The organism is bacterium, from assembly GCA_041649255.1.
Taxonomy (GTDB): Bacteria; Hydrothermota; UBA3073; order JACQXS01; family JAQTXJ01; genus JAQTXJ01.
Genome location: JBAZNK010000005.1, coordinates 57,672 through 159,883, shown reverse-complemented (window position 1 = coordinate 159,883; position 102,212 = coordinate 57,672). Strand labels below are relative to the sequence as shown.

Genomic DNA, 102,212 nt, shown 5'->3' with positions numbered 1-102,212 from the left:
ATACCCGAGTGAAATTCACCCTGCCCTCCCATTCTACGCCATCCAAAGTTTGAAGTAATTTCTCCTTGCGCGGGCCAGACAGAGGGAGTGGCATTAAGTATTTTCTCCGTTCTGTTAATTGAATGAGCAAGCTCATCAAAACTCTGGGCCACAAAATTAGTCCTGTTTTTTAATATTTGTAAAGATTCCGTCAGCTTATCTACTATTCCAATAGAAGACCATTGAATTCTCGCACCACCAACTCCTAATTTTTCCAGGTCTTCACCTATGGTGTCTAATCCCCACACTAATCTATTCTTATTATCTATATTAACCAGCGAATCCAATTTTACATTCAAAACACTTATGTTGTTCAACATTTTTTGTATCGAAGTCGTAAGTTGTTCATTTTTCTTCTTCTGTTTAAAAAAGTTAGCCTTATGAATACTGGAATTAACGAACTGGAATACGGTAAAAGTGGAACTAAAAAACGTGCAAACAACAATACTCATTGCAACAACTATGTGAACAAGATTAATCCTTATAATCTTCTCCCCTATACAGATAGTCCAATATTTCATATATTAACACTAAAAATACCCAATTTCTATGTGCTTGTCAAGAAAAGTTTTTAAAATAACCCCAATTAATACTCTATTATTTTACAAAATGTTTTTAATTTCAAATCCTTATTCAAATTAGACATAGTTTCTTTATGTTCTAAAGCCGTCAACCAGACTTTATTTTTAAAATATTTTCTTAATATCGTGTCTATTGAACCTAATTCTTCGTATGTAATATTGAACTGTATATTTACAACCATATTCCTACGATAAGTTCTGTATTCTCCAATCTTAAATGGAGACACTGCCAAAGGCCAGGGGACATCTTTTGTAAGTAAAAATAATTGTATTTCTGATTCTCCTTTGGTAAGACTGGAAATAATTAAAGGGAAAAATAAATATGGGGACTTGAATTCATATATAATTGGGTTTATGCTTGAGATTTCTTTGTTTAATTCTATTACGTCAAATACAAAATATACGATACTGTCTTCCATATAATGAGAAATAATGCTACCCAATCCTGCGGGCGTAGATATGCTGTCCATATTTTCCGACTTAATGAATTCCTGTGCCCATTTTTGAAATTCTTTTATGTTCAATGCTTTTACACAGGTTATGTTGTGCGCACCAACTTGTTTATGAAATAATATTTCCACCCCTTCTTGTCTCGGGACAGAAAGAGAACTTTCCGATTTCATTCCCTTTGTTTTAGGGGCAGGTCTATGTTTCATTATTAGTCTCTGAACTTCCTTAAAGGACTCTATTTTTCCTTCTTTGACTTTGGGTTTTGAGGGTAACGGCAATATTTCTATAACCTTTGTATTTGTATCTGCATAAGCATCTACAGCCAATATCAAACACTCTTTTGTGCCATTCCATGCAATAATTGCTTTTTGCCCGGGTTCGTATATGGAAATATTTGGCATAACGGAAAACATACCCTTATCCGCAAAAACCAAATTACCAAATAATATAAAACATAAAATAATCTTTTTCATTGTTTAATCCTCTAAAAGTTTCTTTTTTTGTCAATAAAAATTAGAAATGAAAAACAATTTTAATCTTTAATTTTCATCAAGCAAGTTTCATTTTTTGTAAAATCTTAAAATTGCTTTATTTATAAGCATTTTATGTATAATTCAATTTTTTATCCAAAATAAGACTATCCTAAAAATAATTGTCTTGCTTTGTTTTTATCAATAATAAAAGGAAAATTAAGATATACCAAACTTTGAAATAAAAAACTTTTTTCTAATTGAAATTTTTTCTTGACAATAATAATTCATTCAGTATTCTGCGATTAATTATTTTTATGCTGGAGGTTAAGGAGCTTCTGGCCAAAGAGAATTTATTTTATGAGAAATGGGGGAAGAAAAAAGTTGTGCTGCTTTAGGCAGTCATATTTTGCTGGAGTTCCATAGTTGTTCGGCAAACTTAAAAGACTCGGCGAAGGTAAGAGAAATTTTACTTGGCGCTGCGAAGGTCGCCCACGCTCACATTGTAGATTCATTTTTCCACCAGTTTAATCCCCACGGCGTTTCCGGAGTTATTGTTATTTCCGAATCTCATTTTGCCATTCACACTTGGCCCGAGCATAACTACGCAGCTATCGATTTGTTCTCTTGCAGCGATGACTTATTGGCAGAAGATGCCGTTAAGTTCCTGAAAGAGGCATTCGGACCAAAATCTGTGAGCGTATTAAAACTTGACCGAGGCAATTTATCTGCTTGAGTCAAACCGATAACTTAAAAGGTAATTCCATTTTTATTTATGAATAAGAATGTTTGGTATAAAGGGTCTGATTATTTTTCTCAGGATTTCTGCATAAGCTTTAAAGTTAATTCCATCATACATAAAGAAAAAAGCAAATATCAAACAATTGAAATAGTCGATACTCCCGCGTTTGGAAAAATGTTATTACTGGACGGATTTATTATGACAACTGATAAGGATGAAAAAGCTTATCATGAAATGCTGGTTCATCCTGCAATGACAGTTCATCCCGACCCTAAAAAAGTTCTGGTTATAGGCGGGGGAGATGGGGGGACAGTAAGAGAAATTCTGAAATATCCTGTAAATAAAATTACTCTTGTAGAAATAGATAAAAAAGTAATTGAGACATCAAAAAAGTTTCTCCCGGAATTAAGCAAGGGCCTCAATGACCCAAGAGTAGAAGTTGTTATTATGGATGCGGCCGTATATGTAAAAAAAGCAAAAGAAAAATATGACATAATATTGGTAGATTCTGCAGGTACAAGAGGTCCCGGCGTTGTGCTTTGCGAAAAAGAATTTTTAAACAATACGATAAAAAATATTTCTCCCGATATATGGGTAGCACAATCAGAATCCATTTTCTGGGGAAATGATTTTAGAAAAACATACTCCGCCACTTTAAAAAAATTATTTAATATTGTAAGAACATATCTTACCTATATATCAAGCTATGGTGGAGCATGGACATTCACCTTTGCTTCGGATACGCTTGACCCACTTATCCCAAGGCGGGAAGCAAAAGGAAAACTATGGTACTATAATACTGTTGTTCATCATGCAGCTTTTCAATTACCGGAACATCTATCAAAAACAAAACCTGAAAATTTTAGTTACTTTAAATAACCTATGAATTATTGCATTTCTGAGAGAGAAGAGCATGTAAAAGCTACTGCTCAAAAAATTGCGAAAGAGAAGATAATTCCTCAACGAGAACTTCTCGATGAAAAAAAAGAGTTTCCCCATGAAATCGTGAAAGAACTAACTGATACGGGAATGTTTAGATTGTTTATTCCAAAAGCCTATGGCGGGGATGGTGGAGGAGACACAGAACTGTGCATTATAGTTGAGGAAATTGGGAAAGCTTGCGCGGCAGTGGCAACAACTTATGCGGCAAGCGCACTTGCAGCTACTCCTATAATACTTTTTGGGAGTGAAAATCAAAAAATGAAATACCTGTCAAAAATAGCACAGGGAAACTTGGCTAGTTTTTGTCTTACGGAACCTTCTGCCGGTTCAGATGCGGGAGGCATACAAACAAGAGCAATAAAAGAAAACGACTTTTATATTATAAATGGAGCAAAACAATGGATAACTAATGGCGGAGAAGCTGAAGTTTACGTTGTGTTTGCGGCTACTAATCCTTCAAGAGGAGCAAGAGGATTATCTGCTTTTATTGTGGAAAAAGAAACCCCCGGAATAAGTTTCGGTAAAATAGAAGATAAGCTTGGCATTAGAGCAAGTTGCACAAGAGAAGTAATATTTGAAAATTGTAAAGTCCCGGCGGAAAATCTCATAGGAAAAGAAGGTGTCGGATTTATAGTTGCTATGAGGACTTTTGATCATACAAGGCCCGGGGTAGGCGCATTAGCCGTTGGAATAGCGCAAGGGGCATTAGATGAGTTAATCGCTTATGCAAAACAAATTAAAGCCCCATTGTCTTTGTTTGAACAAATAGCAGAGTTATATACAAAAGTAGAAGCGGCGAGAGCGCTTGTATATTCAACTGCAAGATATTTAGATTCAGGAGCAAAAGATGTTTCGATGTATTCCTCTATGTCAAAGTTATTTCCTTCGGAAGTGGCAATGGAAGTAACTTCAAAAGTAATAGAATTGTTTGGCGTTTTCGGATGCAGAAAAAAATATGCAGTAGAAAAAATAATGAGAGATGCAAAAATTACACAGATTTATGAAGGAACTAACGAAATCCAAAAATTAATTATAGCAAATGCAATTGCAAAATGATTAGTTAGGCTTTGCGATCCGCCTAAGGCGGACGCAGTAGTCTAACTTATCCAGTTTTTATGATAATAACCTTTTTATTGTTTGCTTCCCTTGAAGCAAATAACATCGTAGATTCTGTTTTGTATCAAATAAAAGCAAAACAGCCAGAGAGTTGTTCTATGAGAGCGTCCTGTTCTCTTGACCCGGAAGCTAAAATAGAAGTAAAGTTTTCAAAAAGTAATGGGGTGGATGTTAAAAGTGAAAGCTTTGTCGGAGAAATAGCAAAAGGGGCATTAATGCTAACGGGATTCGGAGTATATAATTTCTGGAAGACCATTGAAATAAATAATATCTCATTAGAAGAAGGAAAGCAATCCGGGTATTGCTATTTGACCGTTATATCAAAGGATAGCAGTTTATTTACAAACGCAACATTAAAGATAAAAAAATCTACGTGGAAAATAGAAGAGGCGAAAATAAGTACTTTGGCAGATAAAATAACGGCTAAATTTATTTACAATGACAGGGGAATGCCTGTAACTATAGATACAGATGCGCAAGCATCAAAAATATTAATCAAAAATTCTTATAAACAAATATCTCCTAAAATATTCATACCCTTGAAAACAACTTTTATATCAACAACTTCTGACACTCCTGAAATACTTATAGAATATTCGCAACTTTAAGATATGAGGACAACTGTGTAAGAAGCAACTCCCTCGCCTTTTCCAATCAAACCAACACCTTCATTAGTTTTTGCTTTTACAGAAACACAGTTCACAGAAATATTTAGTAATTCGGCAATTTTATTTTGTATGTCGGGGATATATTGAGAAAGTTTCGGGGACTCGCAGATTACTACCGAATCAATGTTTGTAATTTTCGCACCCGTAATTTTCATTATCTCTTTCAGTAAAATACAACTGGATATATCTTTATATTTCGGGTCAGTATCAGGGAAATGGAAACCAATATCTCTTTTCCCAGATGCACCAAGTATTGCATCCCCAATAGAATGAAGTAATACGTCAGCATCGGAGTGCCCCAACAATCCTTTATTGTATGGGATTGTTATTCCTCCAAGAATAAATTTTCTACCTTCTATGAGTCTATGAAAATCGTATCCTATGCCTATTCTCATAATTTATTATTTCTCATTTCTTTCTTTTCTGTTTTAATCTCGTGTACATCGCGTGGAATCTTGTGGTTCCAATTCTGTTTTTTTCTTTTTCTTTTTCTGTATTTTATTACTATGAGTTACTCCTTTCCATCCTTCTTTTATCCGTGAAAATCCCTGCCTACCGGCAGGCAGGCGTGTTTGTTATCCGTGGCAAAAGCTCTTTCTGTTGTCTGCAATTCCGCATTCAGTATCGCTCCTGCGTACAAAAGGTCTTGCGGGTTAGTAATTTTTATATTGTTTTTTATTCCTTTGATAGTTTTAACTTTAACGCCAAGCCTTTCTACAAGGGCAGAATCATCCGTAGCATAAAATTTATCAAGGTAAGCCTTTTTGTAGGCAGATTTTAAAATACCTGTTCTGAACAATTGAGGTGTCTGAACCTCATAAACCTTATCTCTTGATAAATGTTTGCAAACAAAACCGGATTTTATTTCTTTTAATGTGTTGATCGAAGGAACCACAGGAATTACTGCATCGTATTTTTTGCTTGATTTAATTAAGTTTAATATAAGGGACGAGTCAATAAATGGTCTTACTGCATCGTGAACAAAGACAAACTCTGTGTTTACAAGTTTTAGTCCTTCGTTCACAGAGTCCTGTCGCTCTTTTCCACCCTTAATAACATAATATTTTTTATCGCCAGTCTTGTTTTCGGGTAGATATTTTTTCAGAAGGTTAATACAATAATTTACCCAATTTTTATGAGTAACAATGATTATTCTTTCTATTTCTTTTGTTCTATCAAAATGTTTTAATGTCCGTATAATTATTGGATATTTCTTTATTAGGATATATGGTTTGGGGATAGGAGAATTAATTCGTTTCCCTTCACCTGCTGCCGCGATTATCACGCTATAGTTTTTTGCCATTTAGAATCTATTTAGGGTTTAGTATTAATAATAATCTAAGTTTTAATACAATCCAGAATGCTTCCCATACAATCTTTTTAGACATTTTTGATGTACCTTGCGCACGGTCCATAAATATAATCGGCAGTTCGTATAATCGAAATTTTTTGCGATACGCCCAAAATACTGTCTCGATTTGAAAGCCATAACCATCCGACTTTATCCTGTTAAGGGGAAGATTCTCCAACACTTTACGAGAATAACACTTAAATCCGGCGGTTAAATCTTTAATAGGAACTCCTGTCATTTTCCTTGCATAAATATTAGCAAAGCTCGAAAGTATAAGGCGTGAAAGTGGCCAGTTTATGACGGAAATACCCGTTGCATATCTTGACCCTATAACTAAATCATATTCTTTCATTTTTTCGATAAATTTTGGAAGTTCTGCAGGGCTATGTGAAAAATCTGCATCCATTTCAAAAATATAGTCATATCCTTTGTCGATAGCGTATCTAAATCCTTCTTTATACGCACTTCCTAATCCCATTTTACCACTACGCTGGATAATATGAACTCTTGAATCTTTGTTAGAAAGCTGTTTTATGTATTCGCCTGTTCCGTCCGGAGAATTATCATCTACTATAAGCAAATTGATATCCGGAACAAATGACCATATAGTAGCAAGCAACTTTTCTATATTCTCTATTTCATTATAGGTAGGTATAATAATAAGATTTTTCATTTTAATCGTATGCTTCTAATTTTAATAATGATTATAACAACAAAAAGTAAGGATGCAAGCAAAGAAATAAGCGCGCCTAACTTAAAATAGAAAGAATCGTATACGAACTCAATTTTGTGCGCTCCCTTATCCAACTGAACTCCTCGTAAAATATAATCTGCAACATATAGTTTGTCTTTTTTGCCATCTACATAAACTTTCCAGTCCGGATGCCAGTTTTCCGACAAAACAAGAAATCCTGGAATGGCAAGATTTGCAGTACATATAATTTTATTTGGAGTATATTCATCTATTTTTACTGTTTCTAAATTCTGAATATTTGAGTCTGATAATTGGGGGGGTGAAACTTGTTTTACAAGTTGTTCTTCTAAAACAACGGTAGTTCTGGGATTAAAGTCAGGTTGTTTTAGTCTTTCAAGGGCAGAAGTTTTCGAAAGAATCTCAAAGTTGTGAACAAGTAATGCACGAGGAAGCGCAGATTCATTTCTGTAAACTGCTTTACCATCAGGAGTTTTATAGTCAATGATAAAACTGTTATGAAAATCTCTGAAGTCAATTCCCCATTGCCCTAAAAAACCCAGTTTAAAGTTTTCTATCATTTGTCGGGTGTTTTCAGGATATGGAGTCAAATCCTCCGGCAACCAGGCAGAGAAAACATATTTTACATTTAAGATATCCAGTAAGTTTTTATATCTCACCAAATTGGGTGGAGTAAACATTACGCTATTATCCGCTCCGATAAATTTTTGATACCGCTCACCCGGATTGGAGACATACCCGCCTACGCTTTGAATACCGTGAATACATAAATAACCGTCTGTCGTATGATCATACAAAAGAGGGAATACGCGATAAGAATAATCAGGAATATTTTCAGAGATAAGCGTTCCTACCATATCATCTGCCGCATAATATTCCGAAGGATGGGGGACTATTTTTAAAAACTGTTTTTCTATGCTCCACTGGTCAAAAATAAGAAGTCCTCCAACTAAAGCTATTCCTATCGGCAATTTTAATTTTTTTGCATAAAGAAGGAAAATGAGTACGCAATTCAATGCCGCAAGAAAAACAGCTTTTCCCAACCCTTCAAGAAAAACAGGATAATTTTTATAAAGGTTCTGGAGTTTGTATTGAGACATTTGGGCGCCATATTCACCCGTAAAAATAGGCCCAAAATGAGATTTAAAATATTCTAAGATAGATTCTTTTCCGGCAGAAAAAATTATTGCTAATACAGCAATTATCCCGAACATTATTCCTAAATAAAGAGGAACTCGTTTCTGTATTTTAGCTTTTGTATTTTGTTCTTCTATTAAATTTTGTATCCCGATACTTGCAAGGACAGAAATGCTAAAAGCCACTAAATAAAAACTCATAGCAGGGCCACGGAATTTTTTTATCCCGGGCAATATCGCATATGGGATATGATAAAAAGGAGTATGCCCACCAAGAGCAAATATTATGGCAACAACAGCTAAACCTGTAAAAAACCTCACATAAGAATTTTTAATCATAAAAATTATAGTGAACAACGCAAGTATTAGAGGTAATATGCCTAAGTACTGAGTATCCAGTTTGAAGTAATTTTCTCCCCAATAATTGTCTAACAAACCTGAAAAATGAGGAGTTATTAAATCCCACAACTCGGAAATTGGCAGTGCCCAGGAAGTAGCGAATTTGTAGCCTCTTTCCCCCCCTCTTGCGCCCCATTCTATGCCTGCAAATGTTGGCAGGTATTGTATTGCCAATAATCCCGCTGCAAGTAATAATGCACAAAACGCATAAGATATAAGTTTAAAAGTCCCTTTAGCTTTATTCTCTTTCCTTTGCCAGATAAGATGAAAAACAAAGTAAAATGCAAGCGCTATGACTGAATAATAAACAAGTTGAAAATGGGCATTAACAGCGGCAATGCCTCCAATTGCACCAGCAAGAAGAAAGTCTAAAAATTTATGTTTCGTAAGTCCTTTGTGTAAAAATAGAAAAACAAATGGGACAAGCGCGGTAGCAAGAAGTTTCCCATCGTGCCCGGGAGAAGTTGTAGATAAAACGGACCCCGACCCCATATAAATAAGCGCCCCGAGGAAAGCAGAATAAAGAGATAATTTAATCTCTTTTAAGTATAAATATACGCCCAAACCTGCAAGAAACATCCCTAAAACAAATATGTATGTCCATGCAATGTGGGTCGGAAAAATATTAAACCATAAGTTATATAAAGTATACGAATTTCCCGTAGGTAGTCCTCCAAAAGCCAGAGGGTCCCATAAGGGAGGGCGATGATAAAGTCGAATGCAATCGGCAAGCCAATGACGGGAAGAATATCCTGCAAGCAGCCAGTCCGAACCACCCATCATTTTTTGCCCGGAAAGTAAGGGCGCAAAAAATATTAGCGGCAATAAAAGAAGAATCCCTATTAGTATTTTATTAAGCATACTTAAAGGTATGCTTTTCCATGACATATTTATAGTCTCACGCTCTTTATCTTTTTTCTTTTTCATAATTTATCTCCCTGGATCATAAAAATTAATTCAATTAAGTATCTATATGAACAAGATTATATAAAAAGATTCAAATGTAAAGCAATTTTTTATATACGTAAAAAATATTTAGAAGGTAACGAAAATTCGAATTTATAATTAATTATCTCCTATCTAGAGTAGAAACAACTATTAGATTCCTCTCCAGTAAAGACAAAAGAGAATTATTTTTTAACTACTTTTTTCCGTTTCCCGGCAAACTCCTTATGTTAAATCGTTTATTGAATCGAGTATAATTTTTCTAAGATACGAGTTTTATTTCAAAACTATTATTTTATTAGTTTCCCTACCCACAAGTTTATTTACTGTTTTTAATTCTAAAACATAAATATATATACCTTGAGTTATCTTTGTCTTGGGCTTGATTTCTAGATTCCACAAATACTTATGGGTTCCAACAGAATAAGGTATATTTTCAATCAGTGTCCGTATCTTTTCTCCAACAAGATTATATACAACAAGAGAGACATTGCCATTGACATTTAACTTAAAAGTAAAAGTAACATATCTTCCATATACATTATTAAAAGTAGACACATCGCATAAACTTGGAGTTCTATAGTCAAAAGAAGGCAATTCTATTTTCATTTCCTCAGAATCCGGAGATATAGATGGTTCAAGATAAGTAGATTTCCGGATTATAACATTATCAATGATATGATTATTATTTCCTGCATATCCACAGGAAGAACTGAATCCTATGCCGCTGTAGGTATAATCAGGGCTTACAATATTATAATTTATAATGGTATCCTTATCCACTTTCAATAATACTTTGCCATTCTGAAAATTCAGAAAAGTGCTATGCCATAAGTTATCTTCTGTCCGCATATCGTCAATAGAAGTAAGATGATTACTGTAAGTATCTTTCATTAAAGCAATATGATTATTTGAATTGTCCCAAACATTATACCAGTGGTCAAATTCAATTCCATAACCAACAACGGGAGTTAAATTTGATAACGTAAAGCCAAGGTAACCTCCATAAGCCGGAGTGCCATAAACACTTTTATTTTTATAAAACATTGCTACAATGCCGTCTGCGCCTCCAGAGTTTTCGCCTATTAAATAATCAAATTCCATTGTCCACGATTTTACATTTAATGTGTAATTACAAAAAGCAGCCACTCCTATGCTATAAGCTGCTCTTGTAAGATAAAATTTTCCGCTTATGGAATCCCAGCAGCATTCATTATAAAGATCGTTTGCATATCTATGTATTCCCCATTTTCCGTTATTATTTGGATTCGAAGAAAAGTCATCAAAAAAGTCAAATAAGGAATCCGGGGTTCCTGCATAAGTTGCGGTAGAATTTCCATAATACATATAAATTTTTGTAGTATCAAGGGCAGGGATTAAGGGAACTTTTGCCCACACTACAGCAGAATCACTAATTGCATATCTTTGAATCCAGTAGGGGAGCAAAATTGATGAATCATAACTTACAAATCTGATATCTGAAAAATCAGACTTCATAGTTGTTTCGTAAGTCACATTAAATTTTATGGAATAATTCCATAGAGTATCCGAGTTCAAGGAATTATCTATTGTTATTGCTCTCCTATATGGCCAGTTTGCATCCCACCAATCAGCATGAATAGAAATTGCCATTGTAAAAAGAAGAATTATAACTTTAAGCGATCGTATACCTTTATTCATTTTTGTTTTTTAACTGGAGGGCAATTACCTTTAATACATCTTTTACCGTAATCGATGTCATGCAGACGTTTTCTTTACGTCTACAAGGTCCTTCGCAGAGAATATTACACTTGTTTTTCCAGACAATAATAGACGTTCTACTATAAGATGGCCACCATTCTTTAAGAGTAGGCCCCATTAAAACTACAGATGGAACTTCAAGTGTTGCGGCTATATGCATAGGTCCAGAATTTGTACATACTACTAAATTACTTATTTTTATTAATTTTGCTGTTTCGCATAAACTTAATTCTCCGGCAAGATTAAAAGTTTTTTGTTTCATTAGATTTTGTATTTTTTGTACTTCCATCGATTCAAGCTTATTACCTATAAATGAAATAGAAACTTTGTATTTGTCAATTAAAATATCGCCTAATTCAGCCCATTTGTCATTTGCCCAACGGCGATTATAATATCCCTTTCCACTACCTATATGAAATACAATCAATTTCTTTGTGGTTAAATCATATTGCTTAATCCATGAATTCATTTTTTTATCGGCTTCTACGAAATTAAAAAATAATTCCGGTTTTGCATCTTCTTTATTTAAAGTAAATCCCAGTTGTTCCAATATTGAAAGATTTAATTCCACTATATTTCGTCCCTTTGGGATAATTCTTATATTGTAAAACAAAAAAGATAAGGGTGCTCTCTTGTCGCCAATTATGTATTTTGCCCCTGAGAAAACGGCAAATAACGATGACTTTATAATAGATTGATATGCGCGACGATGACGGAAAGGATAAGAAGGGAGAATCATTAAATCAAACTTCTCTTTTCTTATATCGTTTAAAATATTCAGAATTCCATAAAAAGACATTTTAGGAGATAACTCTATCTTTTTTATATCGCAAGGATACGTCTCTAAAATTTCTGTTGCTACTTTTATATTATTGCCCAATATTGTAATTTGAGTCTGAGGCAACTCTTTATTTAGTTTCTTAAGAACAGGCGTAAAAGTTATTATATTCCCTATCCCGCCCCCAATTATAAAACACACCTTTTTAATATTTTTCTTTTTGGCTTTATTCATTAAATCTTAATCTAATTGGTATTAAAGAAGTTCAATTGATACGTTTTTTCCTTTTCTCTAAGTTTTCATAATATTCTCGTATTTAATTTGTATGAAATTATTTAGCTTTAATCTTTTCTGCAAAATGCAAAAAACCCCAGTCCTTTATCTTGCGCTCCTTTTACAATTTCATAGTCATCCAACTTTACTTCGTCTTCTTCTAACTTTGAATCTATGCCTTTTCTTACTCCCTGTCTAATAAATTCAGGAGTGTATCGCCATAGCGCCTTAAGTTTAGGAGAGATATTTCCCCCTCTAAGCTTTTTTTCAAGTTCATAAACTTTCTCTGAGCCGAGTAAACTGTAAAATTCTATATTCTTGAAATAGCTACCTAAAAATTTCTCAAGGGAAGATGGGTCATATTCCCTAATATGGTCTGCGTTCCATGGCTTCTGCCCTTCAATCATACGGACAAGTTTATTTGGGGTAGTAACAATCAGAAGCCCATTCTTCTTCAAAACTTTTTTAGCTGATTCAATAAATTTCTCCGGCAGCTCAAGATGTTCTATTAACTGCATACCTATTACTACATCAAAGCTTTCCGGGGGGAAATTTTTTTCTAATTGAGTAGCGTCTAAAACCAAAAAATCAAGATTGTTTTTTTTATAGGTTTTCTTTGCCTGTTCTATTTGAAGTTCAGCAAGGTCTGCGCCCAAAATTTTTTTTGCCTTTAAACTCAACAGAAAACTCCCATAACCATAACCACACCCTACGTCCAAAACTTCCAAATTGTTAACATATTCAGAAATAAATTTATAATCTGCAAGGTGCCTTAGAAATAAAATTATTCTCTTTTGCGTTGTTGCAGGCGGTATCTCATACTTAACGCCATCAAATTCTATAAATTTTTCCATATTTACTCCTTTAACAAAGTTATTTTACCTGTAATATGATTATATCTACAAAAATAAATTCCACTTTTTAGTTTGTGCCCATAATTATCAGTACCATCCCATATTACTCTGGTCATTTGGTTATTCGCTAATTGGTTCATTGGAAAGTATTTAACCAGTTTGCCACTTATATCGTAAATCGTTATTTCTGCCGCACTTGATCTGCCTGAAGTAGGATAGGAATAACTAATAAAAGTTTTTCCGGCAAATGGATTGGGATATATCGTTAATTTTGGATTACGGATTGCGGATTGCAGACTCTCTTCAATACCTGCACCATCATTGTCTATATTTACTAACTCCGGATAAAGAAACGAAATTTTAGCATCCGGCGTAAGCCAATTTACTCTTTCTGTCCATACAGGACTATTTATTGTTCCGGTATTTTCATAAGCCGTTACCCAAGTATGCCCTCCCCCGCCAAGTATGTCAATATCTTTATCTCCATCCAAATCACCAAAAGACGGCAAATCAGTATCTTTAGGCGGCACCCACACTGGTTTTTCCTGCCAAACAGGACTAGTATCTGAACCTATATTTTCAAAAACTTTAATTTGGCAGGCAGTCCAGAGGCGTACTATAATATCGTAATCCCCATCATTATCTAAATCGCCATATGAGTGTCCTAAATTATTTTCTCCGACATATATATCCCATGCTGATCGTCTTGCCCAAACAGGCGGGGTAGTACTCGTATTTTTATAAAACTTAATAGTATCGTGCTTCGCCACACTTAATTCACATTTTCCATCACCATCTATATCCACAAAATCAGCCCAAAAAACTTTACTGAATTCGGAGGGGTTAAAACTCCATTGTGTTTTCTTTTGCCATACAGGACTAGTGTCAAACCCTGTATTTTCAAAAGCCCTTATAGAATCAGAGTCACTGGTTAGATACGCATCTAAATCCCCATCTCCATCTAAATCACAAAAGCTTGAATGGATGTAAACGGTATCTGAAAAAGGGATATCCCACAATACTTTTCTTTCCCACGTTCCCGGTGTTCCGGTGTTTCTCCAACATCTAAATCCCATAAATACATCTACATTGGCAGACAAAGATGTATAAATCCATATCGCTATAACAAGTATTGCGCTCTTTATTTTCCAACTTGATTTTTTATCGTATCTTTTTTTCATTTTTACCTCAAAAGGGTTATCTTATCTATAATATAATGATTCCCCACCCGCAACTTACAGAAATAAATACCACTTTTTACCTTGCCACCAAAATTATCCGTTCCATCCCATATTACTCTAGTCCTTTGGTTATTCGATAATTGGGTCATTGGAAAGTACTTAACCAGTTTGCCACTTATATCGTAAATCGCTATTTCCACAGTACTTGATCCGCCTAAGACGGAGTAGGAATAACTAATAATGGTATTTTCAACAAACGGATTAGGATATATCGTTAATTTTGGATTATGGATTGCGGATTGTGGATTTTCTTCAATACCTGCTCCATCGTTATCTATATCTATCAGTTCAGGATAAACGCAAGAAGTTCTGGCATCAGGCGTAAGCCAATTCGATCTTTCCGTCCATACGGGACTATTTATTGTTCCGGTATTTTCATATGCAGTAACCCACGAAGCCCCGCCTCCACCAAGAATATCTAAATCGTTGTCGCCATCCAAATCACCTAAAGCAGGAGGGTCAGTATCCTTAGACGGTTTCCATGCAGATTTTTCCTGCCAAACAGGAACAGTATCAGAACCTATATTTTCAAAAACTTTTAATATACAAATATTCCATAACCTCACGACAACATCCTTTAGTCCATCATTATTTAAATCTCCAAAACTATATGCTAAGTTACCGTCACTTATAGTTATGTCCCATCCCGGGGCAATTGTCCAGACCGGAGTAGTTGTCCCCGTGTTTACATAAAATTTGATTACCGTGCCTTTACTTACGGCTAATTCACATTTTCCATCTCCATTTATTTCAACAAAATCGGCATAATACACCTGACTAAATTGCGAAGGGGAAAAATCCCATATAGATTTTCGCTGCCATACAGGCGCAGTTGTTGAACCTATATTTTCGAAAGCCATTATACTAGATCCATCGTCAGTAACATATGCGTCCATATCCCCATCATTATCTAAATCACAGAAACTCGAATGAACATAACCGGAAGCTGAAAACGGAATATCCCATATTGTTTTTCTCTGCCAGTTCCCCGGCGTTCCGTTACTCTCCCAACAATTACATCCCATATATACATCCAGATCGGCAATTGAAATATCAGGAGTAAAAATTATTATGGCAAAAATAAACAAGTTAAAACATACTAATAATTTATTTTTCGTTTTTCCCCCTAAGTTATAAAAAGCACTTCTTTCCCCTTCCTAGTAAAAATTAATTTATACAACTATAGATATATGAGTATATAATCATTTTAAAGCATTCTGTCAAGAGTTTATATGTCTTATTTGTTCTGTAAATTTTAACAATTATCTACCACTTGTCAAACCAAAATTCCTACCCCTGGCTAACATTATGTTAGAAACTAATTTTTCAATATCCCCCCCCTGAGGAGCGGGGAAATTCCACAAATTGGTATACCCGAAAACGGATTTCGTAACTTCTAAAAAAAGAGGGACAGAATGAATTCCTACCACCACCCACCTGAATCGGACGGGATCTTCGACCACCATAATGGCAAGACTTTGCTCATTATAAGACGGACCAACCCCGGCAATAAAAAAAGACTTTCCCGCAGGGCGGGAAAGTCTTTTCGTTGTTTGGTTGAGCAAACTAATAACTTGTCTTATCAGGCGTTCCGGTGACCGGAGTGTTATTGTTATCTTTAGCATTTACAGTTATGGTAAAGGTAACAGAGTCTCCCGAGAAAGAGAACGTTGATGCGTCAAAGTTTAGAGTGTCCGGTAATGACATATAAGCATTACCATTCTTATCTATGATTGCCGCCTTGAAAGCCTCGTAATCCGTAGAAGTGCCTCCTAAAACTGCATAGGTAGCATAATCTATTTCATATAACCCGAGAGCTTCTCTCATCTTCGTAACTTCAGCTGCGGCAGCTCCGATTCTTGCTCTATTCTGAGCACCCATAAACCTTGGTATTGCTATAGCAGCGAGAATCCCTATGATTACAATCACTACTATAAGCTCAATCAAAGTAAATCCTTTTTTGTTTTTCATGTTTTCCTCCTTTGCCTTATTAATAAAGCAAGTTGCGTGACAATCTATCAGTTTATAACAAAATATCTACAAAGCATCATCAAACAATCGATTCCACACACCCAGAATTAAACACTATTTAACAAAATTGACAAAATTATTGAGATTGCAGGAAACTTAACGGAAACCATTTCCGTTAAGTTTCCGTTATTGCGGTTGTGGGTTGGGGTGATATTGGTTAGTGGGTTTGGGTTACGTATTTCTTTATGTTTTTGGCAAAAATGGCAAATAAAATGATTTCTCCTATTGTTCCCAATAGTCGCATTACAATTGACGCAACTATACCAATACTCGTTGGCATAAAAAAACTGAATAAATAAGATAAAACGCCTTCTCTTACTCCCAATCCACCGGGGGTGAAAAAACTGAGCAATGCAATTACGCTTGCGCCCGGAAATATGCCACACAAAGGGACGAGAAATGACAAACCAATAGGGTAAAAACTACGAATCAAGAAAAATATTGCTATAGTTTGAAAGATCCAGAAAGAGATATTTAAAAATAACAGTTTCAAAATTTGGCCGTAATGCGGAATAAAAGTTATTATATCCCGCTTTAATATCTTTAAAAACCAGTTAGACGCTCTTATAAATATAGGAGGATATAATATAATAAAAAGTACCGGGATAAAACCTAATAAAAAATAAATATTTATTGGAAGTTTATTTTTCAAAACAAAAGGGAGTATACTACAGCCTAGAAGGGCTCCACCCAAAATGCTAACTCCCATATTCAATATTGCGCCTATACTGCCCTTAGTGCCTGAAATGCTCCCTTCTTCTTTTGTAAGCCATACCTGACTTGCGATTCCAAAAACTTTTCCGGGAATATATTTAGGCAAGTAAGAAAGAGATATTACACGCAAAGATTGAATATAGCTTATCTTTTCCCCAATATAAATTAAATTTATTTGCCAAAGCCACCCATTTATTAATCCTCCCAATAGTATACAGGCTAAAGAAAGAAACAAAAATATCCAATCGAATTTTAATTTATGAAAATCTACATCATGTAAATTTACGAAAAAACTTTTCCCGATAAAAAAAAAGCAAATTAATAATACAATAACGCTTATAGAAATCTTTAACCTCTTTTCAGGGTGTTTTTTCATTTGTTTTTTGTATAAATAACTATCTCCATTGGTTTTAAATCCCATTTTTTTAACATAAAGAATTCTAAAAGTCTAACATCTATAAAAGAATATTTTGCTTTTGCGATAAATATTTCTTTTCCTTTTTTAAGTTTTAGTATTTTTAGCCATTCTTTTCTTTTTAATAACATTTCATTACCAAAATCTTTTATTCCATAATATAGTGAAGGTATGCTAAAGATTATTGAAACAGCTACATTTAGTTGTTCTTTTGCCAATTTATTTATTTCCTTTTCATTAAAATGTTCCATAAATCCCTGAGAAAAGAACAAATCAAAAGAATTGTTTTTAAATGGTAAATTAAACGCATCCGCTACCACAAATTTTACGGGTTTGCCGAAATATTTATTACTTGTTTTGGCAAATTTTATTATACTTAAATCATTATCTACAGCAACAACGAGTGATACAAAATGGCTTACGAAGAAAGAGTGTGCGGCTGTTCCTATCCCTATTTCTACAGCTTTTTTAGGTTTGCATTGAATTATGTTGTATAAAAATTCTAAATGATTTACTATGCGCCATAAGTAGCGTTTAAGGGTAAGCGGCCTACCGTAAAATTCGGCCCACTCTCTATTTTCTTTTATTTCAATAGGTGTCATTTTATTCCTTTCTTATCAAAATAACTTTTTCTATTCTCTTTAGCGCCTGCTCTTCCGTCTTCAATATGCAAAGACAGAAAAACACTCCTGTTTTAATATTGTTATTAAAATTGTTTTTAGCATCCCATGATTCTTTATAAATTCCAGAGTTATAGTATTTATTTTCGATCAAGCTTTTTATTTTTTCTCCAGCTACATTATACATAGATATGCTTAATATTCCAGAGGTAGGTATTTCAAAAGTTATTTCTATTTTGTTTTTTATAGGGTTCCCGGATGGATATATCCTGAAAGGTAGTGTTTTTTTATCTCTTTCTAACACACCCGCAGAACTTGTATCATAATAAAATTTTATACTATCAAATGAGAACAATGAAGTATTCTTATAATCCGTAGAAATCTCACATTTATATTGTAAGTATTTGGATAGAAACAGTGAAGAATCCGTTTCACCGTTTGGAAGCTCGACCCATTGTCTCCATATGCTCGTATCAAGAGCAGCTCTTGCGCTTACTTTTATATCCATACCGGAAGGGATATTTGCCCACCATCTGACTGAATCTACTTTAAAAATGGTATCCGGAGCATCAAAAATATTTGACAGGTATCGTTGTTTTTTCCCTCTGTCCCATACATTGCCTAAATCTTCAAACAAAGCATCATTACAAGAGGCTGGGAAACTAAACTTGTTGCTATTTGAGAATCCTCCATTGTTCCAATATAAATAACTTTGTCCGCTTAAACCTCCAAATAACACATCAACTTCTCCATTGTTATCAAAATCTGCCACTTCTGTGCCACAACCAGAACTAATCGGCAAATTTACATAACTACTATAATTTGGTCCCCACATTATGTAACTGTTACCATTTATGCTATTTGCAATTATATCTAATGTATCATCATCATTTATATCGCATATAGAACAATCGCCTGTCCCATTTCCGGGAGTGGAAACATTAGTTACAAATCCAGATGCGGAACCATAAAATATAATACCATTAGAAGTATGGTGGTTTACAAAAACGTCTAAATAGCCATCTTTATTTAAATCGGCAATGGAATGGTCCCAGTTGTATGTACAACTTAAAACAGTTTGTGTTTTCCATCCCGTTAAGCTGCCCCAAAAAACAAAAATCTCACTTCCCTGGCAGGACATTATAATGTCTAAATAGCCATCATAATTCAAGTCGGCTACGGTTGTCCCAACGGCACCATCCGGCGCTGCATTTGATATGAATAAAGAATCTGCCGGTTTTTTTGAATAGAAAGATCCGGGACCATAGTAAATATATGACCAATAACGAGCAGATGTTATTAAGTCTATCTCGCCATCATTATTTAAATCTGCAGGGGTTAAAATTTGAGCGCCTTCTCTTATTTTAACAGAATCATATTTTACAAAGGATGCCCCATTATATATATACCCTATTGTTGCGGAATTATCACAAACCAATATTTCTAATTTTCCATCTCTATTTAAGTCACACAAAGAGACGCCCTGGGCATCATATCCTTTTACGTTTAATTGTAACTTGTTGTTTGTATTAAATCCCGAAGAACTATTCCAGTAAACAAACACATTCCCTAAAGTCAATATTGCATCTAACCAACCATTATCATCCAAATCCCAATCCTGTCCTATTATTCGTAGTCCGCCTTCTAAAGGGGAATAAACACGTGAGCCAAGATTCCATTTTCTTAAATTGGTGGCATTCCAATAACTTGCCGTATCTCCACTTATATAATAATAGTCTTTCCCATCGGCAAAATCACTATGTGTTTTCTCTGTCCATATTGCCCCATACAAATTTATCCCCTTTCCTATTAAAACTATTATTATAAGTTCAATCAAAGTAAAACCTTTATTGTTTTTCATATTCTTCGATAGTATTATAACAACTTTTTCCGCAAACTATAATTCATTTTACTATAATAAATTTAATTATTCTTTTTATCGTGTAAGTTTCTGTTTCAAATTTACATAAACAAAAATATACTCCCGTTCTAATATTATTATCTATACTTAAAGTTTTTTTATACGTTCCTACGGGGAATTTTTTATTGACTATTAAATCTCCTATTTTTTCTCCAACCAAATTATATATTTCTGAATTTAAGTTCCCTGAAACAGGTATTTCAAAAGTAACTTCTGCCTTATCCCTTATTGGATTTTGTAATGTATAAATATTAAATTTTTTCTGCTTCTTGTCCTTCGTTTCAATCCCAGCAACATCTTTCCACAAATTGATTGTTATCTCTTCTAGCCATGGCAAATTACAAGGATTTTCATATAAAAATCTTGCTCTATACTGAAAATATCTTCCTAACCCCACAGTATCCTGTAAAGTATCTCCCTGGTTTTTGCTTAACTCTTTCCATATACTCCAAGTAGAATCCGGAGTTATCGTGTTCCCCCCCCTCAAATCTACTTTTACTTCTGCCCCGGTAGGTTCATATGCTATCCAGTCCGCAGAAGCATTACAAAAAATAGAACAAGCATCGAAAATGGAAGATACGTAAGAAGAGTTGTACTCACGGGTATAAGTATTGCCCGGGTCCATAAAACTGCTATGATGCCCCTTATTATTAGGAAGAGAATCGCAAGAGGTATAGGAAGGGCCATAAAGAATATACGAAAAAAGAGGGGTTGTAAAATTATTGATAAAGATATCTAAATTTCCATCAAAATTAAAATCCGCAACAAATCCGCTTGTAGCTGTGAATTTTCTTGTACCTACTGTCAACGTATCTGAATTCAAAAAATAGGGAGAGCCTTTTTGATTCATATAAATTATAGGTAAAAAAGTTGTATTTGGATATATTCCTCTCAAGTATAGAATATCCAACCAACCATCGTTATTAACATCCACTACATTAACTCCCCCGAAACACTGTCCCGGATAAAGTACTAGCTTATTGGGAGCCGTAAATCCCGAATCACTTCCCCAATATATATAAGATTCTGTAATGCTGCCACATCCTGTAAATATAATGTCCAACCAGCCATCATTGTTTAAATCTGCAATATCTGAACCATGAGGGCCGCTTTTCCCATTCACAAATTCTAAATCTACTCTTGTTGGTACATTGCCGGGAGAGTAAATAATAGAATTGGGACCATGGGTTACGCTGACAACAACTATATCAAGCCACCCGTCCTTATCTAAGTCTCCTACTTCAAGATTGTGCCCTCCTCCGCCTGATGTAGAATAAGAAGTATAATTAGATAAATTATAACCAGATAAAGTTCCCCAGTATATATAAAGAGAATCACCAAACCCTGAAGAAGCATAAGAACAAATTGCGATGTCCAAAAATCCATCTTTATTGAAATCAGCAGTATAAACTGTTTCTCCATATTTACTTGGGAGGGTATCAACATTGGTTATTGATGGTCCCGTGGAGGTACCCCAGTATATAGCAAGTGGCATTTGCCATCCGGAATTAATAAATTCTGAGTTCCCATCACAATTTAAGTCAGAGAAACAGGTTCCTCCACCAGCTTTATTCACAGGGTAAAGCCTTACGCTGTCTTTATTAAAACCTAATGCATTTCCAAAATATAGTCTGATATAATCGTTGCCTATTCCAAAATATGTAACTGGCAAATCAAAATACCCATTATTATTTACATCAAACCTAACGGAAAACTCTGCGCATCCTGAATCAGGTTCAAGCATTGTCCGATGGGAAACATACAAGCCATGGCCAATTTCTCCATCTATAAAATCTTGAAAACTCGTTTCGGTCCATACTATCCCGTATAGGTTTGAAAAGAAAAAGAGCGATATTAAAGAAAATAAAAAATTCTTAATGCATCCCCCTTTGCTCGATATGTTATACTGCTAAAAAAACCCTTGCTTATCTATTCTCTAATTCTAACTTACTTAAAGTAATAATATTCTCTGCTCTTCATTCTGTCAACCGATTTGTATAAACACGATATCCAGCATCTCTCCAAAGACTACCGTTTGACAACAATTATGTTAGGCATTAGATATGTTTCAAGTGTTTTTTCGGCAATCTTGTCCAGCGTAAAATTCTGTTTTACAAAATTATAACCATTTTCTGCAAGTTTTGTGGATAGGCTATCATTTTTTAGTACCTTTTCTATAGCTTCGGCCAATGCTTTTGAATCTTTTTCCGGAACTAATAATCCCGTTTCCATATCTTTTACAATATCCGGTATGCCGCCGGAATTTGTTCCTATAACAGGTTTTTTGCAACTCATTGCTTCCAGTAAAACCAGCCCCAATCCTTCCTGTTTGCCTTTAGAATCCGTTATGGAAGGCAGAACAAAAATGTTACATAAATTGTAAAAACGATTTAATTCTGTTTTAGCCATAGAAGGCAAAATCTCAATATTTTCATTCAACTCAAGTTCTTTTATTTCTTGTTTAAGCGCTTTTTCTCCCGGCCCCCCACCTATGATAATAAGTTTAATTTTTATATCTTTGCTCTTCAAAATCTTTATTGCAGAAATTAAATACGAAAATCCTTTCAATTCAATAAAATTGCCAACGCTTAATATAATTTTTTCATCTCCTCGTTTTATCACCATTGGGTAAAACATATAAGGATTTACAGGCATTGGGAATACGCTTACTTTGCTTTCATTTATCCCGAGTTTATTTACCATAAAAGATTTCATATTACTTGAAACGGCCGTTATTGCTTTAGAATTATTAAAAACCAGTTTTGCCAATGGTCTGGCAAGTTTAATTTTCGCCAATAAAGAAATATCCGTCCCATGTGAAGTAACAACATAGGGTTTACCTGAAAGTTTTCCTACAACTAAACCAATTACCCCAGCAGGTACCCACCAGTGAGAATGAATAATTTTTATGTTATGCTTTTTTGTAATATCAATTGCATTCTTAAAAAAATAAAACGCGAAAGAGAAAAAAATAAGTTTGCTAAAAAAACCCTTGGCTACGATTTCATGCATATTGCTTTTATATGCCAGATATTCATATTTTTCAGGAGCATACTGAAAACGGTAAATTTTTATGTTCTCAATTTCTTCGTATTTTGGCAATCCTTTTGAATGAGGCGCAAGAACCGTTATGCCTATTCCCTTATCTTTAAGCCCTTTTGCAAGGTCAAACAGAAATGCGCCGGCAAAATCATCTTTGTTACGAATAAAACAATGGGTGAGAAAAAGAACCTTAGATGGGAATTTTAGATTGGGGATTGGGGATTGCGAATTTTGGAATTTGGATTGGAGACTTTGGATTGAAGAATGCGGATTGGGAATTGGGGATTGCATATTCACCTTTGGTTACCTCGAGCTGTTTTTATAGATGTAACTACGATGGCAATAATTTCGTTAGCTTCCTTTGTCAAGCGTTGGAATATGTTTTGCTCTATCAATTTTATAGCGATTAGTAATTCTAACCAATAAAGAGTTTCATCCGATTCTTCTTCAACAATGCCTAACTTAGAGATGAAATCTGCTCTTGAACGTGCTCTACGGGCAGCACGATAGTTAGCTCCGATAGATGTCCCGGATTTTAAGATTTGTCTTCCCAGTATATCAGCGACATAATTCTTGGGAAGTTTTTCTACTAATCTAATTACCTCTAAAGCAAAATCTTTTGTCCGTTTTTTTAATTCTTCTTCTTTCATTTTTTTATTCCAAATTCCACAATCTACACTCTAAAATCTAAATTATTTTTTTATCTTTTTTATTTCATCCTGAATTCCGGCGATTGCTTCTGCAAGAAAACCTAATACAAAAAATATCAATCCGCTTAAACCGAGGAACATAATTAAATAAAGCATAGGTCTAAACCCTTTAAGAAGAACAAATCTAAAATAAAGTTCTATCGCCCCTATAATAAACGTAAGTACTAATAAAATTCCCCCTGTAGTCCCAAAAAATAACATAGGTTTTCGCATAAAAGAAATCTGAAATTTCACCGCAAGAAGGTCGAGGACTCCTATAAAAACCCGCCCTATTCCTCCGAATTTTGATTTGCCATATTTTCTTGGATATAGAGTTACCTTTACCTCCGCAACATTAAATCCCTGTTCCCATGCCAATACTACCATATACCGATGCCAATCTTTTCTCAATGGAATTTTATAAAAGACTTCTTTTGTAAACGCCTTAATGGAATTTAAATCGTGCACAGGAATATTAAATAATTTCCGGGAAAGGGTATTGTAAATTCCGGACACAAACCATTTTTCATATTTACCCGTTTTCCAACCTGTAACAATATCGTAGCCTTCATTAATCTTATCCGTTAATTTTGATATTTCTTCGGGTAAATATTGCAAATCAGCAGGGAAAAATACAATAATGTCTCCAGCTGCTGCATCAACTCCCGATATAAGCGCATCCGTAATTCCTCTTTTCCTCTTGTGACGAATAACTTTCAAAAACTTGTTTTTTGAGACAAGTTTATTTGCTTCTAAATAAGTATCGTCCGTAGAGCCATCATCTATAATTATAACTTCATAATCTTTCAACTTTATTTTATGAAACTCATTTATAAGCAGGGGAATATTTTCTACTTCGTTATGCGCAGGAACAATTATAGAAATTTTTGTATTCATTTTTTATCTCCTTTTTTAATCCCTAATTTTATACTCCACAATCCACATTTTTTAATGCTTCTTTTGCCATATAAGAACTTCTAACATACGGGCTTGACACAACATATTTAAATCCCATTTTATATCCAACGTCTTCATATTTTTTAAATTGGGAAGGCGAGATGTATTCAACCACCGGAAGCTGACTCCCGGAAGGTCGTAAATATTGTCCGATTGTTATGATATCAACTTTTTGTTTTCTTAAGTCTTTCATAAGTTCAATAATTTCTGTTTCCGTTTCGCCTAGGCCTACCATAAAACCGGATTTAGTTGTAATTGAAGGATTTTGAGATTTCACCTCTGCCAATAAATTAAGCGAATCATTGTATTGATATATTGGTCTAACTTCAGGATAAAGCCTTTTTATTGTTTCCATATTATGATTTATTACTTCAGGAGTAACAGCTATAATTTTTTTAAGATTCTTACTATTCATTATCGGGATAAGAACTTCTATAGTGATTTCTATTCCGCCTAAGCGGGATACTTTTTTTATCTCTTTTATTGTGGCTACGAATTGATCCGCTCCGCTGTCTTCAAGGTCATCTCTTGTAACCGATGTTATTACCGTATGGGACAAATTAAGTTTGGCGACTGCCTTTGCGATATGCTGTGGTTCGTCGCAATCAACCGGCAAAGGGATTCCTTTTTTAATGCCACAAAACTTACATTTTCGAGTACATATATCCCCAAGTATTAAAAAAGTAGCTGTTTGTTTATTGAAACATTCGCCTATATTGGGACATTTTGCTTCTTCACAAACGGTATGAATATTTAAACTATGAAGCAAGGATATCATTTCCCGCAGTGCTTCCGGTTTCGGGTAATGATGTTTAATCCATTCGGGAACAGCCATAGTTTTATGTTATATCTTTTTAATCTTGAGTTGTCGCAAGTTATGGGCTAAAGCCCATTGTTTTCTTTGTTTCGCCCCCCCCGTGCTAAAGCACAGGGTAATTTAAATTAAAAAACAAACCACAAACCTGCTGCAAGTAAATCAATTTTTGATATTTCCAGTCCGCCTTAGGCGGAGATAAGTTGGTCTAATCCCACCAAAGTGGGAAAGTCCAACTAATGATATTTAATGTATATTATTACCATCCACTCCCGCCGCCGCCACCGCCACAGGAGCCGCCACCAAATCCACCAAAACCGCCTCCAAAACCACCCCCACCAAAATTTCCTCCCGTCCAGTAACCATTACGACGCCCGTTTTGTCGAGTTCCTCCCGGCAAAAATAGCAGCCCCCACAATCCTAACCTTCTAAAAATTACGATAAACAATATGATTAGAAAAATTACAGTCCCCAAAGGAAGATTTTCGGAAAATTTAGTATTTGTTACTCCTTCAAGTTTTACATTATATTCTTTTTCAATCCTGTTTGCAATTTCATTACTTGCCAAAAACAATCCTTCGCCAAACTCACCCTTCTTAAATTCAGGAGCTATAATCTGGCGGGAAATTTCCCCACATATTCCGTCCGTTAGAAACCCTTCGGCCCCATATCCCGGTTTTATAAATACTTTGTGGTCGCCCAGCGCTGCAACGATCAGGACACCATTATCTTTACCTTTTTTGCCTATTCCCCAACGAGAAAATAGTTCTACGGCATACATATCAATTGTTTGAGGAAGAGCCGTTTTTACGGTAGCAATAACCAATTCTACTCCTGTTTTTTGTTCTATTTCCGTGCACAACCCGGTAATTTTATCCCTGTATTCCTGGGATATGACGTTTGCAAAATCATTTACAAAACCCACAGGTTTAGGATATTCCTGACAAAACAATACATTGCTAAAAAACAGTAAACTTAGTATACTAAGGGATACATTTTTTGAATTTATGTTTTTTTTCATTTCTTTATTTTCTTTGTTTTGCTTTTAAAACTATCCGTATAAATACATAGCTTTTCTATCTCTTTAATGTATTTTTCAAAGAATATTTCCAAAGCTTTCCTTTTTAATTTACATTTTCCTTTTTTGATATCCAGAGCAGTAAAAAACACCTGACTCTCTATTTTGAGTTTAGCAAGTTCTTCTATTGCTTTTTCTTTTTCTACTTTAACAGCCCTTGTTTTTAATCTTACCAGAGAACGAAATACAGAGATAAAAGAAGTAATCGAGTCTGCAATTATTTTTGCATTTACGCCATGCTCCAAATAGCTCTGTCTTAACCTAACTAATTTTCCTTTTAACTGTTCTTCGCATTCAAGGCGTAGATTTTCCGTATTTATCGCCATATTATCAAAAACATCTTTACCGTGTAATAATATGTGCGAATCTTTCATTTCAAGAAACTCTATCGGGAAAACATCCATAGAACTTTTTATATGTCGTTCCGTAAGAAACAAAGGCGCCACTATACCCCTTTTTCTTCCCCGCCTAACCAGTTTATGATATTTTTTAAGGTCGGGTAAATCTATTTTGTGACATACTACAAGTAAATTAATATTAGATTTCCGTGGAATAAAATCTTTTGTAGCCGCACTTCCAAATAATATTATGGAACAAATATTATCTCCCGACAAACGAATTAATTCTTTTATATACGGTTCAACTAATTTACCTACAAACCTGTCTAAGTTAAGCATTTTCGCCATATATCCTCCGGTTTCTTTTTAGTTGAAGTTTTGTTCCATATGTTCATGAGCACTACTCCAACTTATATATTCTCTTTTCATTCCTGCTTCAGCAGGATTAATTTTAAAAGAATATAAATAAATACTATTACACCTTTCCAAGCCAGTCCGTTTATTTAAGGTAAAACAATTTCAGGACAACAATGATTTTGCAAGTTTAATTTTCTGGGTCAGGGGCGTTTCTCCGAACACCTGCGTTACTTTTGCATCCCTAAAATATCGTTCTATAGGATATTCCTTTGTATACCCATATCCCGCATGAACCTGTACTGTTTTAATGCTTGACCATACTGCCGATTCCGTAGAGACCAATTTTGTAATGGAAGCCGTTGTGGAAAAAGATTGCCCCTCATCATACATACGAGCCGTTTCAAATACCAATATCCGTGACGAATCCAATCTTATTTTAATTTCTGCAATTGCATCCTGGATTAATTGAAAGTCGGATATCGGATGCCCGAATTGTTTTCTCTCTTTTGAGTATTTTATGGAGTCTTCCAATGATGCATTCATTATGCCAACTGCCTGCGCAGATATTGCGATGTTTGCAGATTCAATAATCCGTTCGAAAATTTCTAACCCTTTGCCGGGTTCTCCAAGTATATTTTCTTCGGAGACTTCGACATTATTTAACTTGATACTTCCTATTCCTGCAGAACGCATTCCCATCATTACTTCTTTTTCAAAGGATACGTTCTCTTCATTTCCCTCTTTAGGTAAAATGAAAGCCGTTAACTTATTGTCTATACAAGCAAATACAATAAAAACACCTGCGGTTTCGCCATTTACTACAAAAACTTTTTCCCCTGAAATCAAGTACTTTCCGTTTCCCGTTGATTTAGCAATAGTAGTTATTTTTTCTGATATATCGGTATTTTCTTTATATATATTTGAATATGTTTCCTCATAAAGCGCAAAAGAGCCTATGCATTCTCCACTTGCAATTTTCGGCAGCCACTTATTTTTTTGTGCTTCCGTCCCATATTTTATTATAGGGAAAGCAACAAAGGAATTGTTTACGATAAGACTAAAACCTAAAGAAGCACATACTTTAGACAACTCTTCAATGATTATACAATAGCTAACCATATCCAACGCGGAGCCGTTATATTTATCCGGGATAATAATTCCCGCTAATCCAAGTTCAGTTAGTTTTTGTATTGTTTTACCGGGAAATTCCGCTTTTTTATCTAAATCTAATGCTATGGGGGCAAGTTCATTTATTGCAAATTTTCTTACCATATCCTGAACGAGTTTTTGTTCTGAATTAAAAATCATGACTCCTCCATAATAAAAACTTAATCCGCCTCAGGCGGAAGAACACAGAGATTTTTATTAATCTTTCCTCTGTAACCTCTTCTATAAAACCAATCTCTTTATTCCATCTTTTAAACGCTCTACATTGAAATTTATCAATAATCCTACTTCTTGCCAATAGTCCCGGTCCCAAAGCCGAATGGACTTCAATAGCACAGGCAATTATTTTTTCTATTATATCTTTTAGAGGAAATTCTTTTGGAGAACACAGATGCCTGATTTTTTCTCTGTGAACTCTGTGGTTTATTTCTCTCATTTCATGTCTTTAAAATATTTACTCATTTTACAGATATTTATTCTTTTCTTTATACTTTTAACCCGTACAATTTATTTTATTTATAGACTTTGTCAATCATTATTTCCAAACAATTCAACGGCTTTTTTTGTTTGAATTTTCAAGTTTTACAAGTGTTTTACCTACAGAAATACCGATTACTGCTCCCATAAAAACATCGGATGTCCAGTGTTGGTTATTATTTATTCTTGCCCATCCACCCAACACAGCAGTCCCGTAAGCAATAAAATCAATCCATTTGTTATCATATAGGTCACTGACAACAGACGCAAGAGCAAAAGCAGTACTTGTATGTCCGGATGGGAAAGACAATTCTCCTCCGCTTAAAGTAGGTCCCATCCAATTATTGGAAGAAACGGAATTATATGGTCTGATGCGTCCTGCAACTCTTTTTGCGCAATTTACAATTAGACCTGATATCAATATGCTTTTCAATCCCAAATCCCCTATTTTCTGTAATTTATAGTTATGGGTTAATTCCCCTGCAATCCAGGAACTTCCAACTATAGCAGATGCTATTGCGCCATCCCCCACATATTCAAATATATCTGCAGCTTTATCATTACGATGGGTCTGAACAAAATCATTTATGGTTTCGTCTTCTAACATAATCTCGTAAGTAGTAATTCCAACTCCAGTAACCGTGCTCCACGATTCAATATCCCATCGCAAAGGGGAAGTAATAACACACTTCGTATCGTATAATGTTTCTTTTGTAAAATTCAATGCAGGGGTTAAGCAATTTATCAATATCAGCAAAATCATAGTTTATAAATACCCGATTATTATATTTTAGTCAACAAAAACACTGAAATTATATCCATTTTCTTAAAACCAGACAACATATAAAAATCAATAATTCACCCATAACATAAACCCAAACAGGAATTTTTGTAAGCTTCATTGGGTATAAAATAAAAGTGATTCCGGTGCTCGCGTCTCTTAATACGTGTGACATAATACCACCGCATACTGCTACTCCAATCCGTGGACTTTTAGTTATCCCAAAAGTAATTCCACCCACTATTACGGCAAAAGTTATTGAATGTGTATATGGTCTATATCTTAAAGTAACCGCATCTTTTAGGTAAATGGATTTTGCAGCAATAAAATGGTCTATATCGATTAAGGAACTCGCAATAAACACGGCTAGCAAAACCTTTCTTAGAAATGGTTTAACCCATAAAGGGATTATAACGATTATACCAATCGCGGTATGAATTATAACGTCTATTATGTAACTCATTTCTTTTAGTTAGTTGAATAATTCACTTTACAAAACTTGTAATATCTTAATTGGCATTAATTTATGAGATTCTTCACTTCGTTCAGAATGACAAAGTCAAAATCGTATAACCTCCGGTTTCAAATTAAAAGACAGATAGTGTCAAAATATTTATTCAACAAATTCCATTTCTTTTCGTCAAATTCAAGACGCATTACTTTTTGTTCAAGTAGGTAATAACATCTTCCGGCGTTTCTATTGGAATCGCTCCAAGTTCAAGAAATTCTTTTTTTCTTATAGAGAATAGTTTTTCGTATATAAATATTGGTTTATTAAGTTTCTTTGCCCATTTTGTAGTTGCTATTGTGCCACCTTTTACTCCGGGTTCTATAACGATTACTGCTTTTGAAAGCTCGCTAATTCTGCGATTTCGCAACATTGCCTGTCCTGTTAACCATCCTGCCGACGGGTAAAATTCAGAAAATATTACTGATTGGGCAAATAGTTTGTCGCGCATATATTCAAGTTCTTTGTGAACAACAAAGTTAAGAACTCCGACAGGCAAAACCATTATTGTTTTTCCACCTCCAATTATTGCACCTAAATGCGCATAAGTATCAATACCTTTTGCATATCCGGAAACTATAGAAAATCCTTTATGCGCAAAATATTTTCCAAACTCCAATGCTTTGTTTAAGCCAACCCGTGATGCGTTTCTTGCACCAATTATAGCAATCAAACCTTGTCTGCCGGTACGAGGGTTGCTGTGTTCCATTTCCCCATAAACATAAATTATTGGCGGAGGGACAGTAGATTTTTTAAGCAATTCGGGATATCTTTTATCATATTTAGTAATTAGTTCAAACTGACGGTTTTTAAGTTCTGATATTATTTTATTATCCTTGTAAGAGCCCGTTGTCCGATAACACGGAGGCTTCGCACAAAGTATTAAATTTATTATAGATTCGGATAATCGTGGGATTTGCATTAATTCCTCCCGGGAGGCAGAAAACACTTTTTCCGGGGTGCCAAATTTATCCAATAGTTTATTGAAAGTAACAGGACCTATATCGCGGATAGAATGAAGAGTAAGCCAATAATTCATAACTATAGTCCCGAGTCTTTTACGGGATATCAATTATAGTTTACAATAAGGCTTAATTATATGCAAGTTATTTTGTTATTTTCGTTTATTACTCCTAACTTAATTCTTAACTTCAAAAACACTTGACAATATACAAGCATTAAAATAATATAACATTGATAGTTGGAAAGTTTATTTTTTTGAATAAGAATAAAATTAAGAGGGGGGGATATGAGTAAAAAACTTATTAGTTTAGGTGTTTTGTTGGGCATTATATCAATCTGTTTTTCGTCGGAAGCAACAAGATGGCATAGAACAGGCGATAAGGTTAAATGGAGCATGGGATACAGCAATAGCATCCTGACCGATGGAAAAGTTATTTTAATAGGAGGGCAGGGGGATTCTGCCGCGTGTCAGACTTTTGACCCGGCAACCGGAACATGGTCAAGAGATACAATGCCCATAATGGATCACCATACCGGAGCGCTATTGCTTCCAAACGGAAAAGTCTTATATGCAACAACAGCAGGTTCCGGGTCCGGAGGCAGGTTTTATCTTTATGATCCGGTTGGCAAAAGTTGGACATTATCAACAGGCACCTCAATTGCCTGCCAGAGGAAATATGCATATCTTACCCTGTTAAAAGATGGAAGGGTTCTTGTAATGAACAATGGTAGAAATTGTTATTTTTATGATTGCGCGGGGGATGCTTTCACTGCCACCGGTAGCACTAACCGTGCTTCTACTTATGGGGCAGGGTTAGAAATGCTTTTGCCAAATGGAGACGTGTTATTAATGCTTTCAAATATGATAGCGAACACTGCCGAAATTTTCAATCCAACTGCAGGGACATGGTCATATACGGATACTTGTGTAACAAGAGGCAGGTCGGGTTTTGTGGGAGTTTTGCTGCCGCCGCCATGGAGTAAAGTATTAATTGCAGGAGGAGGACGTATCGATAGTATGGGATATGGAGTAACAACTCAATGCGAATTGTTTGACCCGGTAATGCACACATGGGCAAACACGGGAAGTATGAGTTATGGACCAAGGTATGTACCGGCAATGGCACTTCTCCCATCAGGAAAAGTTTTGATAGCAGGTTCTGACCCGGACCCATACAGCTACGGGTCTTATACTGCCTCCAGAAAGTGTGAACTTTATAACCCGGCAAGTGGAACATGGGCGCTTACAGACAGCACTATAGACCCTATAGACTCCGTAAGTCATGCGGCGATGTTTATTTTGCCTACCGGAAAAATACTATTCCCTGGTTGGGGAACTGCAACAACAATTAGCATTAATCACCCAAAAGCAGCTATAATTTATGACCCAACGGATGGAATATGGACATCAAAACCATCTCTGAATACAGACAGAGCATATCATACCGTAACGCCTCTTCCTATAATACATACTGCTATCTGCAGCACAAATGTCCTTATAGTAGGCGGAGAAAATAGCAGTGGCGCACTAAAATCGTGCGAATTGTATAATTATGTTTTGCAAACAATCATACCAACAGGAGATCTTATTAATGCAAGGACTCATCACACGGCACAACTTATGTCCTCCGGAAAAGTACTGGTTACTGGAGGAAAAAACACATCTGCGATAAAATCCTGTGAATTATTTGATGTCGCAACAACAAGTTGGACAGCTACAGGAGACTTAAATACGGAAAGATTTGACCATACCGCTACATTATTAACAGATGGGAGAATTCTTGTAACCGGTGGAGAAAATACGGGTTTTTTAAATTCTTGTGAAATATATAATGGAAGCGCATGGACAAACGCTAATTCAATGTCCACGCAAAGAACAAATCATAGCGCCATTTTATTAAAAAATGGAAACGTGCTCATTATCGGTGGACGGAATGGTTCGGGAGCTCTTACTTCTTGCGAATTATGGAACGGAACAAACTGGTCTAATACCGGAAACTTAAACAACGGAAGATACTCGCATACTTCCGTTTTATTGCAATCAGGGAAGATTCTTGTAATTGGTGGAACGAGCGATGGAACAACAGGTCTTGCAAGCTGCGAAACTTATGATCCAAGTACAGGCACATGGACACAGGAAGGGAACTTAAATCAGGCTCGTTACCTGCACAATTCCACATTGCTCTATTCCGGTATTGTTCTTACGAGTGGAGGGAAAGATGGAGCGAATTATTTATCATCGTGTGAAGTATGGGACCCTGCAGATTATGTAGATACGCTTACAAGTACGCATAGCTGGAAAACAGATACAAGCGCATCAATTACTCCGGCAAGAGCGTGCCATTCATCAGTCCTTATCCCATCCTCACATCCTTATGTTCTTGCAATAGGCGGGACAAACGGAAGTTTCTTGAATTCAATGGTACAATATGATGTAGGTCTTGGATATGCAAGTGACTGGCAATCTACAATAACAAATTATCCTTCCGTTACACGTATAAGTAGTCCAATGAGCATAACGGGAACTTTATTCAGGGGCGTTTCGGAAGCTGATGGCGGGAACTATTGTCATATAACTTCAAGCGACCATCCGATTATGGCATTTGTTAGAATTGGCGGGGGGAATTTTCAGGGAAACGGCGGCGGAGACGTACTGCAAATGCCATTAAGTTCTTCCTGGAGTGAAACAAATACAACAGTCCAACCGACTGCAGATTCGGCATATTATAGGTTATGGGCAATTGTAAATGGAATTCCGAGCAAATGGTACGTAAATTGCGCAGGAGCCGAAGAAGTTAACAAAAATTACAAATCCATAGGCATTAAGATTTTCCCAAATCCCGTATTATCAAAAGCCGTATTCTTGCTCCCGGGAACACAATCTTACAAGTCTATCCGTATCTACGACCTGAGCGGAAGCCTTGTTAAGAATATTCGGATTTCAGACTTGCAATCATCATCGCATAAAGTAATGTGGGATGGAAGAAACGATAACGGAGAAAAAGTAAAACCGGGTGTATACTTCTATAAAACCGGATACGGAAACCAGATTGGAAAATTTGTAATGTTGAAGTAAAATAATTAAGAACCCCGCCCTAAAGGGCGAGGCATTGAAAAACAAAAAGAATCCCTGCCTGCGGTAGGCAGGGATTCATGCTTTCGCAGGAATGACGGACGCGAAAAGAGAAGACAAAGGCTGGATAACCAGTTCTAAGGAAGTTAAGGGCCGGGAAACGAACTGGGGCAAAAAGAGTACTTTAGTTATTACTCCCGATTATTTTTTATGTATTTTAACTTGCTTTTTTTAATTCTTTTGCCAAGAGTGCAAGCCACATCACCAGAATTATTTCCATATAGAGGCATTTACTTATATCCATACGCAGCAGTAAAATTAGAAAAATATTTAGCTTATATAAAAGAGAGCGAGATAAATGCGGTAGTGATTGATTTCAAAGATGCTTCAGGGTATGTTACCTATAACACCAATCTTCCCTCAGTAAAAGAGGCCGGAGCAGAACATTCGCTTTTAAATGTCGAAAACATAGTTACACAATGTAAATCTGCCGGGCTAAGACTTATTGCAAGAGTCGTTTTGTTTGAAGATTCGGTATTTGCGTGGTATAAAGGCGGGAAATATTCTCTCAAGGGGGAGGATGGCAGAATATGGAGCGACGGGCAAGGAATGTATTGGACAAATCCCTGCAACAGGGAAGTCTGGAAATACAACATTGACATTGCTAAGGAACTTGTATCCCGCGGTGTAACGGAAATACAATTTGATTATATCAGGTTTCCTTCTTCTTATGGAGATTACAGACCATACAGGCTTGAAGGGCAAAAAGAAACTACGATTGAAAATTTCCTTAAAACCGCATACACAACTTTACATCCGCTTGGGGCAAATATCGGCGCTGCAGTATTTGGATTTTCATTATGGCAGCCTCTAAAATGTGAAGGACAAAACCTTGATTTAATGGCAAAATGGCTTGACGTAATTTATCCTATGCTTTACCCGTCACACTTTGCCGCTGCACCTGAATACACGAGAGAAAGGGATTATAGCCTTATCTTTAACAGCCTGGCGAAAGGGGATATGGTTATCCCCGAGTCTAAATTTGTACCTTATATACAGGGATTCAAAATGCGGTCTCCCGGTTTCGGGCCTGATTATGTGGCAAACCAGGCGGAAGCCGTGCAAAATTCGAAAGCGTGGGGATACATTATATGGAACCCGAGAAGTAAATATGAAACAGTATTAGACCTTGATGGAGGGGAGGGGAAAAATGAATGAACTTATAGAAAAAATATTGAACGAAAGAATCAGACCGCTTCTGGCAAGAGACGGGGGAAATGTGGAAGTAATTGAAGTAAAAGATGGTGTCGTTAAGGTCAAACTCACGGGAGCCTGTCATGGGTGCCCTATGGCACAAGTAACCATTACAAAACTCGTGGAGAAAAAAATTATGGACGAATTGCCCGAAATAAAACAGGTAATAGCAATTTCATAAGTTGGAGTAATATTCCTGAACAGATGGAACAAAACTCCAACTAAATTAAGTTGACTATTGAAAAATTAAGATTATAAAAAACCTATGTGGAATAAAAGTTTATTAGAAAGCGTAGGAAATACTCCTCTTGTAAAACTTAATAAAGTTAACGGCAAGGGGACTATTCTGGCAAAGCTTGAGTTTTTAAATCCCGGGTTTTCAATAAAAAGCAGGACTGCGTTTTACATATTGAACAAGGCAGAGAAAAGTGGAAAACTAAAACCCGGCGCAACTATTATTGACAGTTCTGGCGGAAATACTGCAATAGGAATGGGAATATACGGAAGTATAAAAGGGTACAAAGTAAAAGTTACGGCAAACGATACGATAAGTCCGCAAAAATATAGTTTGCTTAAATCGCTCGGGGTTGACGTCGTTTTATGTCCTTCGGATGTTCCTCCCGATTCTCCAAAATCTGCTTACTTGACTGCAAGAGCTCTTGCAGAATCCGTTGCAAATAGTTTTTTCTTAGACCAGTTTAATAATCCCGATAATCCTTCTGCGCATTACGAAACAACGGGACCCGAAATCTGGGAACAAACGGAACACCGTGTAGATTATCTGGTTGCCGGTATGGGCACGGGTGGAACGATTTCCGGGATAGCTAAATTTTTGAAAGAAAAAAATCCCGGGGTTAAAGTAATCGGAGTTGACCCTGTAGGTTCTGTATATTATGAGTATTTTAAGAGCAAAAAACTTGTTGAAGTAACCGGCGGTGAAGACATTGAAGGCATTGGAAGTAATAGGATTTGCAAGGTTATAAATTTTGACATTATTGACGATGTTATCCGGGTTAAAGACAAAGACGCGTTTCTTATGGCGCGCAGATTAATGAGAGAAGAGTCTATTTGTTCGGGCGGTTCGGCAGGAGCAGCAGTATGGGCGGCAACTGAAACAGCGAAAAAATTAGATACCAATAAAATAATTGTTGTGATACTGCCTGACACGGGACGTAATTATCTTAGCACTATTTTTAACGATGAGTGGATGAAAGGAAAGGGGTTTTTATGAACAAAGCAGTTTTTATAGACCGCGACGGAACGATAATAACGGAAAAGGGTTATCTTTCAGACCCTTCGGGCGTTGAGATTTTACCGACAGCAGTAGAGGGGGTTCGGTTATTAAAAGAAGCCGGGTTCAAAATTGCAGTAGTAACGAATCAATCCGGCGTAGGAAGAGGTTATTTTTCTTTAGACGAATTAAATAATGTTCATCAATATGTGTTAGATTATTTTCAAAAGAACAAAGCGTCTATTGATAAAGTATATTTTTGTCCTCACGCTCCGGATGATAATTGTAAATGCAGAAAGCCAAAACCCGGGATGATCGAACAAGCTCAACAGGACTTAAATATAGATTTGTCTCAATCCTATATGATTGGAGATTCGGTAGAAGACATACATTTAGGACAGGGCAAAGGTGTGCTTTCCGTACTTGTATTGACAGGATACGGTGAAGACACAAAAACCAAAACAACTCCTGATTTTATTGCAAATAGTTTCCTCGAAGCTGTACAGTGGATATTGCGGAATCCGCGGAAGGGGTAAAAAACAATCTCCTACTGTTTTTTGTTCTAGATATGAAAATATTCTACAGATTTATATGTTAACCAACGATATATTTTGTAATAAGCGCTACAAAATCTTTCGGTGGTCTGATTGCTTTGCCGTATTGGTTAACGAAAGAGTGGACGGTATAACCTCTTGCCCTTATTTCTTTTTCCGTTTCGTCGAGAATTTCATAGTCCATTCTTAATGTGGATTTTGGTGGTTCGATAAGGCAGGTTTTTATTACAATTAGTTCGTCATATTTTATTCCTTTTTTGTATTCGCAATGTGATTCGATTACGGGAAGTTTTAAGTCTTTCTTTTCCATATCCGCATAAGGCAAACCTATTTCCCGCAGTAATTCGGTTCTTCCTCTTTCAAAATATTCAAAATATCTGGAGTAATATACGACACTCATCTGGTCCGTATCGGCATACGATACGCGTAATTTTAGTTTATTAGTTAGCGTTTGCGACATAGGAGCATTACTCTAAATTATCCGGTTTTCTTGGACTTGTAATCATACTCTAAAGAGAATTGTAGATATATTTAAATAAGTGTCAAGGAAAACAAACAACAGAATAAAGAAAGATTAACCCAGCAGAGCTGGATAGAAATCTCTAAGGGCTTCTTACCACAAGCGCACTGAGAAAGAAAGAGAATTTAGAGTTAAAAAAAAGGAGAACAGAATAGAGAGGGAAACGCTAGAGAGCACAGAGGACAAAAAAACAGAATAACAGATTCGTTTTCCACAGGGATTTGAAGCCCCGCTTTGCGGGATAACAATCCCTAATCCAGCATAGCTGGAAAGGGCTTGCTAAGAACTTAAAGAGATAACAATAAAATATGGAACGATAAGATTAATAAAGAGCAACCCGGAGAATAAAAGGAAAAGATACAGGGCAAACTATAACACTCTATTTTAAAATTGACAAATATGGATTTGGGGAACATATATACAATGAAGTAAGTTTTTATGTAAGGAGGGAAAATGCAGATTTTAATATTATCTTTTATTATAAATAATTTATTTATGCAAACTGACTGGATGGGAGGTTCCGGACTACAGGGACCGGTAACCAGCTGGTCAACCAGATATTTATCGGGAGATAGCATAACCGCAGCAACGGAAGGACAGGTTTCTCTTATTGCCACACAATGGACTTACAGCAACTGGGTGAAACATACAATAGAAGCAAACCCCACAATATCCGGATATTTCCAGGGACTTATGCCTGCAGATGTAGACAAAGACGGGTTAGCAGATTGCATCGCCTGTTCCGATACACTTCAGGTGGCCTGGTATAAGAATTTAGGGGGATATACTTTTCAAAAAAATATTATAGACAATAGCGCGTCCTCTTCTATTTGTTGGTGTACTTATCCTTACGACCTCGACAAAGACGACGATATAGACGTATTAGTTGCAGGGAAAAAAGGTGTATTCTGGTATGAAAATCAAAACCCCGTCTGGGTTTGCCATATCGTAGACACTTCTAAAGGATTTCATAGAATTTTTGCAACTGACGTTGAACTTGATGGAGATATAGATATTATCGCGGTAGACAACAATGATTCTTACTTCTATTGTGGAGATATTTATTTATTCCGCAACCCCGGGAACAATCAATTTACAAAAGACACCATTGCTGATTTTTCAGTTGATGAATCGTGGAGAGTTTATCCTGCGGATTTTAATGGTGATGGGTATCCGGATTTATATGCCGTTCACAGAAACGTTCTTATCTTTTTAAATGACCAAACAGGACATTTCTCTCAATCCTTTTCTGCAATAGGCGGAAAAAATTATGACGGCGCATGGGCGATAGACATAGATATGGATGGGGATAAAGACCTTGTTTGTGGAGATGCTGACAACGGAGGTTTTGATACTTTTCTTAACGATGGTACCGGATTCAATTTCACAAGAACATTATTAGCCGGAACAGATACAGTTAAAACAGGAGCTTATACTGATGGTGGAATAGCCGCAGACATAGATTTAGACAGTATTCCTGATATAGCCGGAACCTGCGCCAGCGTAGGATTCTTTCGTCAAAGCCCGGGCAGTCCCTTAAATTTCAGTCTTTATGACATAAGCCCTGCGAGCGGTTCTCACTGGATATATGCGGCTCCAATGGGACCAAAATGCATTCCCAGTGTAGACTTGCTTGTTTCCAACTTGGGAGAGCATACGGTTTTTGAAAACCAAATGCTTACCGGTTTTGCAAAGTACGGGGACATAGAATCTTCAATACTTCAATTTAGCAGTCAAAATCGCAGCCTTCAATGGTTTGGTTGGGAAACCTGTCTCCCGGATTCCGGGACTCTGAATTTTTATTGGCGCGCAGATACCATTGCGGGCAATGTGCTTTCTAATGCGTGGAATGGACCATATACTGCAACAAATAAAATTGATAGTTTTGCCTTGCCTGCCAATCCTCATGCTCAGTTTTTCCAATATAAAGTTGAATTTACTCCTACTATAACCGCCCCGGTAGATGTTGCCGTCCTTTATAAAGTATGGTTTACGGACACGCTCCCGATAGCCGGGATAGCAGAAAACACACCCGTCAAAACGCAAACAAAATTACTTGTATCTGGAGATAAAATTTTATTATCCGTTGAAAGACCAATTAACAATGCCGATGTTTCCATATACAATTCTGCAGGGGAAAAAATGACCACTCTCTTCAAGGGAACGATTGCCAATCATAAATATGAATTCAAACCTACCCTTAAATCAAAAGGCGTATATCTTGTCGTGCTTTCTAACAAGGAAGGAAATAAATCCAGTATAATAGAAACAACAAAGTTTATTAAATATAAATAGTAAAAAACGGTTCTATTTTTTAAAATCTATTTGTAATCCATATTTTTGACTACCCAAAGTACTCTCTTTGGACAACATCGAATATTTTCCGCTAATGCTCAAAGCAGAATAAATATTATATTTTAGAAACAAATACCACCTTTTTCCTTTTCCGCTTATACATTGGTTCGTCATTAACCCCGGTAAATCCGCTTCATATTCATACATTAAAGGAGTGGTTTCGAATAACGCTACTCTTGTGTCAAACAACAACTTCTTAAACGCTCTTCCGCCTATCCCCACATACCCTGAATTTCCTGCACTACTTTCGGTTACTATTCTTTCAACTCTAAATCTAAAATTTATTTTATTTTTACAAGATATATCCGTTTGTAATCTAAATTGTTGGTCAGTAGACTCGTCCAATTTTTTATAGGCATATTTACCTGTAAGAGAAACAATATTGTTAACTTTTTGTTCGACATCAAAAGAATACTCCGTGCCATTTGAAACAGGTTTTGTTAAGTCCGAATTAGGCAAACGAGCAAAAAAATCACAATAACAATTAAGCAAAGTATTGTTTGAAACTTTGTATCCGGCGTATAAATAATTCCCTTTTTCTGCCAGTTCTCCGGCAGTAGTTATTGACCTGTCGCTAAATGGCGTACCGTGAAAAGTGTAAAACAAAGAAGGATAATATCTATAGAGAGAGCCGATTTTAAATTCCGGTTTTCGGTATTCCAACCCGCCTATCCCTGCCCAAACACTATCGCATTTACCCGTTTCAGCAAACCATTCTATGCCCGTATACGAACCCGATAAATCCATACTAAATACATCATGTGTTCCTAATTCATTCCCTTCGGGGTTTGAATAATAGGTATTTCTATAAACAGTCGCTCCGACTTTTAATTTGTTGTTATATTCAAATCTTGTCCCGAGTAAGTTTTCTTTGATTCTGTCTTTTTTCTCCATCCCGGTAGAGGTCGAATGGTCTCCTTCGTAATCATAATATATTTTAATTTCATCCCCTTCTATTTTTCCGTCTATTGGAGTACTTGCAAAAAACAAATAGTTTTTTATATAATGTATAGGTTTTAATTCTATACCCGTTCCCCGCAAAAAATTGTTTTCTCCTGAAGTTGTATTAAGTTTTATGCCCTTTGACCTTCCTTTAATCATTCCCTGAGATTTAAATGTAGCTCCCGGCGGGACACCAAAAAACAAATTTTCGGCAAAATCCAGAACATAGTCACCGGCTACAATTTTTTCTACAATTCCATAATTTTGTAACATTATCCCGGCAGAGGCAAAATCATAATAACTTTTTTCGTAGTAATCTTTTTCTATCAATGCCGAGGAAGAAACTTTCTTATAATCAATCTTTAACCGCGTATATGTTTTGTATGGGATACCTGCAGTGTCTTCTGTTTCAGGCAGATTATCCTGTACCCTTTGACGCATTTGTATGGAATAATTATCAGGTTTTTTGGGGGCACCTATTCTTATATAAGGAGTTATTAGTTTAAGAATTTCTCCTGTCATCCCCGGCACATTTTTAAGGTCATTTATTTTTTTAAACTCCCCTGATTTTTGTCTTGTAAGGACAATTGATTTTGCGAGTTCGGGGGTAATCCAGTATATAGAAAGAAGTTCCTGTTCTTTGGCAGTATTTATAGAAATGGGATTGTCTTTTAGTGTTTGCAACTCATCTGCCAGATTATCAGATGCAATAGCTCCTTCAAAACTTGTTTGACCTATCGCGGGATTATCAGAGCTTACAACAAAGAATATAAAAAAAGTTACCATGAACATAGCTTTTACTAATATAATATTGTTAAAAAAGTGTCAATTAATTTTAAAGAACACGGATGGGCACAGACAGAACACAGCAGAGCATATCTTATAAAAAAGATGACAAATAGATGGACAAATAGCGGGACAAATAAGAAACATTTTGCTTGACATATTGAACGTATGTATATATGTTATCGTATATTATGTACTATAAATTAAGTGGACAAATAAGGAGACAAAATGGGAGACATATTATTTGGATTAAAGTTTGATTCTTCAAGAATTAACGATGTTCTTGTCAGGATAGAAGCCTATAGATTGTCTATAGATGGACTTATGTTTCCTAAGGAATGGCAGGAAACTCTCCGGCATCTTAATATCATCCGGGCTATTCATGGGACTACCGCCATAGAGGGGAACCAAAAAACCCAGGAAGAAGTTGCTCAAGCTCTTTCTGTAGATAAGACGGTTTCGCTTTCGAAATATGCTCCGGACGATGCTCAAATTACAAATGCCGATAATGCGTGTCATTGGATAGAAGATAATTTTAAGACACCACGACCATTAACCGAAGAAATGATTTTGCATTTACACTTTTTACTTACTACGAAAAGCGATGAAAGCGACAATGCCCCCTATCGTGGCGTTACTCCTTCTATAACAGTCGGTTCTAATAGTTTCGGGGGTGTTCATAGACCACCTGAGGGCGGGGAGAATATACATCGTCTTATGAAAGAGTTTATAGGGTTTATGAACTGCAGGGAAGTGACTTCTCAGCCGCCGGTAATTCAAGCTCTTGTAGGACATTTTTTTCTTGTAACACTACATCCGTTTGGTAATGGGAATGGGCGTACTGCTCGTTGTCTTGAATCGCTTATTATGTATCAGCACGGGGTTAATACTTATGGGTTTTATTCTCTTTCTAATTATTTTTATCGCAACCGGGACAGGTATTTCACATTACTGCAAAAGACCAGAACCGAGAATAATTGGGACATTACAGAATTTTTAGAATTTGGGCTGAAGGGGTTTGTAGACGAGTTATCCCGTATTGAGAAGTATATAAAAGAAAAGATTAAACGTGTGATGTATAGAAATTTAATTTATAGCGCAAACAAGCAAAAAATCAGCGCTCGTCGTCGTTTGTTAAGTGACAGGGAAACGAGCATGTTGTTATATATATTAGAGCAAGAGCCCGCAATAGACCCATTTGTTGATATTGCGTCTCCGGAGTTATGGTTTTCGGAGTTTGTTGAGAACGCTTTAATAAAGAAGCTTTATGCGGACAAATCTAATAAAACTTTATTGAGGGAATTGATTGCGCTTCAGACAAAAGGTTTTATAGATTACCAGAAAGATAATACAAAAAATGATTACAAAATCAGTATAAATTTTGGGGCTATTAGTAGATATTAGAGGTAGCGTAGGGTTCTCTAAATTGATTTGCAGAAGAAAAAAAGAACAGAATTTTTTGGACGCAGATGAACGCAGACAACAGAGGTTTTCACGCAAAGACGCTACGCGCGCAAAGAAAAGATGGGAAAGGGATGTAGGAAGATTAGATAAATAAGTATTGTGTCCCCAGAATTCTTGAGCAGGTGAGATGGACAGTTTGGGAAGAAGTGCTGAAGTAGAGAGGCGAAAGTTCTACTTGTTTAATAATATTTTTACCATATTAAACGATTAAGAAACAATAAAAGAAGTTATTCCAATTCCCAGTATTCGCGCAGTGCAAAATTATTATCTTTCTGTTTTTCTTTAAGCTTGCCAACTAAGTAATACCTATGTTCGCATCCACACATTACGACTATCCTCTTGCCGGAAAATTCTTTTGAAAAATGAATAATATTGTTCACCATAGTATCGTTGCGTTTAATCCAGAAATCACAGTCCAATTTCCAAAAATCTTTATATTGATGTAACTCGGGAATGCTATCTATAATAGTCTTAAATCCTTCATTAACATAATGTTTTTCCGAAGAGACAAGATAATCATACGCACCGGAATTTATCACTCGTGGCGATTCCTGAGAAAACGAACCTTTTATATCCATAAGGACCGCTGACAGCCCGTAATAAAGCTGTACATTTCCGTTTGTTTTTCCATCATTGTATGCCTGGTTTATTTTTTCAAGAACGTCTTTTTCTAATTTAAAGTAATTATGTTTTTTGTAAAACTTATCTCTGCCCTCTATATCGTAAGGTCTTAAAACGCAGCCCGGTGAAACAGATTGAAATTCTACCACAGCCATTCCCTCCTGCCCCTTTCTCCAGAACCCCAGCAATTGAAAAGAATCAGGAAAAGCAGAAGAATCGCATTCATACAATATTACTTGTGGGTTTACCTTTTTCAGAATATCCAATAATGCTTCCGCACTGTAATTTAGCGTAGGGGAATGAATGGTTCCGATTACTATTATTTCAGTATTAGGAATAGTATCTTTTTTCGGTAGCTCTTTGTTAGTTGTATTTAATATAGAAAGAAAAAGACACAATGCTGTAACCATTTAGTTATATCTAATATTACAGTTCTTTTAAAAGTCAAATTGTTTTTGGAGAATTATAAAAAGCATAAAAAAGAGAATTGGTTTTTATAAAAAGATGAGAGTGATTTACCTTAGGCAACCATCTACCCTGAGAGAATTGGCGAATGGCTCGCCACCTAAGCGGGATAAATTCCGCTTGTAGGCCTAACCACAAAAACAGAACGGGCGACTCAGCGAGTCGCCCCTACAATACAAGAGAGCACATTGAGGCAGACAGAAAGGCGGATTAGTTTAGTTGATATTATACTGCATTTACAATTCTAAGTAAAATTTGTTGACATAGGGCAACTTCTTTATTATGATTTCTGACATTATGTGGTTCAAAAAAGAAAAAGGTATAGAAGTTACTACCATCAAGCGAGAAGTCCCTAATGGCTTATGGGTCAAGTGCGACGAATGCGGGGAAATTCTTTACAAAAAGGAACTGGCAAAGAACTTATGGATATGCGAATTCTGCAATTATCACTTTAAGATTTCCGCCCGCAAATACATAGAAATACTGACGGACGAATTCAAGGAATTGGACATTGATATCCAAACGGCTAACCCTCTTCAATTTGAAGGGTACCTGGATAAAATAAAAGCCGCGTCCGAAAAAACAGGACAAAAAGAAGCGATTATTATTGGAGAAGGTAAAATTGGAAATTACAAAATTGCATTAGGGGTTATGGATTTCAGATTCGTAGGCGGGTCAATGGGGTCTGTCGTTGGCGAACTTGTAACCAAAGCAATTGAGTTTGCGCTTTCGAGCAAAATCCCATTAACCATTATCAATGCTTCCGGCGGTGCAAGAATGCAGGAAGGAATTTTATCGCTTATGCAAATGGCAAAAACGTCAGCCGCACTATCCGAATTAGCCGAAGCGCACATACCATATATAAGCATTCTAACAAATCCTACCACGGCGGGAGTTATGGCGTCATACGCATCTCTGGGAGACGTAGTGATTTCGGAACCAAAAGCATTGCTTGGGTTTGCCGGTCCAAGAGTCATACAGGACACGATAAAACAGGAGTTACCTAAAGGTTTTCAAAAAGCAGAATTTTGTCTTGAGCATGGTTTAATTGATGCCGTCGTTTCCAGAGATAAACTCAAAAAAACTCTTATCGGAATATTTGACTTTTTCGGAGTAGGAAAAGAAGAAACAAAACAAGAAATAAACAATTAGAAGTAGAAACGTAAAATATACATTTAGACTAACAGGAGGCAACAAATGAAAATAAAAATAAAAAAAGAAAACCTTGAACGGCTTTTAAGCAAGGTATACCCTATTCTGCCGGGGAAGAGCGCAATGCCGGCATTAACAAACGTACTCTTAGAAGCGAAAGACAAAGAACTCAGCATAAGCGCAACAGACCTTGAAACCGCAATTACCTCCATAGATAAAACAGAAGTCAAAGCGGAGGGAAGTATAGCGTTGAACGGCAAAGATTTCTATGGTATGGTAAGAGAATTGCCGAACAAGGACATTGAAATATCCGTTGATAACTTAAGCGCAAAAATCACCTGTGAAAAAATAAAATTCAACATCCAGGGTATGGACAAATCCGATTTTCCAAATCTTCTCAGCGTAAAAAAACAAAGAAAGGTTACGCTTCCTTTTGAAGTATTACAAAAGGGAGTAGAAAAGACTTTATTTGCCGCATCTACCGGAGAAATCAGCAGTATAATAAGCGGGGCGTTGTTTGATTTACAGCAAGAAGAATTCAGAATCATAGCAACGGACGGACACAGGATGGCTATATATAAGAACAAAATAAAATTAGGAAACATAATGCGATTTGTTATCTCTCCTAAAGTATGGAAAGAAGTTGCCAATTTTTCATCGGGAGTAGATATTTATTTTAACGAAAATACGGTTGGACTTTTTTCGGAAGATACGGTTATCGTATCACGAATAATGGAAGGGGAGTTCCCTCCCTATGAAGCGGTTATCCCAAAGCACAATGACAAGACATTAACCGTTTTAAAAGAAGAACTTAATTCTGCGGTAAAGAGAGCTTTAGTAGTTGCGCCAGACATAAGTCATCTGTTGAAATTCAAGTTATCCAACGAGTCGGTCACGATAGAAGCAAACTCCGAAAGAGGCGAAGTAAAAGAAGAGATTCCGTGCAAGTATAAAGGCGACTCAATTGAAATAGGCTATAACGGAAATTATATTTTATCCGTAATAAACAAGATAGGGACAGAAAGTGTAAAGTTCTTGCTTAAAGATCCTGAAGCCGCGGCATTGATTGTTCCCGACATTCCCAAGAAAGAAGAGAAAGAAGAAGAACTTGTTTATCTTCTAATGCCTATTAAATTGATATAAGCAGATCGCAGGAACTTGATTCTTGACTGCCGTTAGGCACGTTATCAAGTCTGCTGTTTCGCTTGGCTACGAACCTTTAGGTTTGTTAGTTTTAAAGACTCTTCAAAAAAGTTGAGAAAAAAGATAATTCTATCTTTGGTTCTTTTGGACCAACTTGCAAAATTATTCTCCTTTGTATTACAAAAATCACACCTTAATATCCCGGGGTTAACTTATATTAAAAGCAAGGGATACCTGTTTGGAATTTTTGTTTTCATCCCTTATAATAGAATATTGGTTATCGGGTTATTGCTTATAAGTTTGTATATTATCGTTTTATTTTTTAGGTTTTACTGGTTAAAATTTAAGCGCACCCGGTTAAGTTATGTTTCATTTTCTTTTATTATGGGAGGTTTTTTAGGAAATGGAATAGACTGCATTATATTTGGATATGTAAGAGATATGATATCCATTCCCGTATATATTTCTACGAACCTGTCTGATTTATTTATAGGCATAGGACTTTTAATATTGGCAATAGAATTATTGTTTAATAAAGATTTCCGAAAGGTCGGGTTAATATTGAAATCGCCAAAAGGAGAACTAGAATCCATTCGCCCTTTAGGTAGTTTGATAGTTCAGGATTTTAAAAATGTTTACAAACGGATAAAATGTCGTTAAGATAAACCCAAATGAACACACCACATAAATTTAATAAAGACAATTCGTATTGGAAATTCAAAGATAAATATTTGGAGTTTGAGAAATGGGATGGGGTAGAAGTAGTAGTAAGTTTACGAGGATATAAAAAAGAAATAAAAGATTCGCTTGAGAGCAAGGCAAAATTAATAACGGGAAAACAGGTCCACGGCAACAAAGTTCTTATTGTATCCGAACCCGGTGAGTACGAGTGCGACGGGTTTATTACAAATAAAAGCGGTATTTATCTTGGGGTATCCACTGCGGATTGTATGCCTGTATTTATTTATGAGAAAAGGAATAAAATAATAAGTCTTTTGCATGCAGGAAGAAAAGGCACGCAAGAAGGTATTCTTCATGAAGCGCTTTGTATTTTACAACAGGATTTTAATTCGGATGCTAAGGATATTTCCATATTATTTGGACCGGCGATATGTCCACTGTGTTATGAGTATGACTTATGGGAAAACAATTATAAGCAGGCAAAGGATATGGGAGTAACGGATATTATAAATCCCGAAATATGCACGGCGGAGAGCCTTGATATGTTTTATTCCTATCGGAAAGAACGAACCCCGGAAAGAATGTTATCGGCGATTTGTTTGCGGTAAGTCATCCCCACAATTTCTATAAAATCGCAAGGCTCGCGCCACAGCGGGATAAATTCCGGTTTGCCCTACGGACAAATTATAACACCCGGACATAGCATGCTATGTCCCTACTTAATCAAAACTAATTTCTTTGTCTCTCTAAAGTTGCCGGCACTAAATTTTGCAAAATAGATGCCGGAGGGGAGGTTTTTGGTGGGATTTACTTTATAATTGCCCGGAGTTTTTTCTTCGTTTACTAACGTTTGCACAATACGACCCGAGATGTTATACAGTTTCAAAGAAACTTTTGCCTTTATTGGGACGGAATATTGTATCGCTGTTTTTCCTATAAACAGATTCGGGGAAAGAGCAAACGCCAAGTCCTGTGTTTCTTCCGTTCCTATCCCTGAAAGCATAACATGGAAAGAAATGGAATCTCCGACAGAGCCGATATTATATATATTCAATCCTCCCGGGCTTCCGTCCGAGAGGAAGCTATTCGGATTAGTAATGTCATTTATTGATGTCCTTCCCACGTTACTGCTAAAGTTTGCGCTATTCGTAGTCCCGTTTGAATCCAGGGTCCCGCCGGGTCTGTATAAATAGACTTCATCCGGCGGACCGTCTGCATTCCCTTCGCCATCTTGTCCTGCGTTTATTCTATAAACGAGCAATCCCGAGCCCGGCAACGTGCCTTCAAAAATTCCGGTTTTTCTTCTGTATTCGACCACAAAAAATTCAGTATCGGCACAAGGGGATGGAATTTTATAACAATTATTAGTCGGGGAAATCAGCGGTTTAAGCCAATAAGTTCCGTTAGTGTCAATCTCCGGTATATCATTGATCCATATGCCGTATCTATATTTCATATAAGCGCTCATATGTTCGGGCGGGTTTAAACTTGTACACATAATATCCCATCTTCCCGCCGGGGATATCCCGTCAAAAGAGTAATGATAAAGGTCGGGCGAGCCCAGAGAATGAAACATCTCGTGACACAGAACATTGACCGTGACCTGACTTTGCAGTTGGAAATTATAATCCATAACCTGTACTCCGTGTATATAGACGGCGGTACTATATAAAGACCATCTGTGGGGCCATAATAGCGAAGCCCAGCCTTCGGGACTTCCGTATATAATGAAGCATACGTTGTCAACAAACCCGTCTAAATCACCGTCTATATCGAGAGCGCCCGGGATTTGAGAGTTGACAAAGTCAACGGCGTTTTCAAGTAAAGCGTGTTCTCTCATTCGTCTTTGGCTTCCGTTATTCCCGCCGGTATATCCTGTGGGGTTAGTAATTGAGTCATACGCTTTGTAGTAGTTTCGTGGAAATGAGTCCTGAAAAGAGACAACCGTAGATACCGTTTGGGGATAAAAAGTAGACGTAATCGCCAGTTGGTTGTAAGAGGTTTCTTTAAAATAATTATACATTGAATTTGAATCAGTGCTCGTATTGTTAAATTTATTATTGTACGTTGATATATTGTCAGTGAATTCAGATTCGTCGCTGAACCTGATAAAAACTACTATATTGTTTATGACTCCTGTACTTGGAGCTTTAGTTCCTTTAGTTTTCGGGAAAGATTTTAGAAAGGAGTCTCTCATTTGCTTCATTCTTTCGGGTGAATAGTTAAGTCCTTTTTTCAAGCCAACAAGTTCGGGATTAACTTTATTGACGATATACGCGGTTGGGATAAGTTCTTCGCCTAGTTTATCGGCGTATACGTAATACCCTGTTTTATGATTCTGGATTATGGTAAAGTTGCTCCCGTCGTGTAGCCAACTGTAGAATTCATCTCCCGTAGCAAAGCAATGTACTATTTCACCGTTGGGTTGTTTAAGAGTTTGCGGGACATCCGTAAGGTAGGCGGCTTCAATAGAAGTTAATGCAGAGATTATAAGCGCAAAGGTTAACAAAAAATAAATACTTTGTTTTCTCATTTATGCCTCCTAAATTAAATTTACGTTCTATATACTATTTGTTGCTAAAACGTCTATTTGTCAACCACTAAATTACAGATTAACAAATTGGGACAGCGAGAGGACAGAAAGATTAACCACCCCGCCAGAGCGGAGTAAACTCCGAACGCAGAGAACAAAAAAGGGGAGGACACAGAGGAAAACGGACAACAAAGAGAATGTTTAGCCACGGATTAACAAAAAACAAAATTAATAGGGGTTGGAAAGGATGAATTAAAATCCTGAGACTTTTTCGAGGTCGAGAATAACTTTTGTGCTGTCGGGTTTTGTATATTCCCAACGAACAAATCCGTATTCAGGGTGAAAATAAAAAGTGGCTTTATAAATACCTTCTTTGCTTTCTGCTTTTGTATCAATTTGCCAGCATCCTGTGAAATTAGAAACATCTTTTTGTCCAACAATTTCACGCTCATTCTTTATTGTAAGTCCTTCCCACTTCCCCCATCCTTTCCCTATGCTAAGTACTCCTTTCCATTTTTTGCCTTTTATGAAAGGTTTGTGAATCTCGGGAAAAGCAGTGAGCTCTGTAAACTTAAAATCTCCCTCGCGAGGCGGGTGAATCCATACTTCCTTAGAGTCATCGATAACACCTGTTTCCTCTGAGCTTCCTTCTTCGTAGCTCCATCTTATCTTAATTTGCTGTCCCAGAAAATCTCCTCCCGGAATTTTTAGTATAACGGATTGAGAAGAAGTAACTTTTCCTTTAATATCCAAGAAGCTTCCTTTATATATCCACTCCCTGCCTGCCTTATACACGCTTGCTTCTTTTAAAAACATACTTACATTTTCTTTTTGCGCTTTCCTGCATTCCCGGAGAATTTTTTTGAATCTCGGGTCTTTGTGAAGGGATGCCAAATCAGTATCTGTTCTCATCCATTGCAGATTACAGTATCCATTATCTACAGCTTTTCCAAGGTATTCAAAAGCTTTGTCCTTATTCCCAGCCAGAGCAAAAGAGCAAGCTGCATCATAAAAAATTCCATTGTCAGTGTTACCTTTTGTTTGAATTACTTTTTCATATATTTCTACAGATTCCTTGTAGTTTTTGTTCTTGTATGCTTTGTATGCTTTATCGGCTAATCTTTGTTTTACAAGAGAATCCGGCAATTCAGATAAGACGGTTGTTATTTTCTGTTTTTTGTTTTCCCTTAAAATAGTAAATGTTAATTTTTGACCGGGGTCAGTTTCTATAATAAACTTCGTTAAGTCTTTTTCTTCCGTAATGGTTTTCTCGTTAACCTCAACGATTATATCGTCTACTTGAAGACCTGCCTGTTCAGCAGGACTATTTGGAGCTATGGTTTTTATCTCTAAGCCTTTATTTCCATCTTTATCAAACGCTAAAAACCCTACTCCCAAGAACCCTTTCCCTTCTATATCATTCCCTTCGGGCAGGACAGGATTTTTGTGTTTTAATATGTTTTGGATTTCTCTTATAAATGTTGCGGGCTCACGATATCCCATTACTCTACCTATTTCTATGCCAAGGGAATCAGCAATAACGACAGTAGGCACGCTGGAAATATGATATTGCTCGGCAATATCTTCACCATCTATAATATGTGTAGAATCGTTAAAATCCCCATTTGTTCCAATTTTTACACTTGGGTTGAACCAATTTTTTTGGTCTACTTTTACCAATATGAATTCCTTTTTGAGCAATTCAATAACCCGGGAATCTCTGTAAGTCGTTTCATCCATTTTCTGGCAGGGCATACACAAAGCAGAATAAAAATCAATCAGTATGAGTTTACCTAATATTTTAGCTTTCTTTCCCGCCTGACTGTAATCTGTCCATTCAAGTTTGGCAGCAGCTTTTTTTTCTTCAATCTTTTCTTTAGCCAGGAACGCACCATAAAGAACAGCGCATAAAGCAAGAGGTATAACAAGATATTTTGGAAAATCTCTTTGTGTCATAGAATTATTTTCTACCTAATTCCTTGTGATTAAGTATAACCGGACCTATAATACTTAACAATGCAATATAAAGCAATGAATGAAAAAGTTTGCCGGATAAAGAAACTCTGGACTCCTTAAAAGAATTTAAGCAAGCCTCCGGCGCAGGAAGGATGTAATTGTTTATAAATTCAATAATTGCGTGCACCGTTTGATTTGGGATTACCGTCAATGCGCCGAATAAAATAGAGAACAGTATTATTGCAGTTATATTTGAATAACCTTTTATAAACGTGGAAAGTGTAGCGCTAATCAATGTCCAGAGTATATGGGCTATTATTCCTGCAATAGGCAAAACGAACCATACTTTAATATCCATATTTACGTTAACGGCTGAGGATGTTATTATCAAAGCAGATAGCATCATTATAACTATGATTATGGAGCCCACTGAAATAACCCCGAGAACTTTACTTAAGAAAAACTGTGTATACGATACGGGTTTGCTTAGAACGGTCAGGATTTTGCCATCAGCGAGGTCGGAGTCTATTATTCCGACAGTAAACAACACAGATATGAGAAAAACAATGGTCGAGAACAGCTCGTAATTGACGCTTTTAAAAATAAATACTATGGCAATTACCACGCCTATAGATACTATACCAATAGGAACAGCCTGCCGTGTTCTGAGCAGTTCTTTGATAGTGTTTTTAACAATGGCTTTTGAAATCATATTTCTTTTCCTATAATTTTGATAAACAAGTCTTCCAGAGATTCTGTAAGTTCACTTGTTTTATAAGTCTCAATAATTTTTGCTTGTTTCATAAATGCAACTCGCGTGCATACTTTTTCAACTTCCGAAAGCTGGTGAGAATTAAGAAAAATTGTTTTTCCCTGTTCCCGCATTTCAAGGATTATGTTTCGGATGTCAACGATACCGATTGGGTCTAACCCAAGAGTCGGTTCATCCAAAAAGAGTAAGTCAGGGTTGTTTAACAAAGCCTGTCCCATACTAAGACGCTGGAGCATACCGCGGGAGTAAGTTGATACTCTTTTTCCCTTTGCTTCTTCCAGCCCAATTTTTTTTAACATTTCCGAGACTATTTTTTCTTTCTGTTCTTTTATTCCATAAAGCTCGGCATGAAAATTCAGCAATTCTTTTCCTGTAAGAAACTTATGGAAAGCCGGGTTTTCCGGGACATACCCGATTTTTGCCCTTATTCCCATATCATCATTTTCTTTCCCAAAAAGTTTTATTGTACCGGTATCAGGTTTGAGAAAACCTAACATCAGCAGTAGGGTAGTCGTTTTACCTGCGCCGTTTGGACCGAGGAACCCAAAAACTTCACCTTTATCCACCTCAAAACTAACATTGTCAACGGCTAAGGCTTTTTTCTTCCCGAATTTACTGTAAGACTTACTCAACCCCTCAACTTTTATAATATTATCCATTATTCTACTTTGCTAAAAAAGCTAAAATGCTTTTATCTTTGCATATACATATTAAATTCCACTATTTTGTCAATATTTTTTTGGGGGGCATGGGGAGTTTTGGATTTTGGATTTCGGATTGGGGAATGAAGAATTAGAAGAAAAAAGGGAAATAGGACGGATTTGGATTTTCCAGCAAAGCTGGATAGGAATAAGTTGTTATTCGTGTCCTACGCTACGCTTCTGGATAGGAATCCCTAAGAGCCAAAGGCTCTAATGGCTTGCTATATTAGTATATTCGTTATTAGGGGGATAAGATGGATTCCCGCTTCCGCGGGAATGACAAACTCCAGAGATTCTCATGCAAAGGCGCAATGCTCGCAAAGAATAGAGGCGAATTAGTAAGTTGATTGATATTAGGTAAAATATTAATACTTTTTATTGACAGTTAGTTGTTTTCAATTAAAAATAGCATATAATAGAATGGATAGCATATCAGGGAACCAGAATATCCGTGCCTACGGCAGGCAGGCAGGTTATCAGAAAATCAGGAACAAAGACGGACAAAAAAGGAAACGCTACAGACAGGATGGATTCCCGCCACCGCCAAGGCGGGATCTAGGGACTTTCGCGGGAATGCCCAGCAAAGCTGGATAACTTGGAGTAATATTCCTGCCGGAACAAACTCCAAGTAAACAAAGGGGAAGGAGGAAAAAATATGTTACGATTAGGAGTGAATATAGATCATATCGCTACCATACGAGAGGTGCGAAAAACACAATTCCCTGACCCGGTGCAGGCAGCAGTTTTAGTAGAACTTGCAGGAGCAGACTCAATCACGGTGCATCTCAGACAGGACCGCAGACACATAAAAGAAAGAGATATTGAGCTTCTAAAAAATACTTTGAACATAAAATTAAACGTAGAAATTGCATTAAATAAAGAAATCTTGGATTTTATCGTAAAGGTAAAACCTTTTTCCTGTTGTCTTGTGCCTGAAAGGGTTGAAGAAATAACAACGGAAGGTGGATTGGACATCATAAAATTTTCAGAACAGGTAAAACAAACAGTAAGAACGCTAAAAAAAGCAGGCATATATACGGCAATTTTTATAGAGCCTGAAGAAAGTATGATAAAATACGCTCCGCAATGCGAAGCAGAAATTATAGAACTACACACCGGAAAATACGCAGACGCAACTACCCCCGCGCAAATTGCAACTGAACTTTCACGTATTCAAAATGCGGCCAAATTTGCAAAGTCACTAGGTTTAGAGGTGCACGCAGGGCACGGATTACATTATCATAATGTAATTCCCATAGCACAAATTCCCGAGATTGAAGAACTTAATATCGGGCATTCGATTATTTCCCGCGCTATGTTTGTCGGGTTGGAAACAGCAATAAGGGAAATGGCGAAACTGATGAGGCGGTAAAAAGATTGTGGATTTTTGAGTTCAGCTTTGGGATTATAAAAAAGAAGAAGCATGAAACATAGAATCGCTTATTTACAAAAGACAGGAATGAGATTCTTCTCTACGCTCAGAATGACAAAAGGCAAGCAAGATGCCTGCGTTATTATTTGCCTGATAGGTTTTGCATTATCCGTAACATTTTTTGCGGGATGCAAAAACAAATCCAACAATATCTCTGTGCAAACGGAAGACTTTACAAAAATGGAGGGGTATATATTTTCGGAAAATTACGCATACCTGATTAACTTCGAAAAAAACTCTATTGCGGCAAAAGTACGACTACCCTCTAAGATACGCGAAGTTTGCGCTACGGGAGACAACATCTTCCTTATTGGCGATTACTTGATGCAGCTATCAAAAGGTAAATTTAACAGAATTGCAACGCTTACAAAAGATTTCAGGCAAGTATATAAAACAGACACCGACGTTTATATCTTAAACAAAACGAAGATACAGGCAATTAAATCAGGCTTTACAATTCCTCTTTCGGAAGAGCCGATAAAATTCAGCGTAGAGTTTGATAGGATATGGGTATTGGATAAGAATGGAGTTTCCGTTTATAAATTGCCGGGGGAATCGGACGAAGATACGAAAGAAAATCAGCGCATCCCTGTGGATGGAGCAACGGATTTTATGCTTGCTCCTTACGGAATTAGGGTTTATATCGCAAAACAGGGGTTTATTGATGTGTTTGATACTCAAAACTTTACCCTTATTACTCATATTCCCATCAAAGGAATTCCCCACAAAATACTTTTCTCTCCCGCCACGGATAAAATATACTGCGTTACGGAAGTTGACGCTTCAACAAATGAGGCTATGATATATATGATAGACAGACCGTTAAATAAAGTTGAAAATATTTTACGGATAGACAATGTAAAAGATTTTTCACTTTCCCAAAATGGCAGTTACGGAATGATTTTAACAGATTCCTTATCTAATGATGAACCGGGAGCAATACACATACTAAATACCGTGACAAATAAAATAATAAATAAGATAGCCTTGACCGTAAACGACATTACAACAAGTGTAGGAGATTCAAGAATATATTGCCTTACTCCAACGGAATTAATATACATTCCTGCTTTATCCGCATTAGGCGAGAAAGCAAACGAACTCGAACCCACATTCAGAATAAAAGTTGACGGCGGAAAGAAAATAATTATAATGCCGCGGATAGATAACAAGATAGAGAATACTGACGACAGATTTTTTGTTCTTCAGGTAGACGTTGCACAAGATTCCGTTAATTATGTTAAGGGATTATTACAAAAAAATTGTTATCCCGTATGGGAATGTCGATTTGCAAACGATTATAAGTTACGGGTTGGTTTTTTCCGCACAAGAGAAGATGCGAACTTGTTTGAGAAAAGAGTACAGGCAATGATAAAGAATCCTATAGAAATAGTAAAAACACAGGCTGAATCGTCTAAGGGTGTGGGGATGGATATAAGAGATTTGAACCAGAACGGGTTATCGGATGACGCAATACAAGAAGACGGGAAAGACATAATAATTTTTGAAATACAAAACGGAATTTATACTGAAATATACAGGTGTTCAAAGGAAGAGCCGACATACAATGGAGACCCTGCATTTACAAACGTGCCTGATGGCAGCGGGACAAAACTTGCGATAAGAACTCCTATGATAAACGGGAAAAACTCCATTATAGAGTTTTTTGCCAAGGGCGACACCGTTGAAAGGAAAGATGGCATATTTATAGAGAGGGTAGAATGATGGACTTCAAAGAAGCTTTAAATTTTTTATACAGTTTTAAGAACTGGGAAAAAATCCCTGATTATGAGATTGAACTCAAAGGATTCAAACAGTTTTTAAAAAAGATAGGCTCTCCCGAGACGAAAGTAAAAAACCCAATACTGGTAGGCGGGACAAAAGGGAAGGGGTCTACGGTATCCTTTTTAACGGCTATTTTTAACAAAATGGGTAAGACGGGAGTTTACACTTCCCCGCATTTTATAAGCGTATTGGAACGTATAAGAATAGCAGACCCTTCTGCCTCAACAAAAGAGGAAGGCGGCAATCGAATACCCGAGAAAGATTTCATTAAAATCCTTGAAGAATTAAAACCGTTTATAACTGAAGAGCGAACAACATTTGAAATTTTAACGACAATTGCTTTTATACATTTTGCAAGACAATCTACGGAATTTTCCGTTTTTGAAATCGGGCTTGGCGGAAGACTTGATGCTACAAATGTAGTCAACCCGGTAGTATCGGTTCTTGTGCCTATAAGTCTTGACCATACGGAAGTGTTGGGAAATACATTGGCGGACATAGCAAGAGAGAAATGCGGGATAATAAAAGAAAACGGCAAAGTCATATCCGCTCCGCAGGACGAAGAAGTTATGCTTGTAATAAAAGAAATTTGTATGGAAAGAAACGCAACGCTTAAAGTAATAGGGGAAGATTTCTTTTGTGAGCATCCCGAATGCAGTATAGACGGGGCTAAATTTACCGTGAACGGCAGGGAGTATTACATACCTCTTCTCGGGAGACACCAGATAATAAATGCGATGACGGCAATCCTGACGGCGCAGACTTGCGGAGTGCCTGACGAAATAATACAGGCGGGATTAAAAGAAGCGACCATTCGGGGCAGACTGGAAATTATGTGGAGACAGCCATACGTCGTATTTGACGGAGCACATAACGTAGCATCGGCGTGGGTATTGCGAAGAAGTATAATTGAATTGTTTAATTTCAAAAAACTGATTTTGGTTTTCGGACTTCTAAAAGATAAAGACAAAGAAGCTATCATTCAAACACTTGCGCCAATAACGGACTATGCAATTATAACTCCCGTTAAAGTAGAGCGGTCTGCAAATCCTGAAGAACTGCTGGAGATTTTTAAGAAGGAAAAAATACCCGCAGAAATAGCTTCGGATTCTCACAGCGCGCTAAAAATAGCGCTTAAAAGAGCAAAAGAAAAAGATTTGATTTTGGCAACGGGGTCGTTGTATCTAATAGGAGAACTTTTAGGAAATACAAAGTGGACAATAATAAACTAACACTCTATTCGAAAACAAACAAAACTGAAAAGAATATTAACAGTGATTGGAAGAGACTTTAAGAGATAGAAATAAAAAAAAACAGATCTTTTTCAAATCTCTTAAAATCCCTGTAAAATAAACTAAAAAAAGGGGGAAGAATGGACGAAACAAATAACACTTTAAATGAAATTCCGGAAGCATCGTTCATAGGAATAATATTGTTTCTTGCAACGATAGCATCCCAACACCTTGGATTGGTTAAAAATCCGTTGAGCGATAAAGTGGAAAAAGATACCAGGCTGGCAAAATATTCAATAGACTCCCTTGAGATACTTAAAGACAAAACTAAAAACAATCTTGCTAAAGAAGAAAGCGAACTTTTGGAAAGCATTTTAAGCGAATTAAAATTGGCTTATATCAAAGTAGAGGCAGATGGTAATACCAAAAATAACCCCCCAATCTCTTTGTGAACTAAAACGACAAGGCGAGAAAGTAGCACTGCTTACGGCTTACGATTACCCAACAGCCCTTATAGAAGATAGCCTTGGCATAGAAATAATCCTTGTCGGGGATTCATTCGGGATGACCGTCCTGGGATACGATTCAACGCTAAAAGTCGGGATGCAGGAAATGCTGATGGCTTGCGGCGCAGTAGGCAGAGCCGTAAAACGTGCAATGATAGTAGCGGATATGCCTTTTATGAGTTACCAGTCGTCTAATTCCGCTGCCATAAAAAATGCAGGGAAGTTCGTCGCTTCTGCGAATGCAGATGGGGTAAAAGTTGAAGGCGCAGGGACGACACTCGAAAGAATTAAAGCGATTATAGGCGCGGGGATTCCCGTAATGGGACACATCGGATTTACTCCACAGTCTTTGAAAAAATTCGGTACTTATAAAGTAGTCGGCAAAATTGATACGGAAGAAAAACAACTTATTGAAGACGCAAAAGCGTTGGAAAAAGTCGGAGTGTTTTCTATAATCGTTGAATGCGTATCAAGTAAAATCATAAAAGAAATTAAGAAGGCGGTGAAAATTCCCATCTATGGAATAGGTGCCGGAGCGGACTGTGACGGGCAGATTCTTGTGGTAAATGATATACTTGGATTGTTTCAGGGGAAGTTGCCAAAGTACGTAAAAAAATATGCCGACCTGACTCCCGTAATTGAGAAAGCAATAAAAGAATACATCAGTGATGTAAAAAATAATAAATACCCCGACGAAGAACATACGTATAGGTGAGCGAGCATAACTTTTGACAGGATTAACAGGATACAATAGAAATCCAAAATCTAAAGAATAAAACACAGACAGATATTTCTCCACGGATAAAAACACCAAAGGCAAATAACGAATCGTTGTTTGCCAAATTATATCATTTTAATCTTGAGTTGTCACAAATTATGGGCCAAAGCCCGAGAGATTGTGTTGGGTTGGTTTTATGCCCCCGTCCTAAAGGACGGGGTAATTTTAAAAAGAATTAACCGGTTATTTATGACATTACAAACTTAAAATGATATTATAACACTCCATACAAATATACATCCTCAAAAAATGTAAAATTGGTATGATAAAATCGTTGACAATTAATAATCCAAAGATTAAACTATGCACATAGTATAACATAATACTAGGGGGGATATATGTATAAATTTTTAAGTGTTTTAGGATTTGTATTTTTATTTAGCTTAAACATAAAAGCTGCTACTGTCAAAGCGCCGGACACATTGTGGACAAAAACTTATGGTGGGGCAAATATTGACATAGGTCATTCGGTTCAACAAACGCAGGACAATGGTTTTATCGTTGCAGGATATACGGCTCCTACAACAAGCGAAGACACCGGAGACATTTATTTACTAAAAACAAATTCTACCGGAGATACGGTCTGGACAAAAATCTATGGCGATAGCGCTGACGATAGAGCTTATTCAGTTAAACAATCGTTTGATAATGGTTTTATTATTGCAGGTTATACCGCTTCTTTCGGGCATGGTAAGGAAGATGTATATTTAATAAAAACGGACTCGGTCGGGGATACATTGTGGACAAAAACTTATGGTGGAGCTGAAGATGAAGAAGGGACACTTGTTCAACAAACAGTAGATAACGGAACTATTATAGTCGGATATACAACTTCTTTCGGAGCTGGTTTGGCTGATGTATACTTAATAAAAACAGATTCCGCCGGAGATACTCTATGGACCAGAACTTATGGCGGGAGCGAGAATGACGTAGGCATATCCGTCCAACAAACTCAAGATAGCGGTTTTATTATTGCAGGATGGACAGCTTCTTTTGATACAAATTATGCTGATTTTTATTTAATAAAAACTGATGTAAACGGAGATACCCTCTGGACAAGAACGTTTGCCAAATATGATTATACCATTGCTTATTCTGTCAGACAAACAAAAGACAATGGCTTTATTGTTGCAGGGATTATGGAAAGTGATATGTGGGATATAGATGTTTATCTGGTAAAAACCGATGCAAATGGAGATACTATGTGGACAAGAACTTACGGCGGATACGATGACGAAGAGGTTTATTGTGTTGAAGAAACACAAGACAGCGGTTTTATTATTGCGGGATACGTAGGCGCAATGAGTGTTGGTTCGGGCTACCTGATGAGAACGAATGCTAACGGAGATACTATGTGGACAAGAAGTTACGGCGGGACAAACGATAATAAATTCTCTTTTGTCCAACAAACACAGGATGAAGGATTTATTGCCGCAGGTTATTTATATTCAAGCGGTGCAAATGTCTATCTGGTAAAACTCGGGAAAGAACCCGGCATTGAAGAAACCAATAAATCGGTTTCCGATATTACCCTGCAAATTCAACCGAACCCATTTACCAATATTTCAACAATAGCGTATCAATTACCAAAAGAGTCTTATGTTTCATTAAAACTTTATGATATGTCCGGCAGATGTTTAAAAACGTTAACCGAAGGAACAAAGAAAGCCGGTTATCATAACGAGAATCTTGAGGCAAACAAATATCCGAATGGGGTATATTTCATAAAGTTTGCCACAGGAAAACATAGGGAAAGCAAAAAATTGATACTGATGAAATAGAGATAATTTTACTATTTCTAACACAAGTTGTTGGCATCGTAAAGAAGAGACAGGAAAATAAGAGATCTGTCTTTTGATTTCAAAAGTAATACCCCATATAGGCACAAAAGAGAAACCCCAGAGAACAGATAGAAAAAAACGGAGAACGAAAAAGAATGGCAAGAAATGTAACAGGTGGTAACTTGTTGGCAGATAGCAGAAAAAACACATTAATAAATTAAGTTGATTAAATCAAAGCTTAAAAAAGAAATGAAAAGTAAAAAAAAGTTAGCACAAAAGTTGCCCTCCTTGTTTATTTTAATAATTGTATTCTGTCTTCTAACTTTTCTGTTAATCCAACAAAGGAAAACAAAAGAGTGGAACAACAAGGGCGTAGCATTTTTCAAATCCCGTCAATACGAGGAAGCGATAACGGCTTACGACAAAGCAATACGCATAAAGCACAATAATGCGATGGCGTGGCACAACAAAGGTTGGGCATTGTTTCAGCTTGGAAAATACGAGGAAGCGCTAAGTGCTTTTGATAAAGCGCTAAACATAAACAAAAATTTTGCGGGAGCGTGGGACGGGAAAGGATGGTCACTTGCGAAACTCGGTCAATACAATGAATCTCTGCCGGCTTTTGACAAAGCAACAACTATAAAACAAAGTTTCGCAGGAGCATGGTATGGCAAAGGTTGGGCGCTGGGTAAGCTCGGGCGATACGAAGAGGCACTGACAGTTTTTGATAAAGCATTAAACGTAAGACCTAATTTTTCGGAAGCGTGGGAAAGTAAAGGTTGGACGCTTGATAAACTCGGAAGATATGAGGAATCACAGACGGCTTTTGAAAAAGCAAAAGAATCCGGAAAGAGAAACGGGAAACTACCAAAAAAACAGCAGGCGAGATAAAGACAACGAATTGCTGCTTGACAAACAGGGTGCACTACAGTAGTAATTAATTGTAATTAATAGTAACTTATTGTAACTGATAGAAAAATAGAAACCACAAAGAATGGAAAAGATAAATCCTCTTGAAAAATATTATCCTCTTGCTAAGGGAAATATGTGGTTGTATGCGAATAAACAGAAATACGTAAAAATCAGCAGGGAAGAGATGAAAATTTTAGGCAAAGATAAAACATACGTGAAAATATTCGTTAAGAAAATAAGCACAACAATGAAAATTCCTCATAGCATTTTTCCGGCAAAAGGAAAATATATATATTATAAAGCCGAAGTTCGGGCAGACCTTGTTCATCTGGTAGAGAGTTTTAAGTGGGATGGACAAAAAGTATATTGCCGCCAAAGTATTGCAGAGGAAACGCACAACGGTTGGTGTGTTTGCCGAGATAATCAAGTAAGGGGATATTCTAAAAACCCTTGTATGGATGGAAATTCAAATTTCAATGTACTATTAGAAGCGCCTCTTAAGGTAGGACATAGATGGAAGATAGGAGAATGGGAAGGGAAAGTATCTTTCGGCAAAATCACTAATATTGGAGTAAAAGTTTCTACCCCTGTGGGAATATTTAAAAATTGTATAGAAGTAACCGCAATAGATAATTGTCTGGAATGGTTTGCTCCGGGGGTAGGAAAAGTGAAGGCAGAAACACCGTTTTATAAAGCAGAACTTATCAAATATAGAATAGACAGGAAGACTGTTACTACTAAGAAAAACAAATACGAACTTTTGTTAAATTATCCCGACTTGTCTTCAAAAGGAAGAAAAATATATGTCAATTTACCCATTAAGAGGAATATTACCCTTCGGGTTTATGACCTTGTATCGGGAAAAGAAGAGACATTTAAAAAACGGAATGCCTCAAAATTCATAGTAAGCCTTGACTCTGATAAGTTTCCAGCTTCAAGCTATTATGTTGGACTTTCTGCGGGAAGGTATATTGAGTTTAAGAAAGTAATAACAACAGAATAGTAACTTATTGTAACTGATAGAAAAACAGAAACCACAAAATGGAAAAGATAAATTCTTTAAAGAAATGTTTTTCATTACTTATAGGGATATTGGTATCAACTGCATTATTCGCATCCGCACCCGATACCCTCTGGACAAGGACTTATGGGGGGCTTGAGAATGATGGGGGTACGTCAGTTCAACAAACTTCTGATGGTGGATTTGTTCTTGCGGGCACGACAGAATCCTTCGGAGCAGGATATTATGATGTGTATCTCATTAGAATAGATTCCCTAGGAGACACCCTCTGGACTAAAACTTTTGGTGGAACTTACGGGGATTTGGGTTATTCAATTCAGCAGACTTCTGACGGCGGTTTTATCATTGCAGGTACTACAAGCTCTTTCGGGACAGGCGGATACGATGTCTATCTTATCAGGACAAATTCTTCCGGCGATACCCTCTGGACAAAAACTTTCGGCGGAACTAACGAAGAAGCTGGTTTTTCAGTTCAACAAACTTCTGACGACGGATTTATTATTGTAGGCTATACACAATCTTTCGGGACAGGCGGTGCCGATGTCTATCTCATCAGGACAGATTCCTTAGGCAATACGCTGTGGACAAGAACTATTGGCGGAGCTGGTCGTGATGTAGGCTATTCAGTTCAGCAAACTAAAGATGGGGGGGTTATCATCGCAGGCTGGACATCCTCCTTCGGGGCTGGACAGGAAGATGCATATCTTATCAGGACAGATTCTTTGGGTGACACCTTGTGGACAAGAACTTTTGGCGGAGTTTATGGTGATTATGGGTATTCTGTTAAACAGACCTCTGATGGCGGATTTGTCGTTACAGGAGAAATAAGTTTCGTGGGAGGAGGCGATTATGATGTTGGTTTCATTAAGACAGATTCTTCAGGTACTCCTCTGTGGGCAAAAGCTTTTGGTGGAACTGCTGAAGACGGTGGTTATTCAGTTCAGCAGACTTCTGATAGCGGTTTTATCATTGCAGGATATACAGCATCTTTCAGTTTAGGCTATAAAGATGTCCACATCATCAGGACAAACTCCTTGGGCGATACTCTTTGGACAAAGACTTTCGGCGGGACTGGTAATGATAACGCATCTTCCGTTCAACAGGCTCAAAATGGTGGATTTATCATTGCAGGACGGACAACCTCTTTCGGGGCAGGTGGTGGAGATGTCTATCTGATTAGGCTGGGGAAAGAAACAGGGGTAGAAGAACAGGCAAATTTGGATTTTGGATTGGGGATTGCGGAATTAAAAATAATTAAAAATAAGATTTATTTGGATGTGTCAAAGAGTATAAATGCGGATGTGAAAATATACGATTTGGGCGGAAGGCTTCAAAGCACTGTTTATGAAGGTGCATTAAAGAAAGGCAATTATACTTTTGTGACGAATATTAAAAAGAATGGAATATATTTTGTGAGACTATCAACGGGCACACTTAAAGTTACAAAGAAAATTACAGTTATAAAATAAAAAGAGTGGATTCCCGCTTCCGCGGGAATGACAAATAGAAAGCAAAAAGATAATAGCAATGTGATTGGAGGTTATATATGAAGAATATAAACAATTCGACAGACGATACAAAAACAACATCAACACATATTGCATTATTCAAAGGCAAACAAATCAGAAAAACTATTTATAATAACGAGTGGTGGTTTTCAGTTGTAGATGTAGTACAAGTATTAACCGACCAGCCTGATGATTATATGGCAAGAAAGTATTGGAATAAACTTGCTCAAAGACTTAGAGATGAAGGAAGTGAAGTGGTGACAAAATGTCACCACTTGAAATTGGAAGCTCCTGATGGGAAAATGCGAGAAACTGATTGTGCTAATACTGAAGGCACAAAATTAAAACAAATAACAGATTTATTTTTCAACAGTGATTTAAACCCCACTTTAGCGGGGAAAGGGCTTGTAAAAAAAAGAGAGATTCTTCTCCCGATAAATCGGGCTCAGAATGACAATGATAAACTGAAAACAAAAAGCAAAACGATAAAAATAATATGATTGGTGAATTTGAAATAATAAATAAAATACGAAAAGATTTTCCCAAAATAGGGGATGATTGCGCGGAAATAATTACCCCAAAACCCGGGAAAAAACTCATAACTTCCACAGACGCCTTTGTTGAAGGAACTCATTTTAAAAGGCAATACTTTACCGGATATGACATCGGATATAAAAGTTTTACTGCTTCCATATCGGATATTGCCGCTTGCGGCGGAATTCCGAAATACGGACTTATTGCGCTCGGAATGCCAAACGGAGATACGACATTCGTAAACTCTTTATATGCCGGCATAAAAGCAGTCAGCAAAAAATATAAAGTAGAAATAATCGGTGGCGATACAGTGTTGTCCCCATTCGTTTTTGTAAGCATAACCATAATAGGAGAAACGGAAAAATTCATAACCCGTAAAGGAGCAAAAGTCGGGGATATAATTTGCGTTACGGGAACAGTAGGAAGCGCTTCGGCAGGATTAACCGCGTTAGAAAAAGGAATAAAAAGCAAATGCACAAAGAACCAGCTTAACCCGGAAGCTTGCGTAAAAGAAGGGTTGTTGCTTGTACCATACGCAAGTTCAATGATAGACATATCCGATGGATTGATAAGCGATTTAACTCATATACTTGAAGAATCCAAAGTAAGCGCAAAGATTTATCCTGATAAAATACCCATAGATAAAGAAGTGTTTAAGGTCGCAAAAATGGTTGGTTGCAAAGCAGAATATTTTGCCTTAAACGGTGGCGAAGATTATGAGCTTTTATTTACTCTACCGGCACGGTTATTAAAGAAAGCAAAAGATAAAATTAAGTTCACGGAAATAGGGGAAATAATTCTCCTTAATAAAAAACCTCAGGTTATAGATGAGAAAGGGAATATTATTTTGGCAAAAGGTTTTGACCATTTTAAGAAAGGGAAGAAATAGGAACAGTAGAAATAAAAAGACGCAGAGATCGCAGAAAAAAGAATGTTCTCCAAAGAAACATTCCAAACAGGCTAGTATGCAGGTCGGCGAACAAGCGCCTTGTTCCCCTTTTTCCCTATAAAACAGTATGTTACTTTAAGAATACCACTACCCTATTTAATTAGAGTAATCTTTGTGGATATATGAGTATCCGTTGTATTAAGTTTAACGAAATAAATCCCGGAATTGAGATTAGTTGTGTTAATTGTCGTATTATAATTGCCTGCGGATTTAGATTCGTCAATAATCGTTTTTAATAACCTGCCGGTTGCATCATAAAGTTTTAAAGATACGCGTTGAGTGGTAGGGACAAACAGAGATATATTTGCTTTTTTTGTAGCCGGATTAGGAGAGACATTAAAGCTAAATTTTTGTTTTTGGGATTGATTCTCTTCTACGGCAATCGCCAAATCAACAGCCGCACCAAGATTCATCTTTCCATAGCCGGTATATTTATCCCATCCTGAAGGACTGATATCCACAGCTGTAGTAATCAAGATGTCTCTTATCTCAGCATTTGTCCGGGACTTTTTCATTGACCATACGAGCGCGGCGCCGCCTGCAGCTTGCGGACAAGCCATAGACGTTCCCTCTTTATCCATATAAGTGTTCCCCGGGTAAGTACTGTAAATATTTACCCCCGGCGCAACAAATTTTGTATGACTTCCATAGTTACTATATGACAATCTTGTGCCTGATTCAGACATTCCGCCGATGGCTATTACCCCTGTATCGGCAGCAGGATAACAAAACATTTCCGAACTGTTATTACCCGTTGCTGCAAATAAAAGACGTCCGGAATTCCATGTCTGCTGGCAATACGAATCAAGGGTAGCAGAATACGATGTCCCTGCAGCACTTATAGACAGCACCCATACTCCATTTTGCACACACCATACTATCGAATTTAAGAGAGCAGTGCTTGTCCCACTTGTCGAATTCATAAACCTCAATGAATAAAGACGGAAGTTCCCCATACCTGCAATTCCTGTACTGTTATTAATTGTTGCCCCTATAATACCCGCACAATGAGTAGCATGCCACTCGGCAGTACTGGCATTTACCGGATCTGCATCATTATCTTTAAAGTCATATCCCTTAACCGTTCCAAACCTACCCGCCAGATCAGTATGCGTATAGCTTATGCCCATATCAATTATTCCTACTGAGATAGAAGTATCTCCCCAACCATGGTCCCAAGCTCCGGGAGCGTTCATAGATACTTTATCCCATTGTTGAGACGCAAAAGACGGGTCGTTGGGATTGGCAACAGGTCTATAAATTCTGTTCGGTTCTACAAAACGCACCATTGATTTTGCCTTCATAGTCTTAATAAAAGCTTTTGATTCAGGGATACCACCCTCAACTTTAACTGATATCCATTTATAGTCTATTCCCTTGCTTATTAAAGATACTCCTTTTGTCGTAATTCCAAGCTCTCTTAAAGAAGTTGCTTTCTCAACATTAACCGTATTCTCTTTATACAAAACTATCATTTCTCCCGGAACTATATCCGTCCAGTATGAAGAATCGTCTTCAGTAATGACGGGAATCGGCGTACGAGGAACAGGCATTGAACCCTTCGTAGACACAGGAAGTGCCCCATTTACTATTAAAGGACATAGCGCTAAGACCGCTAAAAATAAAACTTTGTTCATACTCCCCCCTTTTTTTAATTATTATTTAATTATAGTAATCTTTTTAGATACACGAGCATTCCCTGCTGTCAACGAAACAAAATAAATCCCGGAACTAAGTCCGGACATATTAGCTGTTAAATTATAATTACCCGCTGTTTTTTTTCCATCAAAAATTGTTTTCACTACTCGTCCGGCAGTATCATAAATTCTTATACTAATATTTTGAGAAGTTAAAACGGAAAATTGCACAGACACCAATCGTGCAATCGGATTCGGCAACACATTTAAATCTAAAATCCCCAATCCAAAATCCGAATTTGACTGTTCTTCTACTCCGACATCCCCTACTCTAAGAGTTACTTGCACAGGATAAGGATTATTATCCGGGTCATTCGAGGCAATAAATAAGGTATCATAATAGTATCCGGTATGGAGTTGCGCTTCAACAATGATATTAACTCCTTGAGAACTTCCCACGCCTACCGTAAAGTTAGTTGGCGTTACGGATTTAATCCAGGACGAGTGATGCGTAATGTTAGAAACAAACAACGCGCCCGTGGCTGAAGACGAATTATATACGGTAAGAATTCCCGTGTCCGCAGAAGATGTTTGTCTGTTTTTAGCAGCAATAACAGCGTTTCCAAGATTTGGTTTACCATAACCATAATATTTATCCCAACCTGAAGTTCCAAGGTCTGTCGCGGTAGAAATTAATATCTCTGCTATGTCTGAATTTTTAAGTTTTGTATTTGCAGACCACACAAGAGCCGCTCCACCTGCCACTTGAGGACAAGCCATAGAAGTGCCCGCCCATGTAGGACCGGCATAACTGTTACCCGGAATAGTCGACCAGATATTGGCATCTCCGGGAGCAGAAAATTTCATATGTGTACCATAATTACTAAAAGAAGAACGTTGATTACTTGAATTTATTGAACCTACGGCTAACACTCTATAAAAACCGGCAGGGTAGCAAATAGTTTCTGCGCCATCGTTCCCGGTCGCAGCAAACAAGAGACACCCTGAGTTATATGCAGTAGAACATTGCGCGGCAAGAAGATCGGAATATCCTCCACCACCAGTACTCATAGATATTATATTTACTCCGTTGGTTCTACACCACTGTATAGAATTACTAAGAGCAGTGGTGTTCCCGCCCGACTCACTCATAAACCTTAGTGAATAAAGTCTTGAGTTGGACATTCCTGCGACTCCAGCGTTATTATTAATTGTTGCGGCAGCAATACCGGAACAATGTGTACCATGCGCCTCCGAAGAAGTAGCATTTATCGGGTCGGCATCGCCATCCCTATAATCGTACCCTTTAACGGAAACATACCTTGTCGATAAATCAGGATGGGTATATTGAGTCCCCTGGTCAATTATCCCGATAGAGATAGAATCGCTTCCCCAACCGGAATCCCACGCTGCAGGCGCACTAAGGTTTAATTTATCCCACTGGCTTGACCAGTAAGCATCATTAGGCGTTCTAAAAGGTCTAAAAATCCTATTAGGTTCAACCGACTTAACACCCGATTTAGATTTCATTCTTTTTAAAAATGCTTTCTCTTCCGAAATATCTCCGCTACATTCAACAAGGATAAAATTGCATCCCAGTTCTCTGCTTTTTAAAGTTGTGTTTTTTTCCATTATGCCTAATGTTTGCAAGGAAGCGGTTTTTACATTTATAACGTTTCCGTAACCAATTATCATTTCCCCGGGGACAATATCTTTCCAGTATTCCGGGTCGTCTTCAGTAATTCGAGGAACAGTTGCCCAGGACAAAGAAAGCGACTTTGAAGAAGCGCTATCTATATGAAATATGATTGGATTCGGGGATACACTTATTTCCGGTGTTCCGGTCGATACATAATTGACAACGGCAACGTGAAAGTAATCCATATAATCATCTACCCACTTGTTACTATCGGGATAAAAGTATTTATTAGGAGATGTCTTAGTGCTGTCGAAAGACGAAGAGGGAAACAGAGTATCCCACTCATAATTGCCCACCCAAAAAGGCCCTGTTACGTACACAGGCGGGGTTACGTTGTACCAATTAATTTCTATTTTCTTTGCGGTAACAATGCTGGCAGTAACTCTTGCTTTGTACAAGACGGCTCCGGGGGATCCTGCATTATCGCTCCATATGAAAAGGCTGCACTGTTTTGACGCCCCGGCAGTACGAGAGGCAACCCCATGAGCCAAAGCAATAACGGAACAAGGACTCGCAGGAGCAAGTTGTGTAGCTTCGTACTCGTTTCTATATGCGGCCTGATAGTAAAGATAAAGAGGTCCCTCCCATGTGGGAGATAAAGTATCTATTATTCCTTTACTTTTGCTAAATTGTTTTACGCCTGAACGACTTGCGGGGAAAAGTATATCCGTTTTCCCTGCATCTATAACATTTGAACATGTCAAAATCAAAGTTATCGGCAAGATATATCTATGTTTATTCATAGCCCCCGTATTTTAATTATACCTATCTAAATTATATATTATATAATTGTTTCTATTTTCCTTATTTGTCAAGATAGAAATGATTATTTCTTACAAGTAAATATATACACAATGACAACTTTTGTATTCAACAGTAAAACACATTGATTTCTAAACAGGCTCTCAATATTCAAAGACTTTGTTTTCCCATTCTCAGCATTTTTGATGGCTAACAATCTTAAATCATTATGCTTGACATTTTTTAATATGTTAATTAGTATACGAAACTAGGTATAGATTTTTAGGGTACTGGGCGCTTGGCGCAGGGGTTAGCGCGCATGGCTTACATCCATGAGGTCGGGGGTTCAAATCCCTCAGTGCCCATTTTATTTTTTTTGAATCTTTTGTAAAAAAATTGCATCTTAATATTAAAGAAGATAAAAAAGTTTTTAATTATTATAATCTTTGAAAGGAGGAAAAGATGAAGAAGTTACGACCACTTGGTGACAGAATCTTGGTCAGGCGGATTGAGGAAAAAGAAGTCAAAAAGGGAAGCATCATTATCCCGGATACAGCAAAAGAAAAACCTCAAGAAGGAGAAATCATCGCAGTAGGACCAGGCAAACTTGACGACAAAGGCACTCGCCACAAACCAGAAATTAAAACCGGAGATCGCGTTTTGTTTGGTAAATACGCAGGAACGGAAATAGAAATAGATGGGGAAGAGTGTTTAATAATGAACGAGGATGATATTTTAGCAATAATTGAATAACGGGGGTGATTAACAAATGGCTTCAAAAGAAATAAAATACGCTGAAGAAGGACGGGCGCTTATAAAGGCCGGCGTAGATAAACTCGCAAATGCAGTCAAAGTAACATTAGGGCCAAAAGGCAGAAACGTTACGATAGAAAAAAAATGGGGTGCACCATTAGTTACTAAAGATGGCGTTACAGTTGCAAAAGAAGTAGAATTGGAAGATAGATTTGAAAATATGGGCGCACAAATGGTTAAAGAAGTTGCTTCTAAAACTTCTGATGTAGCCGGAGATGGCACGACAACGGCAACCGTTCTTGCTCAAGCAATATTCCGCGAAGGGTTTAAGAATGTAACCGCAGGCGCAGACCCAATGGCAATAAAACGTGGCATAGAAAAAGCAACGGAAATAGTTGTCGAAGAGCTTAAAAAACAATCTAAACCTACTAAAGGCAAAAAAGAAATTGCTCAAGTAGGGACTATTTCAGCAAATAATGATAAAGAAATAGGCGATATGATTGCAGAAGCTATGGAAAAAGTTGGAAATGATGGAGTTATCACTATCGAAGAAGGCAAAGGAACAAAAACCGAACTTAAAATAGTAGAAGGTATGCAATTCGATAGAGGATACATATCTCCTTATTTCGTAACCGATTCGGAAAAAATGGAGGCAGTTCTTGAAGACTCGCATATACTCCTTTACGATAAGAAAATATCCGTGATGAAAGATTTTCTACCTGTTCTTGAAAAAGTAGCTCAAACAGGCGGATCTCTTCTTATTATATGTGAAGAAGTAGAAGGCGAAGCACTTGCTACTCTTGTTGTAAACAGAATTCGTGGAACACTTAAATGCTGTGCAGTAAAAGCTCCCGGATACGGTGACCGCAGAAAAGAAATGATGGAAGATATTGCAATCCTAACCGGCAGCAAAGTCATTTCTGAAGAAAAAGGAATGAAACTGGAAAATGTTAAGATGGAAGATCTAGGCAAGGCCTCAAAAATAAAAATAGATAAGGATAATACCACTATAGTAGAAGGAAAAGGCAAGAAAGCTGACATACAGGCAAGAATGTCCCAGATTAAATTACAAATTGGTGAAACAAAATCAGATTACGATAAAGAAAAACTTCAGGAAAGACTTGCTAGACTCTCCGGAGGCGTAGCGATAATAAACGTCGGCGCACCTACTGAACCTGAGATGAAAGAAAGAAAAGCAAGAACCGATGACGCTTTACATGCAACAAAAGCCGCAGTAGAAGAAGGAATAGTTCCAGGTGGCGGTGTCGCATATTTGAGATGTCTTCCTGCCCTTGAGAAATTAAAACTAGATAGTGACGAACAAATTGGTGTCAATATTGTCAAAAAGTCACTGGAAGAACCAATTAGATGGATTGCAACTAATGCAGGCGAAGAAGCTTCCGTTATTGTTAACAAGATAAGAGAAACAAAAGGAAGCATGGGCTTTAACGCAGAAACAAATACAGTTGAAGATCTTATGGAAAATGGTATCATAGACCCAACAAAAGTAACTCGTATTGCATTACAAAACGCATCGTCTATTTCGGGATTATTGCTTACTACTGAAGCAATGATAGCAGACAAACCGGAAGAAGACAAGAAAATGCCACCTATGCCAGGCGGCGGCGGTTATCCACCTGAATATTAAAAATCTAAAAAACAGCGGGATTTTCCTCCCGCTGTTTTTTTATTTTAAATTCCATTTGACAATTGTAAAAAGTTTTAGTTAATATTAAGTAATTGTTGAAAATAGGGTTGTAATATAGTATGTTTTAAAATTAAGAGATCGTGGTGTAGCCTGGTTTAACACATCCCGCTGTGGCGGGAATATCGTTGGGGTGTGTTGCTTGCTACTATTAAGTAGATATATATGTTTGAATTTATGGGGTCGTGGTGTAGCCTGGTTTAACACATCGGCCTGTCAAGCCGAAGATCGCCGGTTCAAATCCGGTCGACCCCGCCACTTTTTCTGCCTATAATGAACATTGTAAGCGTAACAACAAAAGGACAAATTGTCATTCCTTTCAAAATCCGTCAAAAACTTAATATCAAAAAGGGAACCAAATTATATATTGAAGAAAGGGATAACGAAATTATCATAAAACCCATTACAACTACATATTTTGATAAATTGGCAGGGAGCTTACAAACAAATGGCAAATTAACAAAAACATTTCTTGAAAAACGGGGAAAAGAAAAAGAAGCTTAATCTATGCCAAAAATAATTGACACCTATAGTCTTTTAGTATTTTTAGAAAAAGATACCGGTTTTGAAAAAGTTAAGTCCTTGCTCGTAGAAGCCGCACAAACAGGGGACACCTTACTGCTTTCTTCCATTAGTTTTGGTGAAATTTGCAATATTGTCTCTCGAGAATGCGGACAAGAAAAAGCAAATGAAATTGAAAACATAATCAAAACCTTGCCTGTTGAGATAATTGACATAACTACACCTCTTGCAACGGAAGCATTTCGTATAAAAGATACCTATAAACTATCCTCTACAAATTGTTTTACTGCTGCTCTTGCCAAACTTCAAAACGGAGAACTTGTAACCGGAGACAAAGAATTCAAAAAAGCAGAACGCGAATTAAAAATTGAATGGATAAGTTGAATTATTGTGGGTATTATTAAGCATACTTAATCAGATGCTTTCGGACAAAGACATAGAAACCGTTCTGAAACTATCCACTATAAAAAATCTAAATGAATCAACTTTGAGAGAAATTGTTCTTAAGTTTAAACCACTCTCCACTGTTTTCGATACTTCCTTAGGCGGATTCAATAAACTTGGAGATGAAAAATTTATATCCGCAATAAAAAAAGCCAAAACTATCTCGGTAGAAACTCAAACCGCCCTCCTAAAACGATTTAACATAAATATTTTAACCACTGAAGATGTCGAATATCCTATGAATTTAAAAGAACTGCCCGACGCCCCACCAATGCTCTATATACAAGGGAACATATTGGATACAGATACCCAGGCAATCGCAATAATAGGGTCAAGAACTCCTACTCATTATGGCAAACTTGTTACAGAAACATTCGTTAAAGAATTCATACTGTCCGGAATTACTATTGTTTCCGGGTTAGCAAGAGGAATAGACACTTATGCCCATCGGGAAACATTAGCAGCCAAAGGGAGAACAATTGCAGTAATTGGATCCGGCATAGATAAAATATATCCTCCCGAAAACCATGAACTTTTCAATAAGATTTCTGAAAGCGGGGCAGTTATTTCCGAATTTCCCCTTGGCACTCAACCATGGGCAGGCAATTTTCCGGCACGAAACAGAATAATATCCGGTTTATCTAAAGCAATAGTGGTAATGGAAGCTAGTTTACAGAGCGGAGTTTTTTCGACGGTAGAATGGGCAATTAAACAAGGGAAAGATGTTTTTGCTGTACCCGGCAACATAACCTCCGAAAACAGCAAGGGCACAAACAAGCTTATTAAAGACGGAGCAATACCGGTTACTTCTGCTAAAGATGTGCTTGAATATTTAGGCATTTTACAAATAGCCCCGGTTCCAAATAAAAAAATAATAGAACTAACGGAAGAAGAAAATACATTGTTTACTATATTAACCTATGAACCTATTCATCTGGATCAATTAGCCATATTGCTTAAATTGCCCGTTCAAACAGTTTTGTCCTTGTTGCTTAATTTGGAATTAAAAGGAATAGTAAGACAACTGCCGGGAAGACATTTTGCAAAAAATAAATACTAAGCAGGACTAACGATAGAAATTATATCCCCTGGAAAATGAACATATTCACTTGATTGACTAATTAAACGCATTCCATTTTTCTCAACCAAATAAGCAAAAAAATCCTTAGTCATATCGGAACGTTGCCCATCTTCTTTTGTCCCGGAACCGGAATGATGAATTATGGCAACCCCATCCTTTTTCATAATTTTCTGAAAATATCGTAAGATGTAGTCAATATCCGTAGGGTTTATATGTACAAATACATCATATGACCATATAAAATCAATACTGTTTTCCTTTATAAAACTTAAATGCCTTCCATCATATAAATGGTATTCTATGTTTTTGCAATCCTTAAATCTTTCTCTGCAGACTGACAGACATTTTTCTGAAATATCCACCAAAAACAATTTTTTCGCAAGAGGTTGCAACACTTCCGTCCACCTGCCACCTCCGGGACCTATTTCCAAAAATGTACCCGCTTTTTTTGTATGCGGTATAATCATTTTTGTAATCAATTCGTTTTTCCATTCTTCATTAATAGTCCATTCTTCTCCTTTTTCTGACCAATCCCATCTATTCCATGCAGAAATATTTTGTGCTCTTGTAAATTTTTGTGCGTTTAACGTCCAGTCGCCTACAATATAATTCCTCTGTTCAATTTGAATTAACAGTTTGCATAATTTATTGTCCCATCTCCTACCTATACAATAAACTACATACCTAAAAGTCCATAATACACCTTTTTCTTTTAAATACTTAAAAATTTTCAAAAAACTCTTCATAAAAAAATCCTAGTATGTTTTCGCCACAAAAATTTTTACCTGTTTTTAACCTTACCTGTGTTTTGCAAGAGTTAACAGTTTATTTGCTTCCGACTTTAACTTTTTCATTCCCTTTGCATATGGGAGTTTTAAAACTTCCTCGCATTGGGTTTTACATTCTTCCTTTTCTCCAAGTTTAAAACAAATTTTCGCAAGCTCAACTCTACAGTATCCAATATTATAAACTGTATTGGGCTGACTTACAAGAGTCAGTTCAAGCAATTTCTCGTACTCCGCTTTGGCTTCTTTTAATTCCCCTGCTTTGCAATAGGCTTTTACTCTTGTCCAACGAAACACCTTGGAACGCGGGAAACTATCTATGAGAGGGGTTATGATTTCTATAGATTCTTTGTATCTCTTTTCTTCTATAAGAAAAGATGCGTAAGCAGCTACAGACGCATATCCAAAATACTTACTTTTAATACAAGCAAGCTTAACGTCTTTTTCCCAACTTGATTTTCCTCCCCAAGGCGCTAGAGAGGCCACTCTATATTTAAAATAATTATATCCACTAACTCCAACGTATGCATCAAATAAACAAGAATCCATTTTTATTGCTTTTGTTAATTCGTCAACTCCCTTCATAGCATCTTGCGCTGCGGAAAATATGTTTTTATTTACCGCTTTATAAAATGCGCATAATCCATAAGTTCCGCCCAGCCAGAGGTGTGGTAGTCCTGAAGTATCAGCCATCTTGATTTCTTTATTCGAAAGTTTTATTGTTGTATCGCAATATGAAAACAACTCTTTAACCAATGTATCCGTGGAAAAATCACTCATATAAAGAGCAAGCAAATCGGCAATCATAAAATAAGGAGCAGGGTTTTGAGGTTCAAGGGTTATGGCTTCGTTAAATCTGTTTCGCGCTTCCTGATAATTTTCCCCGTAAATAAAATAACTGCCCTGTATAAGTAAAGAATCTACTTTTGAATATTGTCTTTCGGGACAGAATTGAGATATGAGAAAAAAATAAATTATCATAAAAAGCGAATCACTAACGCCAACTAATCATTTATTGTTTATTTTTGTATCCGTAATTTCTTTCTAATATCCGGCAATAATTCATACAAATGTTGCCCGGGACATAATGTATCAGCCAATGGAAAATCTTTATGCCCTAATACCTGCAATTCTCCGAATTCTCTAAAAAGCTTTTTTATAAGTATTACTAAGGTTTTTATTTGTATTGTAGTTGGATACGTTTCCTCGAAGTTTCCACAAACGCATATACCAATAGATTCTGTATTATCTCCCTTCACATGCGCTCCCTGCGTATTTATATCTCTTCCTTTACGAATGTCTCCGTTTTTTTCTATTACAAAATGGTATCCCACATCATCAAACCCTCTTTGAATATGCAGTTCTCGTATAGCTTCAAGTCCAGTATCCGGAGATAAAGCAGAATGATGAATATAAATTTTTATTACTTTTCTTTTGCCCGCCATAAGACGGCTTATCCTACTTGTTTATCTGCTTTTTTATGTTTTGAGTCCGGAATAGAACGACTAAAAGAAATATGATTCACGACACCAATAGCTCCCATAGGCACTATGGCATAATCCAGTATAAATACTTTTGTTTTAATCCCTATTCCAAAAGTTAACCCTGTAATCACTTCTTTTAGTGAGCCGGTACCAGTATCCAATTCTTTGCCTGAAGAATTATAGCCACCCCTAATTATAAAGGAAGGGGTCGCACTCCATTCTATTCCAACTGCTTTATCTATTCGCGATAAGAGTGTTTTTGCTACAGAAGTATCTTTAACCGGCAACTTAATCTGCGCAGAAAGCAATGCTGTTTTATTAAATAATAAATAGTTGCCTCCAATTGAAGCAGAAAAAGGCAAGCTTTCACTGGCTGTATCAAATTTGCTTGTTTGTACCCCAACATTATGCAAGACAGCCCCTATTGTAAGTCCTTCATATTTTTTTATCGCTATCGTTCCCCCTGCATCAATTGCCACAGCCGTTCCTGTAAACCCTGCAAGATTATAATAAATTGCCTTTGCGCTTACCCCAAAAGCTTTTTCCCCAACAACTCTTGAGTATCCAATTGTTGATACCATACTCTGGGCCTCAAAATTAAAACGGTTCGAAATAGTATCGTCGGGCGTATATCCTTCAAGGGTACCATCAAAAGTACCATAATTTAAATACTTTATGCCTATGCCTACAGTTCCTTTATATTTTGGCATTGCAAAAACCCCATATCCACTTTGGATACCTTCAAAATAACGAGAATATCCAAAACCAAATGCTTTTGGCGTTATTTGTAAAGCAGCAGGATTAGTAAAAACAGCTGATACTTCTCCCGTTGTTCCAAAATCACATCCGGCAATGCCTGCGTATTTTGCCCCACTGGTCAGATTTAGGAAATCAAATCCGCTTACTTCATCACCCATTGCTATTGAAGAATAAAAAAGTATAACTATACCTATCACCGCCATAGCGGGATGTTCCATAACATATTTTTTCATACTCCCCCCTTTTTTTGCTGTCCCCGACGGGACGTCCTGTCTACCACATTTTGACCATTTTCTTGGCTATTCTAAAATCCTTCCTGCCTGATGGTAGGCAGGTGTTGCTATCTGATAAAAATAAACACCATTCGGAAGTTTGTTGTTTGAACATAAACTTACCGCGTGCCAACCTCTATCTTGTTCTTTATCCAAAGCTGTTTTAACTATTTCGCCTTTTAAATTATAAACTGTTAACATAATTTTCTTCCTTTCGGGAATATAATAAATAATTCTTGTGCTCTTAACAAAAGGATTAGGAGAATTTTGTAAAAGAATATACGCTTTCGTATCATACTTTCCAATAAATCCTAAAGCCATAGTATCACATAATTCTTCGACACCAACTCCATAAGCTTTTACCCCTATCGTACAGACTAAAAAACAAACTAAGTATACGGTTATGTATTTTGACATAAATTATTTATCCATTACTTTTGCTGTAAATTCGCCTTCCGCAACAAGAACATCTTTTACATAAGCTTTGGCTGACATCACACAAAGCCCTTCTCTATATTTAAGCAGTTCAAGCTCACTTCTTAAAACATCTCCCGGTAAAACCGGATGCCTAAATCTTACTCCGTCTATTTTTAAAAAATACACCACTTTATCCTTTTTATCCTTAACTCTATGTAAGAGCAAGAAGCCTCCTACTTGTGCCATTGATTCTATTATTAAAACACCCGGCATTATTGGATGTCCCGGGAAATGCCCCATAAAGAAAGGTTCGTTTATGGTAACGCACTTTTCGCCTATAACAGAATTGTCATCCAAAGCAACTATTTTGTCCACAAGCAACATAGGATACCTGTGTGGCATTATTTTTAAAATATCTCTTATATCAAACTGCATTTCAACCTCCTTGCGAGTTCACAATTTAAACTATGTCCGGATTTTATTCCAAATATCCAACATTTAAGGCTTACCCCTGCCAAGGCAATATCGCCAATAATGTCGAGCATCTTATGTCTAACCGGCTCATCTGGGAACCTGAGTCCATTCAATGCTCCATTTTCGTCCATTATCAGAGCGTTCTCCATACTGCCCCCCTGAATAAGTCCTTGTTTTTTTAGATTCTCCACCCATCCTGTAAATGTGTATGTACGTGATGGCGCTATTTCGTTCGCATATACCTCCGGCGATATAACAAGGCTTTTATATTGAGGGGTAAATCCCGGGTAATTATATTCTGCAACAAAAGATATTTTAAATTCATCGGCGGGGGATAAAAATATAGCAGAATCTTTCGTTGTCATAAAAATAGGTTCCGTCGGTTTAACCACTCTTTTAGCAATGGTTTGCGTTGCTATTTCTATCGATTCGACAAAAGCTTTGCTGCTGCCATCCATGGCCGGTATCTCTTTTCCTTCTATCAATTCTATAATTGCATTCGTTATGCCCATACCGTAAAGAGTGGATAAAATATGCTCACAACTCTTAATTTCTATGTTATTATGTTTTAAATTTACTCCGTGAATGGTGTCGCAAACGTAATCTATGCTTGCGGGAATGCTATGCCCATTACAATTAAATACTATACCGGTATTTTCAGGGGCAGGCATTACAACCATTTTACCATATGTTCCAGTATGTATGCCTATCCCTTCAAAAGAAATAATTTTTTTTATTGTTGCTTGCATGGGACATCCCGCCTCGGCGGTGATTGTTCTTCGAGTTTTTTAACCCTTTTAAATAAATCAGGCAAGTCAATTAGCAAACTATATGCGCGATTAGATTCTATATGCGGCCGCGCCGGAAAACCTGATACCGTAATGCCCTCGGGGATATCTTTTGTTACGCCAGATTGAGCAGCAATAACAACATTATCTCCTACTGTTATATGATCCGGCACTCCCGCCTGTCCCGCAATAACCACATTGTTGCCGATATTGACACTTCCCGCAATGCCAACCTGTGCGCAAAGAATAGTGTTTTCCCCAATTATTACATTGTGGGCAACGTGAACAAGATTGTCAAGTTTTGTACCTTTTTTTACAATTGTATTGCCAACAACGGATTTATCGATCGTTGAATTTGCTCCAACTTCTACATCATCTTCCAAAATAACTCCTCCACGATGTGGCATTCTTTTATATCCGCTTGCTATGCGGTTATATGCAAACCCGTCGCTTCCTACTACTGTCCCTGCTCCAATTACAACTCTATCTCCAAGAAACACATCTTCTTTTATAACGGCGTTTGGATGAATCTGACAGTTCTTTCCTATTTTTACTTTATTGCCTATGTACGCCCCATCCATTATGATAGTGTTATCACCAATTTCTGTTTCGTATCCTATGCAAACAAAGTCTCCTACACTTATGTTCTTTCCTGCTTTTACGTTTTTCCCTATTTTAGATAATGTACTTATGCCAGCTGTAGGCAAAGGAGTTAACGGATAAAATTTTAGCAAAAGAGATTCCATCGCAACGGCTAAACTTTCAACTTCTATCGTATTGACTTCTGAAATATCCTCTCTGTTCAAAACAACAACACACGAAGCTTGTGTCTTGCTTAACCATTTTTTATATCTCGGATGCGAAAACCATGTCAGTTCTCCTGTTTTAGCTTCTTCTATCCTTGCTATCCCGACAATTTCTAAATCTGCCGGACCGGTTAATACGCCTTTCACAAATTCCGCTATTTCTTTAAGTTTCATAAAAACTGACTACTGCTCCTTGCGTCGCAAAGTCCAAATAATTATTTCTTTAGTTTTTCAATTATTTTCGTTATGATTTTATTCGTCATATTATTCAAATCGGTTGTTTCCGATGTTCGACTTGTCTCAGATACATCCGCAAGTATTCGTGAATCAGAGACATTTACAACCTTGCACCTTAACGTTACCGACTCCCCTATCCTTTCTACCGAGCCTATTATTACAATATTTGCATTTGCATATTCTCCTACTTTAGCTGCTTCTTCGGGAGTCAAATCTTCTTCTTTCTTGCCGCCAATATTTACTTGTTCTAAGGCAGCATTAAATATATTGGGTTCTACTAACTTATATTTAGCATCTTTTGAACCGTTTAATCCTCCTTTTATGTATTTGACCATTGTGTTACTATCCGTATATTTTGATGCTTCACTGTTTTCTTTAAGTCTCATAACACAAAAATAAGTCCTGCCGGTATCTGCTTTTGCGGCACTAACCGGAGCAAATTCTTTATTTATTTCGTCAACTACTTCGTTGGTCAAATCCATACCTTCTTTTGCGTATACAACCCCAGTAGAAGCAACGTCAAATATTATGCTATACTCTCTTTCTTTGCCTATTCTTTGCAGGATAATATTCACTTTATCTACAACGGGTTTCATTACTTCTTCATTTATCTTTTTTGCCTCCCCTTCGGCTCCCCATATTTTTTGCACAAATGTTTCATATTCCATTTGTTTTTGTTCTATGTCTTTTTGTTTGCGAGCTTTTGCATCATCAGACAACATAGCGCCCTGGCTTTCAAATTCCTTTATGAGTTTTTGTATTTTCTCTTTTTGGGCTATTGCATCTTTTTCCCATTTTTCTAGTTGTTTCTGAAGTTTAACTTTAAGCTCGTCTTTCCCTTTGTATTCATTTAAAAGACGGTTGGAATCTATATACCCCATCTTTATTTCTGCTCCGCCTGAGGCGGAATAAGCATTATAACCAAATGCAAACAAGCAAAAGAAAACAACAACGAAATTCTGAGTTTTTTTGTGTCTTAACTGCCTTATTCTCATTGTCCCCCCTCTTAACCCCGCTAATACGGGATTTTCTTCTGGATAACAAACCCTCACAGTCAAATGGCTTGCAACCTTTTCTCTCAAAAATATATTATCTCTAAAGAGTTTGTAAAAACATTAGCTTTAGATATTAAATCTTTTTCTGCATTTGGAGAGAAGCCACATTCCGTGAATTCTACATCTAGAAAGCTTCTTTCCCTTGTATTGTTAAATATGCTCTATACGTTTCTTCGCGTAAGGTTCCGTTGTCCCTTATTCCATATTCGCCGGTTAACCCTAATTGAAGCATAGATTTGAGTAACAAATTTACGCCAAACATTCCTCCTTTTTCTTTAATATTACCATAATACCAATCTTTCTTGTATACTCCTGCTTTATATTTTGTCTTTTTGCCAACTTCCCCTGTTATTGCCAATCTACTCAAAGGTTTATATGGCTCCTCAAACAACCAATCTTCCGTTCCGAAGCCAATTTTAAAGTCAGAAATAATATTATAACTTAACGAAGTTCTAATTCTGTCCGGCAGTTTATTGGAACTATTCAGCGTTGACTTTCCTAAATAGCTAGCACCCAGTTCCACTTTTCCAAACCTTAACCCAATATTCCCAACAATCCCGGCTCCGTTAAAGGTAGCGCTGTTGGTATAGTAAAACGCTGTTGTATCGGTGACTGTTCCGTATCTAATGTGATTTGCAGTCCATTGTTCTTCCACTGAACCGAACAAAAGAGAAACTCCCGCACCTACCGTAGCAAAATTGCCCAAATTCTTATCCCCTATTAAGTTAATATCTGAAACACTACCTCTACTTTTTACATTGTGAAAAACAGAATCGCTACCTATCTGTTCTGTAGGACTTAAGATATCATAGTTTATATTAAAAATCTCATTTACGCCTAGTGTAACGCCAAAATTCTTTGGCAGCGGCAATGTCCACTCTATATAAGGAACGGTAAAATCAAAGTTTGAAACGCTAACACTATCTGTTTCTAAGTAAGACGACCTTACTAATTCTCCACTAAAGGCTATCTCAAAACACCATTCTTTTGGAATATTTACTTTAACAAGACGAATATCCGTATTGGGTTCGCCAATATCCGCCCCGGAAAATAACGAATACGAATATATATTACTACAACTTATCACAAAAATACCAACCCCCAAAATAATCCACCTGAAACGATAGGCAAAACAACATTCTTTTATCTCCGTGTTTATCCGTGTCAACATCCGCATCCCTCCGTGTTTATTTTTTCTTTTTATTGGGTAACGTATATGTTATATCAAGTTTGAAATCAGGTTTTATTATAATTCTTGAAATATCCGAACCGTCACTGCTGAGCATTGTCCCTAATCTATACCCTTTCTTAAACCATTCCCCGATTATGAGAGGTATCGTCAGAACGACGGAATCTTCCGCAATATAAGCGTAACTGCTATAGTCTTTATACTTTACATTAATTTTTTTGCCTGCCCAATTATACGATTTTCCCGTATCTATCCGCATCGTTAATACTGCTTTATTCACCGTAGCAGAATCAAGTTTCCACGCAGTACGCAAGGAATCAGTCAACGAATCTACCGTTACTGCTACTGTATCTATTGTTGTATCTTTTGCTGCCGATACCTTTTTTATATCTATAACAACACTGTCCACTGGTACATTTTTTATGTTTACAGTAGTATCTTCGACTATGATACAAACGCCCATCCTTTCAAACTCCACCTTTATATAAGTTGAACACTTTGTTACGTACCCCCCCGTCTGGAGCATCATTAAAGAATCCCCTAAACTATCTACAGGAAAACTACTCGTATCTATATATGTTGCTTTAGCAGGATAATATTTTTTGCTCGTATCTCCATCTGTCGTTAACCACGATCTTTTCCCCGCATATACATTATGTATCCCTATCATTTCAGAAGTCGTGCCACACAATGCAAAATAAAATCCGGTATCTGCCGCAAGGCTATCTATGCAAATTGCAACAGCACTGTCTTTTATTAATTCCATAGAATCCATTAATATCACATTCGGCGCATTGCTCCACACTAAAGAATCCATACTTGGCGTTCCAAACACTCTATAAACATACACTTTCCCTGAATCCTTCCCCACGATATACAATGACTCCGGGTTAAGCCCAACACTATCTTTTTTTGTATAAAAATATAAAAAAGATTTTGCTTCAAAATATTCTTTATTCCCGGCATATAAACAACTGACTCCTGACATATAATTAAAGGTATCTGTTATGAAAGAACGAGAACCAAACACCCCCGACGCTACTTTTATATCCCCTGCTCTTTCTTTTACTATTTCATATCCAATTGGTTGTTTTTGCCCGCATCCGACTAGAATAAATATGGAACATCCCGCTAAAAACAAATGGCAAATTCTCATCTTGTTTTTCTCTCTCTTCTGAATTTTGATTTTTAATTTTTGATTTTTAATTTTCAAAATGTCCTCCCCATCTGTAAATGAAATTCCCAATCTCGTGGCACGGCATCTATTCCATACCCCATATCAAAACCAATTAACCCCATCATTGGTATCTCTATTCTGAATCCAGCTCCGACACCTTTTCTTAAACCCTGCAAATTTGCACTCTTGAAATCCGGCCATGTATTCCCGGCATCAAAAAATATCAATGGGTACATATTTTCATCAAATGCAAGTTTTGCCTCTATTGTAAACAGTGATGCAAAATTGCCGCCTACTATCTCTCCATTCAAACGAGGGCCAATTTCCCAATCTTTATACCCTCTGAGCCCCCAGTCGCCTATTCCTCCAAGAATAAACTTCTCATACACCGGAACATTATCTCCTGATGTATACCCATTTATTACGCCTATTTTACTCCTCATCCCCAACACAAACCTCCAGAATAACTTATGGTATGTGACACTTTCAAATGTTTCTTTATGATAATTTATGTCCCCTCCAAAAATTCCACCGGAAAACGCTACATTACAACTGTTGCGACTTCCTGTCGTTGGATTTAAAAAGTTGTCTCTAGAATCGCGAACCAATCCAAATCCTACCATACTCCTTATCCCTTCCTGGTCCAAATACCAACGAGTTAAATTCCCAGTTTCCCCCGCAAGACCAACATTTTCCAATGTATATGACACGGAAGCTTTCGTATAATCCAATCTAGGCACCTGAAATCCTAACGTAGTATTCCCACCTATTTTACGTAAGTTATAGCTCGACATAGCTGTCGTGCTTTTATACACATTAAACCCCAAACTCATTGGGGAATCAAACAACCATGGTTTCTGATATCCTAAAGTTATATTCTCTATGCTCTGCCCCTTCTCATAACTAATAGACAAATATTCCCCCATCCCTCTCAAATTTGGCGTACTTAAAGACAGATTTCCTACTATCCCATACTTTGGATAGTAGCTCGCTCCGGCAGAAGCTTGCCCGGCTGCCTTCTCTTCTATGTTTAAAATCAAATCAATATCCCCAGAATCGCTTGCTTGACGAGTATCTACCGTTACGTTCTTAAAAAAGCCCAAATTGAAAATCTTTCTTTGCGATACTATTAGTTTCTTACGGGAAAATATTTCCCCCGGAAAAATTGTCAATTCTCTACGAATTACATTATCATGAGTTGTAAGGTTGGAAGCAATTTCTATTTTGTGTACCCTTGCCGGAATACCTTCTTTTATTTTGAAAGTTATATCTACCGTTTCCTGAATGCTTAAGCTATCTAATGTCTCGCAAGGATCTATGCTTAGGTATAAGTATCCATAATCACTATATAGACCATATATTTCTTCCAGAGTTCTAGATAACTTGTCTTTGGAATACAGCGTTCCTTTTTTGAATTTTAGTTTCGTTTTTAAGTTCTCCGTTTTCAGGAATTCATTGCCCTCGAATGAGATGTTGCCAAAATAAACCGGCTTCCCTTCGGAGATTTCTACGCGAAGATTAGCCCATTCGCCCTTCCCAACAGGAACGATATCTGCCGAAACAAGCTGGCAATGAGGATAGCCATTTGATTGATAAAAATTAACGACTCTTGACGGGTCTTCATTAAACTCAGTTTTATTAAATTTGCCGCTCCATGGCCACCAATACTTAGCTCTGTTTTTCATTAGTTTTCTTATTTTTTTATCGGAAAATGCATAATTCCCATCAATTATTACTTCCTTTACTTTAATCTTGTTCCCTTCCTTTATTATAAACTTTACTTTAGCTCTCCCTTCTTCTTCTTTAATATCCGGACTAATATTAACCGCATAGAAACCTTCTTTTTCATATGCCTGGCGAATTTTAACAACCGCATCAAATATTGCAGATTCCGAGGCAATACTAAATTCTTTTAATTGACATATTTCAATAAGTGACTTGGCCTTAAATTTTTTATTACCTTTGAAACTAACTTTAAGGACAATTGGCCATTCTTTCACGTTAACGGTAACTGTTACCCCATTACCCATTTTGTCGGCACCAATCGCAACTGTCTCAAATAGTCCTCCCGCATACAATTGTTTTATCGCTTTTTGAACACTTTCAGGAGTAAGTTCGCTGCCTATTTCTAATCCCGATATTGAAATAATCGCATCCGTGCTAACCCGCCTTATCCCTTGAGCTTTTATGTCAACAATCATATCTGCAAATAAAGTAGTGGCAAAAAAACCTAAAAAGACAAAAGAGATAAATAATTTATTCATTTTTTCCTTATGTGTTTTTCCTAATTGCCTTTGCTTTTGCTTTTGCAATATTATGTTCTTCATTGTTTTTTGAGAATATATGTGTTTTCCCTTGAGAAACAAAATATAAATAAGGCGTATCCTGTGGCCACAATGCGGCAACAATAGACTTTTTCCCGGGAGAACATATAGGACCGGGCGGCAAACCTTTGTATAAATAAGTATTATATTTTGAATCCACTTTTAAGTCTTTGTAACTTAAATCAGTTTTGTGAGAAGTCAACACATATTGAACGGTAGGGTCACATTGAAGAAGCATTCCCTTTTTTAACCTTTTGTAATATACCCCTGATATAATTGGTTTTTCAGAATCGCAACTCGTTTCTTTTTCAATAAGAGATGCTAATGTTATGATTTTTTCAGGAGAAAAAGACATTTTAGCAGCTCTTTTTTGCAAAGAATCCGTAAATACAGAAAAAAATTCGTTAATAAAGCGGGGAATAATTTCTTTAGCGCTTGCGCCATAAGGAATTAAATAAGTCTCCGGAAACAGATACCCTTCCAAAGAAGAAGCATTTATCTTAAATTTATGTATATATGCCGTATCATAAACGAGAGAAAAAAACTCGCCGGTGTCTACTCCAACTTTTTCAGACAATAAAACGCCTATTTCTTTCAACATAAACCCTTCCGGTATGGTAACTTTTATGTCCGAAGTTTCGCCAAGTATCATTTTTCTAAGAACGCTCTTTATAGAAGATGGTTTTCTTAAAACATAGTATCCTGCTTTTATTTTGCGGTCAGCCTGTGTAAGTTTGGCATAAACCCTGAACCAAAACTTGGAGTTTATTATCTCTGCAGAATGTAATTTGTTCGCCATCTCGGCAACGGATTCTCCCTTTGAGATTTTTACCCCTGCCTCGTCAAAAGCCTGCCCGCCGTTTGTTTGTTGAGATACCGGTTGCGCACATAAAAGACTAATAAGTAAAAATGTCATATTACAATCACCTTTGCGCTGTAACACAAGCATCTTGCTTGTGATCCTTTTTCTTTATAACTGTAACAGCCCGATAAGTGGGATAATTTATTCCTGTCCCGTTATAAACGTTATTTAATTATTGCTCCGATAGGTATTAACACAAAGTACCCCAATGCCAGCAAAACAGGAGCCAATACCATAGAACCCAAATGCAAAAAATAAAACCCTGCAATAACCAAAAGTACTCCGCCGCCTATAAACGCCCAGTTCTTTGTTTTAAGTTTTAGCATTCCCACAGAACTACCCTGCTTATCTTTGTTTTTCATTTTAACTCCTTCCTTTCTACCCAGCTTTTAGCTGAGGGTGTTTGGACTTTAGTCCTTTTTTCTGTCTACCCTCCTCTAAGATGCTTTAGCTGTTTGCCATTCCGGCGAAATTATCCCTCCGGAAACGATTGTCCGTAATGCCGCATCTATTGTAATCGGAATTTCAATTACTTCCGAACGCGGCATTATTAAATAGAACCCCGTTGTAATATTCGGAACAGTAGGAACAAATACGCTTATGTTATCAGGAACGTCCTTAATTTTTAAAGATTTATCATTCGTAAGAAACCCCATAGAATAAACACCTTTACGCGGAAACTCCACTATCACGACACTCTTAAATGCAGATTTTGCTTTATCTATCGATAATGCATCCGACAATTGACGACCGGCAGCATATATCGGACGAATAAACGGAACCTTTATCATAATTGATTCCCATAAAACAAAAAACCTGTGTCCGATGTAACTCGTTGCAATTGCGCCTATTATCCACACAACAATCACAAACGCCAAAAACCCCATAAAAGAATGAATAAACGGATGTAGCGTGCAAACACCCGGTATTAACTTAAAACAATTAGAGAAAATACCGCCGAACTTATCGATAAGGAACCAGAAAACAAAAATGGTCAACCCTATCGGCAATAAAGCTATTGCCCCCGCAATAAGATTTTTTCTCATAAATTATAAACTTAGTATAGATATTTGTCTTTAAATGTCAATAACTTTCTCTTGTATCCAGTTTTTCATAAAAATCTTTTTTATTTATCCGAATTTTCCCTTCCTCGAAAAAACTTGACAATATCCCTTAAATAAATATTCTTTCCACTTAATCTAACCTGCCTGCCGTTAGGCAGGAAGGAATAAAATGAAAAACTTACTTACCCTTTTTATATGTTTAATGCCTTTTGTTTCCTTTTCCTCGGAAACAAGAGTCTCTGCTCTTGGCGGAGATTCCAAATTACTCATAGATGAAACAAACGTAAAACTATACCCCGGAGAAATATCGTCTTTCTCCAACACAATATTTACTGAAATCAAAAACCCCCTTTCCTTTAACGGATTTTTAGGCAACAACAAATACGGAACAATCGGGTTTGGAGTGAATACGGATACCTTGCCATCCGTAATAACTTCCCTTGTTAACCATATCCCTTCTATTATAGATAATAATATTGCCAATATGCCAAACTTTGAGTTTTTTTATGGTAAAAAATCCATAGGGATAAAAATAGAAGATAAATTCTTTCACTCTGAAGACCCTTTATTAGACCATACCCAATACTTAAATATATTAAAAGGAACACTGGGAATAAAATATTATTATAATCCTCTTTTATATGTGGATGTTTCTACCTCCATACTAAAAACAACTTTGGATTATAGAGACATTGATAATGGAACTCCGGTTATTTTTAAAACAAAGGGACATATTTCGTATCTAAATAATATAAGGTTTGTGCAAACATTTGCCAATAAGAAAGATGTATTTATTATTGGCGGTGGTTACGATAAATATAATAAAGAATGGGAACAAATAAATAAAGATACGACAGGGGAAAAATTAACCTTTAATATTATAAATTTATTTTTTAGCGCGCTTTTCTATCCCGTAGAGAATACAATGTTATTATTTGGCGTTAATTTTGGAAACACTAAAGATAATACTGTAATTCAGGATACGACATTTGTAAATAATATACTATCTCCTATTTTTACAATTGGAGCAGAAAAAGAAGTAACAAAATGGTTTACTGCGCGTTTAGGATTAAAGGGAAAAATTATATATACTACCCTAGAACAACAAGAGCAGGAAATAATTATAATCTCTCAAGGGATGAAAAACGATAATAATTTTAATCTTTATGTCGGATGGGGATTTAATTTTAACAACTTTAAAATAGATATATTTTGTAATGATTTATTATTTACTAGAGCGGTAACCGGTTTATCTTTAGGTTATAATTTTTAATATTTTAGAAGGCCCTTTCCAGCTATGCTGGAGATTTGTGTATTAGTTTAGTTTTATATATATTTGATTTTTGATATTTAATTTGTTTATGGGGGTGTAGCTCAGCGGGAGAGCATTTGCTTTGCAAGCAAGGGGCCAGGGGTTCGATTCCCCTCACCTCCATTTTTTTAGTTATTTTTTTTATTTTATCTGTGTTGATTTATGTTCCTCTAGGGTTAAAAGTTTTATTTTTTCATATTTTATATTATTATTAAATTAATATTACTTTTAGTAATTCCATTTTTTCTTTAATATTATCAATCCTATCTTATTTTTTTATTAATTAATATATAATACAGTTTTTACTATCTTTTCCATTTTCACTTAGCAACATTATTCTTAATAACATATATTTAAATAAACATAATAAATATAATAAGATCTGTGGATAAGTAGAATAACTTCTAAAAACTTATATTTAATAAATATTCAAAGGAATATTAATTGTTAATAAAATGTTTAAAATAAATGGGTTATTAACAAATAATAGTTAATCAGTAGTTAGTAACTTTAAAATGTTACTAAGTTCTTTCTTCTCTTCTTCTTTATTTAAAAGTTTAACTATTTGGTTATAAGAATGTAGTATAGTAGCATGGTTTTTCCCGCCAAAAGCTTCCCCTATATCTACTAAAGAAAGATGAGTGTATTCTCTCGCTAAATAAATGGCGATATTTCGTGGTTTTACGATTGACTGCATCCTGCGGTTACTTTTTAAACTCGCAAGTGAAATATTATAATAACTTGCCACTACCTTTTTAATTACATCTATAGTTATTATTTTCTTAACTGTAACCATATCCTTTAAAAGTTCTTTTGTAGTATTAAGATTTATTGTCTCGTTTGTAAAAGTAGATAATGCAAGTATTTTTACAAGAGCCCCTTCCAACTCCCGAATATTAGAAGAGAATTGTTCCGCAATATAATTTATTACTTCGTCCGGAACTTTAGACTTAGATGTAGCTATTTTCTTTTTTAAGATTGCAACTCTCATTTCAATATTAGGAGACTGGATATCACAAACAAGCCCTCCCTGGAATCTCGACACAAGTCGTTCTTCTAAATTTGCCAGACCTTGAGGAGGTCTATCCGAAGATAATGCAATTTGTTTTCCGGCATCATATAGAAAATTAAACGTATGGAATATTTCTTCCTGTAGCCCTTCTTTCCCTTCCAAAAATTGTATATCGTCTATAAGCAAAACATCCTTTTTCCTATACTTATTTTTAAATTGCATTATACGATTATTTTGAATCGCATCAACCATCTCGTTCATAAAACTTTCACATTCTATATAATAAACTTTAGCATCGGCAGTATGTTCTTTTATGTAATTTCCTATTGCCTGGAGCAAATGAGTTTTTCCTAACCCTACATTTCCATAAAGGAACAAAGGATTATATTGTTTCCCGGGAGCAGACGCGACTGCCATCGCTGCCGCCTGCGCAAACTTATTGCTTGCCCCGGTAATAAAATTACTAAACGTATAACGGGTTTGCAAATGAGACGCATCTGTATCATAAATTTTCGTAGAAGAAGTTTCTTTTGTTTGCTCTACAAGTTTGTATCTTATCTTTATCTTATCGTCCTCGACCTTAAGGATATCGTAGATCATAGAATGGTAATGTTCTTCTATCCAATCTACAAAGAACCGATTCGGGACTTTTACCCAGAGTGTATTTTGAGAAATAGATTCGCCCACCGTAGGTTCAAACCATGTTGTGTATATTTGAAGAGGAACTTGAGTTTTTACCCCCTCAAGAATTTTTAACCACAATTTTTCTGCGTCAGGCGTCATCTTAAGTTTTTGAAATATAAAGAGATACGACTTTTTAGCATAAAAGTTGTCCACAAAGTTATTAACATTGGCTTGTTCTGTAAATCTTTATTTATTAAGGATTTAGAGGATGCATACTTCAGAGAGAGAGAGTTATTAACAATCATAATATTAACTTTTATCCTTTGTTTATTTTTACTTAGTTTTACCAAGAAGAAAGAGCATAGACTTAAATTAACAAAATTATGTTGCTAACATAACCAAAGATATGTTGTCATGTCAAGAGGAAAAAAAATGAAAAAATAAAATAATTTTTATAAATTTTTTGTCTTGACATATTGACCTTTTTGTTTCAAAGTCGCCCATCTCTTGCAAAAATGCTTTTGTAGAGAAATGCTTGACTTTTAGCACCTTTAATATTTTAATAGATATATACAAATGGAAATTAAAAACATAAAAAATAAAATTAAAAAAATTACAATACTCGTAACTTTTATAAATGTAGCAGCAAGGATGTTTGTCGTTGTAAACCTTGGATTATTGGCCTTTCTTGCCCTGGATTATTTGTTGTTTTTGCCTTGTCTTGCAAGGTGGGTATTGCTGTCTTTGACTTTTTTTCTTGGTTTTTGGGCAGCCATTCAATATAAGTTTGATCCCGTTTCTGAAATAGAAAAACAATCCCGCCTTGGCGGGACTACGTCCGAACAATTCAAAGGAAGACTGTTTTCCGCGATATACGATTACCCGACAACATTGGGGTACTCAACCGAACTGATAGAGGAAATAAGAAAAGAAACATGGAAGTTATTGCAGAAATGGAAAACGGGAACTATAATAAAAAAACGCTTGCCCGCTATCCCCTTATTAATAAGTATTATTGCTTTGGCGGTAGAAATTGTTTCTCTCCCTTCTCCCCGGCTTCCTGGGGTAAAAAGATTTTTCCTCCCTCAAAACAAATTCCTTTCTTTTGCCATTGAACCGGGAAACAAAAAGTTGCTCTATGGAAAACCAGTTGAAATAAAAGTAATCCCTTCCGGCGTCTTGCCGGATAAAATTTCACTTGTTGTGGACGATTCTGTTTATATCCTGTCTCGCAAAGAAGGATATGTAAAAAATTTAACCGTTAACAAATCGTTTTCTTATTATGTAAAAAAAGGAGACGTTGTCAGCGATACCTATAATATATCCGCAATTATTCAACCATGGATAAGAGAGTTCAATCTTACTTATATCTATCCCGCATATACAAAACTACCTCCTTTTGTTAGCAATCTTCCTGAAATATCCGCTTTGCAGGGGACGAAAATCAACTTTATCGCCGTCGCAAACGATAGTATAGATTCCGGGCGAGTAGAATTTTCTTTGCCTGTCTTGCCCTTAGGCAGGCAACAAACAAAACAGGGTGCGAAGCCTCCGTGTTATCGGACAGAAGCACATAAAGATACTATAAAAACAGAATTTCTCGTAAGCACTCCTGATAGGTATAGAATATACCTTAAGGCAAAAAATGGCTTGGAAACAATAAGTCCGGAGACTTACGCTATCAACATATGGAAAGATAAATTTCCCGAAATAGAAGTAATTTATCCCGGCAGGGATATGGAAATACCTTCCGATATGAGGATGCCGATACTTGCCCATATTTCGGATGACTTCGGTTTTCATAAAATAAAACTCTTGAGCGATAAAGGAGAATGGATTGTAACCTCAGACAATAACCTGCCTACGGATACAAACATTTCTTACGTCTGGGATTTGTCGCAATTGTCTTTATACCCGGGAGATGCCGTAAAATACTGGATGGAAGTGCAGGATAACGACGTTATTAACGGATACAAGACTACCAAATCAGAAGAGTTTAAGTTGGTCTTTCCTACGGTCGAAGATATATATAAACAGGTTACGGAAGAAGTTAAAAAAACTCAGGATAACGCCACAACCGAGTTACAACAAATATTAAAAGACTTGAAAGAAAATAACAAACAAATAGAAGCCATTACAAAGAAAGATAAATTAGACTGGAACGATAAACAAGCCCTGAAAGATGCTTTGCAAAAAGAAAAAGCGATTACTAAGGGAATAGAAGAGTTGTCAAAAGAAATAGATAAGTTGTATAAAGCTGCGGAAAATACTATGTGGGTGGACAAAGAGTTAATGGAAAAAATAGAAGAATTAAAAACTCTTTTTAATGAACTTAACCTCGAGAAGATTGATGAAGCTATTCAAAAAATGCAGGAAATGATGAACAAGACTCCGGAACTTATGAAAGAAGCGATGAAAAATTTTAAGATGACACAGGAAGAACTCAGGCAAAGAATTGAAAATTCGATAGAGATGCTGAAACAATATAAACAGGAACAATATCTTGCATCGCTGGCGGACAGGGCATCAGAACTTGCAGAGAAACAAAAAAACTTGAACGAGAAAACCGCAAAAAGTGATATGAAACAATCAAAGAAAGAGTTGTCCGACGCGGAACAAGGTCTGCAAAAAGAGCTTGAAGAACTGACAAAAGAAATAGATAGTCTGGCAAAAGAATCTAATAATAAAAAACTGGCAAAAGAATCTAATAAGGCGCAAAAGACACAATCTAAAATGTCGGATGCGGCAAGTAAATTATCAAAAGGACAGAAACCTTTGCAATTACAGGATGAGGTTCGACAAGAGTTATCGGATTTAAGCGCGAGTTTAAGTTCCATTCACCAAAAAATGATAGACAAAAAGAAGTCCCAAATGACACAAGAAATAAATAAATTAAAGAATGATTTCCTTTTTCTGTCTAACGAAGAAGAAAACTTATCCAATACTTCAGGTTTAGACAAAGCGTTCAAACAGGAAGCATTAATAAAAGGCGCTAAAATGTTGATGAACGAGTTGGCAGTCGTTATGAAAATGACGCCGTTTATTTCCGGTGACACAAAAAAGCTTACGCAGGATGCTATTAATTTAATGGGAAACGCAAAAAAAGAATTTGAAGCGAACAGACAGGGACGAAACATATTCAGCAAAAGAAGTCAGATTCAGGCAATGTCAAAGCTGAACGAAGTGATTTTCTCTCTTATGGAAGCGGAAAAGTCTCTCCAGAGTTCTATGTCTGCATCGGGAATGCCGGAAATGATGCAGCAGTTGTCTCAAATAACAAAAGACCAGCAGGCATTAAATCAAACGTGTATGTCGTTTATGTCTTTTAATATGACGCAATCCGATATGGGAGAACAGCTTGCCCAATTTATGGGAAAACAGTCTGCGCTTGCGGAAGCGCTTAAAGAAATCGGGGACGGATTAAAAGGAAAGACTTTGGGAGATATGAATGCTATGTCACAGGAGATGGAAAGCATCGCAAAAAAAATGCAATCCGGAATTACTAAAGAAATCGTAGAAAGGCAAAACAAATTATTGAGCCATTTATTGGATGCACAAAAATCTATTTATACAAGGAAAACATCCCGTCAACGTATCGCAGAGCCTGGAGAGAATATGTTCTTGCCCTCTCCAAAAGAGCCCGGATTAATAACAAAACGGGGTGTCTCGCAAAAAGCCATTATTGAGGCTCTGAAAAAGAAGTACCCAAAAGAATCCGAACAATTAATAAAAGCTTACTTCAAAGCCCTCTCCACAGAGTAATTCTACTTGCTTACCGTTTGTTAGTATTTCAGTATGTAGGGCAAGGCATTAGCCTTGCGTCTCTTCTCTATTCCCTGTAATCTTCTAATCTTTGCAGCACTTTTATTTATTGTAGGGGCAGATCTAAGCGTGTGCCCGTCCCGTTTGTTTATCAAAAAAAGGGTAGGCAGGGCTTTAATGCTCTGGTAAAAAGGTAGACACAACTTGCTTGACGGCAATCAGGATTTCAAAGGGGATATCTGGAACATCCCGCTAAGGGGTGACCGCTTGCCTTTACCCCGCTGAGGCGGAGTGCTTCCACCTACCCAAAAGAAAGCCCTTCTGTTAAACACCGAAGGGCTTCTTTAGTTGCTTTCTTCTCAAAAAGCATTCAGTTAAAATAATTTAAAAACCTTGACATCTTTTGATACGATATTGTAAGATAAGTAATAATAACATGAGGAGATTGTATGTGTAAAACGTTTTTGGTATTGCTTTTTATTGTTGGCTGCTTTTCTACAGAGGCGTCAGTCGTTTCCCTTTCTCGTCGGCAGGCCGGCGAACAAAAGCTTATCGGATACAACTACAAAATAAGCGCGACAAAACCATTTGTTGTAAAAGAAACAAAGAGTCAAACGGATACTTTAACGCCCGATTTGTTGCCGCCATTTTATTGTTGGGATGGAGATTATGCAAGCTATAGAATAGAATATGAAGCAACTCAATTCATCCCGGAAAGACCCTGCTCGGTAATGGCGATAATTAACGGAGTAATAAGTGATACAACGGCTTCAAAACAATGTAGTTTGTTTATTTGGAGAGATTTTTCTAATAAGCCGGGAGTGAGGTTATTTAGTATGGATGCATTGGTGACGGCTGATTCGGCGGGAGTCTTTTTTAGCATATACCCATTATCTGTTCCCGTATATGCGACTGGACCGTTCTGGGTTGGCGATTATGAAGGAGATTCGTTGATGCCGACGACTGCTTTTGATTCGGTGCGGAGCTTGTCATCAGCGTTTAGCATAGATAGTTTTGGCTGGAACGAAGACAATGTAGATTATTTTCACGGGGCGATTGTTAAATATGATACATTTACCATTCCGATAGATAAAAAATGGACAATTCTTGTTTTTATGAATGGGGATAACGATTTAGAATCTTATGCGATAGAAGATATAAACGAAATGGAAAGGGGCATAGATACTTCAAAATACACGGTGGTGGCAGAAGTGGACAGAATTCCCGGATACGATAGTTCTAACGGGAATTGGACTTCTACCCGCAGATATCTTATAACGCCGGACAACAATACCGATAACATAATTCGTTCAGAACTTAAGGCAGATTTGGGAGAAGTAAATATGGGAGACCAAAAAGCAATCGCCGATTTTGTAAGATGGGGCGTTCTTAATTACCCGTCAGACAACTATGCGCTTGCCATATGGAATCACGGAAATGGCTGGTATAAAGGTGCGAAAATATCTCCCTTAAAAGGTATAAGTGGTGATGAAACAGATGGCGATTACATAGGTGTGGCAAACGGAGAATATGCATTGGTAATGGATAGCGTGAAAAACATCCTGGAAAAAAGGTTGGAGATTCTCGCAAATGATGCTTGTTGTATGGGAATGCAGGAAGTGGCGTATGAAATACAAAACTATGCGGATTATGTAGTGTTTTCAGAGTATACAATCCCGGCAGAAGGGTATCCTTACGATGAAATACTGAAATGGTTGAATGACAATTATTCTGCTACTCCTGAAGAATTGGCAAACATAATGGTTGATAAATATATTGCTTCTTATAGCGCCGGCGATCAGGTGACTCTTTCTTCAGTTGTTTTAAATGAGAAAATTTCCCACCTGTCAGAATGTATAAACAATTTTGCGATAGCCCTTATACAGGCAGGAGGCAGAAGCAACGCCGAAATAGATTCCGCGAGATTGGGCACGGAAGAATATTTTGGATATCCGAATGCGCATATAGATATATATGATTTTGCAAGCCGTATCAAAGGACAATCCGGCTTGCCGGTAGGAGTAAAAAACTGGGCTGATTCCGTAATGAATGCGGTAGATTCTGCCGTTGCAAGAAGGGGACAAATTAATTGTGCCGGTTCTCACGGGATAGCTATTTATTATCCTTATAATATAAGCGATATAGACACTACGTATACACAATTAGCTTTTACTAAAGACTTGCCAAAATGGTGGGACTTTATAAATGGAGATACGATTGGCGTAACAGAAAATACGAGTTTACCTTGTAATCTTGCTTTATTTATGCCAATGCCTAACCCTGTTTTTGCATATACAACAATCAGATACTGTCTTCCCAAGAAGGCTAATATATCTTTACGAGTATTTGATCTGACGGGGAGATTAGTCAAAACTCTTTACTCAGGCGAACAAATTGCAGGAACCCATAATGCATCTTTAAAATCTTCCGAATTAAGCAAAGGCATATATTTTGTAACATTGAAAACAGCCTTCATAACAAAAACACAAAAACTAACAATACTGCGGTAAGCATCGTTGCCGTAGGGAACAAGCACTTGTCCGCCAGTCTGTTTGGAGGATGCCTGTTCCCTACAATATTGTGATAGGCTAACTAGCGAGATAAAACTCCTTGACAAAGATAGGAGACAATAATATTAATAAGTTGTAGACTATGAATAAAACAATTTCTTTTTGTATCTTTGCTCTTTTTATCTCCACCAATGTCTATTCCTACACATGGACAAGAACGCTTGGTGGCGCCGGCAATGATTGCGGATACTCCATATGTTTTTCCCGGGACAGCGGATATGTTTTAGCCGGTTATACGGAATCTCAGGGTGCCGGAATGACGGATGGATGGCTTATAAAAACGGATACTTTCGGGATACCTATATGGAACAAAACGTTCGGAGGAACGGATTCCGATTTTATATACTCGGTTACGAAAACTATGGACAGCGGATATATTATGACCGGATACACAAAATCTTTTGGGAGCGGGGAAAGCGATGTTTGGATTATAAAAACGGATGCAAATGGAGATACAATTTGGACAAGAACTTACGGCGATTCAAATAACGAATGCGCTTATTCCATTATAAACGCTATAGACAGCGGATATGTTGCAATCGGGACAAGAAACTCGGGGAAATACGCATGGCTTTTAAAAGTCAATACGAATGGCGATACTTTGTGGACAAAAACATTTCAGAGTTATGGTTGCGGAAGGTGTGTTCAAGCGATTTATGATACGTATTATAACGGATACATTATAACGGGATACTCTGATTCTCTTGTATACGCCAAGACAGCTTCATGGTTGATAAGAACAGATGCGAATGGAGATACGCTCTGGACAAAAGCATTTGGTACGTATAATTGTCGTCTGTACTCTGTGAGTCAGACTAAAGATAGCAGATATGTTATGACAGGCACCTACAGTTATACAGATAATGCACTATGGGTTGTGGAAGCTGATTTGTCAGGGAACGAAATTCCAAATTATACAGCCTGGGGTATTATTGGAACGGGCTACTCTATTGCGGAAACAAATAGCGGGGATTGTATTATAGTAGGTTCCGGGAATACCGCAACATACGTTCCTGATCCATGGTATAATGAATATACTAATGCTTTTGAAGGATGTTATGCTGATTCCGATGGAGCCATAATCGTAAAAACTAATACAGATTATGGTGATTATGGAGATAGATTAGGATATTTCGGTGGCAAATATGCAAATGGCGCATATTCTTTTTTGCAAACTCCTGATGGTGCATATATTATGCTTGGTTATACCGATTCCTATGGCGAAGGGAAAAGAGATTTATGGCTTATAAGAACGGAAGAGAACAAATGGGAAGGGAGACCTCCTGCAATCGAAGAGAACTCTTCCGATAAAAATTCTTTTCCAACAATATGTGTATCTCCAAATCCTTTTATTAACTCAACAACTATCAGCTTTACCGTTCCAAGTATAACGCTGACCACCGACCACTGTCCACTGGTCACGGTTCGTCTTTATGATATTTCAGGCAGGGAAAAAATGCGTTTGTTCGAAGGTAATATAAAAACAAAAAATACGTTAACTTTGAATACAAGCTCTCTTACATCAGGGAAGTATTTTTTGAAAATGGAAGCGGATGGGAAGAAGATAATAAAAGGAATAACTATAGTAAAATAACAAATATGAAAAATTTTGTATCGGTAGTAAGTTTACTTTTCATCACGAGTGCAATTCATTCTTCTACATGGACAAGAACATTTGATGACGGTGGATATTCTGCCGGGACTGATGTAATAGTATCAAAAGATAGTTGTTATGTTGTGCTTGGATACACTGTATACAACTCAAAATATAATGTATGGTTATTAAAAGTAAGCAGGGATGGGATTCTTATCTGGGAGAAAAGATTCGGCAGTTCCTATGATGAATATGGGTATTCAATAGATACTACTTATGACGGGGGATATATAATAAGCGGAACAATCGCTTATGACGGAATAAATGGGCAAGGGGTCTTGCTTATAAGAACTGATGACAGTGGAGATACTTTATGGACAAGAACTTTTAATCTAAGCGCCGACGATAGGGGATATTGTGTGAGACAAACTATGGATTCCGGTTATATTGTAGAAGGACGCGCATATACTTCGTCCTGTGGAGATATGTTATTACTAAAAACAGACAAAAATGGGAATACTATATGGACGAAAAAATTTACTCGTTGCAGTTGGTACTACGGAGGAGGGGTTTGTGAAACACCTGATAGTAACTATATAGCAGTTGGCACATATAATAATAATAAAAGTGGTGTAATGTCCTTATTTTCCGTAAGCACAGATAATAAAGGAGATACTTTATGGTCTAAATTGATTTGGGCGGGAGGAAGCTATGTTTATGGCCAAAGCATCCGACAAACATTAGACAACAATTATATCATTTCCGTCGCTGCCAAGAATTATGTATGGCTGTTTAAAATAAATTCAAATGGGAATATACTCTGGGATAAAACAATACCCGGAGGAAATTATGGCGAAAGCTCTGTATGTCCTACAAACGATAGTGGGTATATTTTTGTAGACGGAGCGAACTTAATCAAAACCGATAAAATAGGAACGGTTCAATGGATTAATCCTTTTCTCAGCACAGGTAATGCAGTTAAAGAAACTCATGATAATGGTTATATTATAGCCGGTACAATCTATCGTTATACTCCTTATTACCACACCGCCCTTTATCTAATAAGGGCAGACCCTTCTGAAGCGATAGAAGAAAATACTTACTCAATTTCTGATAAATTTTTCTCCATATCCCCTAACCCTGCTTCTGCATATGCGACTATAAAATACAGCCTTCCTAACAAGACGAATGTTTCTTTGCGAATATTTGACCTGACGGGGAGATTAGTCAAAAAGCTTTACTCCGGCGAGCAAGTCGCAGGAACCAATAATGTGTCTTTGAAATCTTCCGAGTTAAGTAAAGGTATATATTTTGTAACGCTACAAACAAACTCCGGAACAAAAACACAAAAACTGACAATCCTGCGGTAAACATCGTTGCCGTAGAGAACAGGCATGCCTGTTCCCAATAACAGAGAGATTCTTCGTTACACTCAGAATGACAAAAAAACTACACGTATTTAACTGCGTTAAGGAATATTCTTAAGCCGAGCGGTTCAATGTTTTTATTCCTGTTCCAATACGGGTGCTGGGTATTAGATATAAACCTTTCCGGGTGAGGCATCAATCCGAATATTCTTCCACTCTGGTCGCAAATTCCCGCAATTTTATTCATTGAGCCGTTTGGATTGTAAGATTTATACTGTAACGCAATTTGCTTATTCTTTTGTAAATCTTTTATTATCTTGTCTGCGCCGACAAACTTTCCTTCGGCGTGAGCAATCGGCAAGTCCAGCTCTTTTATCCCTTTGGTAAATATACAACGACTGTCGGGGGCTACAAGATTAACCCATTCACATTGGAAAAGCCCGGAAGTATTATTCGTAAGAGTAATAGTTTGTTCGCCTAATTTTCCATAAGGCAAAAGCCCGAGTTTTACCAATATTTGGAATCCATTGCATATTCCAATCACAAGTTTTTTATCGGATACAAACTTGTTAAGCTCATCGCTTAGTCTGTGTTGTAATTCATTTGCAAGGATTTTGCCTGCAGAAATATCATCCCCGTAAGAAAATCCGCCGGGGAGAACCAGAATGTCATAATCTTTTATCTTTTTCCCCTGGTATAACAATTCGTTTATATGTACTAATTTAGTTTTTGCGCCGACTTTTTCAAAAGCATAAGCCGTTTCCATATCGCAGTTAGTTCCCGCAGTCCGTAGAATTATTACGTTTGCCTTGCTTCCGGAAGAATAATTTATTTTGCGGGTTTCGGGGAGTTGAGCCTTGAACTGGGCAGTATGCGTTTTAATCGGGGCTTGCCACGCTTCTTTTAGTTTAGTGATTGCAGTTTTGACAACCGTGGTTTTATTTAAGCCGATTACTTCCAATTCCGGCTTTTTGATTGAAATTCCGATTTTGCTAAAATCGCACCCTTTTAGTAACTCTTCAAATTTTTGTTCATATTTCTTTTGTACTTCAACAACAAATCTTGTGTTAGATTCAGAGAATAATATTTTCGTATTACTTGAGATTTCTTCTCCCAAAACTACTTTGCCAAGATTTATTTTCATCCCGATGTCGTTTCCGAAACACATTTCCGCGCACGCCACTCCGATACCGCCTTCAGAACAATCGTGACAGGATTTTATAAAACCTGAAGTCATTGCTTGATGTAATTTTTTCAAAAGTGTTGGATTAGGACGAACCTTTGGCGCTTTGTTTCCGATAGCGTCTTGAGAAGCATAGTAATGAGAACCGCCAAGTTCATCGTAAGTCTTGCCAATTATATATATTGAATTGTCCGGTTCTTTAATATCCGAAGAGACGGCATTGTTTACGTTATCGATTATTCCAATCGCCGATATAAGTAAAGTCCCGGGAATTGCAGTTGTTTTGGCGCCTACCCTGTATTCATTATATAAAGAGTCTTTGCCTGATATAAACGGCGCCGAATAAGCTTTTGCCATATCACAGCATCCCTGGACTGCTCTTGTGAGGGAGCCAAGCACATCGGGTTTGTCGGGGTTTCCCCAGCAAAAATTATCTAATAATGCTATTTTGTCGGGATTTGCGCCAACTGCCACGACGTTTCTTATTGCTTCATCTACGGCAGACGCCGCCATCCAATAGGGATCAACGTCGCCATATTTAGGGTTAATTCCGCAGCCGACTA

The 102,212-nt window shown here is 36.8% G+C and carries 89 protein-coding genes and 3 tRNA genes (1 of these 92 only partly in view); 39 read left to right on the top strand and 53 right to left on the bottom strand.

Translation table 11 applies throughout. The features are described 5' to 3' along the window. A partial coding sequence (locus WC614_05435; protein ID MFA5032445.1) for a hypothetical protein occupies window positions 1-560 on the bottom strand: 560 nt, incomplete at its 3' end. 65 nt (window positions 561-625) lie between these two features. Then, a complete protein-coding gene (locus tag WC614_05430) occupies window positions 626-1,543 on the bottom strand; it encodes a DUF2330 domain-containing protein (protein MFA5032444.1) in 918 nt (305 codons plus the stop codon). Window positions 1,544-1,907: 364 nt separating this feature from the next. Here WC614_05430 and speD point away from each other — a divergent pair, with 364 nt between their 5' ends. The 4 genes from speD to WC614_05410 are packed head-to-tail and all read left to right on the top strand — an operon-like array spanning window position 1,908 to window position 4,948. Further along, window positions 1,908-2,276, top strand: coding sequence for an adenosylmethionine decarboxylase (speD, locus tag WC614_05425; GenBank protein MFA5032443.1), 369 nt, complete (start codon window positions 1,908-1,910; stop codon window positions 2,274-2,276). A gap of 39 nt (window positions 2,277-2,315) precedes the next feature. Next, window positions 2,316-3,161 carry a polyamine aminopropyltransferase gene (gene speE / locus WC614_05420; GenBank protein ID MFA5032442.1) on the top strand — a complete coding sequence of 282 codons (846 nt, stop codon included), beginning with the start codon at window positions 2,316-2,318 and terminating at the stop codon, window positions 3,159-3,161. Window positions 3,162-3,164: 3 nt separating this feature from the next. After that, complete coding sequence (locus WC614_05415; GenBank protein ID MFA5032441.1) at window positions 3,165-4,280, top strand: acyl-CoA dehydrogenase family protein; 1,116 nt, start codon at window positions 3,165-3,167, stop codon at window positions 4,278-4,280. Window positions 4,281-4,339: 59 nt separating this feature from the next. Continuing rightward, window positions 4,340-4,948, top strand: coding sequence for a hypothetical protein (locus tag WC614_05410; GenBank protein ID MFA5032440.1), 609 nt, complete (start codon window positions 4,340-4,342; stop codon window positions 4,946-4,948). Here the strand turns inward: WC614_05410 and ispF are convergent. The 25 genes from ispF to WC614_05285 all read right to left on the bottom strand — a co-directional run bounded on the left by ispF (window position 4,945) and on the right by WC614_05285 (window position 31,385). After that, the gene (gene ispF / locus WC614_05405) at window positions 4,945-5,406 is read right to left on the bottom strand and encodes a 2-C-methyl-D-erythritol 2,4-cyclodiphosphate synthase (GenBank protein MFA5032439.1); all 462 of its coding nucleotides are present in this window, start codon (window positions 5,404-5,406) and stop codon (window positions 4,945-4,947) included. The two genes, WC614_05410 and ispF, sit on opposite strands and share 4 nt — an antisense overlap. A gap of 134 nt (window positions 5,407-5,540) precedes the next feature. Then, window positions 5,541-6,311 carry a 2-C-methyl-D-erythritol 4-phosphate cytidylyltransferase gene (gene ispD / locus WC614_05400; protein MFA5032438.1) on the bottom strand — a complete coding sequence of 257 codons (771 nt, stop codon included), beginning with the start codon at window positions 6,309-6,311 and terminating at the stop codon, window positions 5,541-5,543. A 7-nt stretch (window positions 6,312-6,318) separates the two neighbouring features. Continuing rightward, entirely contained in the window at window positions 6,319-7,032 is a 714-nt protein-coding gene (locus tag WC614_05395; GenBank protein MFA5032437.1) for a polyprenol monophosphomannose synthase, read from the bottom strand. Further along, complete coding sequence (locus WC614_05390; GenBank protein ID MFA5032436.1) at window positions 7,029-9,533, bottom strand: YfhO family protein; 2,505 nt, start codon at window positions 9,531-9,533, stop codon at window positions 7,029-7,031. The genes WC614_05395 and WC614_05390 overlap by 4 nt, the downstream gene beginning before the upstream one ends. Before the next feature lie 294 nt (window positions 9,534-9,827). Beyond that, a complete protein-coding gene (locus WC614_05385; protein MFA5032435.1) occupies window positions 9,828-11,231 on the bottom strand; it encodes a DUF2341 domain-containing protein in 1,404 nt (467 codons plus the stop codon). Then, window positions 11,224-12,303 carry a glycosyltransferase family 9 protein gene (locus WC614_05380; GenBank protein MFA5032434.1) on the bottom strand — a complete coding sequence of 360 codons (1,080 nt, stop codon included), beginning with the start codon at window positions 12,301-12,303 and terminating at the stop codon, window positions 11,224-11,226. Before WC614_05380 ends, WC614_05385 begins: the two co-directional genes overlap by 8 nt. A gap of 107 nt (window positions 12,304-12,410) precedes the next feature. Continuing rightward, on the bottom strand, window positions 12,411-13,196 hold the full coding sequence (locus WC614_05375; protein ID MFA5032433.1) for a class I SAM-dependent methyltransferase: 786 nt from the start codon (window positions 13,194-13,196) through the stop codon (window positions 12,411-12,413). Between the two features lie 2 nt (window positions 13,197-13,198). Further along, window positions 13,199-14,377, bottom strand: a complete 1,179-nt coding sequence (locus tag WC614_05370) for an FG-GAP-like repeat-containing protein (protein ID MFA5032432.1) — start codon at window positions 14,375-14,377, stop codon at window positions 13,199-13,201. Between the two features lie 2 nt (window positions 14,378-14,379). Continuing rightward, a complete protein-coding gene (locus WC614_05365) occupies window positions 14,380-15,462 on the bottom strand; it encodes an FG-GAP-like repeat-containing protein (GenBank protein MFA5032431.1) in 1,083 nt (360 codons plus the stop codon). Window positions 15,463-16,003: 541 nt separating this feature from the next. Further along, entirely contained in the window at window positions 16,004-16,408 is a 405-nt protein-coding gene (locus WC614_05360) for a prepilin-type N-terminal cleavage/methylation domain-containing protein (GenBank protein MFA5032430.1), read from the bottom strand. 217 nt (window positions 16,409-16,625) lie between these two features. Next, window positions 16,626-17,603, bottom strand: coding sequence for a lysylphosphatidylglycerol synthase transmembrane domain-containing protein (locus WC614_05355; protein ID MFA5032429.1), 978 nt, complete (start codon window positions 17,601-17,603; stop codon window positions 16,626-16,628). Continuing rightward, entirely contained in the window at window positions 17,555-18,199 is a 645-nt protein-coding gene (locus WC614_05350) for a class I SAM-dependent methyltransferase (GenBank protein ID MFA5032428.1), read from the bottom strand. The genes WC614_05355 and WC614_05350 overlap by 49 nt, the downstream gene beginning before the upstream one ends. A 1-nt stretch (window position 18,200) precedes the next feature. Next, window positions 18,201-20,078: an FG-GAP-like repeat-containing protein gene (locus WC614_05345; GenBank protein ID MFA5032427.1), complete on the bottom strand. Its 1,878-nt coding sequence runs from the start codon at window positions 20,076-20,078 to the stop codon at window positions 18,201-18,203. 43 nt (window positions 20,079-20,121) lie between these two features. Then, complete coding sequence (locus tag WC614_05340; protein MFA5032426.1) at window positions 20,122-21,882, bottom strand: FG-GAP-like repeat-containing protein; 1,761 nt, start codon at window positions 21,880-21,882, stop codon at window positions 20,122-20,124. A 284-nt stretch (window positions 21,883-22,166) separates the two neighbouring features. Beyond that, window positions 22,167-23,471: a glycosyltransferase family 4 protein gene (locus WC614_05335; GenBank protein ID MFA5032425.1), complete on the bottom strand. Its 1,305-nt coding sequence runs from the start codon at window positions 23,469-23,471 to the stop codon at window positions 22,167-22,169. 2 nt (window positions 23,472-23,473) lie between these two features. Continuing rightward, window positions 23,474-23,830, bottom strand: a complete 357-nt coding sequence (locus WC614_05330; protein MFA5032424.1) for a four helix bundle protein — start codon at window positions 23,828-23,830, stop codon at window positions 23,474-23,476. Between the two features lie 42 nt (window positions 23,831-23,872). Beyond that, entirely contained in the window at window positions 23,873-24,766 is an 894-nt protein-coding gene (locus WC614_05325) for a glycosyltransferase family 2 protein (protein ID MFA5032423.1), read from the bottom strand. Between the two features lie 28 nt (window positions 24,767-24,794). Next, entirely contained in the window at window positions 24,795-25,661 is an 867-nt protein-coding gene (lipA, locus tag WC614_05320) for a lipoyl synthase (protein MFA5032422.1), read from the bottom strand. 238 nt (window positions 25,662-25,899) lie between these two features. Continuing rightward, the gene (locus WC614_05315; protein MFA5032421.1) at window positions 25,900-26,661 is read right to left on the bottom strand and encodes a TPM domain-containing protein; all 762 of its coding nucleotides are present in this window, start codon (window positions 26,659-26,661) and stop codon (window positions 25,900-25,902) included. Continuing rightward, window positions 26,658-27,404, bottom strand: a complete 747-nt coding sequence (locus tag WC614_05310; protein MFA5032420.1) for a hypothetical protein — start codon at window positions 27,402-27,404, stop codon at window positions 26,658-26,660. The genes WC614_05315 and WC614_05310 overlap by 4 nt, the downstream gene beginning before the upstream one ends. A gap of 171 nt (window positions 27,405-27,575) precedes the next feature. After that, window positions 27,576-28,721, bottom strand: a complete 1,146-nt coding sequence (locus tag WC614_05305; GenBank protein ID MFA5032419.1) for an acyl-CoA dehydrogenase family protein — start codon at window positions 28,719-28,721, stop codon at window positions 27,576-27,578. After that, complete coding sequence (locus tag WC614_05300; GenBank protein ID MFA5032418.1) at window positions 28,711-29,016, bottom strand: hypothetical protein; 306 nt, start codon at window positions 29,014-29,016, stop codon at window positions 28,711-28,713. Before WC614_05300 ends, WC614_05305 begins: the two co-directional genes overlap by 11 nt. A gap of 114 nt (window positions 29,017-29,130) precedes the next feature. Further along, window positions 29,131-29,820, bottom strand: coding sequence for a phosphatase PAP2 family protein (locus tag WC614_05295; protein ID MFA5032417.1), 690 nt, complete (start codon window positions 29,818-29,820; stop codon window positions 29,131-29,133). 49 nt (window positions 29,821-29,869) lie between these two features. After that, window positions 29,870-30,301 carry a metal-dependent hydrolase gene (locus WC614_05290; GenBank protein ID MFA5032416.1) on the bottom strand — a complete coding sequence of 144 codons (432 nt, stop codon included), beginning with the start codon at window positions 30,299-30,301 and terminating at the stop codon, window positions 29,870-29,872. A gap of 193 nt (window positions 30,302-30,494) precedes the next feature. Further along, window positions 30,495-31,385, bottom strand: coding sequence for a DNA-processing protein DprA (locus WC614_05285; GenBank protein ID MFA5032415.1), 891 nt, complete (start codon window positions 31,383-31,385; stop codon window positions 30,495-30,497). Window positions 31,386-31,595: 210 nt separating this feature from the next. On the opposite strand from WC614_05285, the gene WC614_05280 reads away from it, so the two are divergent. The 5 genes from WC614_05280 (at window position 31,596) to gmhB (ending at window position 37,403) form a co-directional block, all read left to right on the top strand. Beyond that, the gene (locus tag WC614_05280; GenBank protein ID MFA5032414.1) at window positions 31,596-34,385 is read left to right on the top strand and encodes a kelch repeat-containing protein; all 2,790 of its coding nucleotides are present in this window, start codon (window positions 31,596-31,598) and stop codon (window positions 34,383-34,385) included. Window positions 34,386-34,592: 207 nt separating this feature from the next. Next, window positions 34,593-35,600, top strand: a complete 1,008-nt coding sequence (locus tag WC614_05275) for a putative glycoside hydrolase (protein ID MFA5032413.1) — start codon at window positions 34,593-34,595, stop codon at window positions 35,598-35,600. Continuing rightward, complete coding sequence (locus WC614_05270) at window positions 35,593-35,817, top strand: NifU family protein (GenBank protein ID MFA5032412.1); 225 nt, start codon at window positions 35,593-35,595, stop codon at window positions 35,815-35,817. Before WC614_05275 ends, WC614_05270 begins: the two co-directional genes overlap by 8 nt. An 84-nt stretch (window positions 35,818-35,901) precedes the next feature. Next, window positions 35,902-36,867: a cysteine synthase family protein gene (locus WC614_05265; protein ID MFA5032411.1), complete on the top strand. Its 966-nt coding sequence runs from the start codon at window positions 35,902-35,904 to the stop codon at window positions 36,865-36,867. Beyond that, window positions 36,864-37,403, top strand: coding sequence for a D-glycero-beta-D-manno-heptose 1,7-bisphosphate 7-phosphatase (gmhB, locus tag WC614_05260; protein MFA5032410.1), 540 nt, complete (start codon window positions 36,864-36,866; stop codon window positions 37,401-37,403). The genes WC614_05265 and gmhB overlap by 4 nt, the downstream gene beginning before the upstream one ends. A 58-nt stretch (window positions 37,404-37,461) precedes the next feature. Here the strand turns inward: gmhB and WC614_05255 are convergent, their stop codons facing one another. Then, complete coding sequence (locus tag WC614_05255; protein ID MFA5032409.1) at window positions 37,462-37,881, bottom strand: thioesterase family protein; 420 nt, start codon at window positions 37,879-37,881, stop codon at window positions 37,462-37,464. 513 nt (window positions 37,882-38,394) lie between these two features. Here WC614_05255 and WC614_05250 point away from each other — a divergent pair. Then, window positions 38,395-40,236, top strand: coding sequence for a T9SS type A sorting domain-containing protein (locus WC614_05250; GenBank protein ID MFA5032408.1), 1,842 nt, complete (start codon window positions 38,395-38,397; stop codon window positions 40,234-40,236). 12 nt (window positions 40,237-40,248) lie between these two features. Here WC614_05250 and WC614_05245 read toward each other — a convergent pair whose 3' ends face one another. Beyond that, entirely contained in the window at window positions 40,249-42,030 is a 1,782-nt protein-coding gene (locus tag WC614_05245) for a helix-hairpin-helix domain-containing protein (protein MFA5032407.1), read from the bottom strand. Between the two features lie 222 nt (window positions 42,031-42,252). On the opposite strand from WC614_05245, the gene WC614_05240 reads away from it, so the two are divergent. Further along, complete coding sequence (locus tag WC614_05240; GenBank protein MFA5032406.1) at window positions 42,253-43,428, top strand: Fic family protein; 1,176 nt, start codon at window positions 42,253-42,255, stop codon at window positions 43,426-43,428. A 287-nt stretch (window positions 43,429-43,715) separates the two neighbouring features. On the opposite strand, the gene WC614_05235 is transcribed toward WC614_05240, so the two are convergent. Next, the gene (locus WC614_05235; GenBank protein ID MFA5032405.1) at window positions 43,716-44,519 is read right to left on the bottom strand and encodes a hypothetical protein; all 804 of its coding nucleotides are present in this window, start codon (window positions 44,517-44,519) and stop codon (window positions 43,716-43,718) included. Between the two features lie 352 nt (window positions 44,520-44,871). On the opposite strand from WC614_05235, the gene accD reads away from it, so the two are divergent. From accD to WC614_05215, 4 genes are all read left to right on the top strand, one after another. Next, window positions 44,872-45,726, top strand: coding sequence for an acetyl-CoA carboxylase, carboxyltransferase subunit beta (gene accD / locus WC614_05230; GenBank protein MFA5032404.1), 855 nt, complete (start codon window positions 44,872-44,874; stop codon window positions 45,724-45,726). Between the two features lie 45 nt (window positions 45,727-45,771). Beyond that, window positions 45,772-46,869, top strand: coding sequence for a DNA polymerase III subunit beta (gene dnaN, locus WC614_05225; GenBank protein MFA5032403.1), 1,098 nt, complete (start codon window positions 45,772-45,774; stop codon window positions 46,867-46,869). A gap of 111 nt (window positions 46,870-46,980) precedes the next feature. Further along, window positions 46,981-47,529 carry a signal peptidase II gene (locus WC614_05220; protein ID MFA5032402.1) on the top strand — a complete coding sequence of 183 codons (549 nt, stop codon included), beginning with the start codon at window positions 46,981-46,983 and terminating at the stop codon, window positions 47,527-47,529. An 11-nt stretch (window positions 47,530-47,540) separates the two neighbouring features. Then, window positions 47,541-48,158 carry a polyphenol oxidase family protein gene (locus WC614_05215; protein MFA5032401.1) on the top strand — a complete coding sequence of 206 codons (618 nt, stop codon included), beginning with the start codon at window positions 47,541-47,543 and terminating at the stop codon, window positions 48,156-48,158. Window positions 48,159-48,265: 107 nt separating this feature from the next. Here WC614_05215 and WC614_05210 read toward each other — a convergent pair whose 3' ends face one another. The 4 genes from WC614_05210 to WC614_05195 form a co-directional block, all read right to left on the bottom strand. Further along, window positions 48,266-50,083, bottom strand: a complete 1,818-nt coding sequence (locus WC614_05210) for a M6 family metalloprotease domain-containing protein (GenBank protein MFA5032400.1) — start codon at window positions 50,081-50,083, stop codon at window positions 48,266-48,268. A gap of 252 nt (window positions 50,084-50,335) precedes the next feature. Continuing rightward, window positions 50,336-52,039 (bottom strand): PDZ domain-containing protein, encoded by a 1,704-nt coding sequence (locus tag WC614_05205; protein ID MFA5032399.1) that lies wholly within the window; start codon window positions 52,037-52,039, stop codon window positions 50,336-50,338. Between the two features lie 4 nt (window positions 52,040-52,043). Then, window positions 52,044-52,751 (bottom strand): hypothetical protein, encoded by a 708-nt coding sequence (locus tag WC614_05200; protein ID MFA5032398.1) that lies wholly within the window; start codon window positions 52,749-52,751, stop codon window positions 52,044-52,046. Beyond that, window positions 52,748-53,470 carry an ABC transporter ATP-binding protein gene (locus WC614_05195; protein ID MFA5032397.1) on the bottom strand — a complete coding sequence of 241 codons (723 nt, stop codon included), beginning with the start codon at window positions 53,468-53,470 and terminating at the stop codon, window positions 52,748-52,750. Before WC614_05195 ends, WC614_05200 begins: the two co-directional genes overlap by 4 nt. A gap of 697 nt (window positions 53,471-54,167) precedes the next feature. On the opposite strand from WC614_05195, the gene WC614_05190 reads away from it, so the two are divergent. From WC614_05190 to thiL, 11 genes are all read left to right on the top strand, one after another. Further along, on the top strand, window positions 54,168-54,884 hold the full coding sequence (locus WC614_05190; protein MFA5032396.1) for a pyridoxine 5'-phosphate synthase: 717 nt from the start codon (window positions 54,168-54,170) through the stop codon (window positions 54,882-54,884). Window positions 54,885-54,935: 51 nt separating this feature from the next. Beyond that, window positions 54,936-56,669 carry a hypothetical protein gene (locus WC614_05185; protein ID MFA5032395.1) on the top strand — a complete coding sequence of 578 codons (1,734 nt, stop codon included), beginning with the start codon at window positions 54,936-54,938 and terminating at the stop codon, window positions 56,667-56,669. Continuing rightward, on the top strand, window positions 56,666-57,961 hold the full coding sequence (locus tag WC614_05180) for a folylpolyglutamate synthase/dihydrofolate synthase family protein (protein MFA5032394.1): 1,296 nt from the start codon (window positions 56,666-56,668) through the stop codon (window positions 57,959-57,961). The genes WC614_05185 and WC614_05180 overlap by 4 nt, the downstream gene beginning before the upstream one ends. A 140-nt stretch (window positions 57,962-58,101) precedes the next feature. Continuing rightward, window positions 58,102-58,413, top strand: coding sequence for a DUF1844 domain-containing protein (locus WC614_05175; protein MFA5032393.1), 312 nt, complete (start codon window positions 58,102-58,104; stop codon window positions 58,411-58,413). Then, entirely contained in the window at window positions 58,376-59,182 is an 807-nt protein-coding gene (panB, locus tag WC614_05170) for a 3-methyl-2-oxobutanoate hydroxymethyltransferase (protein MFA5032392.1), read from the top strand. The genes WC614_05175 and panB overlap by 38 nt, the downstream gene beginning before the upstream one ends. Before the next feature lie 401 nt (window positions 59,183-59,583). Continuing rightward, window positions 59,584-61,026 carry a T9SS type A sorting domain-containing protein gene (locus tag WC614_05165; protein ID MFA5032391.1) on the top strand — a complete coding sequence of 481 codons (1,443 nt, stop codon included), beginning with the start codon at window positions 59,584-59,586 and terminating at the stop codon, window positions 61,024-61,026. A 249-nt stretch (window positions 61,027-61,275) separates the two neighbouring features. Then, window positions 61,276-61,917, top strand: a complete 642-nt coding sequence (locus tag WC614_05160; protein MFA5032390.1) for a tetratricopeptide repeat protein — start codon at window positions 61,276-61,278, stop codon at window positions 61,915-61,917. A gap of 103 nt (window positions 61,918-62,020) precedes the next feature. After that, a complete protein-coding gene (locus WC614_05155; protein MFA5032389.1) occupies window positions 62,021-62,941 on the top strand; it encodes a hypothetical protein in 921 nt (306 codons plus the stop codon). A gap of 38 nt (window positions 62,942-62,979) precedes the next feature. After that, entirely contained in the window at window positions 62,980-64,428 is a 1,449-nt protein-coding gene (locus tag WC614_05150) for a T9SS type A sorting domain-containing protein (protein MFA5032388.1), read from the top strand. Between the two features lie 77 nt (window positions 64,429-64,505). Next, window positions 64,506-64,967 carry a hypothetical protein gene (locus WC614_05145; protein ID MFA5032387.1) on the top strand — a complete coding sequence of 154 codons (462 nt, stop codon included), beginning with the start codon at window positions 64,506-64,508 and terminating at the stop codon, window positions 64,965-64,967. After that, complete coding sequence (gene thiL / locus WC614_05140; protein MFA5032386.1) at window positions 64,964-65,890, top strand: thiamine-phosphate kinase; 927 nt, start codon at window positions 64,964-64,966, stop codon at window positions 65,888-65,890. The genes WC614_05145 and thiL overlap by 4 nt, the downstream gene beginning before the upstream one ends. 152 nt (window positions 65,891-66,042) lie before the next feature. Here thiL and WC614_05135 read toward each other — a convergent pair whose 3' ends face one another. Continuing rightward, complete coding sequence (locus WC614_05135) at window positions 66,043-67,587, bottom strand: S8 family peptidase (GenBank protein ID MFA5032385.1); 1,545 nt, start codon at window positions 67,585-67,587, stop codon at window positions 66,043-66,045. A gap of 21 nt (window positions 67,588-67,608) precedes the next feature. Further along, window positions 67,609-70,029 carry a S8/S53 family peptidase gene (locus tag WC614_05130; GenBank protein MFA5032384.1) on the bottom strand — a complete coding sequence of 807 codons (2,421 nt, stop codon included), beginning with the start codon at window positions 70,027-70,029 and terminating at the stop codon, window positions 67,609-67,611. Window positions 70,030-70,319: 290 nt separating this feature from the next. Here WC614_05130 and WC614_05125 point away from each other — a divergent pair. The 7 genes from WC614_05125 to dprA all read left to right on the top strand — a co-directional run bounded on the left by WC614_05125 (window position 70,320) and on the right by dprA (window position 74,511). Next, window positions 70,320-70,392: transfer RNA gene (locus WC614_05125), tRNA-Val, on the top strand. Window positions 70,393-70,489: 97 nt separating this feature from the next. Beyond that, window positions 70,490-70,780, top strand: a complete 291-nt coding sequence (groES, locus tag WC614_05120; protein MFA5032383.1) for a co-chaperone GroES — start codon at window positions 70,490-70,492, stop codon at window positions 70,778-70,780. Between the two features lie 16 nt (window positions 70,781-70,796). Continuing rightward, complete coding sequence (gene groL, locus WC614_05115; GenBank protein MFA5032382.1) at window positions 70,797-72,428, top strand: chaperonin GroEL; 1,632 nt, start codon at window positions 70,797-70,799, stop codon at window positions 72,426-72,428. Window positions 72,429-72,664: 236 nt separating this feature from the next. After that, a tRNA-Asp gene (locus tag WC614_05110) sits at window positions 72,665-72,743 on the top strand. A gap of 15 nt (window positions 72,744-72,758) precedes the next feature. Next, window positions 72,759-72,989 carry an AbrB/MazE/SpoVT family DNA-binding domain-containing protein gene (locus tag WC614_05105; protein ID MFA5032381.1) on the top strand — a complete coding sequence of 77 codons (231 nt, stop codon included), beginning with the start codon at window positions 72,759-72,761 and terminating at the stop codon, window positions 72,987-72,989. Between the two features lie 3 nt (window positions 72,990-72,992). Continuing rightward, window positions 72,993-73,391 carry a type II toxin-antitoxin system VapC family toxin gene (locus tag WC614_05100; protein ID MFA5032380.1) on the top strand — a complete coding sequence of 133 codons (399 nt, stop codon included), beginning with the start codon at window positions 72,993-72,995 and terminating at the stop codon, window positions 73,389-73,391. Between the two features lie 34 nt (window positions 73,392-73,425). Then, window positions 73,426-74,511, top strand: coding sequence for a DNA-processing protein DprA (gene dprA, locus WC614_05095; GenBank protein ID MFA5032379.1), 1,086 nt, complete (start codon window positions 73,426-73,428; stop codon window positions 74,509-74,511). Here dprA and WC614_05090 read toward each other — a convergent pair. The 15 genes from WC614_05090 to WC614_05020 all read right to left on the bottom strand — a co-directional run bounded on the left by WC614_05090 (window position 74,508) and on the right by WC614_05020 (window position 88,207). Next, the gene (locus tag WC614_05090; protein MFA5032378.1) at window positions 74,508-75,278 is read right to left on the bottom strand and encodes a class I SAM-dependent methyltransferase; all 771 of its coding nucleotides are present in this window, start codon (window positions 75,276-75,278) and stop codon (window positions 74,508-74,510) included. The genes dprA and WC614_05090 overlap by 4 nt on opposite strands. Window positions 75,279-75,329: 51 nt before the next feature. Beyond that, a complete protein-coding gene (locus WC614_05085; GenBank protein MFA5032377.1) occupies window positions 75,330-76,298 on the bottom strand; it encodes a hypothetical protein in 969 nt (322 codons plus the stop codon). A gap of 38 nt (window positions 76,299-76,336) precedes the next feature. After that, on the bottom strand, window positions 76,337-76,762 hold the full coding sequence (locus tag WC614_05080) for a peptidoglycan recognition family protein (protein MFA5032376.1): 426 nt from the start codon (window positions 76,760-76,762) through the stop codon (window positions 76,337-76,339). 8 nt (window positions 76,763-76,770) lie between these two features. Further along, the gene (locus WC614_05075; GenBank protein ID MFA5032375.1) at window positions 76,771-77,793 is read right to left on the bottom strand and encodes a PorV/PorQ family protein; all 1,023 of its coding nucleotides are present in this window, start codon (window positions 77,791-77,793) and stop codon (window positions 76,771-76,773) included. A 66-nt stretch (window positions 77,794-77,859) separates the two neighbouring features. Next, window positions 77,860-78,249, bottom strand: a complete 390-nt coding sequence (locus WC614_05070; protein ID MFA5032374.1) for a T9SS type A sorting domain-containing protein — start codon at window positions 78,247-78,249, stop codon at window positions 77,860-77,862. A 3-nt stretch (window positions 78,250-78,252) separates the two neighbouring features. Beyond that, window positions 78,253-78,684, bottom strand: coding sequence for a 3-hydroxyacyl-ACP dehydratase FabZ (gene fabZ / locus WC614_05065; protein MFA5032373.1), 432 nt, complete (start codon window positions 78,682-78,684; stop codon window positions 78,253-78,255). Then, window positions 78,669-79,472, bottom strand: a complete 804-nt coding sequence (gene lpxC / locus WC614_05060) for a UDP-3-O-acyl-N-acetylglucosamine deacetylase (protein ID MFA5032372.1) — start codon at window positions 79,470-79,472, stop codon at window positions 78,669-78,671. Before lpxC ends, fabZ begins: the two co-directional genes overlap by 16 nt. Beyond that, on the bottom strand, window positions 79,457-80,491 hold the full coding sequence (gene lpxD / locus WC614_05055) for a UDP-3-O-(3-hydroxymyristoyl)glucosamine N-acyltransferase (GenBank protein MFA5032371.1): 1,035 nt from the start codon (window positions 80,489-80,491) through the stop codon (window positions 79,457-79,459). The genes lpxC and lpxD overlap by 16 nt, the downstream gene beginning before the upstream one ends. A 41-nt stretch (window positions 80,492-80,532) precedes the next feature. Next, window positions 80,533-81,549 carry an OmpH family outer membrane protein gene (locus WC614_05050; GenBank protein ID MFA5032370.1) on the bottom strand — a complete coding sequence of 339 codons (1,017 nt, stop codon included), beginning with the start codon at window positions 81,547-81,549 and terminating at the stop codon, window positions 80,533-80,535. A 184-nt stretch (window positions 81,550-81,733) separates the two neighbouring features. Continuing rightward, window positions 81,734-82,780 carry a hypothetical protein gene (locus WC614_05045; protein MFA5032369.1) on the bottom strand — a complete coding sequence of 349 codons (1,047 nt, stop codon included), beginning with the start codon at window positions 82,778-82,780 and terminating at the stop codon, window positions 81,734-81,736. A 16-nt stretch (window positions 82,781-82,796) separates the two neighbouring features. Further along, window positions 82,797-84,011 (bottom strand): hypothetical protein, encoded by a 1,215-nt coding sequence (locus WC614_05040; GenBank protein MFA5032368.1) that lies wholly within the window; start codon window positions 84,009-84,011, stop codon window positions 82,797-82,799. Then, window positions 84,008-86,239: an outer membrane protein assembly factor BamA gene (bamA, locus tag WC614_05035; GenBank protein ID MFA5032367.1), complete on the bottom strand. Its 2,232-nt coding sequence runs from the start codon at window positions 86,237-86,239 to the stop codon at window positions 84,008-84,010. Before bamA ends, WC614_05040 begins: the two co-directional genes overlap by 4 nt. A gap of 7 nt (window positions 86,240-86,246) precedes the next feature. After that, entirely contained in the window at window positions 86,247-87,215 is a 969-nt protein-coding gene (mltG, locus tag WC614_05030; protein MFA5032366.1) for an endolytic transglycosylase MltG, read from the bottom strand. A gap of 110 nt (window positions 87,216-87,325) precedes the next feature. Then, window positions 87,326-87,523, bottom strand: coding sequence for a hypothetical protein (locus tag WC614_05025; GenBank protein MFA5032365.1), 198 nt, complete (start codon window positions 87,521-87,523; stop codon window positions 87,326-87,328). Between the two features lie 75 nt (window positions 87,524-87,598). After that, window positions 87,599-88,207, bottom strand: a complete 609-nt coding sequence (locus WC614_05020; protein ID MFA5032364.1) for a DUF502 domain-containing protein — start codon at window positions 88,205-88,207, stop codon at window positions 87,599-87,601. A gap of 187 nt (window positions 88,208-88,394) precedes the next feature. Between WC614_05020 and WC614_05015 the strand changes: the two genes are divergently transcribed. After that, window positions 88,395-89,498: a hypothetical protein gene (locus WC614_05015; protein MFA5032363.1), complete on the top strand. Its 1,104-nt coding sequence runs from the start codon at window positions 88,395-88,397 to the stop codon at window positions 89,496-89,498. Window positions 89,499-89,588: 90 nt separating this feature from the next. After that, a tRNA-Ala gene (locus WC614_05010) sits at window positions 89,589-89,660 on the top strand. A 367-nt stretch (window positions 89,661-90,027) separates the two neighbouring features. Here the strand turns inward: WC614_05010 and dnaA are convergent. Then, complete coding sequence (gene dnaA, locus WC614_05005) at window positions 90,028-91,332, bottom strand: chromosomal replication initiator protein DnaA (GenBank protein ID MFA5032362.1); 1,305 nt, start codon at window positions 91,330-91,332, stop codon at window positions 90,028-90,030. Between the two features lie 417 nt (window positions 91,333-91,749). On the opposite strand from dnaA, the gene WC614_05000 reads away from it, so the two are divergent. The 4 genes from WC614_05000 (at window position 91,750) to WC614_04985 (ending at window position 100,469) form a co-directional block, all read left to right on the top strand. Further along, window positions 91,750-94,935 carry a hypothetical protein gene (locus tag WC614_05000; protein MFA5032361.1) on the top strand — a complete coding sequence of 1,062 codons (3,186 nt, stop codon included), beginning with the start codon at window positions 91,750-91,752 and terminating at the stop codon, window positions 94,933-94,935. A 449-nt stretch (window positions 94,936-95,384) separates the two neighbouring features. Next, window positions 95,385-97,445, top strand: coding sequence for a clostripain-related cysteine peptidase (locus WC614_04995; protein MFA5032360.1), 2,061 nt, complete (start codon window positions 95,385-95,387; stop codon window positions 97,443-97,445). A gap of 142 nt (window positions 97,446-97,587) precedes the next feature. Next, entirely contained in the window at window positions 97,588-99,099 is a 1,512-nt protein-coding gene (locus tag WC614_04990; GenBank protein ID MFA5032359.1) for a T9SS type A sorting domain-containing protein, read from the top strand. A gap of 5 nt (window positions 99,100-99,104) precedes the next feature. Next, window positions 99,105-100,469 (top strand): T9SS type A sorting domain-containing protein, encoded by a 1,365-nt coding sequence (locus tag WC614_04985; GenBank protein ID MFA5032358.1) that lies wholly within the window; start codon window positions 99,105-99,107, stop codon window positions 100,467-100,469. Between the two features lie 79 nt (window positions 100,470-100,548). Here WC614_04985 and purL read toward each other — a convergent pair whose 3' ends face one another. Then, window positions 100,549-102,212, bottom strand: partial view of a phosphoribosylformylglycinamidine synthase subunit PurL gene (gene purL / locus WC614_04980; GenBank protein ID MFA5032357.1) — the end only. 1,972 nt of this gene lie beyond the right edge of the window; 1,664 of the gene's 3,636 nt are visible here — the last part of the coding sequence; its start codon lies off the right edge, out of view; its stop codon occupies window positions 100,549-100,551.

Coding starts and splice junctions, on each gene's coding strand:
- WC614_05265 (MFA5032411.1), top strand. CDS start 35,902: ATGTGGAATAAAAGTTTATTAGAAAGCGTAGGAAATACTCCTCTTGTA.
- WC614_05080 (MFA5032376.1), bottom strand. CDS start 76,762: ATGGCGGGCAAAAGAAAAGTAATAAAAATTTATATTCATCATTCTGCT.
- WC614_05020 (MFA5032364.1), bottom strand. CDS start 88,207: ATGAGAAAAAATCTTATTGCGGGGGCAATAGCTTTATTGCCGATAGGG.
- WC614_04995 (MFA5032360.1), top strand. CDS start 95,385: ATGTGTAAAACGTTTTTGGTATTGCTTTTTATTGTTGGCTGCTTTTCT.
- WC614_05375 (MFA5032433.1), bottom strand. CDS start 13,196: ATGGAAAAATTTATAGAATTTGATGGCGTTAAGTATGAGATACCGCCT.
- WC614_05050 (MFA5032370.1), bottom strand. CDS start 81,549: ATGAGAATAAGGCAGTTAAGACACAAAAAAACTCAGAATTTCGTTGTT.
- speE (MFA5032442.1), top strand. CDS start 2,316: ATGAATAAGAATGTTTGGTATAAAGGGTCTGATTATTTTTCTCAGGAT.
- WC614_05300 (MFA5032418.1), bottom strand. CDS start 29,016: ATGAGAGAAATAAACCACAGAGTTCACAGAGAAAAAATCAGGCATCTG.
- WC614_05310 (MFA5032420.1), bottom strand. CDS start 27,404: ATGGCGAAAATGCTTAACTTAGACAGGTTTGTAGGTAAATTAGTTGAA.
- dnaN (MFA5032403.1), top strand. CDS start 45,772: ATGAAAATAAAAATAAAAAAAGAAAACCTTGAACGGCTTTTAAGCAAG.
- WC614_05025 (MFA5032365.1), bottom strand. CDS start 87,523: ATGAAAAACAAAGATAAGCAGGGTAGTTCTGTGGGAATGCTAAAACTT.
- WC614_05285 (MFA5032415.1), bottom strand. CDS start 31,385: ATGAATTATTGGCTTACTCTTCATTCTATCCGCGATATAGGTCCTGTT.
- WC614_05250 (MFA5032408.1), top strand. CDS start 38,395: ATGCAGATTTTAATATTATCTTTTATTATAAATAATTTATTTATGCAA.
- WC614_05335 (MFA5032425.1), bottom strand. CDS start 23,471: ATGCAATCCCCAATTCCCAATCCGCATTCTTCAATCCAAAGTCTCCAA.
- WC614_05175 (MFA5032393.1), top strand. CDS start 58,102: ATGGACGAAACAAATAACACTTTAAATGAAATTCCGGAAGCATCGTTC.
- WC614_05210 (MFA5032400.1), bottom strand. CDS start 50,083: ATGAGAAAACAAAGTATTTATTTTTTGTTAACCTTTGCGCTTATAATC.
- WC614_05105 (MFA5032381.1), top strand. CDS start 72,759: ATGAACATTGTAAGCGTAACAACAAAAGGACAAATTGTCATTCCTTTC.
- WC614_05185 (MFA5032395.1), top strand. CDS start 54,936: ATGAAACATAGAATCGCTTATTTACAAAAGACAGGAATGAGATTCTTC.
- WC614_05380 (MFA5032434.1), bottom strand. CDS start 12,303: ATGAATAAAGCCAAAAAGAAAAATATTAAAAAGGTGTGTTTTATAATT.
- WC614_05270 (MFA5032412.1), top strand. CDS start 35,593: ATGAATGAACTTATAGAAAAAATATTGAACGAAAGAATCAGACCGCTT.
- WC614_05325 (MFA5032423.1), bottom strand. CDS start 24,766: ATGAATACAAAAATTTCTATAATTGTTCCTGCGCATAACGAAGTAGAA.
- WC614_04990 (MFA5032359.1), top strand. CDS start 97,588: ATGAATAAAACAATTTCTTTTTGTATCTTTGCTCTTTTTATCTCCACC.
- groES (MFA5032383.1), top strand. CDS start 70,490: ATGAAGAAGTTACGACCACTTGGTGACAGAATCTTGGTCAGGCGGATT.
- WC614_05015 (MFA5032363.1), top strand. CDS start 88,395: ATGAAAAACTTACTTACCCTTTTTATATGTTTAATGCCTTTTGTTTCC.
- WC614_05370 (MFA5032432.1), bottom strand. CDS start 14,377: ATGAAAAAAAGATACGATAAAAAATCAAGTTGGAAAATAAAGAGCGCA.
- WC614_05165 (MFA5032391.1), top strand. CDS start 59,584: ATGTATAAATTTTTAAGTGTTTTAGGATTTGTATTTTTATTTAGCTTA.
- lipA (MFA5032422.1), bottom strand. CDS start 25,661: ATGGCTGTTCCCGAATGGATTAAACATCATTACCCGAAACCGGAAGCA.
- WC614_05070 (MFA5032374.1), bottom strand. CDS start 78,249: ATGTCAAAATACATAACCGTATACTTAGTTTGTTTTTTAGTCTGTACG.
- WC614_05145 (MFA5032387.1), top strand. CDS start 64,506: ATGAAGAATATAAACAATTCGACAGACGATACAAAAACAACATCAACA.
- WC614_05350 (MFA5032428.1), bottom strand. CDS start 18,199: ATGACACCTATTGAAATAAAAGAAAATAGAGAGTGGGCCGAATTTTAC.
- dprA (MFA5032379.1), top strand. CDS start 73,426: ATGCTTTCGGACAAAGACATAGAAACCGTTCTGAAACTATCCACTATA.
- WC614_05155 (MFA5032389.1), top strand. CDS start 62,021: ATGGAAAAGATAAATCCTCTTGAAAAATATTATCCTCTTGCTAAGGGA.
- WC614_05085 (MFA5032377.1), bottom strand. CDS start 76,298: ATGATAATTTATTTTTTTCTCATATCTCAATTCTGTCCCGAAAGACAA.
- mltG (MFA5032366.1), bottom strand. CDS start 87,215: ATGACATTTTTACTTATTAGTCTTTTATGTGCGCAACCGGTATCTCAA.
- WC614_05245 (MFA5032407.1), bottom strand. CDS start 42,030: ATGTTCATGGTAACTTTTTTTATATTCTTTGTTGTAAGCTCTGATAAT.
- WC614_05385 (MFA5032435.1), bottom strand. CDS start 11,231: ATGAATAAAGGTATACGATCGCTTAAAGTTATAATTCTTCTTTTTACA.
- WC614_05075 (MFA5032375.1), bottom strand. CDS start 77,793: ATGAAAAAATATGTTATGGAACATCCCGCTATGGCGGTGATAGGTATA.
- WC614_05180 (MFA5032394.1), top strand. CDS start 56,666: ATGATGGACTTCAAAGAAGCTTTAAATTTTTTATACAGTTTTAAGAAC.
- WC614_05100 (MFA5032380.1), top strand. CDS start 72,993: ATGCCAAAAATAATTGACACCTATAGTCTTTTAGTATTTTTAGAAAAA.
- WC614_05295 (MFA5032417.1), bottom strand. CDS start 29,820: ATGATTTTGCTGATATTGATAAATTGCTTAACCCCTGCATTGAATTTT.
- WC614_05390 (MFA5032436.1), bottom strand. CDS start 9,533: ATGAAAAAGAAAAAAGATAAAGAGCGTGAGACTATAAATATGTCATGG.
- WC614_05330 (MFA5032424.1), bottom strand. CDS start 23,830: ATGAAAGAAGAAGAATTAAAAAAACGGACAAAAGATTTTGCTTTAGAG.
- groL (MFA5032382.1), top strand. CDS start 70,797: ATGGCTTCAAAAGAAATAAAATACGCTGAAGAAGGACGGGCGCTTATA.
- WC614_05365 (MFA5032431.1), bottom strand. CDS start 15,462: ATGGGATGTAATTGTTGGGAGAGTAACGGAACGCCGGGGAACTGGCAG.
- thiL (MFA5032386.1), top strand. CDS start 64,964: ATGATTGGTGAATTTGAAATAATAAATAAAATACGAAAAGATTTTCCC.
- WC614_05415 (MFA5032441.1), top strand. CDS start 3,165: ATGAATTATTGCATTTCTGAGAGAGAAGAGCATGTAAAAGCTACTGCT.
- bamA (MFA5032367.1), bottom strand. CDS start 86,239: ATGAATAAATTATTTATCTCTTTTGTCTTTTTAGGTTTTTTTGCCACT.
- WC614_05410 (MFA5032440.1), top strand. CDS start 4,340: ATGATAATAACCTTTTTATTGTTTGCTTCCCTTGAAGCAAATAACATC.
- WC614_05395 (MFA5032437.1), bottom strand. CDS start 7,032: ATGAAAAATCTTATTATTATACCTACCTATAATGAAATAGAGAATATA.
- WC614_05240 (MFA5032406.1), top strand. CDS start 42,253: ATGGGAGACATATTATTTGGATTAAAGTTTGATTCTTCAAGAATTAAC.
- WC614_05305 (MFA5032419.1), bottom strand. CDS start 28,721: ATGATTTTTAATTCAGAACAAAAACTCGTTCAGGATATGGTAAGAAAA.
- WC614_05130 (MFA5032384.1), bottom strand. CDS start 70,029: ATGAATAAACATAGATATATCTTGCCGATAACTTTGATTTTGACATGT.
- dnaA (MFA5032362.1), bottom strand. CDS start 91,332: ATGACGCCTGACGCAGAAAAATTGTGGTTAAAAATTCTTGAGGGGGTA.
- WC614_05190 (MFA5032396.1), top strand. CDS start 54,168: ATGTTACGATTAGGAGTGAATATAGATCATATCGCTACCATACGAGAG.
- gmhB (MFA5032410.1), top strand. CDS start 36,864: ATGAACAAAGCAGTTTTTATAGACCGCGACGGAACGATAATAACGGAA.
- lpxD (MFA5032371.1), bottom strand. CDS start 80,491: ATGAAACTTAAAGAAATAGCGGAATTTGTGAAAGGCGTATTAACCGGT.
- WC614_05200 (MFA5032398.1), bottom strand. CDS start 52,751: ATGATTTCAAAAGCCATTGTTAAAAACACTATCAAAGAACTGCTCAGA.
- accD (MFA5032404.1), top strand. CDS start 44,872: ATGTGGTTCAAAAAAGAAAAAGGTATAGAAGTTACTACCATCAAGCGA.
- WC614_05275 (MFA5032413.1), top strand. CDS start 34,593: ATGTATTTTAACTTGCTTTTTTTAATTCTTTTGCCAAGAGTGCAAGCC.
- WC614_05205 (MFA5032399.1), bottom strand. CDS start 52,039: ATGACACAAAGAGATTTTCCAAAATATCTTGTTATACCTCTTGCTTTA.
- WC614_05290 (MFA5032416.1), bottom strand. CDS start 30,301: ATGAGTTACATAATAGACGTTATAATTCATACCGCGATTGGTATAATC.
- WC614_05255 (MFA5032409.1), bottom strand. CDS start 37,881: ATGTCGCAAACGCTAACTAATAAACTAAAATTACGCGTATCGTATGCC.
- lpxC (MFA5032372.1), bottom strand. CDS start 79,472: ATGCAAGCAACAATAAAAAAAATTATTTCTTTTGAAGGGATAGGCATA.
- ispD (MFA5032438.1), bottom strand. CDS start 6,311: ATGGCAAAAAACTATAGCGTGATAATCGCGGCAGCAGGTGAAGGGAAA.
- fabZ (MFA5032373.1), bottom strand. CDS start 78,684: ATGCAGTTTGATATAAGAGATATTTTAAAAATAATGCCACACAGGTAT.
- WC614_05345 (MFA5032427.1), bottom strand. CDS start 20,078: ATGAAAAACAATAAAGGTTTTACTTTGATTGAACTTATAATAATAGTT.
- WC614_05215 (MFA5032401.1), top strand. CDS start 47,541: ATGAACACACCACATAAATTTAATAAAGACAATTCGTATTGGAAATTC.
- WC614_04985 (MFA5032358.1), top strand. CDS start 99,105: ATGAAAAATTTTGTATCGGTAGTAAGTTTACTTTTCATCACGAGTGCA.
- WC614_05160 (MFA5032390.1), top strand. CDS start 61,276: ATGAAAAGTAAAAAAAAGTTAGCACAAAAGTTGCCCTCCTTGTTTATT.
- WC614_05340 (MFA5032426.1), bottom strand. CDS start 21,882: ATGCTTGAACCTGATTCAGGATGCGCAGAGTTTTCCGTTAGGTTTGAT.
- WC614_05045 (MFA5032369.1), bottom strand. CDS start 82,780: ATGTTGACACGGATAAACACGGAGATAAAAGAATGTTGTTTTGCCTAT.
- WC614_05315 (MFA5032421.1), bottom strand. CDS start 26,661: ATGAAAAAAAACATAAATTCAAAAAATGTATCCCTTAGTATACTAAGT.
- WC614_05150 (MFA5032388.1), top strand. CDS start 62,980: ATGGAAAAGATAAATTCTTTAAAGAAATGTTTTTCATTACTTATAGGG.
- WC614_05355 (MFA5032429.1), bottom strand. CDS start 17,603: ATGGGATTTAAAACCAATGGAGATAGTTATTTATACAAAAAACAAATG.
- WC614_05280 (MFA5032414.1), top strand. CDS start 31,596: ATGAGTAAAAAACTTATTAGTTTAGGTGTTTTGTTGGGCATTATATCA.
- panB (MFA5032392.1), top strand. CDS start 58,376: ATGGTAATACCAAAAATAACCCCCCAATCTCTTTGTGAACTAAAACGA.
- speD (MFA5032443.1), top strand. CDS start 1,908: ATGGGGGAAGAAAAAAGTTGTGCTGCTTTAGGCAGTCATATTTTGCTG.
- WC614_05360 (MFA5032430.1), bottom strand. CDS start 16,408: ATGAAAAACAAAAAAGGATTTACTTTGATTGAGCTTATAGTAGTGATT.
- WC614_05195 (MFA5032397.1), bottom strand. CDS start 53,470: ATGGATAATATTATAAAAGTTGAGGGGTTGAGTAAGTCTTACAGTAAA.
- WC614_05430 (MFA5032444.1), bottom strand. CDS start 1,543: ATGAAAAAGATTATTTTATGTTTTATATTATTTGGTAATTTGGTTTTT.
- WC614_05235 (MFA5032405.1), bottom strand. CDS start 44,519: ATGGTTACAGCATTGTGTCTTTTTCTTTCTATATTAAATACAACTAAC.
- WC614_05090 (MFA5032378.1), bottom strand. CDS start 75,278: ATGAAGAGTTTTTTGAAAATTTTTAAGTATTTAAAAGAAAAAGGTGTA.
- WC614_05000 (MFA5032361.1), top strand. CDS start 91,750: ATGGAAATTAAAAACATAAAAAATAAAATTAAAAAAATTACAATACTC.
- WC614_05135 (MFA5032385.1), bottom strand. CDS start 67,587: ATGAACAAAGTTTTATTTTTAGCGGTCTTAGCGCTATGTCCTTTAATA.